This window comes from Gilliamella sp. M0320, from assembly GCF_016101635.1.
In the GTDB taxonomy this organism is placed as follows: domain Bacteria; phylum Pseudomonadota; class Gammaproteobacteria; order Enterobacterales; family Orbaceae; genus Gilliamella; species Gilliamella apis.
In genome coordinates this window covers 115,343-230,685 of record NZ_JACFQD010000004.1, presented here as the reverse complement: position 1 = coordinate 230,685, position 115,343 = coordinate 115,343, and the positions used below count along the sequence as shown (strand labels likewise).

Sequence of the window (115,343 nt, the reverse complement as noted above, 5' to 3'; positions counted from 1 at the left end):
AATCACCTTCTGTTGATGCAACGGTTTATGCTGTTGGGAAAAAACGTACATTAGCAAGAATTGACAAAGCATTAGCTTATATTGCTAACAGAGAGCAAACTCAAGCGTAATCTCATTTAATCGCCGGTAATAACTCGGCGATTCACTTTATCTTGTTGAGAGTTTATTATGGCTCGCTTAAAGAAACGTTATTGGATTCCGTTGTTTATACTGTTGATTATAATCATAGTAGGTTTATCTGGATGGCGTTATTGGTTAGCATTTAAGGATGAATATAATCTTTCGATAGACTGGCAAGGTATCAACATCAGCTGGGATGGTTTATCTTTTGCTGAACTAAATATTGCTCAGCCATCACAATTATCTGTAACGGCCAGCGATGTGAAAATATCATGGTCGCAGCTAAGCGCTAAAAATATCGATATCTATTGGCAAAAAGCCGATTTAACCAATACACAAGCAGTAGCGAAGGTTGCTGATGATCAATTACAACAACTTGATCAATCTACTTTTGAACCTTCATTGATCTCGACTATCATTGCCTGGTTACCAACAAATATTAACATTGAACATTTAACATTACACCAACAAGGTAGTGAGTTATTTAATCTGAAAGTTGCAGTAGTTAAAAATCAAAATACTTTGCAACTCAATTTAGCCAGTAACACTCAGGATATGGCAACGCTTGCTGCTGATATCTCATTTAATCAATTAAATTCATCAATTGAAATTGAAAATGGTGTTTTGACCACATCCTTATCGTATTTTGGTATTGAAAAAGGTAGTTTGACTTTACCATTCAGCGGTGTTTTAACCGATAAGCTATTTACTTTAAAGAGTACCGATAAAGCACAAGTTAATATTGAAAAAGCGAACTTCTCTGATGATTTAATTATTAAACCATTAATCGGAAAATTAACATTTGATGCAGTATTGCCTATTCCATTTAAAGCTAATCAAGTTAGCGTCAAATCAACATTAACAATTAATAAATTTGACGGCATATATAAAGCTAGCGAATTTAGATCCGCCTTGGGGGATATAAATCTTTTATTTAACAATAATCAATTTACTGTTACAACTTCAGCATTAACCATTCAACAAGTGAATATTGGTGTTATTTTTGAAAAAATAAAATTAGCTGGAAGTTATTCAGCATCTTTAGCTGCACCAAATAAAGGAATTGTAAAATGGCAATTAGCACAAGCAGCTATTTTTTCTGGCTCTGTTTATCTTGATAAAGGGCAATTGAATTTAGCAAAATTACCCCAAAAATTTACTTTAAGGTTAAAAAAGGTACAGTTAAAAGATATTTTTACAAAATATCCCGCCGAAGGCTTAGCTGGAGAAGGGGCGATAGATGGTGTTTTACCGATTACTTTATTGCCTTCTACTAAAAAAGGCACTGCTTTGACCGAAATTATTATCAAAAATGGTCAATTAGTAACGGTTAATGAGGGCTTTTTACGGTTTGAAAATTCAGCATTGCAAAATTATGCACAAGCCAATCCTAATATGAAAATTCTCACTGATATTATTAAAAATTTTCATTATACTAAATTATCAGGTACGGTTAATTATGCTAATGAGATTGCTAAGTTGGGATTAAATATCCAAGGCAGTAACCGAGATGTTGAGAATGGTAAAGCAGTAAATTTAAATATTAATCTTGAAGAAAATATTGCAAAATTGTTGATAAGTTTACAACTTTCCGATCAGATTAACGAACCCATACGAAAACGTATTGAAGCGTATTTGAAAAGGAAATCTTGATAGATAAGAGGCTATATTATGCTAAAAAATATGATTACTATTATCGTGTGTAGCGCAGTATTAATTGGCTGTACACCTACCGTCAAGGTACAAGCGCCAAATGAACCAATTAATATCAATTTAAATGTTAAGATTGATCATGAAATTAATATTAAAGTTGATAAAGCCTTAGATAACATTATCAATAAATCAGGTTTATACTAAATTAATATTATTATCGGTCGTTATTTACTAATAATGTCGTGAATCTAAAAAATTACTCTTGTGGAACATAAGATGATTTTTTAATAAATTTTACACATATTTAATACAATTTAATATGATGTATTTAATAAGGGGGTTATTATGAATATCTATAAAAAAGCAACGATAGCATTATTATCAATAATATTAGCTTTACCAGTTTTTGCTTTAAATTTAGATCAGGCAATTAATGAATTAAGTCAAGCCAAAGCTAATGGGTTGGTTGGTGAACAAGCTGATGGTTACCTAGGCGTGGTCAAAAATGAAGGTAATGCTAGCGAAATTGCTCAATTAATTAATCAGGCTCGTAAACAAGAGTATCAAAAAGTATCAGCTCAAAGTAATGTGCCATTAGTAGAAGTTCAAAATAGAGCAGGAACTAAAGCACAAGAAAAAACACCAGCTGGTCAATATATTAAACAACAAGGGCAATGGTTAAAAAAATAATAGTCAACTTTTACAATAATAGAAAAAGTATAATGATATTGTACTTTAATTGTTAACCAATAATGTGTATGCTGTTATTTTTATGCTTTGCTTGTAATAATATTTAAAATAAGTTTTATTTGTAAATAGTATCGCTTTGGCGATTTTAAATGGAGAAAATCAATGTGTTCGATTTTAGGTATTCTTGATATTAAATCAGATCCAGAACAACTACGAACAAAAGCATTAGAACTATCAAGTCTACAACGTCATCGTGGACCTGACTGGTCTGGTATTTTTGCTTCTGATAAAGCTATTTTAGCTCATGAACGTTTATCAATTGTAGATGTTAATACAGGATCTCAACCGCTTTATAATAAAGACAAAACCCTAGTTTTAGCGGTAAATGGCGAAATTTATAATCATCAAGAACTCCGAAATCAGTACAAAGATCGTTATGAATTTCAGACAGGATCTGACTGTGAAGTTATCCTAGCCTTATATCAAGAAAAAGGTATTAACTGTCTTGATGATTTACAAGGTATGTTTGCGTTTATTCTTTATGATATTAATAAAGGTACCTATTTTATTGGTCGTGATCATATCGGTATAATCCCAATGTATATGGGATATGATGAAAACGGCACATTTTATGTTGCCTCTGAGATGAAAGCTTTAGTTCCTGTTTGTAAAACCATTGAAGCATTTCCTCCTGGTTGTTATCTATCTAGCACTGAAGGTGAAATTAAAACCTACTACAAACGAGATTGGATGGAATATGATAATGTCAAAGATAATAAGACAGATATCAATGAACTTCGTATAGCATTAGAAGAGTCAGTAAAAAGTCATCTTATGTCTGATGTTCCTTATGGTGTTTTACTATCTGGTGGACTTGATTCTTCAGTTATCTCAGCGATTACTAAAAAGTTTTCTGCGCGTCGTGTAGAGGATCATGAAAAATCAGAAGCATGGTGGCCACAATTACACTCGTTTGCGGTTGGTTTAAAAGGTGCACCTGATCTTAAAGCTGCTCAAGCCGTTGCTGATCATTTAGGTACTGTTCACCACGAAATTAACTTCACCATCCAAGAAGGTATTGATGCAATTCGTGATGTAATTTATTACATTGAAACTTATGATGTAACAACGATTCGTGCCTCAACACCGATGTACTTAATGGCAAGAAAAATTAAAGCTATGGGTATTAAAATGGTTCTATCAGGTGAAGGTGCTGATGAAGTATTTGGTGGTTATCTCTATTTCCACAAAGCGCCAAATGCTAAAGAGTTCCATGAAGAAACCGTGCGTAAATTAGCGGCACTGCATATGTATGACTGTGCGCGAGCTAATAAAGCAATGGCTGCTTGGGGCGTTGAAGCTCGGGTACCATTCTTAGATAAAAAATTCTTAGATGTTGCTATGCGTATTAACCCACAAGATAAAATGTGTGGTAGTAACGGTAAGATGGAAAAACACATTGTTCGTGAAGCATTTGAATCTTATTTACCAGCATCAGTGGTTTGGCGCCAAAAAGAGCAATTTTCTGACGGTGTAGGTTACAGTTGGATCGATACCTTAAAAGAGATTGCTGAAAGCAAAATTACCGATCAACAGTTAGAAAACGCAAAATTCCGCTTCCCATACAATACGCCAACCTCAAAAGAAGCGTATATGTATCGTGAGATTTTTGACGAACTATTCCCAGTTGAAAGTGCGGCACATTGTGTACCGGGCGGTCCAACCGTTGCTTGTTCAACAGCGAAAGCGATTGAATGGGATGAGTCATTTAAAAATCTAAATGATCCATCAGGTCGTGCAGCAGTTGGTGTGCATAATGATGCTTATAAAAAATAGTATTAACTAATTAAATCTGAAAAAAGGGCATAATGCCCTTTTTTTATATCTAAATAATTTGTTAAAAATTTTCATATCTAGATTATATAATTATGAAAATGGTTAATATAATAAACAGATTATTTTCCAATTCTATTCTTTTTATTCATTCATTCAGTTTGCTATCTAATAATCATAGAAAATAATTTTTTATTAAATATGTGATCTAAATTCACTTTTTTAAAAAGTTTATAAACTATACTAAATGTTACCAGTCACATTGAGGCTGAATGGAAATAAAATAATATTTATATTCCTATAAATAACTTTATATAAGTATATAAATCATGAATTAGGAGCATTGAGTGAAAAATTATAAAATCGCTATAATCAACTCAAGTAGTTTTGGAAAATATTTTCCTAATCATTTAGAAAGATTAGAAAAAATAGGTGAAGTAAAACATTTTACTTTTGAAAATAATATTCCAGGGAAGGAATTAGCTGAAGCATTGCAAGATTTTAATATTGTTATTGCCAGTGTCCGTCCTTTTTTTAACAAAGAGTTTTTTGATAATAAAAAACAACCGCTACTATTACTTTCCCGTCATGGCATCGGATTTAATAATGTTGATGTTGTTGCTGCCAAAGAGCATGGCACAATAGTTACTATCGTCCCTCCTTTGGTTGAACGTGATGCTGTTGCTGAAAATGCAGTGACTAATTTACTTGCATTAATTAGACAAACAGTTCAATCACAAGAAGCGGTTAAGTCAAATGAATGGAAGAAAAGAGCCTCTTTTTTAGGTATCAATGTTACGGGTAAAGTAATTGGTATTATTGGCTGTGGCAACATTGGTAGTCGCGTAGCAGAAATTTTCAAACATGGATTTAATGCTCGCCTATTGGTGGTTGACCCAAAAGTTAATGTCGATTGGGCTAACAAAAATAATATTGAAATTGTTGAGTTAGATTATTTACTGCAAAATGCAGATATCATCTCGTTAAATGCCTCATTAAATGAAACTAGTTATCATATTTTAAAAGCGCCGCAATTTTCTTTGATGAAAAAAGGCGTTTATATAACTAACACTGCTCGAGCCGAATTAATTGATGAAACTGCACTTTTAAATGCGCTCGATAATGGCACTGTAGCTGGTCACGCAACAGATGTCATGTATGTTGAACCTTCATACAGTGATCATCCTTTAGTTAAACATCCTAAAGTTCTTGTTACGCCGCATACTTCTGCTTATGCAATTGAATGTCTGCAAGGTATGGGGGAAAAATGTGTACAAGATGTAGAAAATTTTGTTAATAACTTAGAACTACAATCGGTGGTTTCTTAATCATTTAACTTAAACTAACTAATTAATTATAAAAATAGTAAGGAGTTTATATATGCAAGAAATGCATGTAACGTTTCTTCAAGCAGCTATTATATCAATATGGGTTGCAATGGTAATGTCTCGGGGTCTAGGTGGTGCTACGTTAACGTTGCGATTTACACCAATGATGACCGGTTTAATCGTTGGGATTGTGTTTAATGACATTCCTAATGCAATGATAACAACAGCAGCTATTCAGTTGATTTATATGGGTGTTTTTTCACCTGGTGGGCAAATGCCATCAGAACCAGCTATAGCAACAGCAGTTGCTGTTCCCGTCGCATTGTTGGGTAAAATGGAACCTACAGCCGCTGTTGCTGTGGCAGTACCGGTAGGTTTATTAGGATCTTACTTATATCAATTAAGATTTTTCTTTAATACTATGATAATGAAATTAACGGAAAAATATGCCGAAGAAGCCAATAGCAAAGGGTTAACCTTTTCTATCATTGTGTTACCAATAATTTGTAGCTTTGCATTGTTCGTACCGTTTATGTTTGTTGCGTTATATTTTGGGGCACCGATTATTGCTGATGTGATTAAATCGAATGCCGGAGGACTTGTTTTCCATATTCTTAATGTAATTGGTGGTGGACTTGCTGCTGTGGGTATTGCGTTAACCATTTATGTCATTGGTAAAAAAAGCTACATCATTTTCTTCTTACTTGCCTATTTCATGGCGGTTATTGCCAAACCACTAAATATTACCATGGTAACTTACGCAATAGTTGGTGCAATAGTTGCATTTATTTTTGTTCTTGCAAAAAATGAAGCAGTAAATTCTGCTGTAGATCAACCTAGAAATAATTCAAATAATAACAATCAAGTTGATGACGATGATTATTAATCATTAGTTATTTGATTAATAAATTAGAAAGAGGAATTTTATAATGACAGAAATAGTACAAGAAAGTATTGATCTAAAGCCAGAAACGATTACTAAAAAAGATATCACATTTGCATGGTTACGTTGGTATTATGCCAATGAAATTCCACACTCATTTGACCGTTATCTTGCGGCATCATTAATGTGGGGATTAATGCCAATTCTTAAAAAGTTATATAAATCAAAAAGTGAATTAGCTGCTGCTTATCAACGGCATTTGTTATTTTTTAATACTCAAATTACGTGGGGTGGTGGAACAATTTCAGGGATTATGGCTTCATTAGAAGCGGTGCGTGCTGATGAAGTTTATCAAAACAAACCGATTAGTATCGACAATGATGTGCTTTATAACACTAAAGCCGGTTTAATGGGAGCCTTGGCTGGTATCGGGGATGCGATTGACTCGGGTACTATACAATATATTTTTATTGCCATCGCATTACCTTGGGCGCAAGAAGGTTTAGCGATAGGTGCATTGTTCCCATTTGTTGCATTTGTTTTATATCAACTATTTGTTGGTTACTATTTTGCCCAATTAGGATTTAAATTAGGTAGAAATGCGGCAACAGAAGTCGTTGGTAATAAGATGCAGATGATCATAGAAGCCTTATCTATTTTAGGTCTATTTATGATGGGTATTTTAGCTGCAAGCTATATTAAAGTTTCTTCAAGTTTAAAATTTACCTTATCTGGTAAAGATTTCATTATACAAGATACATTGGATAAGATTCTACCTGGAGTATTACCGCTTGTTGTTGTAATGGGACTGTACTTTTATTTTTCTAAGAAAGGTTTGAAAGTAACAAAAGCATTAATTGGGCTAACAGTTATTCTTGGTGTTTTAGCTGCAATTGGTATTTTATAAAAATAATTAAATATAAATAATAATAGAGGTTTTAAATTATGGGAAAAGTTGTTTTAGCTCGAGTAGATAGTCGTCTGATTCATGGACAAGTCGCAACAAATGTTTCAAAAGCGGCCGGAGCTAATGCCTTATTTGTTGCAGATGATTATTCGGCAAATGATGAATTCACCAAAAATATTATTCTTGGCGCAGGTGCCAGCACTGGTCATAAAATTAGAGTATTAAAAGAAGATGGTGCGGTTAGGTATTGGAACGATCGTCAATATGATGATTTTAACGTTATTTTAATTACTAAAAATATTGAAGTAATGTATAAAATTATTAAATCTGGCGTACCTGTAACTAATCTTAATATTGGCGGTTTACCACTGGTTCCAGGGGCAACCTCAATCATTAAAGAAGTATCGATTAATAAAGAGCAACTCGATTTATTAATTGATTTACAAAATAGTTTTCCGAATATGGATATTTATTGCCAAGCAACGCCTTCATTAAAGAAAGTACCTTTAAGTGAAGTAATTAAAATGTTTGAATAATATAGGATTAATAATATGATCGGTGTTTTATTAGTTAGCCATGGAAGTATGGCGGCGGGAATAAAAGACAGTGTGAAAATGATTGTTGGAGAACAAAGCCAATTTGAATCATTATCACTTAATCCTGGGCAAGATATAAATCAGTTAAAAACTGATTTATTCAATTGTTCAAAATCTTTAGATTCTGGCGATGGTGTTCTTGTATTTGTCGACCTTTATGGTGCATCTCCATATAATGCTTCGATGCAATGCGTTCCGCAATGGAATGAGCTTGGTATGAATGTTCGAGTCATTACTGGTATGAGTCTGCCTATGGTAATTAATGCAGTATGTAATAGGGATTCTGTGTCCTTGAATGATCTTACTGCCGAATGTATCGAGGCAGGGCATGAAAATATTCAAGATGCCATTGCCAACATATCTCAATCAAACAACAATGAAAATGATGATGACTATTAATGTAATAACTAATTTAATGTTATTAAGTTAATGTTTATCTTAATCTATTTATAGTTAATATGATTTTAAAAATCATATTAACTATATTGTCTAACTTTATTTAAAAATAGTTTATTAATAATGGAAATATTGAAAGATCTGATTTTACGATATGGCATCATATTTGGTAAAAGGTTTAATCCAAAAGAGAAAATCTCTTTTTTAAGGGTAATATCTAAGGAATTAGCGCCATTAGGTTATCAAGTGGATGCGAAACTATCTAAATTAAAATTAGCAACTAGACGTTATCAAAATTATTATAATGCTTATATCGGCGATCTTAATAAAGCAGAGGTCGTTATTTGTACTAATTACGATACAGGCATCAATAATTTTAATTTGCAGAAAACGTATGCTTTTCAATCACAATTTAGTAAGCTGACTTACTTTATTAGTGTTGCCCCGTTTATATTTTTATTCATTGCATCATTAATATTAAATTACCTCGTTTTTTTACCTGATATCCGGATTAATGGCTTTTTCAGTATTTCTGGCATTTCAGCTATAGTTTCAACAGTGCTATTGTTTTTCTTAATTGCCAAATTTAAAAGTGGCATTCCAAACACTAAAAATTTCGTTTGTAATTCATCAAGTATTATTACTATTATTAATCTTATTAATAAGTTAGATAAAAAAGAAAAGAAAAAAATTGCTTTTGTTCTTTATGATGGCGGCAATAGTGGCCAATATGGTTTAAAAATGTTAGAAAGCTATGCTAAACAAATCAAAGATAAAAAATTTATTTTCTTGGATAGTATTGCGAACGGTGATGATTTAGTTTTTTTTAAACCACAAGGATCTGATCTAAATATAGCGGATGTTCATTTTCATGATGGGAGTATTGAAACTCAATTATCTAATTACATTATGATCACATCAGGTCATATAAATGAAGATAATAAAATTCTTATAAAAAATGCTCACTCGTCTAAAGATAATTATTTATCTGATGAAAGATTAGAAAAACATACACAATCGCTACGAGATGTATGCCGAGCATTGATGAATGAAAAATGATAATGGATTGTTGCGGAAAAGAACTTGATACCTACCGATAGAATTGGGTAGGTATCAGAATTATGATGAACTAATGTGTAGCACCTTTTGCTGCACCAATAGGTAGAATTGTACGACCAAATTGTTCATTTAGAACTTCAGCCATCGCAAGATAAATTGCACTCGCACCACAAATTATGCCTTCAAAACCAGCAATATGAATAATGTCATGGTTACCAGAAATATTACCAATTGCTAATAGAGCGAATAAAATGGTTAAGCTGGCAAAAACAAATTGTAATGCTCGGTTAGCTTTTAATGTACCAATAAACATAAATGCGGTAAAAATACCCCACAGTGCTAGAAAAATCCCTAAAAAAGTTGCATCGGTAGGTGCAGTTGCTGGTGAAGTAGGTAAATACCAAATACCAACTAAAGCAATCCAAAAGAAACCGTATGAAGTAAATGCTGTTGTTCCGAAGGTATTTCCTTTACGGAATTCTAATATTCCTGCGATTACTTGGGCTAAGCCACCATAAAAAATACCCATAGAAACGATTGCCGTCATAACTGGAAAAAATCCTGCATTATGAATATTTAATAAAATTGTAGTCATACCAAAACCCATTAGTCCAAGTGGACCTGGATTTGCAAGTTTTATTTGTTCCATAAGGATCCTATAAATTAATCTTAGTAAAAAAGAGCGGCAATAATAAGTGTTGAAAAGCTGATAATCAAGATTTTGTAAAAAATAATTTTGTATCACCCCTTGATATTAATAATATTGTTCCCATTTATGTGAAAACAAAAACATTTCTTTATCTAAAATGGGACTTGAAAACGATGTTTTCAGTCTTATATATAAGAAATAAAATACAGGTTTGAGGAGAAAAGATTATGGGTAAAATTATTGGTATCGATTTAGGTACAACAAATTCATGTGTTGCAGTAATGGATAATGGTCAAGCAAAAGTATTAGAAAATGCCGAGGGTGATCGCACAACCCCTTCCATCATTGCTTACACTCAAGATGGTGAAATCTTAGTTGGTCAACCAGCTAAACGCCAAGCCGTAACCAATCCACAAAATACATTATTTGCAATTAAACGTTTAATCGGTCGTCGTTATGAAGATGCTGAAGTACAACGTGATGTTGGTATTATGCCATATAAAATTGTTAAAGCTGATAATGGTGATGCTTGGGTTGATGTTAAAGGTCAAAAAATTGCTCCACCACAAATTTCTGCTGAAGTATTAAAGAAAATGAAGAAAACTGCAGAAGATTATCTTGGTGAGCCTGTGACAGAAGCAGTTATTACTGTTCCTGCTTATTTTAATGATGCACAACGTCAAGCAACCAAAGATGCTGGTCGTATTGCCGGTTTAGATGTAAAACGTATTATCAACGAGCCAACCGCAGCAGCGTTAGCTTATGGTTTAGATAAAGATGTTGGTAACCGTACTATTGCTGTATATGACCTTGGTGGTGGTACTTTTGATATCTCAATTATCGAAATTGATGAAGTTGATGGTGAAAAAACATTTGAAGTATTAGCAACAAATGGTGATACTCACTTAGGTGGTGAAGACTTTGACTCACGTTTAATCAACTATTTAGTTGATGAATTCAAACGTGAACAAGGATTTGATCTTAAAAATGATCCATTAGCAATGCAACGTTTAAAAGAAGCTGCTGAAAAAGCGAAAATTGAATTATCATCAGCTCAACAAACTGATATTAACTTACCGTATATTACTGCTGATGCAAGTGGGCCAAAACACTTAAATATCAAAGTGACTCGCGCTAAACTTGAATCATTAGTTGAAGATTTAGTTAAACGTTCAATGGAACCTGTTAAAACAGCATTAAAAGATGCCGGTCTTAGTGTTTCTGATATTAAAGATGTCATCCTAGTTGGTGGTCAAACACGTATGCCAATGGTTCAAAAAGCTGTTGCAGATTTCTTTGGTAAAGAACCACGTAAAGACGTTAACCCTGATGAAGCAGTAGCTGTTGGTGCGGCAGTACAAGGTGGTGTATTAGGTGGTGATGTTAAAGATGTATTATTACTTGACGTAACACCATTATCATTAGGTATTGAAACAATGGGTGGTGTAATGACTACCTTGATTGAGAAAAACACGACTATCCCAACAAAACATAGTCAAGTATTCTCAACTGCTGAAGATAATCAATCAGCTGTAACTATCCATGTATTACAAGGTGAACGTAAACGTGCAAGTGACAACAAATCATTAGGTCAATTTAACCTTGATGGTATTCAAGCTGCACCACGTGGTATGCCACAAATCGAAGTAACCTTTGATATCGATGCTGATGGTATTTTGCATGTATCAGCAAAAGATAAAAATACTGGTCGTGAGCAAAACATTACCATTAAGGCTTCTTCAGGATTAAGCGAAGAAGAGATCCAAAAAATGGTAAATGATGCTGAAGCAAATGCTGATGCAGACCGTAAATTTGAAGAATTAGCTCAAATTCGTAACCAAGCTGATCATCTTGTTCACTCAACTCGTAAACAAGTGACTGAAGCTGGTGATCAATTATCAGCTGATGATAAAACAGCTATTGAAAGCGCTGTGAGTGATTTAGAAAATGCAGCTCGCGGTGAAGACAAAGCAGAGATCGAAGCTAAAATTAATGCATTAATGGAAGCTTCAAAAAAATTACTTGAGTTAGCTCAACAACAAGCTCAAGCAGATCAATCTGCAGGTCAAGCCAATAGCGGAAGTGCTGCAGGACAAGATGATGTTGTTGATGCAGACTTCAAAGAAGTTGATGATGAAAAAAAATAAGCATTAACTGATATGTTTTTTAATGAGTTATTGCAACGAGTTTTAAACATGTAAAACATTAAACGGGCGCGAGGTAACTCAAGCCCGTTTAGTTGTTTATATAATGATTAAATTTAAAGGTTAATTATGGCGAAGAAAGATTATTATGAAACATTAGGCGTGAGTAAAAATGCCAGTGAAACTGAGATAAAAAAAGCCTACAAACGCCTAGCCATGAAATATCATCCGGATAAAAATCAGGATAACAAAGCTGAAGCTGAAGCAAAATTCAAAGAAGTTAAAGAAGCTTATGAAATCTTAACCGATCCACAAAAGAAAGCTGCTTATGATCAGTATGGCCATGCAGCTTTTGAACAAGGGCAAGGTGGCGCAGGTGGGTTCGGCGGTTTTGGTGGTTTTGGCGGCGGTTCTGCATTTGATGATATCTTCAGTGATTTCTTCGGTGGTGGCCGAGGACGAGGTCAAGCAGCATCGCGTGGTAATGACTTACAATATAATATTTCATTAACATTAGAAGAAGCAGCTAGCGGTGTAAGCAAAGAGATTAAAGTACCAACTTGGGTTAATTGTGATGTTTGCCATGGTCAAGGAACTGAAAAAGCTTCAGATGTTGTAACTTGTAATACCTGTCACGGTGCTGGTGTTGTGCAAATGCGACAAGGCTTTTTTGCCGTACAGCAAGAGTGTCCGACTTGTCATGGGCGTGGAAAAGTGGTTAAAAATCCATGTAAGAAATGTCATGGTGAAGGACGTGTTCAAAAAACTAAAACACTTTCTGTTACTATTCCTGCTGGGGTTGATACAGGAAACCGTATTCGACTTTCAGGTGAAGGTGAAGCTGGATTAAACGGTGCACCTGCTGGTGACTTATATGTACAAGTACAAGTAAAACCGCATGCAATCTTTGAGCGAGATGGCACTAATTTACATTGTGAAATTCCAATTAATATTGTGTTAGCATCACTAGGTGGTGAGGTTGAAGTACCAACCCTGAACGGTAAAGTTAGCCTAACCATACCGGCCGAAACACAAACCGGTAGAATGTTTAGATTACGTGGAAAAGGCATTAAATCATTACGAGGCAGTGCTGTAGGTGATCTCTATTGCCATGTTGCAGTTGAAACACCAGTTAATCTAACTAGCAAACAAAAAGAGTTATTAAAAGAGTTAGGCGAAAGTTTTAAATCCGATAAAAACTCAAAACACAGTCCAAAAGAAAAAGGCTTTATTGATAAAGTGAAGAAATTTTTTGGATAACCTTCGTTATTGATTATACAATCGAGCCAAATAATGGCTCGATTTTTTTATTCTGCTTTTTTAAATAGCATTATTGCTGTTTTCAGATATCGTATATTTTTCTTTATTATTCAATATTCCTTATTGACATTAAACCATATCTTAATTAGCATGTTAAATTAGTAAGGTGGCTAACTAATTTTATGGATATAAAGTATGCAGCTTGAAAATCGCTATTTATCTTTTTGCAATATTTTGAAGAAACAAAACACGGTAGATTTAGAAAAGATCCGAACATGCTTTACGTTGTTATCTGTTGCTAATCTAATTGATATAGAGTGTGCCAAACGTCTTCAAAAATATCATCTCTCAGAAAGTCGATTAATTATTTTAGTTTTATTAAAAGAATACCAAGAATTATCTTTGCAAGAAATTGCTAAATTATTAGGGATAACTAAAGCTTCAACAACAACACTTGTTAGTTCTCTAATTAATGATGAGCTAGTATCAAAAAGAAATGATGAAAATGACAAAAGAATTTCCATTATTTGTTTAACCCCAGCAGGAATGGATTTATTGACGGAAACGTTAAAAGAGCACAGTTTTTGGATAGAAAAAATAACTAATAATTTATCTGATAATGATGTTGCTATATTCAAAAAGGTATTAAGCCAAATTCATGAAAATGTATCAAGAAAGGAAATCGTTAAATGAAACTAATTGAAGATTTACAAAGATTAAGACAAGATTTAATTACCCAATTACCCCAAGAAGTACAAAATATTCTGGATAGCTCATTAGCAGATATGTTAAATGAAAAACTAGGTAGTCATGCTTTACAATGTGGAGATATTGCACCAGACTTTTCACTAATATCAACTGATAATCAAGAAATCAATTTATATAAATTACTGGAAACCAAACCCGTAATTATTAGTTTCTTTCGAGGTAGTTGGTGCCCGTTCTGTGTAAAAGAATTAGAACATTTTCAAAATAATTTAGAGCTAATTCAGCAAGTTAAAAATATGCATTTTATTGCTATTTCACCACAGAAAGCTGCAATTAGCGCACAGTTAAAACAAGAAAAATCGATGTCGATAACGATACTATCAGATATTAAAAATAACATAGCTAATAAGTTTGGTTTAGTATTCACATTACCTGAAAAAGTTAGAGAGTTATATAATAGTTTAGGTGCTAATTTATTGGATTTTAATGGCGATGATAGCTATACATTACCAATACCAGCAACTTATTTAATTGGGCAAGATAAAAAGGTTTATTTTGCTTATGTTAATGCTAATTATATGGAACGAGCTGATATATCCGAATTAATAAATGTATTAAAGTAATAAAAATTTAAATTTATCTAGCAATATGAAATGTTACTAATCTGATATAAAAAGGGATAATATTTATATTATCCCTTTTTATATTAAATTTAATTAAAACTATAAAGTTACATTTTAGTTGTGAGAACATACGCAATAACATAACGCTGTTGTTCTGCTGTGAGTGAGTTATATACAGCTTGTGAAGATAAAGAAAAAAGCCTTTATTGCCACAACTGTCAGTAGTGCGATTGAATCCGCTTTTATTGCGTTATTTGGTGTAAGGTTATATGGCTATATTTTATCGAGTATCTTTAGTTTACCAGCCTATATTGATCCATACTTTGTCTTCGCTATATTGGTGATATTAATATTAATTTGCTCATCTTTTTGTTGGCAAAAAACAGGCCTAATTTTTAAATAACCTCATAACAGCCCGTGATATTACGGGCTTTATCGATCAGGTCATATCAGGAGTATGGCTTCATATTGCCATTTTTTCTAAAGGTGGTTAAAGAATTTTAATATATAGCAGATCTCCTCTTCAGGAATGGTAATTTTATATTTTTCTTCGAAGACAACTAATTCATCTTTAATAATTGAATATTCATTCCTATACTTACGAATATAATTTTGTTTATCAATAAATTTAACCTTGCTCTGCTCGCCATTAATTATCTGTTCAAGCATACAAGCGATATGCATAACCAGTCCAATCAAAGTATTATTTGATACTCTAATATTAAATTTACGGGTTATATTTTCATTAAAATGCTTAATATCGGTTAGTAAATCGCGTGGTTCAATATTGGATAAAATATTCGAAAGTGTTTTTTCGATTAAAGAGTAAATGGTTTCAATATCAATTAATTGCTGTAATTTCTTAATATTGTCCGGATAAATTAATGATGTTAAATCGAATTGGCTGATTGAAGTATTAAAGTTAAATGGGCTCACTATAGCAACAATCGTATGATTTTGCTGAATCTCTTCGATTTCTTTAAATAATTTATCATCTTCGTGAGATAAACTAAGTGCAATAATGTCTAAGATATTTTGTCGATATGAAAGTACATTATTTAATAAATCTATGGTGATATTGGTACTTTTATTCGGCACATTAATAATTAAAATGGCTAATTTTTTATTAACTAAACTCTCTTCTTGCGGTGCTGATACTAATGGTGCTTGATTAAGCATATGAATTTGTAAGACATTCTCATATACTTCTTCTAAGCAATATCCATTCATTGCATTTTGAATTGCCTCAATCACATGTAAAGTACTAACCAGTTGAATTGTTTTGGTTTTAATATTACATTTTGCCTCTATTTCTTCACCAAAATTTTTCAAAGATCCCATATCAACCAGTAATAGCATGTCTGATTTATTTTTAGTTAATTGAATATGGTTAATAATTTTTTCGAGAATTTTTTGTGGCAATTCATCAAGTGGCACATCAAAAGCAAGTGCATATTCAATGTTAAGTAAGTCATGTGCTGTTTTCGTGATTGACGTTGCGGTTTTATCTCCGTGAGCAATAACGACAATTTGCACATTATTTGAAGGTAAAATAGGATTATTAGTACCATATATAAAAAACATGGCCAGATAAGCAGCTTCATCAATGGGCAATGTCGTATCCATAATGTGTTCAATCATTGTGAGACAATCAAGTGCAGCATTAAATTGATTTGGATAATTCGTTCGGATTTTATTTAATTGCGGATGACTAATCTTTTGATTGCTATTTATTCGCTTTAATGTCTGTTCGATATGGTTAGCTAAACTATAATAAATACGATTATTAAAGCTGCACTGTAAACTGTTTTCAGCCTGTTCAATTAAGGCTTCAGTTAAACGTAATACTTTAGTTGAAATTATATTTTTCAACTTATTCTTATCATATTTTTTAGTATTATTATAAATATAGGTATAAAAATAATCCTGAATCTCTTGTTCAATTTCTTCTTCGAGTTCGAAATTTCCCCTACCTTGTGTTTTTAATTCAGCGATTTTTCGATTTACGATATCGTAGATATCATTAGATTTATTATTTTCATATAGGATCTTATTATCTTCTCCCTGAAATATAATATTTTTTCGATTAATACCAATGATTTTATTCCACGTTTGGCGATGTTGTGTTTCAATCAATAATGCTTCACTGATATGATTTGGTAATAGAGCACTATTAATATAAATATACTCTGAATTACTGTAGGAAATATGTTTGGCATAGGCGGCTGCACAAATAAAACGAATATCAGCTTCAAGTTGCCCTATATTATTGGGACAGTTATAGCCTAACAAAGCGCGAAGAGCATTACTTGATACGACAATTTTTTCTTTTAATTGTGCCGATTCGGTATTAAAGAAATTTTGAATTAGATTAAACCTTTCCTCAAAAGTTCTTGCTCTTAAAGGCGGAATTGTTAAATTCATAGGAAAGCGACGAGTAAATGTACGCAATAATGCTGAATTAGGATCTTCTGTCGTTGCGGCAATAATGCGAACTTGTGCGGTTCGTTCTACGGTATCACCTAGTCGTCTAAAAAGGCCTTTATCAATAAAAGTAAAAAATATTTCTTGTCCTTCTGGTGGTAAACGGTGAACTTCATCTAAAAATAACAGCCCGGTGTGCGCCTTTTCAACTAAACCTTCACGATCATCGATTGCACCACTATAGGCACCTTTTTTACAGCCGAATAATTGGGTTAAAAGTAATTGTGGATTTGAAGCGTAATCAGCACAATTAAAGTGGATAAATGGCGCATCAGGACTAATTTTATTGACACTTTTAGCATAGTTATAAATCAGTTCGGCAAACAGTGATTTGCCAACTCCTGTCTCACCAGTAATTAAAATATTCATACCATGAGGAGGATAAAATATAGCTGCTTTAGCTTGTTCAATCAAGGTATGCAAACTGGTGCTAGATTCGATAAAATTTTTGAATTCACCAAATTTGAAATTTGGTTTGTTTTCGGTTTTTATCGAAGATTTAGCAATAGAATATTTGACTGGTTTTCCTTTATCTTTAACCACTTTTCCTTGCTTAATAAGCTGATTTAATTCGTGGCTAACATTTGCCCGAGAATAATTCAGTAATGTGGCAAGTTCAGAAGTAGTAACTCCTTCACTGTTTTTTAGCGTTAATTCCTGTAATTTTTGGAAAATAATCTCAATTCTTAACATTTCACATCCTAATGTGTTTTAGCAAATCTATTCCTTAATGTGTATTAAAACACATAAAAACACATTAGTAACTTAAAAAATTAATTATTGATTATTTTTAATTTATTTTGTTTTGGCACGGTTATTGCTGTTATTTATTACATGAAATATATCAAACTGAGGAAAAATTAATGAATGAGTATGAAGAGATTGTAATGCAACTAATTACCAATAGCGGTGATGCAAGAAGTCGCTGCCTAAAAGCAATTAGGGCTGCTCGTAAAGGTAATTTTGAACAAGCCGATAGTTTAATTGAAGAAGTAAAAAAATTTTTAGCGATTGCGCATAAAACACAGACTGAATTAATTCAAAACGAGATTCAGGGTAATCATATTCCAGTTTCGTTACTGATTATTCATGCTCAAGATCACTTAATGAATGCAATTTCAATGCGAGACTTAGCCATTGAAATTATAGAAATATTAAAAGATAAATAATTAAAGGGGTAATTAATATGACTTATAACATTATGCTAGCTTGTATGGGTGGATTCTCTACCAGTATGTTAGTCAAAAAAATGAAAGAGTCTGCGGAAAAGATCGGTATTGATGTCAATATTAATGCAGTAAGCGAAACTGAATTAGATCAATATGATGATCTGGACATTATTATGTTAGGACCGCAAATAGAGTATATCTATGAAAACTTAAAAAAACAGCATGACATTCCAATAGTTGTTATTGATTCTCTAGACTATGGAACGATGAATGGTGAAAAGGTGTTAAAAACTGCCTTAGAAATTTTAGACAATGGAATCAGCTAATAAGAGAGATTTTATTATGATAAATAATAAAGAAACGCTAATGAGTTTTAGAGCAAAATTGCAAAAGGTTATTGGCTCTATTCAATCAAGTTATTCTGTGCAAGCTGTTTCAAGTGGCATGATGATGCTATTACCTGTCATGATGGTAGGCTCGATTGTTGCGGTTTTAAATAGTTTAAATATAGAATCTTATCAGGCAGTATTAGTGGCAACAGGATTGAAATCCGCTTTTAAAGTTGCTTCAGTAGTCACCATGAACGTGATTTCACTCTATGTCGTAGTGGCTATTTCGTATAAGATGGCAGAATTACATAAAAAAGATGGTATTTTAGCTGCATTAATGGGGCTAATGGCTTTCCTTTTTATCACTCCAATGAAAACCAACGGTATTGCAGCCATTGATCTCTTGTATGTTGGTTCAAGAGGAATGATTGTTGCGATGTTAGTAGGATTATTTGCTACACGTTTTTATATTTTCTTACTTAATCGTAAACTAACGATAAAAATGCCTGAGTCAGTACCTGATTTTGTCTCAAAATCTTTTTCCAGTCTTATTCCCGCATTTATTATTGCCGTAGTCTTTGCTCTAATTAATGCGTTAGTTGGTCTTACCGAATTTGATAATGTACATAATTTAATTTATTCCATAATTCAAGTACCGCTTCAAGGCTTAGGTGCAAGTTTAGCAGCAGCGTTATTAATTGTATTTTTAGCGGAATTTTTATGGTTCTTTGGTATTCACGGTTCAATGGCGACTTCGGCTATCTTATATGCCTTATTCTATCCTTTTGATATCGCTAATTTAGAAGCATTTCAAGCAGGTCAGGCATTACCATTTATTGTCACAATGACATTTATTAATGCACAAAAAGGACCGCGTTATTTGGCATTATCTATTTTATTAGTACGCTGTAAGAGCCAACAAATGAAAAGTTTAGGTAAGATTGGCTTTATACCTGGTTGCTTTGGTATTAGTGAGCCTTATAAATTTGGTTTACCTATGGTATTAAATCCAATTCTATTTTTACCGTTGATTTTTGCTGGAACAATTAATGTCGGCTTATCTTATTTTGCTACATTGATTGGTATTATTCCTCGTGTTAATGGTATGCCTCTACCAACGGCTGGAACGCCTGAAATTATTAAAGGATTTATGATTGGTGGTTGGCAAATGGCAATATGGCATGTGGTATTGTTAGTTGTTGCTATGTTAGTTTACTTTCCATTTGTTCGTTACATGGATAAACAAAAACTTAGTATTGAACAAGCGGCAACGGAGAAATAGTAGATGCACAATAATATTATAGTTAATGCAGTTGAACGATTATCATCAAACCGTGTACGTCTAAGTTGGCAATCACCACCAAAGTCGCGTGAGGTAAAAATTTATTTGAGTGATAGTGCTGATATAAAAAATGCAGAAAAAACTATCCTTACCCAAACAACACAATCAAGCATTGATTTAGATATTCTTGATGATAGGCGTTGCTATTTTATCCTTGATATTAATGGTCAAAATTATGTGACTGCTGAACGTGTTCTACCATTGGAAGGTGCAAATAATTTTCGTGATATTGGCGGCTATAGAACTGGTGATGGTAAAACTGTTAGATGGGGTAATCTTTATCGTTCAGATCATTTACATAATTTGACAGATAAGGATATCGCATATTTAAATACGGCAAATTTTCATACTATTATTGATTATCGTAATGAAAAAGAATACAGCAAACAGCCCAATCGCTTGTGGAATAATCAGCTAAATACACTTCGTTTAATTCCCGATGCATCTTCAGCAGAGTTAGCAGCTAAAGCTAGTAATGATCATGAAAAAATACAGGAACTCATTAGTTTAAGCCAAAGCAAAAATGGCAAAATGGTTATTGATGGTTCTGGGCTAATTATGCAAGAACAAAATCGTGATTTTATCCGTAATCCTGAAACCGCCAAAATATATAGAGAACTTGTTGATATTATTTTAGATAGCCGAAACTTAGCGATAGTACAACATTGTCGAGGAGGTAAAGATAGAACCGGTTTCGGTATAGCTATTATATTAGCTATTTTAGGTGTTGATGAACAAACTATATTATTAGATTATGCAATGACAAGTGAATTAAGGTATTCGCGTAATATGCGTAGAATGGAGAAATATAAAAAAGAGACCGATAATGCTGAAATATTAGTTTTTTTGTATTCTATGATGGAAGCGCGTAGCAGTTACCTTGAAGCTGCATTTGATGAAATGCGAATAAGATTTGGTTCAATTACGGGGTATTTAACTAAAGCGTTGAAAATAACAGAAAGTGAAAGAGAAAAAATAAAACAAAATTATTTATATTAAAAAAAATTAACCCAGTATTAAACTGGGTTAATCTAATTTATACTATGTAAATTACATTTTAGTAGTAAATGTACGAGCAATAACGTCACGTTGTTGTTCAGCAGTTAGTGAGTTAAAACGAACTGCATAACCAGAAACACGAATTGTTAATTGTGGGTATTTTTCTGGATGTTGTACTGCATCTTCTAATGTTTCACGACGAAGTACGTTTACATTTAAATGTTGACCACCTTCAACTTTAATTGTTGGTGCTACATCTAATGGAACTTCACGATATTCGAATTGACCAAGTTCCGCAGTTGGGACGATTTGATCTTCTTTGTAAACTGATTTAGCAGCAACACAACGAGCTTCTTTTGTTGAATCATCTAATAACCAGAAAGAGTTAAGTAGTGCAGCATTGTCAGCTTTAGTAATTTGGATACCTGTAATCATTTTTAAATCCTCCTAATGGATCTGGACCTTATTGTCCTAAACTATTTATAAGTAATATAGCACTTTCAAAATTTGATTAAAATCAAAAAAAGCTATTAATCTGATAAGTTTTACCGTTGATTGTGTAGGTTTACCCAATTTTTGCACATAACTTTATATTTATTAATAGGTAATCTTTTATTGTCACTTGCAATTTAAGTGATATTTTGATGATCTTAAACTAAACAAGTTATTTTTATACATCTTTTTATTAGTTGAACACTGATTTACTGTTGAATGAAGAGTACTTTTCTCATCATTGATTATCAGTAGGTTTATTGGTATTTTTAGGTATAATTGATATCATCAATAAATCCAGTGTTGAACTAGATAAAACAATTGTAAAGGTCAAATATGAGTAATCAATTAACATGGAATGATGTTATTGGCTCTGAAAAAGAGAAGCCCTATTTTCAACATATAATGCAGTTTGTGGCAACGCAGCGTGCACAAGGTAAAATTATTTACCCACCCCAGCACGATGTATTTAATGCTTTTCGCTTTACTGCATTTAGTGATATTAAAGTAGTGATCCTAGGGCAGGATCCTTATCATGGCCCAAATCAAGCTCATGGCTTATCTTTTTCTGTATTACCCGGAATCAAACCGCCTCCCTCGTTATTAAATATCTATAAAGAGTTAGCAACTGATATTGAAGGATTCACGATACCTAATCATGGCTATTTAGGCTATTGGGCTACTCAAGGTGTCTTATTACTCAATAACGTATTAACGGTTGAAGCAGGTCAAGCTCACTCTCATGCCAAAATAGGTTGGGAAACCTTTACTGATCATGTTATTGAAGCGATCGATAAGCATTTACAAGGTGTCGTGTTTTTACTTTGGGGCTCTCCGGCGCAAAAAAAAGGTCAATTTATTGATCGTCAAAAACACCATGTGTTAACGGCGGTACACCCATCGCCATTATCGGCTCATCGTGGATTTTTTGGTTGTAAACACTTTTCAAAAGCCAATAATTTTATTTTACAGCATGGTAAAACACCTATCGATTGGCAACCACGATTACCGGAAAAAAGTTAATGAGTAGTAATAAGAAACGCCGTCCTGGTTTACAGGAAATTGCTAATTTAGTTGGGATCAGCAAAATGACAGTAAGTCGCTTTTTGCGAGATCCTAAGCTTGTATCTGAATCACTTCAAGTACAAATATCATCAGCTATTGATAAGCTCGGGTATATTCCTAACAAAGCTCCTGATATGTTATCAAATGCCAAAAGTCATGCTATTGGAGTTGTATTTCCCTCGTTAACTAACCAAGTTTTTGCTGATATTTTAAAAGGTATTGAGATGGTTTCCGATGTGCAAGGTTATCAAACCATGATCACTCACACCGGATATAACGCTGATAAAGAAGAGTTACGAGTCCGTTCTTTGCTGTCTTATAATATTGATGGATTAATTTTGACTGAAAGGATACATAATCCAGCTACCTTAAAGATGATTGAAATTTCAGGTGTCCCAGTAGTGGAAATTATGGACAGCGTGTCGCCTTGCATTGATATGGCGGTTGGATTTGATAATTTTACGGCTACAAAAAATATGATTCATCGCATGATAAATAAAGGACGACGCCACATAGTCTATTTTAGTGCAAGACAAGATCAACGTAGTATCATTCGGCAACAAGGTTATGAAAAAGCCATGCAAGAGGCAGGATTAACGCCTAAAACATTAGCTACTAAAGAAGCCTCATCTTATGATTTAGGGGCGAGATTTTTACACCAGATATTAAAAGAATATCCATGTGTTGATGGTATTTTTAGTACCAATGATGATTTGGCTTTAGGTGTATTACTTGAATGTCAGCGTATTGGTATTGAAATACCTAAACAAATAGCGATTGTTGGTTTTCATGGACATAAAATTGGCCAGTATATGAATCCTAAATTAGCTTCCATTCATACGCCAAGAATTGAAATGGGAAAAATTGCTACGGAATTACTCTTGAAACGTATAAATGGTGAAAATATTGCTGAAAAGGTCATCGATTTACCTGTTGAATATCTTGATGGTGAAAGTTTGTAATTAATTTTAAAATATTTTCTAAAATTTATATCATTATCACATTATTGATTAGGTTGGGATGGATTTCAGGTTTTCATGATTTGATATCTATGCTAAAATCGCCTCTCAGTGGTTATTTACACCTACTAATTAGATCATCAAAGAATAACACTGAGGCCCCCATGAAAATTGTTGAAGTAAAACACCCTCTAGTTCGCCATAAAATTGGCTTAATGCGTGAACACGATATTAGCACAAAAGATTTCCGAAACCTTGCCAGTGAAGTTGGTAGTTTATTAACTTATGAAGCAACCGCTAACTTACCAACAGAAACCGTAACCATTGAAGGTTGGTGTGGCCCTGTGCAAGTAGAACGTATTAAAGGTAAAAAAATTACTGTTGTTCCTATTCTACGTGCTGGTTTAGGTATGATGGATGGCGTATTAGAACACATACCTAGTGCAAGAATCAGTGTTGTTGGTTTTTATCGTAACGAAGAAACACTTGAACCGGTTCCTTATTTCCAAAAACTCACTTCAGATATCGAAGAACGAATGGCGTTAGTTGTTGATCCAATGCTAGCAACCGGTGGTTCAATGGTAGCAACTATTGATCTACTTAAAAAAGCAGGCTGTAAAAATATCAAAGTGTTAGTTTTAGTTGCTGCGCCAGAAGGTATCAAAGTATTAGAACAAGCTCATCCTGATGTTGAACTTTATACGGCATCAATTGATGAACGTCTAAATGATAAAGGCTATATTTTACCTGGGCTAGGTGATGCCGGAGACAAAATATTTGGTACTAAATAAAATCTCAATTTTTAGACCGGTTTATCCGGTTTTTTTATGTCTGCTATTTAATAATTAATTTGCTATTAGCAAAAAGAAGTTTAAGAAGAGAGGAAAACGTGGTTAAAATCAATAATGATGAAATTAAAAAGGATACTTCACCATCAAAACCAGCCTGGCAAGATATTTTTACTGGTGCTCAAATGCTGTTTGTCGCTTTTGGTGCTTTAGTCTTAGTGCCACTGTTAACTGGTTTAAATCCAAATGTAGCATTGTTTACTGCCGGTGTCGGTACATTGTTATTTCAACTTGCAACCAAAAATAAAGTACCGGTATTTTTAGCCTCTTCTTTTGCTTTTATTGCTCCAATTTCTTTTGGTGTAGCTCAATGGGGAATACCGGCAACTTTAGGTGGATTGGTTGCCGCTGGTTTGGTATTTATGTTTTTTGCTTTTCTGGTCAAAATTAATGGTAACAATGTTATCGATCGGATTTTACCACCGGTGGTGACCGGGCCAATTATTATGGTGATTGGTTTATCATTAGCTCCCGTTGCAGTTAATATGGCTATGGGTAAAGATAGTGGACTTCAAGCCGAAAACTATCAACTTATTATTATTTCCATGGCTTCTTTGTTAACCACTTTAATTGTTGCTATCTGGGCAAAAGGCTTTTTTAGATTGGTTCCGATTATTGCCGGTATTGTGGTTGGATATGCTCTTTCATGTGCTTTTGGTATTGTCAATTTTCAACCGGTTATTGATGCCCCATGGTTTAAAGTACCTGATTTCACATTTCCCGAGTTTCAGTGGCAAGCTATTTTATATATGATTCCTATTGTCATTGCTCCAACTATTGAGCATGTGGGGGATATTATGGCAATCGGTGCTGTAACAGGTAAAGATTATACTCGTGAACCTGGTTTACAACGGACATTGTTGGGTGATGGATTGGCTACTACAACAGCAGGATTTTTTGGTGGGCCACCATGTATTACTTATGCTGAAGTTATTGGTGCGGTAACATTAACCCGCAATTTCAAAACACAAGTAATGACATGGGCAGCAATCTGGGCAATCTTAATGTCTTTCATTGGTAAAATAGGGGCATTTTTAAGCTCAATTCCAACTGTCGTAATGGGTGGAATCATGGTGCTGTTATTTGGTTCAATTGCTTCGGTTGGTATTAATATTTTAGTTAAACATAAAGTTGATCTTTCTGTATCACGGAATATGTGTATCGTCTCGTTAGTACTAGTATTTGGTATTGGTGGCATGATCTTCGATTTTGGTTCTTATGCATTACAAGGTATTAGTTTATGTGGGATTTTAGCCATTGTGTTAAATTTAATCTTACCGCAACAAACTAAAACCAATAACTAAGATAAACATTCTCGCCGTTAATTATAAAATCGATTAACGGCTAATCATATTTCCTTTTTTTACTACTCTATAAGATCTCTACGTTTTACTTAATAAATAATTATTTTAGTCAGCAAGTACTAACTTTTATAAAAAATATTAAGAGTACATTGATCAAATTCTAATTTTAAGCGTTAGGATTAACTTAATAACTATTATTTTTGCATAATAAAATAGATTTGATTTACCGTATGTTGTTTACAAACGTAAGTGAGTAATAACTTCCAAATAGTAAAGCTATTTTAAAAAAATTGAGGAAAGGGGTTTTTGAAATATAAAAAACTCACTTATTTCTCAATAAGTGAGTTTGGTTTAATAGTAAGTAACAACCGTTATTTAATTGGACGCATTGTTGGGAATAAAATGACATCACGAATAGTATGACTATTGGTAAATAACATTACAGTTCTGTCAATACCGATCCCTAGGCCTGCAGTTGGTGGTAAACCATGTTCTAATGCAGTAATGTAATCTTCATCATAGAACATTGCTTCGTCATCACCAGCATCTTTTTGTGATACTTGATCGGCAAAACGTTGCGCCTGATCTTCTGCATCATTAAGTTCTGAGAAACCATTACCAATTTCTCGTCCACCGATGAAAAATTCAAAGCGGTCAGTGACAAATGGGTTTTCATCATTACGACGAGCCAGTGGTGATACTTCAGCTGGATATTCGGTGATAAAAGTTGGTTGTATTAAGTTAGCTTCAGCAACTTCTTCGAAAATTTCAGTTACAACTCGACCTAATCCCCAACCTTTTTCTACTTTGATACCCACATCTTTGGCAATTGCACATGCTTTATCAAAATCATCTAAATCGGCATTATTCGTTTCTGGACGATAATGACAAATTGCTTCACGCATCGTCATTTTGATAAATGGTTTTCCAAAATCAAAAGAATGTTCGCCATACTGTACAACTGCATCACCCGTTACTGCGATAGCTAAACGGCGGAATAATGCTTCGGTTAATACAATCAGGTCTTTATAATCGGCATAAGCCATATACATTTCCATCATTGTAAATTCTGGATTATGTCGTGGTGATACCCCTTCATTACGGAAGTTACGATTGATTTCAAATACTCGTTCAAATCCACCAACAACTAAACGTTTTAAGTAAAGTTCTGGCGCAATCCGTAAGTACATATCTAAATCTAGCGCATTATGATGAGTGATAAATGGTTTTGCTGAAGCTCCTCCAGGAATCACTTGCATCATTGGTGTTTCAACTTCCATAAAGTGGTTTTCAAGCATAAAGTTGCGAATTTCAGTCACCACTTTTGAACGAGCAATAAAGGTATCGCGTGATTGTTGATTAGTAATTAAATCAAGATAACGTTGACGATAACGCATTTCTTGATCGGCTAAGCCATGGAACTTATCTGGTAATGGACGTAGTGCTTTTGTTAATAAGCGAATTTCTTGACAATGGATTGAAAGCTCACCAGTTTTGGTTTTGAATAAATAACCTTTAGCACCAACAATATCACCAAGATCCCATTTTTTAAATTGTTCGTTATAGTAATTTTCTGGTAGATCATCACGAGTGACATAAAGTTGGATTTGTCCAGTTACATCTTGTAGTGATACAAATGATGCTTTTCCCATAATACGGCGCATCATCATGCGACCAGCAACAGTAACGATAATTTTATTTTCGATTAGCTCTTCGTTAGTTTTATCATCATACAATTTATGAAGTTCGCTTGAGATTGCGTCACGACGAAAATCGTTTGGGAAAGCAATACCTTGTTCGCGAATTGCAGCTAGCTTTTCACGACGTATTGTAAGCTCGTTGTTTAACTCTTCAATATGGTTTTGTTGCTCTTGCTGTGTTGACATAATATTACCTTTTATTTATCACCAAACAGGGTTATAAACCTGCTTTTAAGCTTTCTTCAATAAATTGATCTAAATCACCGTCTAAAACGGCTTGAGTATTACGGGTTTCGACGCCGGTACGTAAATCTTTAATTCTTGAGTCGTCAAGTACATATGAACGGATTTGACTACCCCAACCAATATCGGATTTATTTTCTTCCATCTGCTGTTTTTCGGCATTCTTTTTCTGCATTTCCAGCTCATAAAGTTTTGCTTTGAGCTGCTTCATCGCTTGATCTTTATTACTATGTTGAGAGCGATTGTTTTGACATTGAGTCACAATCCCTGTTGGCACATGGGTAATACGAACAGCAGATTCGGTTTTATTAACATGCTGACCACCAGCACCAGATGCGCGATAAACATCAATACGTAGATCGGCAGGGTTGATATCAATATCAATATTATCATCAATTTCTGGATAGACAAATACTGATGCAAATGATGTATGACGTCGGTTACCTGAATCAAATGGACTTTTACGAACTAAGCGATGAACGCCAGTTTCGGTACGTAACCAACCATAAGCATAATCACCAGATACCTTAATAGTGGCTGATTTTATGCCGGCTACATCACCATCTGATACTTCCATCACTTCGGTACTAAATCCTTTTGATTCAGCCCAACGGAGATACATTCTAAGTAGCATTTCCGCCCAATCTTGTGCTTCAGTGCCACCAGATCCAGATTGGATATCTAAATAACAATCAGCACTATCATAATCACCTGAGAACATTCGACGGAACTCGAGACTTGCTAGTTTTTTTTCTAATTGTTCTAGTTCTAGACTTGCTTCATCGAAAGTATCTTGATCTTCAGCTTCAACAGCAAGTTCAAGTAAGCCTTCAACATCGTCAAGTCCTTGATCTAATGAATTAATGGTATTGATGATCTCTTCAAGCATTACTCGTTCTTTACCTAATGCTTGTGCTTTTTCTGGAGCTGCCCAAACTTCCGATTGTTCTAATTCAGCATTGACTTCCTCAAGACGTTCTTTCTTGAGATCGTAGTCAAAGATACCCCCGAATCACATCTGTTCGCTCGGTTAATTCGGCTATTTTCGATTTGATAGGATTAATTTCAAACATATTATGCTGTTTTGTTGATTTTTAAGTTTTTTAATTAATCCTACATTGTAACGGATTTAAGTATAACTTAGCAATTACCAATTTGTTCACATCATTGATAATAATGTAAATGAATAATAAATAAAAAATGACGCGTATTGCGTCATTTTATAATGTGATATTTTTAAATGAGCTTATTTTTTCGCTTCTGCGTATAATTCAGCTACTTTATCCCAGTTAATAACATTCCAAAATGCACCGATGTAATCAGCACGACGGTTTTGATATTTTAAATAATAAGCGTGTTCCCAAACGTCAAGCGCTAAAATTGGTGTGCCAGAAACGCCTGAGAATTTTTCACCCATAATTGGGGAATCTTGATTAGCAGTTGAAACCACTTCTAGCTTATCATTTTTCAATACTAACCATGCCCAACCAGAACCAAAACGCGTTGCCGCAGCAGCTGAGAATTTTTCTTTAAATGCATCAACTGAACCAAAGTCTTTTTCAATATCAGCTTTAAGTTCACCTTTAAGTTCAGTTCCAACTCTTAATAATTCCCAGAATAGGGTGTGGTTAACATGACCACCAACATTATTTTTAACACCAGTAACTTTGTCTGCAGGTACTTTGTCTAGATTTTTTAGTAATGTTTCAGGGCAAAAGTCTTTAACTTCGGTAGGTAGAGATTCTAATAATGCATTAGCATTATTTACATAAGTTTGATGATGTTTGTCATGATGAAGATGCATTGTTTCAGTATCGATATAAGGCTCTAAAGCATCATAAGCGTAAGGTAAAGGGGGTAATGTATAAGCCATGAAATTGCTCCTTTCATTTATTAAGTATTTTTAACTTATTTATACCATCGAGTATACGGTCTATCTATATATCCCACAAACTATTGTTTAGATAGCTTATGACTATCTAATTTAATATCATTGCTGTATGATTTTTATACTTCGTTTGGTTGTGTTAAATAAGGTGTATACATCATAATTGCATGATTTTCACTAATGAGTTTTTCCTCTATTTGATTATCGAGCAAATGGGTTTTTCGTTGCCATATCTTATTGTGTCTAGTGTATCCGCCCCACCATTGTTGTTCAATAACGTGATCGGTTTCGAATATTTCATAGTGATAAGATAACGGTGTATTGGCAAGTAGTTCACCATGTAAATATTCATCATCTAACCAAAGATTAAGTCGGTAGGTTGTATTGGTTTTATTGAGTAATTGTAAATCGATATAGTTATAAGCAAGTGTTGCACCACAAGCAAATGGAATAGTACGATTAACATCCGGAAAAACATCAAAACTATGACGCCACCGTTCAATAATGGTTAAATCTGAATGTAATACCATCCAGTAAATCAAATTGCCAAGTTGGCATAAACCACCACCGATATCTTTGCCGACTTGGCCATTATGTAATGAGAGACCTTCTAAAAAGCCGCGTTTCTTAGATGGCCGACCAACTTTTTGCCAAATTGAAAATCGTTGATTGGGCTTAATTATCGAACCGTCGAGCTGTTCAATTGCTAAGCGCAGGTTAGTGATTTTGTTATATTGCAAATACATATCAACATCTTTCAGCTGTCTTAACAATACCGATTGATGTTTTTTATGAGAATAGCAGCAAGTATTATTATTCTTATCAATTACGCTATAGGCGTGACGGTTGCGCCACCAATCTAGTTTACGTTTGAGAATAAAATACTCCTTACCTAATTTTAATCTTAAATTACTGCGTTTTTTAGGTTTATCTACAATAGTCTTTTGCATACAACAACAGCCCTAACCACTGAATTGCTTATTTTTCTATAGTTGATAAATAATTAAGGCTTAATTTATCTAGAAAGCCAAACAGTTTTTGATTCATTTCAGAATAATCATGCGAACGAAGTTGGCTAGGTGTATCAACAAAACGATATTTTGCCGCTTGATTAAGATCACTTTCAGAGTGAGCAATTAGCTGTTCAACAACTTCTGGAGTTAACTCCATATGGCATTGAAAACCATATACTAAAGGACCATAAGCAATGATTTGCCGTGGGCAGCCTTCACTATAAGCAATAATTTGTGCTGCTTGGGTTAAACCAGGCATGTCATTGTGCCAATGGCCGACAGCTAAACTATTGCCAAAATCAGTAAATAAAGGATTATTTTTACCCATTTCAGTTAAGGTAATAGGGAACTTACCGATTTCCTTTTCCGGGCTATGTCCATGTGGGGCACCTAATGCTTCACCAATTAATTGTGAACCAAGACAGACGCCAAGTACGATTTTTTTTGAGTTGATAGCCGATAATATTACTGCTTGTTCCGCTAGTGAGTCAAAATGCGGGCACTCTTGTTTGGTTGTTGCTGGTGATTGTGGGCCACCCATAATAATCAACATATCAATATTATCGACATTGTTGGGAAGAGATTCACCAAGATAAACACGAGAATAACTAATGGTATAATGATGTTCTTTAGCCCATTGCTCATAAGCTCCAGGAGCTTCGAAATCTTCATGAATAATAAAATGCAAATGCATTGGTAAATCTCCTTTAACCTAACTATTATCGTTCAGAGTACTCAATTGCTATTAGATATGAATATGGAAAATTAAGCGCAATAATTATTATGAATCTTTTATTAAGAAAGACAATAGCAAAGATATTAGTAGGCGATGAACGAATGAGTTATAGAACAGAGAATAATAGGCATAAAAAAATCTGCTTGAGCAGATTTCAACTTTCGGAAAGTTGGCTCCTCCAACAGGACTTGAACCTGTGACATACGGATTAACAGTCCGCCGTTCTACCGACTGAACTATGGAGGAACCGAAATGTAGCGCGCATATTATATATTTAATGACGCTATGTCAATAGTTAAATTGTTTAAAATGCGTTTTTTGTACCAGATTATCTCGATTATTATGCTTCAAATATTTGGATTGTCTTGAATAATGTCTTTTGTCTGAGTAGTTGTTGTGGATGTGATCCTAGTTCTCCTTCAGGGATCGTTTGATTTAATGCTTGATAATATTTGATCCAATAAGGCAGAATTTGGCCTGTGGCTAAATCGCTAAAGTTCATAGGATAACGTTGAAAATAATCTTCACCAGATGGGTACTTGAAGGCATAAGTAATCAGTTCACTACAGTAAAACCCTTTATCATCTTCGCGAAAACTATGGTTATAAGGCAATCCTAGACAGGTTTGTACTCGCATTAATGCGTTTTTAATGACGGAATCATTAAAAATGGTTGCGACTAAATTATATTGAGCGCTAGCTAAAAAGTTGTTAAGGGGCTGTTGGATTACCCCATGTTTTTGAGTTGCTTCAATGACGATATTATTGCCAATATATAAACCAACATGGCTTATCTGATTGATTATCTCATCCGAGCTAAGCTGTGAACCAGAATGCGTAATCGCTTTATTAAATTCGCTTTCTTCATGCTGGGATTGAAAAATAATATCGCCAGATTGCATTTTTATTGATGTTTTTTCGCGTGATGACGCCATAATGAAAACATGACACAAGTTGCGATGATAAATTTAAGTGCATCAACACCAACAAAAGGTAAATAACCTACTTGTATCGCTTCGCTAAGGGAAATATGTAAATACCCCATTAAATAGACCACACCAAAGACAAATAATAATTGGTGAGCACAAGCAAAGGCAACTAAGCCTAACAGAAAACGACGATCGTAACCTTTTTCTGCTGCATATCCAGCTAAATAAGCACTAAATACATAACCATATAAATAACCAGCAGAAGGAGATGCAAGCGCCATAATGCCACCGCTACCATTGGCGAATAGTGGTAATCCTAATGCACCTAAAAATAAGTATTGAAGAATTGCTAGAGCACCTAATTTACGCCCCAAACAAGCTCCGATCAGAAGCACGCCTAATGATTGTAGACTGAATGGTACCGGATAGGTTGGAATACTGATATTTGCGGCAACACCTAGCAGCAATGCGGCACAAGTTACTGCGCACAACTTACGTTGCCAAGAGGATAAGTTAAACAGTGTATTAATATAAGTTGGATAGTACGATGTTAATTGTTGTTTCATTATTTTCTACCATTAAAAGCTAAATAGTAGTGCCATAATAATACAAAAACAAAGTATGTAAACTATTTTTTTATAAAATAGTTTACATTTGTTGGGGGAATTTTGTTTTAAACTAAATTTGTTTTAAACTAAAAAAGGATTTGTCATTCGTTCATTGCCAAAGCTCGACATCGGACCATGGCCGGGAACAAAGATAAAATCATCACCAAGCGGAAATAGTTTATTTGTGATAGAGGAAATTAAATCAGTATGATTTCCTCGAGGAAAGTCGGTTCGCCCAATACTGCTTTTGAATAATACGTCACCAACAAAAGCAATTTTATCTTTAGCATTAATAAATACGATATGACCGGGAGTGTGGCCGGGACAGAATAGAATATCTAAAGTGATATTGCCGACTTTCACTTGTTCACCTTCCTTTAACCAACGATCGGGTAAAAAGCTGTCAATATATGGAAACCCGAATTGTATGCATTGTTGTGGTAAGTTTGACAATAAAAATTCATCTTCTTGGCTAGGACCAAGGATCTCAACATTATAATGTTTCGCTAATTCAATCGCTGCGCCAACATGATCTAAATGGCCATGAGTTAGGAGTATTTGTTTGATGTTAACACCAAGCTTTTCAACCGCTTTTTTAAGTAGTTCTGCTTCGCCACCCGGATCGATAAATGCGGCTTCCTTTGTTTCATCACACCAAATAATGCTACAGTTTTCCTGAAAATGGGTAACTGGAATGATTTGATACTGAAACATAGTGTTTTCTCCTTGTTGCTTAGTGCCGAGACGTTAAATTTTGCCCATCTTCTTTGTTTAATTGCGCAAAGATTATGCTTGATAGCATAGTTACGATGCCTAGTATAACAAAGGTTAATTGAAATGCGTGAATAGTAGTTGTTGAATTGCTGAATAATCTTACTAATACCGCACCAAAACCAGTACCAAAGCTAATGGCTAATTGCTGATTAACCGCCATTAAACTATTACCACTGCTGGTGCTTTCACCTTGTAAATTAGCTAATGTTATACTATTCATTGAGGTAAATTGCATTGAATTGATTCCGCCAATGCAAAATAGCAAAATGCCTAATATTACTAATGGTGTCGCTAAGTTTATTAATGACATTAAAAGAATCAAAATTCCAGCTAAGATGGTATTAGCAACCAATACAAAACGGTAACCTAAACGAGCAAGAATCCGCGTAATAAAAAATCTGGTACAAATTGAAGCAATAGCCATGGGGACTAACATCATGCCAGCAAAAATTGCTGAATAACCAAAGCCAACTTGTAGAAATAGTGGAATAAGGAAAGGCACGCCAGAAATGCCCAATCGACAGACTAAATTACCGATAATACCAATTTTAAACGTCCGGATATTAAATAATGATAGTGGAAATAGTGGCCCAGATTTTTTTTGCGCATAGGTTCGATAAATAAATAAAAAAATCAGACTGATGATGGCAAGCGTTATTGGTAAATAATATTGTTGACCTTGATTTAAACATTCGACACTAAGGGTGGCACTGATAAAAGTAATAACGATAAAAAGAAAACCAAAGAAATCAAAAGGCATATGTTTGCCTTTAATGTTAGGCATATACTTTAAGCTAATAAATACCCCTAAAATCCCAATTGGCAAGTTAATCAAAAATACCCAATGCCAACTCACCATATCGACTAGATAACCGCCTAAAACTGGCCCTAGTACTGGTCCGATTAATCCTGGAATTGTTGCGGTATTTAATGCCGCTAAAAACTCGTTACGTTTAAATGCTTTAATCAAAACTAAGCGAGAAACCGGTACCATCATTGAACCACCAATACCTTGGATTACCCTAGATATATCTAAGAATATTAGGGAATTGGATAAAGCACACAGTAGTGATCCTAATGTAAAAAGCGATACGGCCATAACGAAGATGTTTTTAGTACCAAATTTATCAGATAAATAGCCACTTACCGGGATAAACAGCGCCAAAGTTAACGCATAACAGATTACCGCTGATTGCATATTTAATGGTGATTCATTGAGATCTTTAGCCATAGTTGGCAAAGCAGTATTTAGAATTGAGGTATCGAGTGATTGCATAAAAAAAGCAAATGCAGCAATCCAAGGTAATATACGATAGACAAAAGGTGGTAACTGTAGTTCGCTATTCATTTGTTCAGCCTAAAATTGATTGATATGCTGGAAGCAGAGGAGTTTTATTAACCCTAAGATTATACTCTCTTACTCATCGGGTATGATTGAGTAAGAGAGCTAATGAATGCTATTTTACAATATGCTCTGTTAATTGCTGGATTTTTTCTTATTTTTAACGGGTTTTCCTTGCCAATAACCAGCCAATAGTGAGCCAGAAATATTGTGCCAAACAGAAAAGACCGCAGCAGGTAGTGCCGATAATGCTGAAAAGTAGGTTGTACCTAATGTTGCAGCTAATGCTGAGTTTTGCATGCCTACTTCTAAAGACATAGTTCGACAAGTGGACTCGTCAAAACCAAATAAACGACCGCCCCAATAGCCACCTAGTAAACCAACACCATTATGAATAATAACGGCAAAGATAACGGTTATACCTACTTGAGTAATGAGAGCATGGCTACCGGCAACAACAATACAAATAATTAATAAAATACAAAGCATTGACAACAGTGGTAAGAATCGTTCACATTTTCTTACCACAGGATATAAAAAATGGTGGACAATTAAACCTAAAATAATAGGGACGAGCACAATTTGGACAATATGTACCAACATATCCCAAACCGGAACTTCAACGGTAGTACCAACTAACAATAATGTCAGTAATGGGGTGACTACAACGCCAACCAGTGTTGATACCGATGAAATAGTAACTGATAATGCTACATCACCTTTAGCTAGATAAATCATTACATTAGAGGCGGTACCACTAGCAACGCTCCCTACAAGAACCATGCCGACTAATAGCTCTGGCCGCATAGTGAATAATTTAGATAAGATTAACGCAGTCACTGGCATTACAATATAATGCAGTAAAGTACAAATTATGACTGCTTTCGGTTTGGTGACGACGCGTTTAAAATCATCAATACTTAACGTTACCCCCATGGTAAACATGACAAACATTAATAATTGTGATGTATGTGGTCGCACAGGTAGGAAGGTATCAGGTGAAAAATAGGCAGCTAGTGCACAAAGAATTGCCCATAATGGAAATAATCGAGTTAATGAAATAATGGATTGTACAAAAAGTTGACTATAGCGCTGCGACATAAAATATCACCTTTTGTTGATAAATCATTAATAATTAAATGGTTATCTTTTAAACGGATTTGTAATTTCCATTCTATTAATTCTACTAAATAGCGTCAAGGTATTTGTTAAGATAGTGTTAATTATTTGTGAAGGCGGTTCTGTTCGCAATTGACTAAGAATATTAAAGATATCGACAATGTTTTCGGGACGATTTATTTGTCCTTGGCGACCGCTTAACGGCATATCAGGTGCATCAGTTTCCAACACTAAACTTTCCAGCGGTATTTTTGCAATGGTTTGGCGAGTTTTATTGGCTCTGGTATAACTTATTACCCCACCAACACCAATATAATAGCCTAATTTAATAAATTGCAATGCCTGTTGATAACTACCTGAAAAGCCATGGATCACCCCTCGACATGGCAAATTAGCTTGATGTAATTCATGATAGATAATGTCGTGTGTTTTGCGTGAATGGATTAAAACGGGTAGATCATAGCGCTTGGCTAATACTAATTGAGCTCGAAAAAAATCTAGTTGCTGTTGCCAATCAACAGATTGGTCATAACGGTCTAAGCCAATTTCACCAATGGCAACTAATTTTGTTGGGTGAGTACTAACTATATCTGATAGTTGTTCAAGATCAGCCGATGAGTGTTGATAGATAGGGTGTAAACCGAGTGCTGCATAAAGTTCACTATATTGCTCAGTGAGTTGTAATATTTGATTAAAATGTGCTGCTGATACAGCAGGAATAATTAAGCTATTAATTTTAGCTTGGCGAATATTATTGATTGAATTATCGAGATCGGTAACAAAAGCAGGAAAATTGAAATGGCAATGCGTATCGATAAACATAGTGCCTCCTATTCTTCGACTTGATGTAATAATATCGGCAATAAATATCGCTGAGCAAACTGTATTATTTGTTCAATTAGATTATCGGTTAATTCGGGATAAAGCCTTGCGTAATAACTATCACATTCTGCGGTAAGAAATTGGCCCCCTTGCCAAGTGGTTAATAATTTGCTTATTGCTTTTTCATTGGGTTCAATTTGTTCAGTTTTTGGATTATATGCAGCAAGTAGCCAGCTCCATGCGCTTTGTAATGGCATTAATAGTGGTTGGTTGACACCTTGTATAAAACCTTCAACGAGTTCTGTTAACAGCGTTAACGCTTGTGAGGCATCAATGTGTAAAAATCGCCATTGGTTGTCTTCTCGGCCATATAAGCGACTTTGGCTGTCGGTTTTATCCCAATTCAAAATACAAAAAATTAAGTGATCAATCCATAATGAAATACCATCACGAATCGAAAGCTTAGCTGGGCGCCAAGTTAAAATACCATCTGCTTGAATATGGGTTAGCCAACCTTGTAATTGATAATGTTGTTCATCTATCGAAATAGTTAAATTTACCTCTAAGGTTGATGGATTAGTTCTCTCTTCAATGATTTTATTGGCTAAAGGTTGCAGAGCTTCACACAGCTCATCATAAATAATTTCACCAAAGGCACCATCTGGTAATTCACCAGTTAGCTTAAGCCGTTGGTAAAAGTTATCACAACCTTGTGAATCTTTAGCAATCATTTCATTTAAAATTTGTAGATTAAGTTGATAGCGTTTTAAGTTATCTAGGCTAAAGTTTTCAGCATCGGGCAAGGTGTCATCTAAATAATTGACGTAAAAATTAAAGCGTTTTTGTAAGAAAAACCGAATAGAGTGTTGATAAAAACGTTTTAATTCATCTAGATTAATATTATCCACAATGACTTTGCTAATACCGCTGATAAATGATTGGTTTTCTCCCGCTTTTAATGCGGCAGGTAACCATTCATCAGCATAACTTTTAGGTTCATTTAAGAAATTTTGTGGATTAAATGGTGTGCGAGTATGCAACGTTCTTAAATTATCAATTAAAGGCGTGTTTTTATCTGAATCTTTATCAGTAGCATCATGATAATACTGCACAATATAATCCCAAAGCTCATCGACTAATACTGACGGATAACGTTCGCTATCATCTTTCATATCTCGACCGATATAACTGATATAGAGTTGATCTTGTGCAGATAAAATAGCTTCTAAAAACAGATAACGGTCATCAATACGTCGACTACGATCACCTCGACGAGGGTTTTGAGCAATTAAGTCAAAATCTAAAGGTAAAGATGTTCTTGGATAATCACCATCATTCATACCTAACAAGCAAACCAATTTAAACGGAATCGAGCGCATAGGCATCATGGTACAAAAGTTTATTTTACCAACTAAGAATCGATGGGCTAAATGATTTTGTTCCAAGCGTGATTGCATTGCATCATGTAAAATAGTTATCGAGATGTTGTCGGTAAAATTGGCATTTAAACCACTGCTGATCAGCTTTTGCCACTCTTCTTGGATCATTAGCAAAATTGATTCACGTGAGTCATTACTAACAAAAAAATCATTAATCAGTTCAATACAGCAGCCTTGCCATTCTGTTAATGGCTTATCTTCACTGAGAATGGTTAACCATTTACGCACCGATTTTATAAATTCTGCTAACTGACCAATTAATTCAGCATCTAAGCCGGTAGCACCATCATAAGCTAATATCTGTTGCCAACCACCTTGTTCGCTATTCATGGTATAACCAAGTAATAATCGTTCAAGACCAAAGAGCCAGCTGTGAGCATTTTCTAGACCAAAACGAATGCCTGATTCAATAATCCAAGTATGTAATAAAGTTAGTTGTGACTCACTTATGGCAAACTTTTCAGCAATGGCTGGAATTTCAAGTAGATTAAATAACTCTTCAGCGGTAAAGCGGCTTTCGGTAAAGTTTAATATAGCAAAAAATCCTTGCACCATTGGATCAATGTTACGCGCTTTTTGATCGGAAATTGTGAATGGTAAATAGCGTTGTCCTTCAGCGTTACCGAATACTGACCGAATATAGGGTACATATTTATCAATATCTGAAACCATGATAATACAATCACGTAATTCGAGTGTTGGATCGGCATCAAATGCAGATAATAGATAATCATAAAGTACTTCGACCTCGCGCTGTTCACTATGGCAAGCGTGGAAGGTTACGGATCTATCTGTTTTCTTTATCGGCGCTTTTACATCACTGGTTTGATAAAGTTCTAAAATATCTTGCTGAATTGAATCTAATAAACATTTTCGCTCATGATCGACAAAAATATCAATATCTTGTTTATTATTGAATTCCTGCAATAAAAATAGGTTATCTCGTCCTAATTTACCCCAAGATGTTAATAATGGGTTAGGAATATTATTAGGTGTATTTTGGATCTCTGATAGCTGTTTTTCTACAATATCGCCCCAGTACCATTTGCAAGGATTGTTAAACATTAAATGGACATCAATGTGTTGACCAAGTGCTGATAATAATGACAAATAAATTGGCGGTAGTGAGGTAATACCAAAAATATAGACTCGTTTCGGTAATGATTTTAATCTTGTGCGATCGAAATCATTATCTAACAAAATGTCCAACATTTGCTGATAGATATTGGCACGATGATAAGGTTGACTAATTGCAATTAGTTGTCGCCATAATTCAGATTGCCAGATTTCATCTGGATGATGATTTAGTTCAGCTACCGTTTGCTTGTTTTCCCATTTGGCTAACCAGTCAGGGCGATAAACTAAATATTGGTCAAATAATTGTGCGATTCGGGTCGCTAGTTGATACTGTTTTCGTTCTTCTTTATCAATATTAAGATAATGTTTAATGGTATCAAATTCAGGTCGCTCGATTATTTTTGGTAATAGATAATACAAACGCCAAGTCATTGATTCGATATTATAACTATTTTCCAGAGGTGAATTAGGTAACAGAGTTTGGTATAACTGCCAAATAAATTGGCTTGGAAAGAGAAAATCAACATTAGCAACAATCCCTAGATCATTGGCTAATTCAATTTGTAACCATTGTGCCATACCTTGGCTTTGCACCATAACCATATCAGGCATAAAAACCTGTTCTAGCGGATCTCTGCGCATTAATTCGCTAACGAGTGATTTTAGTAAATCGACTTGATTTGAATGATAAATGGTGAACATAGTTACATTAATATTAATAGAATTAATCAGATTATCGCTGATTGCTATTAATAAATCTAGCCATGTTTAAATAGTAACTTTTTATAACTAAATAACTATATAAAATACCAATGGTTTATAAAAATTTTGAGGAAAGGGGTTTTTTAGAGGTAAAAATTGTGTCTTTTAGATAGTGATAGTTCAAATAGTCGTTCAGCAAATAATAAAAAAGGCTACAATTTATTAATTTGTAGCCTTTTATTGCCTAGTTTAGTGATCAATAATCCTTATTGACCTAAACGACGAGTTAATTCTATAACTCGTATTTTTGCTAAGGCTTTTGAAAGTTCAGCAGATGCTTGAGCAAAAGACATATCATCGCTAGGGTGATTAATGTGTTCTTGCGCTTGTCTTACTGCTTCTTGAGCCCTTGCTTCATCCAAGTCTTCACCACGAATGGCGGTGTCAGCTAAGATTGTTACCATGGTTGGTTGTACTTCTAAAATACCGCCAGATAGATAAATAAACTCTTCTTCACCATCGGCTTTAACAATCCCGACCATTCCCGGCTTAATGGTTGTCAGTAACGGAGTGTGACCAGGATAAATTCCAAGTTCACCTTCTCGTCCTGTGACTCTGATTCGCTGAACATCACCTGAAAAAAGGTGAGATTCAGCACTAACAACTTCTAATTGATAGGAAGTTAGTGCCATAATGCTCTCTCCGTTCTATAAATCTCTTAGAGAGATTTCGCTTTCTCAATCGCTTCGTCGATTGAACCAACCATATAAAATGCCTGTTCAGGAATATGATCATAATCACCATTCATGATACCTTTAAAGGCACTGATGGTGTCTTTTAATGGTACGTATTTACCTGGTGAACCAGTGAACACTTCTGCAACGAAGAATGGTTGAGATAAGAAACGTTGAATCTTACGTGCACGAGCAACAGTTAATTTATCATCTTCTGATAATTCATCCATACCAAGAATCGCAATGATATCTTTCAATTCTTGATAACGTTGAAGAATTGACTGTACGCCACGAGCACAATCGTAATGTTCTTGCCCAACAACAAGTGGATCTAACTGACGACTGGTTGAGTCAAGTGGGTCAACCGCTGGGTAGATACCTAATGATGCGATTTGACGACTTAATACGATTGTTGCATCCAAGTGAGCAAAGGTAGTTGCCGGTGACGGGTCAGTTAAGTCATCGGCAGGTACATATACTGCTTGGATTGAGGTAATTGACCCAGTTTTTGTTGAGGTGATACGTTCTTGTAATAACCCCATTTCTTCTGCTAATGTCGGTTGGTAACCTACCGCAGATGGCATACGACCTAATAGTGCAGATACTTCGGTACCGGCTAAGGTATAACGGTAAATATTATCGATAAATAATAGTACGTCTTTACCTTCATCACGGAATTTTTCTGCCATGGTTAAACCAGTTAACGCTACGCGTAAACGGTTTCCTGGTGGCTCATTCATCTGACCATAAACCAATGATACTTTATCAAGTACGTTTGATTCTTTCATTTCATGATAGAAGTCGTTACCTTCACGAGTACGTTCACCTACACCAGTAAATACTGAGTAGCCTGAGTGCTCGATCGCGATGTTACGAATTAATTCCATCATGTTTACGGTTTTACCAACACCAGCACCACCAAATAGACCGACTTTACCACCTTTTGCAAATGGACAAATTAAGTCGATAACTTTGATACCAGTTTCAAGTAATTCTGTTGAGTTAGCCAACTCTTCGTATGTTGGTGCTGCACGGTGAATCGCCCAACGCTCTTCTTCACCAATTGGACCCGCTTTATCAACAGGATCACCAAGTACGTTCATAATACGGCCAAGTGTTTTTGTTCCTACAGGAACTTCAATGCCGTGACCTGTATTTACTACTTTAAGTCCACGTCTTAAACCATCAGATGAGCCCATTGCGATACAACATACAACGCCACCACCTAATTGTTGCTGAACTTCCAGAACTAATTTATCAGTGCCAGTTTCCACTTCTAATGCATCATATACCTTTGGTACTGCATCTTCTGGGAATTCGACATCAACCACCGCACCGATGATCTGGACAATCTTTCCAGTAGCCATTTTTAATCCTCTACGTCTTTTTCTTAACTATAAGCCAATATTTAGCACTAACCTGAAACAGCAGCTGCACCAGATACAATATCAATTAATTCATTTGTGATCGCACCTTGACGGGCTTTGTTATACACAATTTGTAATTCATTAATTAAATTTGCACCGTTATCGGTTGCTGCTTTCATGGCCACCATTCTTGCTGCTTGTTCACTCGCTAAATTGTCAACCACCGCTTGATAGACTTGTGATTCAATATAACGACGTAAAATCACATCTAATAATGATTTTGCATCAGGCTCATAAATATAATCCCATGATGAAGCTTTAAGTTCTTTATCTTCTGAAGCCGGTAATGGTAATAATTGCTGTATTGTTGGCTTTTGCGACATGGTGTTAATAAACTTATTAGTTACAATATATAGTTTATCAATTTTACCGTTGTCATATGCCTCAAGCATTGTTTTTACCGGACCAATTAAATCAGATAAAGTTGGTTCATCACCTAAATTAGTTACTTGGGTTAAGATGTTGGTTTTTACTGAAGAGAAAAACGAAACACCTCGAGAACCAATTAAAGCGACATCTGCTTCAACGCCTTTCTCTTGCCATGCTGACATATCAGCAATAACAGTTTTGAAAAGATTGATATTTAATCCACCACATAAACCACGATCGGTTGAAATGATAAGATAGCCAACTCGCTTAACATCCCTTTCTTCCAGATAAGGATGTTTAGTGCCTATTTGAGCTAACGCTAAATGTCCAATTACTTCACGAATCATTTCAGCGTATGGACGACTAGCCGCCATTCTATCTTGCGTTTTACGCATTTTAGAATTAGCTACCATTTCCATCGCTTTGGTGATTTTTTGCGTACTTTGGATACTGGCAATTTTCGTTCTAATTTCTTTTGCATTAGCCATTTGTTACCTCACCCTTACCAAGTTTGAGTTGATTTAAAGCTTTCAAGCATTGCTTTTAACTTGTTTTCAATCTCATCATTGTAATTGCCTGTTTCGTCGATTTGCTTAACAAAATCGGCATATTGACTATGGGCATAAGCAAGAAGTGCTGTTTCAAATGATAATACTTTTGCAAGTTCAACATCTTCTAAATAACCACGCTCCGCAGCGTAAAGTACAATTGATTGCTCAGCAACAGTCATTGGTGAGTATTGCTTTTGTTTGAGTAATTCAGTTACTTTTTCACCGTGGCTTAATTGGTTTCTTGTTGCTTCATCTAAGTCAGAGGCAAATTGTGAGAATGCTGCTAATTCACGATATTGTGCAAGTGCAGTACGAATACCACCAGATAATTTTTTCATTATCTTAGTTTGCGCAGCACCACCAACACGAGAAACCGAAATACCTGGGTTTACCGCTGGGCGAATACCTGAGTTAAATAAGCTAGTTTCAAGGAAGATCTGACCATCAGTAATCGAAATTACGTTAGTTGGTACGAACGCTGAAACGTCACCTGCTTGGGTTTCGATAATTGGTAATGCAGTTAATGAACCTGTTTTACCTTTTACTTCACCTTTAGTGAATTCCTCAACATAAGCTTCGTTAACCCGAGCTGCACGTTCAAGTAAACGAGAGTGAAGATAGAATACATCACCAGGGTAAGCTTCACGTCCAGGTGGACGACGAAGTAATAATGAAATTTGACGATAAGCAACCGCTTGTTTTGATAAATCATCATAAACAATTAATGCATCTTGACCGCGATCACGGAAGTATTCTCCCATGGCACAACCAGCGTAAGGTGCTAAGTATTGTAATGCTGCAGATTCAGATGCTGATGCCACCACCACAATTGTGTTTTTAAGTGCACCATGCTCTTCAAGTTTACGCACTACGTTAGCAATAGTTGATTGTTTTTGACCGATTGCTACATAGATACATTTAACACCAGAATCACGTTGATTAATAATGGCGTCAATTGCTAATGCGGTTTTACCTGTTTGACGGTCACCGATGATAAGTTCACGTTGACCACGACCAATTGGAATCATTGAGTCAACCGCTTTATAACCAGTTTGTAATGCTTGGTCAACTGATTGACGGTCGATAACGCCTGGAGCAACAACTTCGACAGGTGAGAACCCATCATGTTGAATCGAACCTTTACCATCAATTGGTTCACCAAGTGTATTGATAACACGGCCTAACAAACCGTCACCTACTGGTACCTGTAAAATACGACCAGTACATTGCACTTTCATCCCTTCAGATAAGTCTTCGTATGGTCCCATGACCACAGCACCAACAGAATCTCTTTCAAGGTTTAATGCCATTGCATATCGGTTACCAGGTAAAGCAATCATTTCGCCTTGCATTACATCGGTTAATCCGTGGATACGAAGGATACCATCACTTACTGAGATGATTGTTCCTTCATTGTGAGCATCACTCACAATATTGAACTGAGCTATCCGCTCTTTAATTAGTTCACTTATTTCAGTTGAATTTAGCTGCATTATCAGTCCCCTTAAGACTGTAGAACGTCATTTAGTCGATTTAGACGTCCTCTGATACTACTATCAATAACCATATCGCCCGTACGAATAATAAAACCAGAAATGAGCGATTTATCAATATGACATTTTAGTTTTACTTTTCGTGATAAACGTTTTTCGACTGCGACAGAAATTTTATCAAGTTGTTCACTGGTAAGCTCATTAGCAGAAATAACCTCAACATCTGCTTGTGCTTCTTTATCTAGACAGTATTGCTCAAACAAACTTAACACTTCAGGAAGAAGAGATAAACGTTTGTTTTCAGCCATAACTTTAATAAAATTAGTGCTAAACTCATCTAATACATCTTTACAGATATTGATGAGTAAGTTAGCCACTGAATCAGTTTTCATGTCAGATGTTAAGATACTTCTTATTTGAGCATCTTTGCTCACTTCAGATGTTAACACCAACATTTTGTGCCATGATTCGATGCTATTTTTTTCAACAGCAAAGTCGAAAGCGGCTTTAGCATAAGGGCGAGCAATCGTAATTAAGTCAGCCATTGCTCTATTCTCCTTATAGTTCAGCTACGAGTTTATCAATGATGTCGCTGTTAGCGGCTTCATTAACAGAACGTTCAATAATTTTTTCTGCACCGGCAATAGCGAGTGTAGCGACTTGTTGTTTAAGCTCTTCTCTAGCGCGTTTGCGCTCAGCTTCAACTTCAGCAAGTCCTTGAGCAACAATCCTTTCTTTTTCACGAGAAGCTTCTTGTTGTGCTTCTTCAAGAATGGCTGCTTTGCGTTTATTCGCTTGCTCAATAATTGCATTAGCCTCAACCTTAGCCTGTTGCATTATGTCAGATGTATTTGCTTTGGCTAATTCCAAATCTTTTTTTGCTGTTTCTGCTGAAGCAAGTCCATCTGCTATCTCTTTTTGGCGTTTTTCAATCGCTCGGATAACGGGTGGCCAAACAAACTTCATACAGAACCAAACAAACAATACAAATGTAATTGCTTGGCCGAGGAGAGTTGCGTTCATATTCATGAGACAATTCCTCTTAAATTATTATTAGCCTGCAACAGCAAAAATGACATATAACGCAATACCTACACAAATCATAGGGATCGCATCAACTAAGCCCATAACGATAAAGAATTGGGTACGTAACATAGGCATTAATTCTGGTTGGCGAGCAGCACCTTCTAAGAATTTACCACCTAATAAACCAATACCAACTGCACCACCGATTGCAGCTAATCCCATCATTATGCCTGCGGCTACAAATAACATACTATCCATTATATACTCCAGTTTATTATCAAAAAAATTTAAAAATTAATGATCTTCTGTTGCCGAAGCCATCGCTAAATAGACAATCGTCAACACCATAAAAATAAATGCTTGTAAGGTAATTATCAAAATATGGAAAATAGCCCATGGTAATGATAATACCCATTGTGACCACCAAGGTAATAGTGCAGCAATTAAGATGAAGATAAGTTCACCAGCATACATATTACCGAAAAGTCGTAATCCTAATGAGACAGGTTTAGCTAATAAACTAACAAGTTCTAGGACTAAGTTAATTGGTGCAAATGCCCAATGATTAAAAGGATGTAAAGTATATTCTTTAATAAAACCTGTAATCCCTTTATATTTGATTGAATAGATGATGATAAGCGCAAATACGCCTAAAGACATTGATATGGTAATACTAACGTCAGCTGTCGGTACGACTCTTAAATGTGATAAACCTAAATATTGTCCAGCGTAAGGTAAGAAATCAACTGGAATAAGATCCATCAGATTCATTAAGAAAACCCAAATAAACACAGTAAGCGCTAAAGGAGCAATAAGTTTATTTTGGCCAGTAAACATGTCTTTGACGGTATTATTGACAAATTCAAAGATCATCTCGACTGCACATTGAAGTTTACTTGGTACGCCACTCGTTGCTTTCCTTGCAACACGATGGAAAATCCATAAAAACAGCACACCAAGTAAAATTGAAAAGAACAATGAATCAAGATTAAAGGTCCAAAAACCAGAACCGACTTGCAAGTTCTCTAGATGGTGTTTTATATAAGCTTGCGGTGAAGCTGGAGAGGAAACTGCCATATAACCCTCTTACCTATTTTCTAAAAATAAAAACTACAGCTTGTTATATTTTTTACCTTAAAAGGTATAAACAATTACTGCAATAACCGAAGCTGTTATTTTAAACCTAATTGCCTATATTAAGTCAACAACTGATTAAAAAAATAAAGAATTTAGACACTTTTTACTAATTTTGCGTAAAGAATAACAGCTTTAATAATCACTTTATTAGAAATAATTTTCACCAATTGCCTAATTAATGAAGAAAAAATAGGCTAATTTGATTGTTTAACCGCATCGGCAATTTGTTCTGCAAGTTGCTGAACTTGTGATTGATTGCTACCTTCAACCATCACTCTAATAAGAGGCTCTGTGCCTGATTTACGAATGAGCACTCGTCCATTATTACCGAGTTGTTGTTCTGCCTGCGCAATGGCTGATTTGACCTCAGGATTCATTAATGGATCATCTTTACCTGAGAAACGAACATTAATTAATATTTGTGGTAGCATTGTCATACCACTACATAAATCAGCTAATGACATATTATTGCGTACCATGGCAGCTAAAACTTGTAAGCCAGCAACAATACCATCACCGGTAGTCGTTTTATCTAGCAGTAGAACATGACCTGAATTTTCAGCGCCTAATCGCCAATTTTTTTCAACTAGCATTTCAAGTACATATCTATCGCCGACTTTTGCTCTTACAAATGGAATTCCAAGATTTTTAAGGGCGATTTCCAGTCCCATATTACTCATTAGCGTACCAACCACACCACCTTTAAGCTGACCCTGTCTTAATGCTTCTCGAGCGATGATATAAATAATTAAATCACCATCAATTTTATTACCTTTATGGTCAACCATAATAATACGGTCGCCATCACCATCAAGAGCGAAACCTAAATCGGCTTTTTCATTGATAACTTGCTCAGTTAACGCTTTTACATCAGTGGCACCACAATTTTCATTGATGTTAACGCCATCAGGATCACAGCCAATTTTGATCACTTTGGCGCCAAGCTCACGCAATACTTTCGGGGCAATGTGATAAGTGGCACCATTGGCACAATCCACCACAATTTTTAGGCCTGATAAACTTAAATCGTGATCAAAAGTACTTTTACAAAATTCAATATATCGACCAGCAGCATCGGTTATTCGACTGGCTCGACCTAACTGTTTTGATTCGACGCAATCGATCTCTTTCTCTAGTTGTGCTTCGATTTCTAACTCAATTGCATCATCAAGTTTGCGTCCTTCGTTTGAGAAAAATTTAATGCCATTATCATAGAAAGGATTATGTGAGGCAGAAATGACTACACCTGCATCAGCACGAAATGTGCGAGTTAAATAAGCAATCGCTGGTGTTGGCATTGGGCCAGTAAAAGCGGCGGCAACACCAGCCGAAGCAAATCCTGCCTCTAATGCTGATTCCAGCATATAGCCTGAAATGCGAGTATCTTTACCGATGATGACTTTTTTTACACCATCTTTAGCTAGTACTCGCCCAGCAGCCCAACCTAATTTGAGAGCAAAATCAGGCGTTATAGGATATTCTCCAACTTTTCCACGAATACCATCTGTCCCAAAATATTTCCGATTAGACATGTTATTTCCTCATACAGAATTTTTATTTAACTCATTGCCAGCGTTATAATGTTAACGTTACTGCTATTTTATAAAAGTGCTTAGCTAAACTATTCTCGATTATCGTTAGCAAACTTCAATAATACTTGGCTTTCTTTAATAAAACGTTCGGCATAATTACCAAACCATTTGGTTACTTCATTAAAATTCTCAATGAATTTGGTTTTATCTCTTTGTTCGATTAATTCAACCATTTGCCCAAAACATTGATAGTAGCGTTTAATTAATTCAATGTTGGCATCTGACGCCATGATGATATCGGCATAAAGTACTGGATCTTGAGCAAACAAGCGACCAACCATCATTAATTCAAGTCGATAAATTGGTGACGATAGTGTAATTAATTGTTCTAGATCTGCGTGTTCTCGTTGTAAATTCACGCCATAGGAAAACGAAGTAAAATGACGCAATGCTTGAATAAATGACATGCATTTATCATGCTCTTTTGCATCAATCGCACATAAATTTGCTCCCCAAATCCGCATTTGTTCAATTAACCATTGGTATTGTTCCGGGTATCGTCCTTGGCAGTAAACAATAACTTGTTTAGCTAAATTAGGTACATCAGGGCCGAACATTGGATGTAAGCCAACTACAGGGCCTTCATGCTTAGCTAACATCGCTTGTAACGGTTTGACTTTGATTGAAGTAAAATCAGTTAAAATGCAATCTTTAGGTAGTGGTGGTAATTGTTCAATAATTTCACATGTTTTGTTGATCGGTACGGTCACAATAACTGCAGCAGCATCAGCAACGACTTCGGCTGCTTGATGCATGGTTTTTGAACCCAAGGTCTTGACTGTATAACCTGACAGGGTAAATAGTCTGGCAAATAGTCTACCCATTTGGCCATTACCACCAATGATGACAATTGATCCTTTGCCAGTGTAAACCTTTTTAAAACCTTTGTCGTTTTCACTAATATAAGACTCACGCATTAAGCGGCGTAAAATATCTTCAATTAGCGCTGGTGATATACCTAAATCTTCGGCTTCTTGTTTGCGTTTAGCTAACATATCCGCTTCACGTTTTGGATCGTAAATTGGAATTCCATGCTCGCTTTTCACTTCGCCAACTTCGGCGACTAATGCTAGTCGCTGACTAATTAAAGATAAAATCGATTGATCAACTTCATCAATTTTATTGCGCAATGCAAGTAATTCCTTTGACATATTTGCTGGATCCTTTATCACAAGTTATAGCTTTTACTGTAATTGCTTAACAGTATAACGTATTTTTGGTAGCATGGGTCAATTGCAAAATTAAATCAAATACAATAAATTTATGATTAAAGTTATCTCATTTAATATTAATAGTCTTCGGGCTAGAATTCATCAATTAGCTGCAATTATTGATAAACATCAACCGGATATAATTGGCTTGCAAGAGACCAAAGTTCATAACGATCAATTTCCTGTTGAGGAACTGGCACAGTTTGGTTATCACTTACATTATCATGGTCAAAAAGGGCATTATGGCGTGGCATTATTGACTAAGCAAAAACCATTGTCAGTGCAATGTGGTTTTCCAACTGATGAGGAAGGCGCACAATGCCGATTAATTATGGCTGAATTACCGACTAGCCAAGGTAATTTAATGGTTATCAATGGCTATTTTCCTCAGGGAGAAAGTTTACACCATGAAATCAAATACCCTGCTAAACGTAAATTTTATCAGGATTTAAATCAGTACATACAAAGTCAGCAACTTAATAGTCAATTATCCTTAATTATGGGGGATATGAATATTTGTCCAACCGATTTAGATATTGGTATTTCTGATGATAGTCGTAAACGGTGGTTGCGTACTGGTAAATGTTCTTTTTTGCCTGAAGAGCGTGAATGGATAAATAATTTAATGTCTCTTGGTTATACTGATACTTATCGTCATGCTAATCCTGAATCGCAAAGATATTCATGGTTTGATTATCGTTCCAAAGGATTTGATAGTGAAACAGGATTAAGAATTGATTTAATATTAGCCAGCCAAAAGTTACTGCAATATTGTCAACAAACTGGGATCGATTATGATATTCGAAGCATGGAAAAACCATCTGACCATGCACCGATCTGGGCACAATTTGATTTAGATTAAACTTCAACCATGAGGATAATAGTATGCAAAGCAGTTCGATTTTATCGGTCAAAGATCTTAACCAAATCGTTAAAGAACTGCTTTCTGAAGCTATTGGACAAATTTGGTTAGTGGGGGAAATTTCCAATTTTTCTCGCCCTTCTTCTGGTCATTGGTATTTCACACTAAAAGATGAAGTTGCTCAAGTGCGGTGTGCTATGTTTCGTAATAGTAATTTCCGCACCGGATTTACTCCACAAAATGGTCAACAAGTGTTGGTAAATGCTTCGGTAACGCTTTATGAAGCACGTGGCGAATATCAATTGGTCATTAATAAAATGCAACCCGCTGGTGCGGGACTGTTACAACAAAAATTTGAGCATTTAAAACAAAAACTGTCAGAAGAAGGATTGTTTGATCCTATTTATAAACAAACATTACCCGATAATATTCGTACGGTTGGAATTATTACTTCAGCAACTGGTGCTGCGTTGCATGATATTTGTCAGATATTAAATCGACGCGATCCTAGTTTGCATTTGATTATCTATCCAACTCAGGTACAAGGTAATGAAGCGGCTGCCCAAATAGCAAGGATGATTGAAATTGCCAATATTCGCCAAGAATGTGATGTGCTAATAGTTGGGCGAGGTGGTGGTGCACTTGAGGATCTTTGGGCATTTAATGAAGAAGTGGTTGCAAGAGCAATTTTTGCTAGCCGATTACCGATTGTCAGTGCTGTTGGTCATGAAGTCGATTTTTCGATTGCTGATTTTGTTGCTGATGTTCGTGCAGCAACGCCATCTGCAGCGGCTGAGCTGGTAAGTCGAGACAAACTAGAGCAAATTAAGCGTTTGCAAGTTCAAGAACAATATTTATGCATGGCGATGGATTACTATCTAATGCGTCGACGAGAACGCTTAAATAAATGGCGCCATCAATTACAAACACAGCACCCTCAAGCAAAATTATCAAAACAATTAAGTCGTTTATTAAGTGGTCGTCATGCCTTGTTTGAAAATATGCAGCAATATTTATTAAGGCAATCTTATCGCCATAACCTACTTGATAAACGTTTAGTTCGTGTTTCACCACGACATAAAATTCTTTATTATGAGCAAAGTCTTGAACAAAAACAGCAGCAAATCATTAATTTAATTCAAAACAAGCTGACAGATGCTAAACATCAGTTTGTATTACAAACATCTCAGCTTAATAGTGTTAGTCCACTAGCAACCCTAGAACGAGGTTATTCAGTAACAACTAATCAGCAACACAAAGTGATACGCACAGTTGAGCAAGTCGTTATTGGAGAAATGATTGAAACACAGTTAAAAAGTGGCAAAGTAACTAGTCAAATTATTGAGATTAATAAAAAATCTAATTCAAAATAGTTACGTTTAGGCTTGAAAAATTAACTTATTATAGCTTAATTAAAAATTAGCGCTTTATTTAACTATTCTGTTTTTATTCCTAATCTACACTTTTAATAAATTTAATGCTCGAAATTGGATAAAATTGTATCTTAAATAGTATTAAGGATATAATATCCAAAAAATTTATTAAAAAACTAAGAGAATAAAGTGGTTATGCATCCTCCAATAGGTATTGATTTAGGTACTACCAATAGTTTGATTTGTGTTTGGCAAAATGGTCAATCAACGCTTATTCCCAACGCTATCGGCGAAGTTGTTACGCCATCGGTGGTCAGTATTGATGAAGATAACTCTATTTTAGTCGGCCATGCTGCTTTATCACGTTTAACCACTCATCCTAGCCGTAGTGCTGCGGCATTCAAACGTTTTTTAGGCTCAAGTAAAGTTTTTGAATTAGGTGAGCAAAAATTCACCCCAACCGAACTTTCTGCATTGGTTTTAAAATCATTAAAAGCTGATGCTGAAGCTTTTTTAAAACAAGAGATTCGTGATGTAGTAATATCCGTACCTGCTTATTTTAATGATGAACAGCGTAAACAGACTCGCTTTGCTGCTGAGCTAGCTGGCTTAAATGCTGTGCGTTTAATTAATGAACCTACTGCCGCCGCCATGGCGTATGGATTACATGAAGAACAATCTGGAAATACCTTAGTATTTGATTTAGGTGGTGGTACATTTGATGTTACCGTGTTGGAATATAGCATGCCAATCATTGAGGTTCATGCTTCAGCTGGTGATAATTACTTAGGTGGTGAAGATTTTACTCATGAACTTGTTAAAGCTTGTTTAAGCGAATGGCAACTCAAACAATCTGATATACCAATTGATGACTATGCTCGCTTGCTAGATTTAGCCGAACAACTAAAATGTAAACTAAGTGGAGAACAAATACATAATTTGACTTGGTCTTGGCAAGACAAGTTATGGCAATTTTCATTAAATGAAATAAGAGCTAAATCAATTTGGTTACCTTTACTTAATCGCTTACGAGCACCTGTTGAACAGGCTCTAAGTGATGCTCGCTTAAAACCTAATGAACTTGAGCATATAGTCTTAGTTGGTGGTTCATCGCAGTTAGGTGTAGTTCGAGAGTTAGTAACCAAATTATTTGCCAAATTACCTTATCGTCACATTAATCCTACGACTATCGTGGCACAAGGTGCAGCAGTGCAAGCAGCATGTCGTTTACGTGATGTTGATGTTGAAGAAGTGATTCTTACCGATGTGTGCCCATATACGCTAGGCATTGAAAGTAGTTCTGGTAATATCAATGGTTTATTTTCGCCGATTATTGAACGTAATACGATTGTTCCAACGTCAAAAGTAAAAACCTTTTCTACGACCCACCCACAACAAAAAAGCATTATGCTTTCAGTTTATCAAGGTGAAAACCCTCGGGTAGAAAATAATGTTCTAATTGATGAATTTGAAGTTCCTTTAAAGCCAATGGAAAAAATACAAGGGATTGATGTTCGTTTTAGTTATGATTTAAATGGTTTGCTCGAAGTTGATGTGGTATTGCTTGAAACTGGCGAATTGCATGGCAAAGTGATTGATCATAGTCCAATAGGGTTAACTGATAAGCAAAAACAAGAGAGCCATGAACGTCTAGCGGCCCTTAAGATTCATCCGCGTGATGAAATGCCAAATCGTACTTTATTAGCGCGACTAGAACGAGCATGGGCACAGTCATTGGGTGATGAACGAATATTAATTGGAGCATATATTGAAGCTTTTATGCAAGTACTCGATCAGCAGAATCCTGAAGAAATCGAGCAAGTACGCAGTGAGATAGAGGTAAATCTTAGCGAGCTTAATCGATAATCATTACTTTTTCTAAAATTATCCCCTTTGCTAATCAGAAAATAGTGTTTCAAAGGGGATATGTAGATGATTCATTTTTTCTAATTATTTTTGTATTGGTGGTCCGTAGCGGTTGGTTTCATTAACAGTTGAAAGCCAACACGGCAATAATAGCAATGGTAATAAAATTGTGGCGGATATAAAATAGTAGATACCTCCATTAGAATAACAGTCATTTAAGCGTCGTTTTATTGCCAAAACACTATTGATTGTTGCTAATCCGCATAATACAAGCATAATTGGGTGATCTAAATTAGTTTTTCCTGCTGCTCCTATTATTAGAAAAAATAAAGGTAAACTGACGTAGCCCATTTGTTTTAAGAAACCAGTTAAATTTGTTCGCCCCTTCCAACGCCAAATTTGCCACCATTCATTTGGCGGAAATGATTTTGATTGCAGCTTTTTCTGGTGATCCATATTTTTGGCTAACAGCAATGCTGAGGATAATTTAATTATGCTATTATTATCATTATTTTGTCCAATTTCTTCTAGTACTTCGATATCTTCTTCTTCGCATAGCGAATCATCTTTGTCTAACTTTTTATTTATAGCATATAATTTATCTATGTTTTGCAATTCATCATTATGTTTTTTAAGGGATGATGGAATAGATAATTTATCACAAAATGCGTTAGCAAGTTTTTTTAACTGTAGATCATCGCCAGCAAGTTTTTGTAGTATTTGGTGTAGTTTTGTTTTTTGATTTGGTTTATCAAAAACAATCATATACAGTAACATTAAACAACTTACTGGTTTGTTGGCTAGTTTATTTGCCCATCTTTGTTCAACTATTTGTTCAATTTCATCCCAATTAACTTCTTCTGGCGAGTCGGTAAACGTCTCAATTGAATTTGGATAATTAACCAACATACTGCCAATCAACTGGTTATCAGTATCGATTAAATTATATAATTGTGTATCATTTTGCCATTCGTTAGACTTAAAGGTATTGATCAGCGGCACTAGCGGATCATTTTCTGGGAGTAAAAATAAGTTATCTTTTTCACGAATAAAGTCTGCGGCTTTAATTGGTGAATTGGCAATAGTAATGGCTAATAAACAGTAACGATACCATTGCCAATAAGCATTCTTATCAGCCTCAATAATTGATTGTTCAGGTGATTTAGGTAAATTATTAAACCCCCTAAATTGATAATATACCGGCCAATCAAACATTTCCATATTTCGATAAGTTACATTGCGGTATAAATGTAATTTGGCGACAAATGGGATATCATCGAATCTATCTAACCATAATCGACCATATAAAAACTGATTGCCTTTTTCGTTATCTGGATCAAATTTAGTCGGGATAGTTGCATTTTCATCACTTTGGTACAACCATTGTTTAAACTCCTGAACGGGTGGCAAATTAGTTAGCCATTCAAGGTGTTGTCTAGCTTGACGCTGTAAATTTTGTAGAATAAATTGTTCAAATTCATCTTCACTCGAGTCAGCTAAGATTTCTTGCAAAAGTGTTTTATTACCATGTCGTAGCATGATTGCATGTCGGTATAAACGATATAACCGATTGTTTCCATCATCGCATAATAAAGTGTGTAGAACTTGACGATAATTCCAATGATTATCCAGAGCCCAGGTTATAACAGCCGCAATTTCATTGCTGTAGTTTTGTTTCCTAAATTTCAGTAGTCGAGAAATTGTTGATGGCGTAAATTGCGGAATACTATATATATAAGTTTCCTGATCTTCTGCCGTTAAACAATAAGATTGGTTTAATGCCAGAATTAATAATGGTAGATAATCAACCCGATTCTTGGAACACCATAACATTAACCAGCTGGTCGCCTTTTCTTGATATTGCGGTAAACGATAAAGTTCTAACCAAAGTAATAAGGCATTTTGTTCGTCTTCAAGCAGTGAATACTGCATTGCGGCGACGGCTTTCCATTGTTCTTGTATTTGCTGTTCTTGATTAGGATCGTCAATACAAGTTAAGGCATAATCTAATAATCCTCTATTTGGCGATTTAGCAAAATAATACCAATCGGCTAATTCTTGCATGAACTCGGGATTATCAGGTAAGTAAACTACAGTATGAATAGATAAATATTCAGCTAACTCCACTGCTGGTTTTTCCCAGAAAAGCCATCTAGCACAACGAGCATAGTCGATGGTTACATTTTGTATGGCTTTATTCGTCCTTGGTAAGCTGTCATAATCAAAAAAGTCACCACGATCAATATGATCAAAAAAATTCTCATACATATCAGTGTCGTTGGGCGAATAACTATTTATTTGCTGACGCCAGCGTAGATTATCAGCTAATATCTTCACACATGATAGTGAAATTGTTACTGTGTCATAACTGATATCTAACATTTTCCATTTAGCCATTTCCAGTATAGACATTGGGTAATCATAAAATGTAGCAACAAATTTATGCCACTCATTCACATCATGGCATCGAGCCGGATCATCGAGTAATGCTTGATAGTTATCACAGATTTCTTTGACTTGTTGCTCTTCTGCGGTGAGGGGTTTTATGACCTCTTCAGCGAGATTTTCTTGATTTAATTCTTCAGTTATTGATTCTGGTGATTTTGCATACTGCATTGCTAATTCATAGGCTTCGCGTAGCGCTTTAAAACCATCAGGATCTGTTTCAGGATGATATTCAGGTAGTTTTGCCCGATATGCTTGTCGAATCACGGCGATATCGGTAGTTTTCTCAATTGCTAATAATTGCCAAAAATTGTTATTCATGACCAAGCATACTCCATTAATGATTCAGGTTTTTCCAATTCTTCTATCTCAATATGCCAAGGCAGGTGATGATAAGGGGAATCTTCGTCGCTATACAATTTAGTCATAGTCCATGTTTGGGATGAACGGCATAAGTCACAACGTAATCTTTCTAAATCTTCTTTATTAGTCAATGATTCCCAATATTGATAACCGACAAACCAACCAGAAAAATAACTTTGCCATGATGAATAATAGTATTGTGCTCGCAGTCCTATTCTATACAAAATCCAAAGGGCTTCTTCTTCAGTAATAAATTTATTGGTGATGCCATTACGCAATATATATCCCATACGTGCGTAATCCCAACTACGGATGCCTCCTGTGCCACATTCGGAATAAGTCTGTTCAACAAATTCGAGCAAAACTTTATCGTAATCGCTCTGTTTCTCGATATAATTTAACCAATCTAATGCCGATAGGCGAGGATACATAAAATAATGTTTAGATAAGGCTGTTGCATGACCATCATCGACCATATTAAAAACCATTGCTAATAGTGTTTCTCGCGAATCAATACCCCAGTCTTGTTTCAAATCGGTATATTTATCCTCAGGAAAAAAAAAGGGTGATGTATAACTTGCGCCACACTCTTTATTTAAGGCAACCATTGGTGCTGATAGACCATATAACCAATCAATATAATCTTGATTCATAGCTTTATTCCATTTATTTTTTATACGACTTTTTATCAAAAGATAACAGATTTGATAAAAAAATAAATATTTGTTAAGGCAATTAGACTATTTATTTTTTTACTATAGGTTAGCTAAAAAATCGAAATACTTTATCTTTTAAAATAATAAAATTATTTTGCAAAACTATATCTACAAGGCATAATAAAAACTGTTCATCAGTATTTGAATTCTACTGGGTAGTAAATAAAAGGAGTGATAATGAAAAAATTTATTTTAGTAACAGCATTAGTAACTAGCACATTAATGTTACAAGGGTGTGTTGCTGCTGTTATTGGCGTCGGTGCTGGTGCTACCGCAAAAGTTGCCACCGATCCGCGTACCACAGGAACACAAGTTGATGATACGACCCTGAACACCAGAATGAACAGTAAATTAAGTGAAAATGGTCCTTTTTTTATTGGCTCTCGTATATCTTCAAGTACTTATGATGGCAATATTATTTTGACTGGCCAAGCCAATGCCGAACAAATTGAAAAAGCTGAACGTCTAGCTTATCAAGTTGAAGGAGTTAAGAAAGTTTATAACCAAATTCGTGCTGGAGAACCGGTTGGAGCAGGAACAATCACCAATGATATGTGGATAACCACCAAAGTTAAATCCCAACTTACACTAAATTCCAAAACAAAAGCACGTAATATCAAAGTCGTTACTGAAAATGGTGAGGTATTTTTAATCGGTATTGTTAGCAGTGAAGAAGGGCAAGAAGCCGCTACTGTTGCAAGTAAAGTTGCTGGTGTTAAGAAAGTTGTTACATTATTTACTATACGTTAATCACTAATTGTAAAAGCTAAAAAGCTTTAAAAAGGGAGAAATTATTCTCCCTTTTTTACTAGCTACCCGCTAACTTAATACGCTCAATTATTTTTTCAATCCCTTGTAGCCGAGATTGGCTCAACTCATCAGTAATTTTTAATTGCTTTAATATTGCAAGAAAATCGATGCTTTGGATTTGTTCTGCTGTTTTATGATTGGCAATAATGATTAAAATAGCTAACAATCCTTTTACGATTCTACCTTCACTATCACCTTGAAAGGTAAAAGTATTATCTAATTGTTTTTCATTAGTTAGCCATACCCGATTTTCACAACCATAAATTTGGTTGGATTCTATTTTTTTTATATCCGGAAAATCAGGTAATTGTTTTGCTAAGGCAATTAATTGTCTATAACGATCTTGCCAGTTATGTTGTTTAGAAAATAATTCAAATAAAGTTTGTTGTGATAGCATAATTAAAACCGATTAGTGATTGAACAAGTCATTAACGTTTCTTTGATTAACTACTGGCTAGAGTTTAAGTGAGTAATTCAATGGCATTTTGTAATGCTGTAATAAAATGATCAATATCGTGCTGATTATTATATGGCATAAGTGAAATGCGAATAACACCATGACAACCAAGTTTATCCATAAGTGGTTTAGCACACAATTCACCGGTTCGGATGGCAATATTTTGTTCGCTTAATAAAATAGCGACATCATTATGATGAATGTTTTGTATATTAAAACTAATTATAGGACTATTTTTAACACTATAAAATTGTATATTGGTTAATTGACTTAATTTTGATTCAGTATAGTCAGCTAATTGTGTTATATAACTTTCTAATTGTGTTTCATTCCACTTTGTTAACCAATCTAAGGTTGCTTTAAAACCAATAATACCAGCTATATTTTGCGTACCCGCTTCAAATTTATAGGGAAGATCTTCAACTGTAAATTCGGTAAATGAAGCCGTTTTTAACATTTTTCCACCACCATGCCAAACATCCATTTGCTTGAGTAAATGTTGTTTTCCATATAGTATCCCCAATCCAGTTGGGCCATATAGCTTATGAGCAGAAAAGGCATAAAAATCGATATTTAATTTTTCAACATCAATCGGATGATGTACAACGCCTTGAGCGCCATCCACGACTAATACCGCATTGGTTTGATGAACTAGTTGGCTAATTTTGGCTAAATCTGGACAAAAACCAGTAACGTTAGACATTTGAGTTATGGCAACAATTTTGGTTTTAGCTGAGAGTAATCTTGAAAGCTCATCAATATCTGCTGACCATTTAATGATCTTGGCGCCAGTTTGTTTCGCCACAATAAGCCAAGGTAACAAGTTGCTGTGATGTTCTAACTCACTAACAATGATCTCATCACCTATATGTAATTGTGTTCTAGCATAACTTTGAGCAATTAAGTTGATTGATTCGGTTGTGCCACGAGTCCAAATTATTTCACAATTTGACTTAGCATGAAGTAGATCAGCAATATTTTGCCTAGTTTGATCAATCGTAGCGGTGACTTGTAGCGCATCTTGATGCAAGCTACGTTGCGCTGTTGCAGTGTTATGCCCGTAATACTCAACAGTTGCATCGATCATGGTTTGCGGTTTTAGCGCTGTAGCTGCTGAATCAAGATACACATTATGGCTAGCTAGGGCAGGGAAATCCGCCCTAAATTTTTCGAGTAGCAGCATATTATTGTGTAAGTTCAAGTCCTGCAATTCCATTCCAATAACCGTTACAGTCTCGTTTATGTTCAATGTGTAAAGGATTTAGTCCTTCTTCATTAGCTCTAAATTGCTTAACTACCTCGAGTGTTTCAATTCCAAGCGGAGAAATACGCACGATATCAACTAATCCTTTCATCTCTTTTAGATTGTTACCTAAGTTATAACAGTAGCCACTTTGTGTTTGAATACCGTTAAGAACAAATACTTTTTGTTGTTCTTGAGAAAATACTTCTCGACCAACGGGATATTTAATACAGCAAGTCTCACATTTATCCTTTGGTTTATCTTCCGATCTAGCTGTAAAACAGCGGGCAGAATAGGCTAATGGTAGATAACCATAGCTAAATACTTCAACTTCAAAATTGCGCTCAACTCTCAATGCGTCAAATTGTTTTAAAACATTGCTTAACCAATCGCGAGAAAGTTCAACTGGCATACACCAACGCACCATACCTTGTTTTTGTAACAATTTTAGGGTTAATGCGTTATAACAGTTAATTGCCGGACCAGCGATAAAAGGTAAATTATTGTCATGAGCAATATTAATTGCCGCCAAATCATTAGCTTCAATTAAAAAATCACCATTATTAACTAATTGTTTTAAATCAATTAGTTCTGATGGTGCTTCAAGCAGTGCTAGGGTAGAAAGTACGACTTGTTTACCGGATTTAGCAATTTCTTTGGCTAAATCTAACCAATTGGGTACTTTCATTTCCCGACGTTTGGTACATACTGTTTCGCCCATATAAATAATATCTGCGTCACTATCTTTCGCTGCTTGGTAAAAGGCTTCGGTTTCAATTTTAGGCCAATAATAAAGTACAGGGCCTAACGCATATTTCATAGTCTTGCTCACTATATCTGTATTTAATTATTTTAAATAGTCAATGTTTGATAGCTGTTTTCTAACGCTAATATCAAAAGTCATTTAGATGAGTATCATATTTATTTTATTGGTAAACATGAGTAAATATGTTTATATTTTATTGCCATTTACGGTGGTAAGCACCTAATGTCGTTTGTGTGCCTTCTGATACTGATCCTAATGTATCCATCCAGTTCTTTTCTGCTTGGAATGTTTGAGGATTCGCTTTATAGCGATCAATAGCTTGTCGCCAAACTTTGGTCACTTGTTCCACATAAGCTGGACTACGCTGCCGACCCTCAATTTTTACTGAGGCAATATTAGCCGCAAATAGTTCAGGTAACAGTTCAATGGTATTTAAACTTGTTGGTTCTTCAATCGGGTGATACAGTTCATCGCCAACAAAATAGCGTCCTTTACATAAGGTTGGGTAACCCGCATTTTCACCTTTCTTATGGCAATCGATTAATACATTATTCAGTCTAGATTCAAGTCCTTTATCGGTCTCTTCCCAACGGACAAATTTCGCTGGTGAACAGGCTCCTACGGTATTGGGGGATTCACCGGTTAAATATGAGGATAAATAACAGCGACCTTCCGCCATAATACATAGACTGCCGAATGCAAATACTTCCAATGGTACTGGAGAGACTTGTGATAACTGTTTCACTTGATGCATGGATAACACTCGCGGTAAAACAATACGATGTACCTGGAAGTTATTATGATAAAACTTGATTGATTCTTCATTGGTTGATGATGCTTGAACCGAAACATGGCGTTCAAGATTAGGATGTTTTTCGGCTGCATAATCAAGCATGGCTAAATCAGCAATGATTAGGGCATCGGCACCAATGTTTGCTGCTGTATCGACTGCATATTGCCAGCGTTCAAAGTTTTCCGGATGAGCGAAGGTATTAATTGCGATGTGTAACTTTTTACCATGCTTATGTACATATTCAGATGCTTCAATTAAACGCTTTTCATTAAAATTTAATCCCGCAAAATGGCGAGCATTGGTATCATCTTTCAAACCAATATAAACGGCATCAGCACCGTTATCGATTGCTATTTTTAATGATGGTAACGAGCCGGCAGGGCAAAGAAGTTCCATATTTATACCTTTAGATTCTGCATTTTATTCGCCGTGTATTATGCAATAATTCTGACTGTAATGCGAATAGAAAGCAGGCAAAGTCACTAAAAACATAATAAATGATAGATCAATAGTGTCATGTAAAAAGATAGTTAATAGTGAAATTGTTTCTGTTATCAACTATCTAGGCGTAATCTTTGTCATACCTAGGTAAAAGTTAGTGACTTGCATATGTGACTTAGAAATGTTTATTTTATATTTTCCCTAATAAAATATAGCAACATGATTAATTCATCATTACTTATTGTTGAATGATATGCAGTACTTCATCGTTATAGTCATAAATGGTTGGTTGGCCACTGGTCGGTGAAAAAACATTACTACCAACAACCATTCTAATTGGTTAATTATTTTTTAGATAATGGTTATTTTGAGTTGCTTTATTTAGGTTTATTTTGTAAAAATAATTGAGGAGTGTATACCTTCTTATTGATATTTGAATATCCGTGGGCTATTAATAAAGCAATAATAAGTCGCTGAAGATAATTTTAGACATCAGGATTTTGACATACTAAACGAACTCAATAAAACAACATTAATGTGAAATTAAAATCAGTAATAATATCTATCCCCCCCTTTCCTTAAAATTTTTAGGTAAAGGGGATTAGAGGTAAGTTAAAAAGTAACTAAGTTGTGGTTTTAGGAATTTTACCTGTCCACCAAATTGGTTTTTCATCAGGTTGTAAATTATCGAAAACAGATAAAGGGATCAGCTTGTAGGTAATTAAATCCGGTATTGTAGTATATGCTACCATTACCGGTTGATATTTATAATCGGGATCTGATTTAAACCATTCATAATTTCTTATAGCAGATTCAATACACTCATAAAATGCTTCAAAATATTTACTAAAAATTTCAAATAAAGTTGATTTAGCTCTATCTAAATCACTTTTAACTTGACCTGATAATATTTTACTCCAATCAAATGCTTCTCTATCCAACTGTTTAAACTCTTTTTCTACCAATTTCATTAATGCTACGGCGGCATCTAACTCTTCTAATCTTAAATAACGGCGATATAAGCGGTCAGTAATTAATGACCAATTTTGGTCAGGATATTTAGGTAGAACATAATATGAAATACAGTCAAAAAATAGCCGCATATCACTATCTGTACCTAATTCATAAACTAAACCACCACCTCTGAAACCAATTTTTATTAACACAATTTACTTACCTCCTATTTTGTTTTAAATTCAATTTGTTCAGGCTTAATTATTCCATTTGATTTATTTTTTATACCCTGTTTTATTTTAAATTGCTGTGCGGCAGTTATTTTTTGACCGCGAATATCTATTACAACTGTTTGTTCCATATCTGGCGGTAAATGTTCTTTTCTCTCAATGGCTTGTTTGGAAACATTATCAATCAAACCATTAATATTATTTTGTATATCATAATTTTTTACTTCTATTGAACAAGTAGTACCATTACAAAAATCTGGTCTTACACTCCTGTCTGTTCCCCATTTTACCTTTTGACCATTCAGATAGCTTTCCTGAGCATTAAAATCAGGAGTTAACGTTTTACCGGCATCTTTATGAATAGTGCGTTCGAGCTCTTTTACCTGCTCTCCTAACTCTTTTAAGCTCGTGACAATGTTTTATTTGGTCTACTCATCCTTGTTATTCAAGATAGAAAACTTGATGACTTCCTTCTAAACTATTATAGAGATCAACCGCCTCTTGCCCTTCGGCAATAAACTCTACATCTATCGGAGCGGGTGGATTATTAGGATCTTCATAGTTCCCTTCTAAAAAGGCTTTATATTGTTCCAGAACATATAAAAGCTGTTCCCTAGTAAGGATAACCTGTTGCTCTTCAACATATTCAGTACCAATAAATACATAATCGCCGGTAATTAATACCCAATGAGCATTACCAACACCAAACATGCCATCTGGTGCTCGACTATTCGCTAAATCGGTTAGATTATTAATCCAGATATTGACTGAGTTTATTGAATATTGAATATCAACTCTTAGCCAATCAGCTATTTCTCTTGCTCCAAAGCCAAATATCTTTTTGCTGTTAGGATGTTTTACAAGTTTTCCACCTGTAGGAAGAAAACTTGAATTATCCCACCAGAATATAATTTTATCATTTAACATATTATTTTTTCCCATAAATAGGCCATGCTGTTGCTCCTGTTCCATCAGGTTTTTTATAAAATCCTTGCATTTTTAAACCACTTGAAGACGTTCCTTCCCACATTTCTGTGTTTGGTATTCTTTTTGAATTTTCAAAAGCACTTTTTATTTCCTTTTCAGTTTGACGTTTAGACCAATGCTTAGGGAAGAATGTTGTTTCAGCCTGCTTTTCATACCACTTACCTGTAGCAGGATCTCTGACCGATATATATCCTTTCGTGACACCATTTGCATCGGCTTCACCTGTCCACTTATCTACTTTAATATTTGGATCTTTTAAATAATGTCCTCCTGTACCAACCTTTTTGCCGTTTTTATAAGTCTTAATCTCACCATTTAAGATGTGATCGGTATTGATTGTTACCTGAGTACCTTTACCAGCTTGTTGTTGAACTAACTCGGTCGGTGTTGGTGATGGTTTAAAGTCTTCGAGATACTCTCCTACTTTACTTTCTGTACTCGTCGTGCCTTTTCCAGCATTATTTTAAAACATCAGGCTAAGCAGTTGATTGAATAAGACAAGGCGGCTAAAGAAGAGCAGTAAAATAGACGCAGATTAACGGTGTACCACCACCGCTAACCTACTAATCACAACAACTATAGGAGTAGTTATTATGACTAAGGTATATTCTACGCTGGATAAGATGATTGTCCAGATGAGCAAGATTGAACGGCATTACACCGTTGGTTATCTGCCGTCCCGCAGTGATGACAGTATTCCGGCTATTCATCTTAAGGGTAAATGGCTAAATCAGGCCGGGTTTACCACCGGTACACCGCTGATTATCCGGGTGATGCAGGGTTGTTTAGTCATCATCACCGAACCTAAACACCAGACGGATAACCGTAAGTTACTCGAAGAGATACAACAGACCCAGCAGCGCATCTGTGATATCACCGTTAAGCTTAATCAGTAAAACGGATAGTCAGAATCCACCCTATCATTGAGTTGAGGTTAACTTCACTAATGGCATGTAATGGATCAAATTATATGGGTCCATTCCATGTCAGCTTATTTTTAAGTTCTACAGGAACCATAGCAAAGAGTTCTTTAATAAAACTAACTTGCTTATCATAATTAATAGATATTTCGGTATTACAGTTCTCATAATAATATCGAGCCTGATGATTTAAAAACCAAATATCATGCTGCTCAAATTCAGCATCAAAAATAGTAATTAATAAATTATGAACTAATTCAGCCTCATAATAACATGATATATCTTTCGCCTTTCTAATCGAGTCTTGTGACTGCACGTTTCTTATATAAGTTAATGTTCGTCCTAACATTTCCACATATATTTCATTTTTCTTCATCATGGTTTCCTTGTTGGTAGAGGCCGTGCATCAACAGGGACTTTATTAGTTTTATCCCATTTACCATTTTCTAATAGCTTATGGATATATGTTGCATCACCTGTAGTTTTGTATATTTCTTGAGCTGCTGCCATTCTATGATGACCTCCGGTAATATAATAATTTCCTTTACTATCAATATATCCTGCAATTTTTCCTCTTGTAGCCGTGAACTCAAAACTTCCGTTTAGCATATCGCTTTTCATTAAATCAATTTGAGCAGGATCTCTTAATCCGACTTGAGTACCTTTAATTTCGGGAATACTCCCTTTTACAGCAATATCATCAACCTTATTAACAATATTACCGGGTTTACCTATATTGGTATTTGGTTGCGTAAAATTTACTCCTCCATACAAACCAGCCAATGAAGATACAATTCCATGTGCAGCCATAACATATTTATACTGTTGAGCAACATCTTTTACATCTCTACCTGTCTCTTTTGCAATTGCTTCAATTGAAATTAAATGAATAATGCTGTTGGGATCTAAACCGACTAATGCTTCGTTAAGATTTTTTGAGTCTTCTCTATATAAATCAGCATTTGTTAAACTTCTAGCAACCTCTTTTTCATATTCATTCTGCATTTCCCATGCTTCTTGCAGCAATCCTTTACAAGCTGAGCTTGAGATGTTACCCAATGAACAATTATCCTGTAAAATTTGATCTCGTTCTTTATCTAGTTTATTGAGATTTTCTAATTCTTTCTTTTCATCTTCTGTTAATTCCTCACCTAGATAGTTTGGCTTTATCTAAGTCAAATAAGCTTTTCGCTTAGCTTCATTTACACTCAAATAATTATTCTCAACCGCATTTTTACTGCTACGAATTGCTGTGCTAGCATCGCTAATATTACCACCGCCAGCGGCTATGGCAAGACCAGTAGCTAGTTGAGATAATGCGCTGATGGTTTGTTTTTCTTCTTCGGTTAAATCTTTGACTTCTTTGCCATACAGTTGTTTGCGGATGATATCTGCTGCAACTTCACCGGCCACTGCACCGGCTCCACCAGATAATGCTGAGTTGCCTTGTAGCTCAGCAACTACCGCACCAAGTATTGCATGAGCAACTAACCTCGCGGTTTCGTTATCACCGGCTTGTATCTTTATCTGCTCCGCTAACCATGGCGCACTAGCGCCAGCTAAGCCGCCGGTCATATCGCCGGTGATAATGCCGGTAATAATCGATACGGCTGAGTCAACGCCTTTACTAAAGTCATTGCCCATTTTGCCATCTTGGGAGTCTTTACCGGCATCTTTATGAATAGTGCGTTCAAGCTCTTTTACCTGTTCTCCTAACTCTTTTAAGCTCGTGACAATGTTTAATCTGGTCTGTTCATCCTCTTTATTAAAGATTGGTTTGAGTTTGCTATGGGCATTTTCGGTATCATGACTGAGTTCATTAATATCTTGTGTTTGTTTATCTTGGTCACGAATGATTAACTCACCGTCACTGATTGCCGCGTGGGTAATATTCGAGGCTTCATCGTTGTGGTCATAAATGGTTGGTTGGCCACTGGTTGGTGAAAAACTGCTATCAACAATTATCCTAATTTTTTGATTATATTTTAGATAATGGTTATTTTGATTTGGTTTATTGAGGTTTATTTGTAAAAATAAATAGAAGGATGCACATTTGATAGCACATCTTTCTATATGGACATTTTGAAATTTTTTAGCTCAAGTTAATAAAACTGCTTTATGTTTTTTGCTTTGGTTATGTGTATGAAGGATGTGTGTTACTTTTTTTATAAAATATTCGATACTTTATGACAAAACTAATCATGACTAGCCCCTTATCCTGCGGCAAAAACTGTAATAACCACAAGTAAAACACTGCGTAAGCTAATTATACTGTTTATGATATCATAGATAAGTTATCATCCAAGAATTAGATCAGGTTCAGAGTTATCTCCCTTAAATTTCAGCAATAAAAAGTACAAACAAAGATTTTCCCCCTTCTTTGGGCGAAGAATCTTGATGAACAACTATATTGTATATGGATAACTTATAGAACAATTTACACAAACTAAGGATAAATCTACCCAACCTTGCATCTTTAAATAATATACATTATCATCTGAGTTCTTTAATATCTCAAGTTCACCTATATATGCAGGTAAAATATCCTCTTCATCAATATTATTTTGATATTGTAATGTGATAATGTTATTTATATTAATGGTGCAAACCTTGTCGCCATTATCCATATTTAAAATTTCTATATTAGCTTCATTTTTATCTAATTTAACAGAAAAAAACGATAAATTAACGTCAACCAATTTCAAATAATGATCTTTCATATATTATTTATCCCTATTGATAAAATGACCAGTTGAATGACTTTGATCTTTCAATCTATTAAATTCATAGTCAGTTCTTTCATTGTATTTCTTACCATTTTCCGCAATCTTAGGTTTCGTAGGGATAACCTCACCAGTAGGTTTTACTGTAACAATACGTCCGTCAGGATGTTTATAAGTTGTATATCCTCCAGTACTAGTTCCTTTTAATTGAAAGCCTTTAGAAATAAGATCAGAGTGTAATTCACTTAATGTTGTAGGTTCGAATCTATTTGTTTGCTTTCCTGCATTCCCCAAGCCTTTCTCATTTACTACATGTTCATCAAAATTACTGCTTTTATTAGCCTGTTGATTTGCTGCATGATTATTATTTATATTATCCTTTGTTTCTTTATAATTTCCACCACCTTGTTGAACGTTTTCTTTTCCATATACTGATTCAAAATAATCTTTATCTAATTTTCCCGTTATATTACTAGTTTTACTTTTATTGGCCGTTGATAATTTACTTCCTTTTAATGCTCTATTTATTATAGGTAAAGCAAAATGCCCTTCCAAACCATTAATCATCATCATTATTGCAATGGTTCTACCAGCCATTACTTGAGCTTCTTCATCACTGTAACCAAAACTTTTAAAACTTACTACATATCCATTATAAATAGCATGGAATTCATTTGCTGCTGCTGATGTGCTGTTCAATAAATGCTCAATTTCTTGGTAACCAATTTGAGCATTTGGAGGATTTGAATAAGTTAAATACTTATAAGTTTTTAAAGCATCGTAGGCTTTCTGGCGTTCCACATGGCATTCATCACTATTTACATCAATACACGCATTTATTAATGCATCACTTAAACTATCATCTTTAAGACGAAGTTCAAGTAATTCCATTTTTTCTTCATCTGTTAATATACCTTTTCTTTCTTTGTATTCTAAACCTTTTTTGGTTTGATGCTCATCTGAGTTTAAATAATTATTCTCAACCGCATTTTTACTGCTACTAATAGCCGCACTGGCATCGCCAAAATTACCACCGCCGGCAGCTACCGCAAGGCCGGATGCTAGTTGAGATAATGCGCTGATGGTTTGTTTTTCTTCTTCGGTTAAATCTTTGACTTCTTTGCCATACAGTTGTTTGCGGATGATATCTGCTGCAACTTCACCGGCCACTGCACCGGCTCCACCAGATAATGCTGAGTTGCCTTGTAGCTCAGCAACTACCGCACCAAGTATTGCATGAGCAACTAACCTCGCGGTTTCGTTATCACCGGCTTGTATCTTTATCTGCTCCGCTAACCATGGTGCACTAGCGCCAGCTAAGCCGCCGGTCATATCGCCGGTGATAATGCCGGTAATAATCGATACGGCTGAGTCAACGCCTTTACTAAAGTCATTGCCCATTTTGCCATCTTGGGAGTCTTTACCGGCATCTTTATGAATAGTGCGTTCAAGCTCTTTTACCTGTTCTCCTAACTCTTTTAAGCTCGTGACAATGTTTAATCTGGTCTGTTCATCCTCTTTATTAAAGATTGGTTTGAGTTTGCTATGGGCATTTTCGGTATCATGACTGAGTTAATTAATATCTTGTGTTTGCTTATCTGGGTCACGAATGATTAATTCACCGTCACTAATTGCCGCATGGGTAATATTCGAGGCTTCATCGTTGTGGTAATAAATGGTTGGTTGGCCACTGGTCGGTGAAAAACCACCACTACCAGGTCCTTTACTTACCCCAACAGAGCCAGAGATGCTGCTGACATCATATTCCGCTTTGTTTTTAATATCATTAAAGCCAATAGTGCCGGTATCTAAGCGATTTTTTGACCGTTCAGCTTCAGAGGCTATCACCGCACCATTTAGTTGGGTATGTTCACCCACAGTAATATCATAACCTCCACTGCCAGCAAATATGCCCGATTGCTCGTTAACCGATTCATAATTACTCTTCATCCGGTCTTGAGCAAAATTAGCACTCGCACTACTTGCACCATAGCAAAATGGCGGTACACAGATGCTGGCACTTGCACCAACACTGGTGTGTTTAGCATCATATTTTTCTTTATCTTGTTCACTACTGATGGTTAAGTTACGACCTATATCGGCAATGACTTGCTCACCAGACAGCTCCGCGCCCGTTAAAATAACATCACGACCACTCTGGATGTTAAGTGTATTACTGGCGGTGATGGTGCTGTTGTGATTGATATCACTGGTACCGTTTTCTTTACCTTTGGATTGACTGGCGGCTAACTCAATTGAAAAACCATTTTGCCCGCCCACTAATCCAAAGCCAACACCGGCACCATAGTGACTGCCTGAATCCGTGCTTTTCAATTTTTCAGTGCTGTGGGCGGCATCAAATTTGATATCATTCCCCGCATTGAGATTGATGTTTTGCCCGGTAATATCAACGCCTTTCCCTTCAATGTTCTCTTCTGCATTGATATTCACATTTTGACCCGCATGGATCACCGTGCCAGTTTGGGCGTTGTTGTGATACTCTGTTTTCTGTTTTGAGTTATCTGCCGTTACACTTACATTGACTTTAATTAAAGAGGCAGAACCACCATCACCATCATTAGCATTATTTTCAGCATTTACGGTTGGTCGGTTTATTTCCGCTGAGGAATCAGCCGCCGTTAAATTAGCTTGTGCGGCATTCACCCCAGCTTGTGCCATATAAATCGCCGCTAAACGTTTGTCTTCCTTATTTTCAATTGCTTTGGCGGCCTTTTCAATTGACTGTGCCGCTGTAACCGCATAGCCGGAGGTAGAAACCGTAACACCATATTGTTTATTACTGCTCTGCGTTTTTTGGTGCAGACTGTCTTCACTGGTTTCCATAATGACATTTTTACCCGTGAGGTTGACAGATTTACCGGCACTAATATCAACACCCGCCAGTTTAACATCATCACCTGCAACGACATTAATATTGCCTTTTGTACTGTTAAGTCCACTGCGAATATTACTTTGTGTTGCTTTATCTTCTAACTCTTTATATCGTGAATGTTGGTAACCAACTGTGCCACTATAGCCATCGCCACCAAGCTCACCAATCACTTTATGGTAACCTTTATTTTCACTGTGTGATTGATTGGTGCTGGCGCTAATATCTACATGGCCTTTTGCTGCATGTAAATTAATATCATATTGTGAGTTTAATAGGCTTCCTTTTATGTCGATATTGCCTTCACGGCTATTGATAGCAATGTTATTTGCCGTGAGCGTGGAGGCATTTTGACCCACTACATCACTATTACTTCGATTACCAGAGCTTTCACTACCATAAGGTAAGATACCCGCACCATGATTTGGACTGCCGTTGATAAATCGTACCGATGAACCCGCTGTCGGCGCTGCTGTCGTGGCACTCCAATTTTTACTCGTTGTTTTACTGTGCTCCAATTGTTTATCTGCCGAGGTTTCAATAGCAACATGACGGTTAGCATCGATAATAATTGCTTCTCCTGCGGTTAAGTCACTTCCTTTAATGACAACATCGCCATGCGTTAGTTGCCCTTGTACATCCCTTTCCTGACTATTACACGGTGGGCTATATCAGAATCCGCCATCAGCACAAAGCAACACCCGCCAAAACCCTCTTCAGCAAACACCCAGCAGGGGCGGGGGCTGGCGGGGTGTTGGAAAAATCCATCCATGATTATCTAAGAATAATCCACTAGGCGCGGTTATCAGCGCCCTTGTGGGGCGCTGCTGCCCTTGCCCAATATGCCCGGCCAGAGGCCGGATAGCTGGTCTATTCGCTGCGCTAGGCTACACACCGCCCCACCGCTGCGCGGCAGGGGGAAAGGCGGGCAAAGCCCGCTAAACCCCACACCAAACCCCGCAGAAATACGCTGGAGCGCTTTTAGCCGCTTTAGCGGCCTTTCCCCCTACCCGAAGGGTGGGGGCGCGTGTGCAGCCCCGCAGGGCCTGTCTCGGTCGATCATTCAGCCCGGCTCATCCTTCTGGCGTGGCGGCAGACCGAACAAGGCGCGGTCGTGGTCGCGTTCAAGGTACGCATCCATTGCCGCCATGAGCCGATCCTCCGGCCACTCGCTGCTGTTCACCTTGGCCAAAATCATGGCCCCCACCAGCACCTTGCGCCTTGTTTCGTTCTTGCGCTCTTGCTGCTGTTCCCTTGCCCGCACCCGCTGAATTTCGGCATTGATTCGCGCTCGTTGTTCTTCGAGCTTGGCCAGCCGATCCGCCGCCTTGTTGCTCCCCTTAACCATCTTGACACCCCATTGTTAATGTGCTGTCTCGTAGGCTATCATGGAGGCACAGCGGCGGCAATCCCGACCCTACTTTGTAGGGGAGGGCGCACTTACCGGTTTCTCTTCGAGAAACTGGCCTAACGGCCACCCTTCGGGCGGTGCGCTCTCCGAGGGCCATTGCATGGAGCCGAAAAGCAAAAGCAACAGCGAGGCAGCATGGCGATTTATCACCTTACGGCGAAAACCGGCAGCAGGTCGGGCGGCCAATCGGCCAGGGCCAAGGCCGACTACATCCAGCGCGAAGGCAAGTATGCCCGCGACATGGATGAAGTCTTGCACGCCGAATCCGGGCACATGCCGGAGTTCGTCGAGCGGCCCGCCGACTACTGGGATGCTGCCGACCTGTATGAACGCGCCAATGGGCGGCTGTTCAAGGAGGTCGAATTTGCCCTGCCGGTCGAGCTGACCCTCGACCAGCAGAAGGCGCTGGCGTCCGAGTTCGCCCAGCACCTGACCGGTGCCGAGCGCCTGCCGTATACGCTGGCCATCCATGCCGGTGGCGGCGAGAACCCGCACTGCCACCTGATGATCTCCGAGCGGATCAATGACGGCATCGAGCGGCCCGCCGCTCAGTGGTTCAAGCGGTACAACGGCAAGACCCCGGAGAAGGGCGGGGCACAGAAGACCGAAGCGCTCAAGCCCAAGGCATGGCTTGAGCAGACCCGCGAGGCATGGGCCGACCATGCCAACCGGGCATTAGAGCGGGCTGGCCACGACGCCCGCATTGACCACAGAACACTTGAGGCGCAGGGCATCGAGCGCCTGCCCGGTGTTCACCTGGGGCCGAACGTGGTGGAGATGGAAGGCCGGGGCATCCGCACCGACCGGGCAGACGTGGCCCTGAACATCGACACCGCCAACGCCCAGATCATCGACTTACAGGAATACCGGGAGGCAATAGACCATGAACGCAATCGACAGAGTGAAGAAATCCAGAGGCATCAACGAGTTAGCGGAGCAGATCGAACCGCTGGCCCAGAGCATGGCGACACTGGCCGACGAAGCCCGGCAGGTCATGAGCCAGACCCAGCAGGCCAGCGAGGCGCAGGCGGCGGAGTGGCTGAAAGCCCAGCGCCAGACAGGGGCGGCATGGGTGGAGCTGGCCAAAGAGTTGCGGGAGGTAGCCGCCGAGGTGAGCAGCGCCGCGCAGAGCGCCCGGAGCGCGTCGCGGGGGTGGCACTGGAAGCTATGGCTAACCGTGATGCTGGCTTCCATGATGCCTACGGTGGTGCTGCTGATCGCATCGTTGCTCTTGCTCGACCTGACGCCACTGACAACCGAGGACGGCTCGATCTGGCTGCGCTTGGTGGCCCGATGAAGAACGACAGGACTTTGCAGGCCATAGGCCGACAGCTCAAGGCCATGGGCTGTGAGCGCTTCGATATCGGCGTCAGGGACGCCACCACCGGCCAGATGATGAACCGGGAATGGTCAGCCGCCGAAGTGCTCCAGAACACGCCATGGCTCAAGCGGATGAATGCCCAGGGCAATGACGTGTATATCAGGCCCGCCGAGCAGGAGCGGCATGGTCTGGTGCTGGTGGACGACCTCAGCGAGTTTGACCTGGATGACATGAAAGCCGAGGGCCGGGAGCCTGCCCTGGTAGTGGAAACCAGCCCGAAGAACTATCAGGCATGGGTCAAGGTGGCCGACGCCGCAGGCGGTGAACTTCGGGGGCAGATTGCCCGGACGCTGGCCAGCGAGTACGACGCCGACCCGGCCAGCGCCGACAGCCGCCACTATGGCCGCTTGGCGGGCTTCACCAACCGCAAGGACAAGCACACCACCCGCGCCGGTTATCAGCCGTGGGTGCTGCTGCGTGAATCCAAGGGCAAGACCGCCACCGCTGGCCCGGCGCTGGTGCAGCAGGCTGGCCAGCAGATCGAGCAGGCCCAGCGGCAGCAGGAGAAGGCCCGCAGGCTGGCCAGCCTCGAACTGCCCGAGCGGCAGCTTAGCCGCCACCGGCGCACGGCGCTGGACGAGTACCGCAGCGAGATGGCCGGGCTGGTCAAGCGCTTCGGTGATGACCTCAGCAAGTGCGACTTTATCGCCGCGCAGAAGCTGGCCAGCCGGGGCCGCAGTGCCGAGGAAATCGGCAAGGCCATGGCCGAGGCCAGCCCAGCGCTGGCAGAGCGCAAGCCCGGCCACGAAGCGGATTACATCGAGCGCACCGTCAGCAAGGTCATGGGTCTGCCCAGCGTCCAGCTTGCGCGGGCCGAGCTGGCACGGGCACCGGCACCCCGCCAGCGAGGCATGGACAGGGGCGGGCCAGATTTCAGCATGTAGTGCTTGCGTTGGTACTCACGCCTGTTATACTATGAGTACTCACGCACAGAAGGGGGTTTTATGGAATACGAAAAAAGCGCTTCAGGGTCGGTCTACCTGATCAAAAGTGACAAGGGCTATTGGTTGCCCGGTGGCTTTGGTTATACGTCAAACAAGGCCGAGGCTGGCCGCTTTTCAGTCGCTGATATGGCCAGCCTTAACCTTGACGGCTGCACCTTGTCCTTGTTCCGCGAAGACAAGCCTTTCGGCCCCGGCAAGTTTCTCGGTGACTGATATGAAAGACCAAAAGGACAAGCAGACCGGCGACCTGCTGGCCAGCCCTGACGCTGTACGCCAAGCGCGATATGCCGAGCGCATGAAGGCCAAAGGGATGCGTCAGCGCAAGTTCTGGCTGACCGACGACGAATACGAGGCGCTGCGCGAGTGCCTGGAAGAACTCAGAGCGGCGCAGGGCGGGGGTAGTGACCCCGCCAGCGCCTAACCACCAACTGCCTGCAAAGGAGGCAATCAATGGCTACCCATAAGCCTATCAATATTCTGGAGGCGTTCGCAGCAGCGCCGCCACCGCTGGACTACGTTTTGCCCAACATGGTGGCCGGTACGGTCGGGGCGCTGGTGTCGCCCGGTGGTGCCGGTAAATCCATGCTGGCCCTGCAACTGGCCGCACAGATTGCAGGCGGGCCGGATCTGCTGGAGGTGGGCGAACTGCCCACCGGCCCGGTGATCTACCTGCCCGCCGAAGACCCGCCCACCGCCATTCATCACCGCCTGCACGCCCTTGGGGCGCACCTCAGCGCCGAGGAACGGCAAGCCGTGGCTGACGGCCTGCTGATCCAGCCGCTGATCGGCAGCCTGCCCAACATCATGGCCCCGGAGTGGTTCGACGGCCTCAAGCGCGCCGCCGAGGGCCGCCGCCTGATGGTGCTGGACACGCTGCGCCGGTTCCACATCGAGGAAGAAAACGCCAGCGGCCCCATGGCCCAGGTCATCGGTCGCATGGAGGCCATCGCCGCCGATACCGGGTGCTCTATCGTGTTCCTGCACCATGCCAGCAAGGGCGCGGCCATGATGGGCGCAGGCGACCAGCAGCAGGCCAGCCGGGGCAGCTCGGTACTGGTCGATAACATCCGCTGGCAGTCCTACCTGTCGAGCATGACCAGCGCCGAGGCCGAGGAATGGGGTGTGGACGACGACCAGCGCCGGTTCTTCGTCCGCTTCGGTGTGAGCAAGGCCAACTATGGCGCACCGTTCGCTGATCGGTGGTTCAGGCGGCATGACGGCGGGGTGCTCAAGCCCGCCGTGCTGGAGAGGCAGCGCAAGAGCAAGGGGGTGCCCCGTGGTGAAGCCTAAGAACAAGCACAGCCTCAGCCACGTCCGGCACGACCCGGCGCACTGTCTGGCCCCCGGCCTGTTCCGTGCCCTCAAGCGGGGCGAGCGCAAGCGCAGCAAGCTGGACGTGACGTATGACTACGGCGACGGCAAGCGGATCGAGTTCAGCGGCCCGGAGCCGCTGGGCGCTGATGATCTGCGCATCCTGCAAGGGCTGGTGGCCATGGCTGGGCCTAATGGCCTAGTGCTTGGCCCGGAACCCAAGACCGAAGGCGGACGGCAGCTCCGGCTGTTCCTGGAACCCAAGTGGGAGGCCGTCACCGCTGATGCCATGGTGGTCAAAGGTAGCTATCGGGCGCTGGCAAAGGAAATCGGGGCAGAGGTCGATAGTGGTGGGGCGCTCAAGCACATACAGGACTGCATCGAGCGCCTTTGGAAGGTATCCATCATCGCCCAGAATGGCCGCAAGCGGCAGGGGTTTCGGCTGCTGTCGGAGTACGCCAGCGACGAGGCGGACGGGCGCCTGTACGTGGCCCTGAACCCCTTGATCGCGCAGGCCGTCATGGGTGGCGGCCAGCATGTGCGCATCAGCATGGACGAGGTGCGGGCGCTGGACAGCGAAACCGCCCGCCTGCTGCACCAGCGGCTGTGTGGCTGGATCGACCCCGGCAAAACCGGCAAGGCTTCCATAGATACCTTGTGCGGCTATGTCTGGCCGTCAGAGGCCAGTGGTTCGACCATGCGCAAGCGCCGCCAGCGGGTGCGCGAGGCGTTGCCGGAGCTGGTCGCGCTGGGCTGGACGGTAACCGAGTTCGCGGCGGGCAAGTACGACATCACCCGGCCCAAGGCGGCAGGCTGACCCCCCCCACTCTATTGTAAACAAGACATTTTTATCTTTTATATTCAATGGCTTATTTTCCTGCTAATTGGTAATACCATGAAAAATACCATGCTCAGAAAAGGCTTAACAATATTTTGAAAAATTGCCTACTGAGCGCTGCCGCACAGCTCCATAGGCCGCTTTCCTTGCTTTGCTTCCAGATGTATGCTATTCTGCTCCTGCAGCTAATGGATCACCGCAAACAGGTTACTCGCCTGGGGATTCCCTTTCGACCCGAGCATCCGTATGATACTCATGCTCGATTATTATTATTATAGAAGCCCCCATGAATAAATCGCTCATCATTTTCGGCATCGTCAACATAACCTCGGACAGTTTCTCCGATGGAGGCCGGTATCTGGCGCCAGACGCAGCCATTGCGCAGGCGCGTAAGCTGATGGCCGAGGGGGCAGATGTGATCGACCTCGGTCCGGCATCCAGCAATCCCGACGCCGCGCCTGTTTCGTCCGACACAGAAATCGCGCGTATCGCGCCGGTGCTGGACGCGCTCAAGGCAGATGGCATTCCCGTCTCGCTCGACAGTTATCAACCCGCGACGCAAGCCTATGCCTTGTCGCGTGGTGTGGCCTATCTCAATGATATTCGCGGTTTTCCAGACGCTGCGTTCTATCCGCAATTGGCGAAATCATCTGCCAAACTCGTCGTTATGCATTCGGTGCAAGACGGGCAGGCAGATCGGCGCGAGGCACCCGCTGGCGACATCATGGATCACATTGCGGCGTTCTTTGACGCGCGCATCGCGGCGCTGACGGGTGCCGGTATCAAACGCAACCGCCTTGTCCTTGATCCCGGCATGGGGTTTTTTCTGGGGGCTGCTCCCGAAACCTCGCTCTCGGTGCTGGCGCGGTTCGATGAATTGCGGCTGCGCTTCGATTTGCCGGTGCTTCTGTCTGTTTCGCGCAAATCCTTTCTGCGCGCGCTCACAGGCCGTGGTCCGGGGGATGTCGGGGCCGCGACACTCGCTGCAGAGCTTGCCGCCGCCGCAGGTGGAGCTGACTTCATCCGCACACACGAGCCGCGCCCCTTGCGCGACGGGCTGGCGGTATTGGCGGCGCTGAAAGAAACCGCAAGAATTCGTTAACTGCACATTCGGGATATTTCTCTATATTCGCGCTTCATCAGAAAACTGAAGGAACCTCCATTGAATCGAACTAATATTTTTTTTGGTGAATCGCATTCTGACTGGTTGCCTGTCAGAGGCGGAGAATCTGGTGATTTTGTTTTTCGACGTGGTGACGGGCATGCCTTCGCGAAAATCGCACCTGCTTCCCGCCGCGGTGAGCTCGCTGGAGAGCGTGACCGCCTCATTTGGCTCAAAGGTCGAGGTGTGGCTTGCCCCGAGGTCATCAACTGGCAGGAGGAACAGGAGGGTGCATGCTTGGTGATAACGGCAATTCCGGGAGTACCGGCGGCTGATCTGTCTGGAGCGGATTTGCTCAAAGCGTGGCCGTCAATGGGGCAGCAACTTGGCGCTGTTCACAGCCTATCGGTTGATCAATGTCCGTTTGAGCGCAGGCTGTCGCGAATGTTCGGACGCGCCGTTGATGTGGTGTCCCGCAATGCCGTCAATCCCGACTTCTTACCGGACGAGGACAAGAGTACGCCGCAGCTCGATCTTTTGGCTCGTGTCGAACGAGAGCTACCGGTGCGGCTCGACCAAGAGCGCACCGATATGGTTGTTTGCCATGGTGATCCCTGCATGCCGAACTTCATGGTGGACCCTAAAACTCTTCAATGCACGGGTCTGATCGACCTTGGGCGGCTCGGAACAGCAGATCGCTATGCCGATTTGGCACTCATGATTGCTAACGCCGAAGAGAACTGGGCAGCGCCAGATGAAGCAGAGCGCGCCTTCGCTGTCCTATTCAATGTATTGGGGATCGAAGCCCCCGACCGCGAACGCCTTGCCTTCTATCTGCGATTGGACCCTCTGACTTGGGGTTGATGTTCATGCCGCCTGTTTTTCCTGCTCATTGGCACGTTTCGCAACCTGTTCTCATTGCGGACACCTTTTCCAGCCTCGTTTGGAAAGTTTCATTGCCAGACGGGACTCCTGCAATCGTCAAGGGATTGAAACCTATAGAAGACATTGCTGATGAACTGCGCGGGGCCGACTATCTGGTATGGCGCAATGGGAGGGGAGCAGTCCGGTTCATTGATGACGGGATCAGTACCGACGGTGATATGGGGCAAATGGTGGTCACCATCCTGTCGGCTGTGGCACAGGCTGAACGCCGGAGGATCCTAGAGCGCACGAATGAGGGCCGACAGGAAGCAAAGCTGAAAGGAATCAAATTTGGCCGCAGGCGTACCGTGGACAGGAACGTCGTGCTGACGCTTCATCAGAAGGGCACTGGTGCAACGGAAATTGCTCATCAGCTCAGTATTGCCCGCTCCACGGTTTATAAAATTCTTGAAGACGAAAGGGCCTCGTGATACTATAGGTTAATGTCATGATAATAATGGTTTCTTAGACGTCAGGTGGCACTTTTCGGGGAAATGTGCGCGGAACCCCTATTTGTTTATTTTTCTAAATACATTCAAATATGTATCCGCTCATGAGACAATAACCCTGATAAATGCTTCAATAATATTGAAAAAGGAAGAGTATGAGTATTCAACATTTCCGTGTCGCCCTTATTCCCTTTTTTGCGGCATTTTGCCTTCCTGTTTTTGCTCACCCAGAAACGCTGGTGAAAGTAAAAGATGCTGAAGATCAGTTGGGTGCACGAGTGGGTTACATCGAACTGGATCTCAACAGCGGTAAGATCCTTGAGAGTTTTCGCCCCGAAGAACGTTTTCCAATGATGAGCACTTTTAAAGTTCTGCTATGTGGTGCGGTATTATCCCGTGTTGACGCCGGGCAAGAGCAACTCGGTCGCCGCATACACTATTCTCAGAATGACTTGGTTGAGTACTCACCAGTCACAGAAAAGCATCTTACGGATGGCATGACAGTAAGAGAATTATGCAGTGCTGCCATAACCATGAGTGATAACACTGCGGCCAACTTACTTCTGACAACGATCGGAGGACCGAAGGAGCTAACCGCTTTTTTGCACAACATGGGGGATCATGTAACTCGCCTTGATCGTTGGGAACCGGAGCTGAATGAAGCCATACCAAACGACGAGCGTGACACCACGATGCCTGCAGCAATGGCAACAACGTTGCGCAAACTATTAACTGGCGAACTACTTACTCTAGCTTCCCGGCAACAATTAATAGACTGGATGGAGGCGGATAAAGTTGCAGGACCACTTCTGCGCTCGGCCCTTCCGGCTGGCTGGTTTATTGCTGATAAATCTGGAGCCGGTGAGCGTGGGTCTCGCGGTATCATTGCAGCACTGGGGCCAGATGGTAAGCCCTCCCGTATCGTAGTTATCTACACGACGGGGAGTCAGGCAACTATGGATGAACGAAATAGACAGATCGCTGAGATAGGTGCCTCACTGATTAAGCATTGGTAACTGTCAGACCAAGTTTACTCATATATACTTTAGATTGATTTAAAACTTCATTTTTAATTTAAAAGGATCTAGGTGAAGATCCTTTTTGATAATCTCATGACCAAAATCCCTTAACGTGAGTTTTCGTTCCACTGAGCGTCAGACCCCGAAACCGCGACGCTTACAGCTGAAAGCGACCAGGTGCTCGGCGTGGCAAGACTCGCAGCGAACCCGTAGAAAGCCATGCTCCAGCCGCCCGCATTGGAGAAATTCTTCAAATTCCCGTTGCACATAGCCCGGCAATTCCTTTCCCTGCTCTGCCATAAGCGCAGCGAATGCCGGGTAATACTCGTCAACGATCTGATAGAGAAGGGTTTGCTCGGGTCGGTGGCTCTGGTAACGACCAGTATCCCGATCCCGGCTGGCCGTCCTGGCCGCCACATGAGGCATGTTCCGCGTCCTTGCAATACTGTGTTTACATACAGTCTATCGCTTAGCGGAAAGTTCTTTTACCCTCAGCCGAAATGCCTGCCGTTGCTAGACATTGCCAGCCAGTGCCCGTCACTCCCGTACTAACTGTCACGAACCCCTGCAATAACTGTCACGCCCCCCTGCAATAACTGTCACGCCCCCAAACCTGCAAACCCAGCAGGCGATTGGCTGGAGGACGCCGGCTTTACCACCGGGCAACCCGTCACCATCACAGCTAAAAAAGGGAAGTTGATTGTTGAAATTGCGAGGTAGATCCAGAGTTGATAAATAATTAATCCAGCTCTGCGAGCTCTGTCGCAGGACTAGATTAATATTCATTATTTTTAATATTTCATTGATATTTTTTAGGTATATTAGCTAACTGTTCATTTAGAGACCAACTATTTGGTTGGCACTTTTTACAATTCCATTTTGCCCCGCCATCTAACCATTTTTTTCTATAACTTTTAATTCCAATCAAAGTACAATCTTCATAACCAAATTCCACGCCACAACAATCACAAATATTATATGTTGGCGTTTGTTCATCAATTCCCCATTGAGGTTCATTTTGCTTAAGGCCGCAAACACGGCAGATATATGCTTCATTATTATTTTTGTGCATTAAAATACTCCAAATTAGTTTTATATCCATGTTCAGCCGGATTAGGCTTAAACATTGTTTTAGGCGTACCATCTGCATTTTTTACAGCAAAAATATTAGAGCTAGGATTGTAAAAAACTGTATCGCCATTTTTTCTAGTAATAACTAGCGTGCCAGCTGGTGGATTATTAACAAAATTATGTGTCGCATCTACATATTGTTTTGCATTTTGGAATTCTGGAAATTCTAACTTATGTTTATCCCAATGACTATAAGCATTTTCGACAGGATCTTTTTTATTGGTTTCTGTCCAAATTTGATCATCTTTTTGCTTTCCTGTACCAACAGTATCACTAGCTTTGTTATTCAAAGAATCAGTTGGTTTTTCCACTCCACTACCAGCTTTAATTTCGGGAATACTCCCTTTTACAGCAATATCATCAACCTTATTAACAATATTACCGGGTTTACCTATATTGGTATTTGGTTGCGTAAAATTTACTCCTCCATACAAACCAGCCAATGAAGATACAATTCCATGTGCAGCCATAACATATTTATACTGTTGAGCAACATCTTTTACATCTCTACCTGTCTCTTTTGCAATTGCTTCAATTGAAATTAAATGAATAATGCTGTTGGGATCTAAACCGACTAATGCTTCGTTAAGGTTTTTTGAGTCTTCTCTATATAAATCAGCATTTGTTAAACTTCTAGCAACCTCTTTTTCATATTCATTCTGCATTTCCCATGCTTCTTGCAGCAATCCTTTACAAGCTGAGCTTGAGATGTTACCCAATGAACAATTATCCTGTAAAATTTGATCTCGTTCTTTATCTAGTTTATTGAGATTTTCTAATTCTTTCTTTTCATCTTCTGTTAATTCCTCACCTAGATAGTTTGGCTTTATCCAAGTCAAATAAGCTTTTCGCTTAGCTTCATTTACACTCAAATAATTATTCTCAACCGCATTTTTACTGCTACGAATTGCTGTGCTAGCATCGCTAATATTACCACCGCCAGCGGCTATGGCAAGACCAGTAGCTAGTTGAGATAATGCGCTGATGGTTTGTTTTTCTTCTTCGGTTAAATCTTTGACTTCTTTGCCATACAGTTGTTTGCGGATGATATCTGCCGCAACTTCACCGGCCACTGCACCCGCTCCACCAGATAATGCTGAGTTACCTTGTAGCTCAGCCACTACCGCACCAAGTATTGCATGGGCAACTCTAACCTCGCGGTTTCGTTATCACCGGCTTGTATCTTTATCTGCTCAGCTAACCATGGTACACTGGCGCCAGCTAGGCCGCCGGTCATATCGCTGGTGATAATGCCGGTAATAATTGATACGGCTGAGTCAACGCCTTTACTAAAGTCATTGCCCATTTTACCATCTTTTGAGTCTTTACCGGTATCTTTATGAATGGTGCGCTCGAGCTCTTTAACCTGTGACGCTAACTCTTGTAAGCTAGTGACAATGTTTTGTTTGGTCTGTTCATCCTCTTTATTAAAGATTGGTTTGAGTTTGCTATGGGCATTTTCGGTATCATGACTGAGTTCATTAATATCTTGTGTTTGTTTATCTTGGTCACGAATGATTAACTCACCGTCACTAATTGCCGCATGCGTAATATTCGAAGCTTCATCGTTGTGGTCATAAATGGTTGGTTGGCCACTGGTCGGTGAAAAAACATTACTACCAACAACCATTCTAATTGGTTAATTATTTTTTAGATAATGGTTATTTTGAGTTGCTTTATTTAGGTTTATTTTGTAAAAATAATTGAGAAGTCTATACCATGATAGTTATTAGGACATTGATATAACCTGATTTTTTGCATTAATTGTGTCTATTTTTCAATTTATCGTCGCTCGGCTGGCAAAGTAAGTATAAAACCTTTATACTATGCGACAATTTTTAGTAATACTTGCTGTGTTGCTAAATCAACCCGTTCTTTAACATCATCAATTGGAAGAAAATTATGCATCCGATGCTGAATATTGCTATTCGTGCTGCTCGTAAAGCAGGTAATGTGGCCATTAAGGCTTATGAAAATCCAAGTTCAATCGAAATTGACACTAAAGGTGCTAACGATTTTGCTACTAACGCCGATCGTGCTGCTGAAGCTTTAATTATTGAAACAATCAAAAAAGCGTATCCTGATCATACGATTATTGCCGAAGAAAGCGGATTGGCTAAAGGTAATGATGCTGACACGCAATGGATTATCGACCCAATTGATGGTACCACCAATTTTATTAAGAATATTCCTCATTTTGCGGTTTCGATTGCCGCTCGAGTTAAAGGTAAAACGGAAGTTGCTGTCGTGTATAATCCGATGAGTAATGAACTCTTCACGGCTGCTCGAGGTAAAGGTGCGCAGTTAAATGGTTACCGTATTCGAGTAAGTAATGCGAAAGATTTAGAGGGTAGTGTGCTTGCAACAGCTTTTCCTTTTAAAGCTAAACAACACAGTAATTGTTATTTCGCGGTATTGCAAAAGTTATTTACTAAGTGTGGTGATTTTCGTCGTACAGGTTCAGCCGCGTTAGATCTAGCTTATGTCGCATCAGGGCGCTTAGATGGCTTTTTTGAAATTGGCTTAAAACCATGGGATATTGCCGCAGGTGAATTGATTTTACGTGAAGCGGGTGGTGTGGTTACCGATTTTGCGGGCGGTAATAACTATATGGTCTCTGGTAATATTGTGGCTGGAAATCCAAGAATCGTTAAAGATCTGCTTGTTTCTACTCAAAATGATTGGCCAGAAAATTTACGTAATTAATTTTTATTTTCTTTATCTAAATGCAGGGCTGTCTTATCCCTGCATTTTGTCTTTATGTCGTTTATCAAAAATATAAATTTGCTATTGGTTATTGTGGATCAGTTATTGCTGTCATGGAACAATTAACTTGTAAGCCTTGATTGTTTAAATAGTCACTACCCCAGACATACATTGATTCGAGGACTGGTTTGATACTTTTGCCAAAGTTGGTTAAAGAATATTCTACTTTAGGTGGTACGACGGGATAAACGTGTCGATTAATTAGGCCATTTGCTTCAAGTTCACGTAGCTGTTGGGTTAGCATTTTAGGGGTAGCGCTTGGAATTTCTTTCTGTAATTGTGAAAATCTCAAGGTGGTTTCGGTCATTAGTTTCCATAAAATGAGCGATTTATATTTACCACCAATCATATTAATTGCGGCATCAACTGGACAATAGGTGATAGGTTGATGTTCTTTTCCACGACCAGTGGTATTAATCGGATTATTTTTCACATTATTATCTCAATAGTATCTTTTGGGGTAGTATATATCAAAAAAGTGCATTCTTGTTAAAAGGATAATTAATATTACAATAGCTATATAAATCACATCAAAAACCAAGGGAAACATCAAATGAAAACCGTCGAATATAGTTTTTTTGTGGAAGAGATGAGTTGCGCATCATGCGTTAGTCGTGTTGAAAAAGCATTAAAAAAGATTGATGGCGTGATTGATGTTAGTGTTAACCTTGCGACAGAAAAGGCAACAGTTGAAGCCAATACGAATGTGCAATTAGAAACCTTAATGGCAGCAGTCGATAAAGCCGGTTACCACGCGGTAAAGATTAGTGAGGCGGAAATTCACGCCAAAGATATAAATAAGCAAGCGTCACTCTGGCCGATTATTATCTCGGTTATCTTAGCGATTCCTTTTGTATTGCCGATGTTACTTGAGCCATTTGGCATTCATTGGATGATGCCAGCTTGGTTGCAATTAGTGATTGCCTCGGTGGTGCAATTTGGGCTTGGTGCAAAATTTTATCGTAGTGGTTTTAATGCTGCCAAGGCGTTGTCCGGTAATATGGATCTGTTAGTGGCTATTGGTACCAGTGCAGCTTATGGATTGTCACTTTATCAGCTTATTATTGGTAATAACGATCATCTCTATTTCGAGTCATCGGTGGTTATTATTACGTTAATTTTGATTGGTAAATGGTTAGAGTCGAGAGCCAAACATCAAACGACCCAAGCGATTGAAGCACTTTCCGCGCTGCGCCCGGAAGTTGCATTAGTTCGACAAGGCGATCAAGAAGTAAGTTTGCCGATAAGTCAGGTTAAGGTCGATGATGTGGTTGTGATCAAACCTGGTGAACGAATTCCGGTAGATGGTGTGGTTATTGACGGCGCATCGAGTTGTGATGAATCGATGTTGACGGGGGAAAGTTTCCCGGTTAGTAAAACCCTCAATAGTGTGGTAACCGGTGGCACCATTAATGGTGAAGGATTATTGATAGTAAAAACAACAGCAGTACAAGCTGATTCGACTTTGTCTAAGATTATCGCTATGGTCGAATCTGCTCAAGCTAAAAAAGCGCCAATTCAACGTATTGTCGATCGGATTAGTGCTATTTTTGTTCCCGTGATTTTAATGATTGCACTGATTACACTGCTTGCTTGGGGCGTTATTTCTCATGATTGGCAGCAAGCTTTACTACATGCGGTCGCCGTGTTAGTGATTGCTTGCCCATGTGCGTTAGGATTGGCGACACCAACGGCGATAATGGTTGGTACGGGGGTTGCTGCTCGCCATGGTATTTTGATTAAAGATGCCGAGGCGCTTGAAACCTTACATAACATTAATACGGTAGCATTTGATAAAACTGGCACATTAACCATTGGTAAACCAGAATTAGTTGAACTGGATGTAATGGGCACAGAAACTGCCGATCAAATTCTCGCACTAGCAGCATCAATGCAAGCCGGAAGTGAGCATCCACTCGCTAAAGCAATTTTAGCGAAAGCTAAATCGTATAATTATGCACAGAATATTACCTCAGTTGCTGGTTCAGGGGTAATGGCAACCATTGACAATCATGAATATTATTTAGGTAGTTTACATTGGATGAAATCGTTAAATGCCTATTTTGTGGATATGCAGGATAAAATTAATGAACTGACGCAAAAAGGTTATACAATCTCATTTTTAGCTAAACAGCAATCAGAAAATGGTGTTGTGATATTAGCTTTATTTGGTTTTGCTGATGTAATTAAACCAGAAGCAAAAAATGCCATTAATGCATTACATAAATTAAACGTAAATACAGTTATGTTAACTGGTGATAATCAACAAGCCGCTAATTATGTAGGGCAACAATTAAGTTTAGATAAAGTTATTGCTGAAGTTTTACCGCAAGATAAAGCCAATTATATTTATCAATTACAAAAAGAAGACCAAAATATTAAAAGTAGTAATAGCAATCATAAAGTGGCAATGGTTGGTGATGGTATTAATGATGCACCTGCGTTAGCAGCAGCTGATATTGGTATTGCTATGGGAACAGGGACTGATGTCGCGATGCATGCAGCAAGTATAACCTTGATGCGTGGCAATCTATTTTTAATTGCTGATGCCATTGATATCTCAAGAAGAACCTATAATAAAATTAAACAAAACTTATTTTGGGCATTTTTCTACAATTTAATTGGCATTCCACTCGCTGCCTTCGGCTTCTTAAATCCAATGATAGCCGGTGCAGCTATGGCACTTAGCAGTGTAAGTGTGGTGACTAATGCTTTATTGTTAAAACGGTGGCAAGCGCGTTCTGGGTCAAAATAATTTTATTTTGACCTAATTCTTTATGGTAATAAATTAATTTTAGAACAAGTCATTAATGCAAATATTGTCCCAAATTAGTCGATTTTGGATCCTTTTTATTGCTCAGATCTAACAAGGAGTAGATTAGTGGCGAATATAAATTAGAATGAAACTAACTGAAAAAACGATTAATTGGATAAGTATAAATATTTCACTATGTGAAAATTCAAATACTTGATTGAAAAAGCACCATCTTATAGGGTGTTTTTTCAATCGGTAAATCATTTTCAGATAAATTAAAGCCAAAAACCGGCAAAATTTTCCTATCGGAATAGCATCATGCTAAACAATGATAAATAGCATCTCTAATTTTTACTGGATAGTGTCCCAACATTCCTTCAATTGCGGTATTAGTCAAAATGACTACAGCTAATTCTTGTTGAGGGTCATAAAACCAATTATGACCATACACACCACCCCATTGAATAGTTCCTTTACTCTGAGGTGTTTGTGCTAAGATCGGGTCATCAAGCACCGCACCACCATAACCGAATCCCCATCCTGGTCCTTTTGTACAATATTTACTACTTATATAACACTTCGCCATTTTATCCATTAGTTTATTGCTACTTAAATCATTATTTATTGAAGTTAGTGATAACAGAAATTGCATAAAATCAGGTGCAGTACCAACCATACCCGCCCCACCTGAATGATAGGCTTTGGGATTAAATATGCGTTTAGGATCATAAGAAACAATCCCGTTATTCCATGATTCATCTAATTGCATAAAATAAGGGCTTGGCATAGGTAATGGTTCCGGTAAAGCATTATAATAGTGAGTAACTAATTGATTATTATCTGGTATGGTAAAGCCAGTATTTGCCATATTCAAAGGAATTGTTATGGTAGTTTTTATTATTTCTTCTAATGGTTGTTGAGTGACGGCAGTTAATACTCCACCTAGGACATCTAATGCCAATGAATAACACCAATTTGTTCCAGGTGCAAAAAGAAGAGGAGCTTTTGATAATCGATGAAGATTTTCATCTAAATCAGTTGCTATTTGATCAAAACCGTCTGAAATCTGTAATGTATTATAAATGCCTTCACCATGAGGTTCGCAAAAACGATATTTTAGTCCCGCACTATGGGTTAATAAGTGATGCAAAGTAATAACTGGTTGCTGGCCATTTTCTAGTGTTGGAGTGAAATAAGGTAGATAATCAGTAACAGGCGAATCCAATTTTAGTAGCCCTTTTTCTGCTAAACATAATGCGGCTGCACTAACTATCGGTTTGGTAACTGATGAAAGCAAAAATTGTGAGTCAACTTGCATGGTTGATTTTTGTTCTTTATCAGCATAGCCGGATGCTTGTTGATAGATTATTTGTCCCTCTTTAGCAACCATAACAACAGATCCAACTATATGTTTTTTATCTATCGCATATTGATTCACTTTATTGATTGCTTGTCCAACATTTGCAGAAAAATGGCTAATTTTCATTTTTATCTTAACTCTTGATTGATTATTATTTCACCTAATAGTATATGTTTTTTGTAAGGTAATAAATATGCTAAATGAATTTATTTTGACGACGTTTAGTTGGCTTGCTATTAATGGGTATATTGATGTAACTTAAAATTATTTTTCTATTACCAGTTCGATTTAATTTGTTAGTATAAAGTGTATTCTGTTTAGCCATGAAGAACCACAGCCCTGTAATGTATAAGGTTGCTTAATTATATAATATAATTCAGGTTAGTATGTTTAGATTGAATTTGGTTTAGTGTCAATTAGACTCAAGCGCATTTTTATTCTTATAATTTATTTTAGATTAAACCCAACTTGTGATCCCTTACCTTGTTCAGTAACAAATACCCCGACGGCAGTAATCAATTGTTCATTATAGTAAATTAATGGAATACGAGTGCGCTGCCAAGGTGGAATATGGTGTTCTTGCCATAGTTTTTTTATTGATCGTGATCCTTGGCGCTGTACAATTTGAAATTGACCTTGGGCATGAAAACGCACCGAAACCGTCTCATCTTTATGTGGTAAACGGCAGGTTAGATCAGTTTGATAATTAGGCTGCAAATGGCCTAAATTATCCGGCAAGGTTAGCGAAGTATTTAGATCCCAAGGCAAGATTTGCTGTTCAATATCTTGATATAGAGGCAATAAATAAAGTTGGTTTTGATAGCGGCGAATCTGTCGATTATGCAAAATAAATTGTGGATTAGCATCTTCTTTTGCTTGAATAACGGTTTGCCAAATTAACGACAGTTGCTTTTGACTTGGCATGCCGATATGTTGCTCTCTAAACCACATTCGCAATATTGCATTACGTTTGTATTCAGAATAATCACGTAGTGGTTGAATATTAAGTTGTTTGGCATTGCCAATAATTTGCTTAAATTCTGCCGATAAAAGCTCATGGATTAATGCTTCTTGCTGTTGACATAACTCGGCACTACGCGCCACCATTTGTGAAAAATGTGGCCAACGCTGATTAAGTATTGGCAGTACCTTTAAGCGTAAAAAGTTACGATCATAATGGTCATCTTGATTACTTTCATCTTCAATCCAAGTTAATTGCTGTTGATTGGCGTACTGTTCAATCTCTTGACGAGATATCGTGAGTAGAGGCCGAAGATGTTGGCCATTTCCCAGTGGCATAGCGGATAATCCCGTTGGGCCACTGCCACGCTTCAATGCCAGAAAGAAAGTTTCACATTGATCGTCAAGGTGCTGAGCAGTACATAACAACTCATCACTTTTTAAATGTCGATAAATAGCTTGGTAGCGAGCTTCTCTTGCTTGTTCTTCAATATTGCCCGCCGCTCTATCAAGTTTGACTTTTTCAATAATCAAAGGAATTTGCCAAACATTGCATTGTTGCAGGCAATGTTCCGCCCAACTATCAGCGTTTTTGCTTAAACCATGGTGAATATAAATGGCTCTAAGTTGTAAATTTTGTGACTTTTGTCTCAAGTTGACTAATGCTTGCAGTAAAACAGTCGAATCGACACCACCACTAAAAGCAACCAGTAGCGATTGTCGACCGTTTAGATGTTGTAAAATTGTTTGTTCAATAATACTTTTAGTCTTAGCTTGATTTTGATGACTCATCGGTTATCCATTTATACTAAACTTTGTAATGCATTAACTTTGTTTTTATGTAATTTAATTCTATCTAAGCCAGCAGAAAGATCGGCGATTAAATCATCAGGATCTTCAAGACCAATATGTAATCGAATTAATGTACCAGTGAAATCAATGCCCGATACCGGACGTATTTTTGCTAGATCTTCAGGTTGGTTGGCTAAAATTAATGATTCAAATCCACCCCATGAATACGCCATAGAAAAGTGAGTCATATTATCCAAGAAATCAGATAGTTGCACATCGCTTAAATGATCTTTAAGTACAAACGAGAATAGACCACTAGCACCACTAAAATCACGTTTAAAAAACTCATGTCCCTTACAACTTGCCAAAGCCGGATGATTAACAGTTGCCACTTTAGGATGATTAGCTAACCAGTTTGCCACTTTTAAGCTACTTTCGTGATGTTGTTTTAATCTAACCGCTAAGGTTCGTAATCCACGAGCGGCCATATAAGCGGTATCAGCATCACACATTTGTCCCATTAAATAAGAACGTTCACGTAATTGATCCCAACATCGTTGATTAGCAACAGCAGTACCTAACATGGCATCGGAGTGGCCGATTAAGTACTTAGTACCTGCTTGAATGGAGATATCAACATCGTGATCTAATGCTTTGAATAAAACGCCAGCACTCCAAGTGTTGTCCATCATAATGACAATTTCCGGATTTACCTTGCGAATCGCTTTAACAATTGCTGGCACATCATGCAGTTCCATAGTGATTGAGCTTGGTGATTCAAGAAATACCACTTTGGTATTTGGTTTAATATGATTCGTGATATAACGACCAATTAGCGGAGAAAAATAATCGGTTTCCACACCAAAATCTTTTAATATATGTTCACAAAATTCTTGCGTTGGTTCGTAACTGGCTTCTGATACCAGAATATGATCACCGGTTTTTACAAAAGCTAAAATGGCATTTGCAATGGCTGCCGCACCGCAAGGATAGAGATAGCAACCAGCACCACCTTCAATTTCCACCATGGCATCTTGCAGGGCAAAATGAGTTAATGTGCCGCGACGACCGTAAAATAGCGCTCCTTTAGTGCGATTTTCCATCGCTTCTTTTTTGGCCTCAATTGAATCAAAAACTAGCGATGATGCTCGCTGAATAACTGAGTTAACTGCACCTTGGGTATAGCGTTTTTTTCGACCAGCATGAACTAATTTTGTTTGTAATGACATGATGCATCCTTAGTGAACCGATAAATTTCGATAACAGTTAGCATAGCATGCTGTTAAAATAGTAAAAAATAATTTTTATTTAAATTGGCTTACACAACATGTTAATTGTCCAACTTGCTCATTTAGATACGGCGGAAGTGAACTATTCACTATTATCACCAAAAATCATTGATGATGCTGAATTATTAAAGGGTACACGTAAAAAACAGTTTTTAGTCTGTCGTTCAATGTTAGCTAGTTTGCTTAAACAGTATTGTCAAATTGATACTTTACCGAGCATGATAGTTGGCGATAATGGCCGACCTTGCTTTTTAGATAACCATTTTCCTGATTTTAATATTAGTCATAGCCAAGATTGGATGGCGGTTGCAATATCGCTAAATGGTCAAGTCGGCCTTGATATTGAAGTTGCTAGGCAGCGTAAAAATTATTTGAATGTCGCTGAAAGTATTTTTGCTAATGATGAATATCAATGGATGTTAAAACAACGTGATACTTTAACCGCATTTTGGCAACTTTGGACATTAAAAGAGTCAGCTCTTAAATTATATGCCAAAGGCGTTTGGCAAATGAAATCGGTAAAAGTTGATGTCGCAAACCAGTTGATTAGTGCGCCATTTGGCCAAGATTTTTATTATCAATATCAGCAAGTGGCATCGGTTCATCTTGCTGTTAATCAGAATAAACCAATCAAAAAATTTATCCTGCAAACTTAATCTATTAATAATCTGCTACTAATGTGGTAGCAGATTAATATCATCAATTTACTCTTCGTTTGAACTCGTTAGGCCTGATTCACTTAACGTTTTATTGAAGTCTTTATCCATAAAGAATAAATCATGTTTGTTTTCACCAACTAATTCGAGTTTATCAACAATGCTCTTGAACAGTTTTTCTTCTTCATGTTGTTCAGCTACATACCATTGTAAAAAGTTGAAGGTTGAAAAATCTTTTTGCGTTAAAGCATAGTCAACAAGTTCATTAATTTCTTTGGTAATTTTAAGTTCATGTTGATATGCCGCTTTAAACACATCAAGTAGTGATTTATATTCTGATTCTGGCGCTGCAATTTTGCCAATAAGCGCTAACGAACCGCAATCTAACACATAATCAAATAAGCGTTCCATATGTTGCCGCTCTTCTCCGGCATGATCTCTTAAAAATTTTCCGAAAGATGGAAAATTTTGATCATCACACCATGTGCTCATTTGTAGGTAAAGGTTAGAAGAGTAGAATTCTAGATTTAATTGGTCATTAAGTTTTTTGACCATTTGGTTGGTTAACATTTTATTTGCCTCACATTGTTATTTTATTGTTTTCACTTCTCTGTCATTAAAGATAATCTGATTATAATAAGAGCACAGAGATGACCCATCCCTTTAGGTTATTTATATCAGATAAATATCTTGCAGAATTTTCCTGTTTTTATCATCCAATTGATACTCTTTAGTTAACCAATCGTCGATGGTGGTATAGCGTTTTTTGATTTCATCAAGAGCTGCGGTTAAAAACTCTTGTTTAGCCGCAAAAATGATTTTCTGTTTCTCAAACTCTTCAGCCGATAATTTACTTTCATTTTGGCTGAGTATGGCTTGACGATAATCATTTAAATGGCGCTCGGTAAGTAAGTAATCTTGCATAACTACGTCTTCACTTACCCCCAATGCAAATAGGGTTAAAGCTACGCCAACACCAGTTCTATCTTTACCTACTGCACAATGTTGCACTAAGGGTTTTCCATTAGCACTAAGTAGTAGTGATGTTAACTTTTTATAAGCAAGATTATTAAAAGGTAATAATTGATAAAGTTTAATCATAAAATCAAACGGTGAATATTTTTTCATAACGAAAATATCATCACTGGTTAGGCTTGCTGTAATTTCATCACTTAATGGGTTTGCTGGCACATTAATATATTGACTGTTATTCCAAAGATTATCGGGATGACGATCAATTTCATGTTGATCACGATAATCTAATACATAATGCAAATTAAGCTCATCAGATAAAAAATTTTTTTCACTATCATTAAGACGTGAAAATTCACCTGAACGATACAACATTCCTGTTCGAATTTGGCGACCATCACTGGTTTTAATGCCACCTAAGTCACGAAAATTGATGCCATTTTGGATTGGTACAACTGATGTCATTATAGGTCCTTATTTATGCTTAACTTTGCTTGCTATCTTAACATGTTTCTGATTAGAATTGATTTATCGTTTTTGCATTTTTATTGCTTGAGGAATTTATTATGTCGAGTTTATCTATATTACTTTCGGAAAAACCTGCACCATCAAAGTGGGGAAAAGAGGCGTTACTTAGTTTTTCAGATGATGCTGTTACCATTCATTATCAACCGGATCATCGACATGGCGCCATTCAGCGAGCAGCAAGAAAATTAGATAATCAAGGTATTAAGTCGGTTAAACTTAGTGGTGATAATTGGGATCTAGAATCGTGTTGGCATTTTTGGCTCGGTTATCGTAATGCCAAAAATAATAATAAGGTGAGTTGGGCAAAACTTAATAGCCATGATAAACAAGAACTAAAATATCGCTTAGCAATTATTGATTGGTGTCGAGATATTGTTAATCAACAAGCAGAAACATTAAGTCCTCTAGAATTGGCCACGCAAAGTGCAAACTTAATCAGCAATTATTCTTCTGATATTACCTATAACATTATTTCCGGCGAAGCATTAAAAGAACAGGATTATATGGGAATTTATACGGTTGGCAAAGGATCTGATCGGCCGGCAGCGTTACTTGAGCTTGATTATAATCCGACTAACAACCCCAAAGCGCCAATTGTCGCTTGTTTAGTCGGTAAAGGTATCACTTTTGATTCTGGTGGTTATAGCTTAAAGCCAAGCAGTTTTATGGAATCAATGCGATCGGATATGGGGGGCGCGGCATTAGTAACTGGTGCTCTGGCACTTGCTATTGCCCGAGGAGTTAAACATCGTATTAAACTTTATCTATGTTGTGCTGATAACTTGGTGAGTGGTAAGGCATTTAAACTGGGTGATATTATTCGATATCGTAATGGTAAAACAGTTGAAGTGGATAATACCGATGCGGAAGGACGATTAGTTTTAGCTGACGGGTTAATTAGTGCTGACAGTGATAAGCCTCACTATATTATTGATTGCGCAACCCTTACTGGAGCAGCAAAAATTGCAGTAGGTAATGATTATCAATCATTACTCTCATTTGATGACAAATTTGCTAATCAATTATTGGCAAGTAGCCAAGCGGAACATGAAGCTTTTTGGCGATTACCATTAGCTGATTTTCATCGTAGCCAATTTCCATCATCGTTTGCGGATATAGCCAATTCAGGATTACCCAATACCGCTGGTGCCAGCACTGCCGCGGCATTTTTATCTCATTTTATTAAAAATTATAAACAAAATTGGCTACACATTGACTGTTCAGCGACATTCCGCAAAAGTGCCACCGCTTTATGGGCAACTGGCGCAACAGGTATCGGGGTAAGAACGCTAGCTAATTTGTTAACTATATTAAAATGATTAGTAATGATTTTATGATGCATTAAATAGAATTTTAAAAAAGTTGATAAATATATAAGGAATATCATGAACATAAAAAAGTTACTATTAGTTATACCCCTCTTATTTTCTTTTGCTACTTATGCGAGGGATTGTGCAACAGAATTTGAAAATAAAAATTATGAAAAGGCACTTGTTGAATGTACACAAGAAGCAGAAGAAAATGACAAAGTGGCACAATATAATCTAGCTCGTATGTATGATGATGGTGAAGGAATAGAACAAGATAAACAAAAGGCGGTGTATTGGTATACAAAAGCAGCGGAGCAAGGAGATTCTACCGCACAAAATGATTTAGCGGTTATATATTATGACGATGAAGGAATAGAGCAAGATAAACTTAAAGCAGCATATTGGTTTGAAAAAGCAGCAGAACAAAATCTCTCCAGAGCACAATATAATTTAGCAGTTATGTATGAGAAAGGAGAAGGTATAGAGCAGAATAAACAAACGGCAGTATATTGGTATACAAAAGCAGCAGAGCAAGGTGACTCCAAAGCACAAAATAATTTAGCAGTTATGTATGATAAAGGTGATGGCATAAAGCAGGATAAACTTAAAGCTTTCTTTTGGTATACAAAAGCAGCAGAGCAAGGTGTATCCATTGCACAATATAATTTAGCACTTATGCATGATAAAGGTGATGGTATAAAGCAGGATAAACAGAAGGCGATATATTGGTATACAAAAGCAGCGGAGCAAGGTTATTCCTACGCACAATATAACTTAGGGCTTATGTATGATGACGATGAAGGTATAAAGCAAGATAAACTTAAAGCTTTCTTTTGGTATACAAAAGCAGCAGAACAAGGTATATCCTACGCACAATATAATTTAGCACTTATGTATAATCAAGGTGATGGCATAAAGCAGGATAAACAGAAGGCGGTATATTGGTATACAAAAGCAGCGGAGCAAGGTTACTCCAGCGCGCAATACAATTTAGCGCTTATGTATAAGTACGGTGATGGTATAAAGCAAAATAAATCTTTAGCTAAAAATTATTTAAAACAGTCTTGTAGCCAAGGTCATAAACTTGCTTGTGATGAATTAAAAATATAATCCTATGATTTAATAAAAAACCACCTTAAATCTCTAAGGTGGTTTGCTTTAAGTGTTGATTAATTTTAGAAAAACCTATTATTTATCTTCAATCACTGTTGCTTTTTTAATATAGATTGGTTCAACAGGGACATTTTGATGTGGTCCCATGCGTTTGGTGGCTACGTTAACAATTTTATCAACGACATCCATTCCTTTAACGACTTTACCAAAAACAGCATAACCATATTGGACTGGTGATTGGTAATTAAGAAAATCATTATTGACCACATTAATAAAAAATTGGCTGGTTGCGCTATCTACAGCATTGGTTCTTGCCATTGCGATAGTTCCGCGATCGTTTTTCAAGCCATTATTGGCTTCATTTTTAATTGGTTGTTGAGTTTCTTTGAATTTTAATTGATCATCAGCTCCACCGCCTTGAATCATAAATCCAGGAATGACTCGATGGAAGGTTAAATTTTCATAAAAACCGTTATTGACATAATCAAGAAAATTTTTCGTGGTAATTGGTGCATGTTCGCTATCTAATTCAATTTCAATATCGCCCATGCTGGTTTGTAATAATACTTTGCTATCAGCCAAAGCAACAGTTGAAACAAGGCTTAATAGTAATGATATAAGTAATAGTTTGATTTTTTTCATTTAACAAATCCTTACTCCAAAATAGTAGGCAAATTATACCGAATATTAGATGAATTGAAATGATTAATATGACTAAATAACTAAAATTTTGGGTAATAGCTTCCAGTATTGCGATTAATAAATAAAAAATATTCTTTATTTATTATAATTCATATTATTAGTGAGTTTATTTTCTATTTTATTTCCATTTTTAAGCTTATTTTGTAGATAAAAAACCCTGTTCCTCAAAATTTTTTGCTAAGCGATGAATCATTATGCGATGTATTTTATGTAATATGCCTTTAGTGTTGCCTCATCATGGGATTTGTAGTCAATGTGTGAAAAACTTACCAAAATTTAATAAGATTTGTTATCAATGTAGCCTTCCTCATTCATTATCAACCAAAATCTGCTATCGATGTCGTGATAAGCAGCCTTATTGGGATGAAATGGTTGCAGTAACAGAATATACGGCACCGTTAAAAAAATTAATCCAACATTTAAAATTTTATCGTAAAACTGAGTTAACTAATGCTTTGGCCAGGTTAATGTTTTTAGCTTGGTATCAACGACGGTTGAGTAGTGGTTTGGTTAAACCAGATATTGTAACTTGTGTTCCATTGCACCATTTTCGTTATTGGTCTAGAGGATTTAATCAAGCGGCATTATTAGCGAAACCGATAGCCAGATGGCTAAATTGTGATTTTCAACCTTATCTGTTATCACGAAAGTCAGTGGCACACGATCAAAAGTATCTATCGCGTAAGCAACGAATAACCAATGTTGAAACCTTATTTAGTTGCCGCGATGATTTAACCCATCAATCGATAATGCTTATTGATGATATTGTTACTACCGGCAATACCATAAATGCCATTAGCCAACAGTTAAAACAATGTGGGGCAAACTATATTCAGGTAGTTTGTTTATGTCGCACCATCTTGTAAAATCTAAAACACCCCCTATAATGACCAACAAGGTTAGTCAACTATTATCGATGATGTTAGTGATGATTAATGTCAATCGTGTCAAAGTGAGGGATTATGTCTATTATTACCATTTCTGAATCAGCGCAACAACATTTTAAAAAATTACTTGCTAATCAGCCTGATGGTACACAAATTCGGGTTTTTGTTATTAATCCTGGCACACCATCAGCAGAATGTGGGGTTTCATATTGCCCAGCAGATACTGTAGAAGATAGCGATATCGAAGAACAACAACAAGCTGGTTTTTCTATTTATATTGATGAAATTAGCGCTCCTTTTTTAGAGGAAACGGTGATTGATTATGTAACAGATGAATTAGGTTCTCAATTAACTTTAAAAGCACCAAATTCAAAAATGAAAAAGGTTGCCGATGATGCACCGTTAATTGAACGCGTCAATTATGTTATTCAAGCACAGGTTAATCCGCAATTAGCTAGTCATGGTGGTCATGTGAGTTTGGTTGAATTAACTGATGATAATTATGCGATATTACAATTTGGTGGTGGTTGTAATGGTTGTTCGATGGTCGATTACACTTTAAAAGAGGGGATAGAAAAACAGCTACTTGCTGAATTCCCTGAACTGGCAGGCGTAAAAGATATTACCGAACATCAAGCTGGAAGCCATTCATATTGTTAAAAAATTTTCGATTTACATCTTGCTTATTGCTGTGATTAAGTCATAATCGCATAATATTTGCCAATTCACATCATGATGGGGTTATATGAATCAAGTTAGTATTATTTCAGATCTTATCGTTTGGATTGAAAAAAATTTGGAGCAACCCTTATCTATTGATAATGTCGCCCAGAAATCAGGTTATTCGAAGTGGCATTTACAACGGATGTTTAAAGAAGTAACTGGTCAAGTACTTGGTACTTATATTCGTCACCGCAGATTAACTTATGCGGCATTATCTTTGCGCATGACAAGTAAACCTATTTTAGATATTGCTATGCAATATCGTTTTGATTCGCAGCAAACTTTTACTCGTTCTTTTAAAAAGCAATTTAATGAAACACCAGCAAGTTATCGTCGTGGTGAATTTTGGGATCCTACCGGGTTAACTCCTGCTATTGAATTAAATAAAAATCGACTTTCTTTACCTGAACCTAAATTTGTGAATATGCCGAAACAAACTTTTTGGGGAATCTCTTATAAAAATAATTGTAATTTGAGTCAAATTTTAGATGAAGAAAATAAATTAAGATCGCAGTTTTTTCAAAATTATTTATCCCATTATGCTCACAATAGCGACAGTTTACCGGATAAGATTTTTGCTTTTAGCCGTATCTTGAAAAGTAAAGATAATGCTAATGAACAAGAACTTTTATATACAATTGCCTTAGATCATAATAATAATCTTGAGCATATAGAACCAATTGTTAATGAAGGTGGTTTATATCTTTGTTTTAAATATATCGGTTCGCTAGAAAATTTCAGCGATTTTATTTCTCAAGTCCATTTAGCTGCAATGCCAGCATTGAAAGTTCGGTTACGCACTTCAAGCTGTTTAATTGAGATTCATCATAATCATCATGATGATACGATTAAATGTTTTGAAGATATCCATACTATGGAATGCGATTATTGTGTACCTGTGGTTGCAGATGATGAAGTCAATATCCAGTCAAACTTGTTATAGTCTACTTTAACTAGTTTTTATAAATATTGACTATTATTTTATTTATCTGATTTCAATAGAATGTTTTCCAACCACACTTTAAATTCAGGAGTTGCTTCTTTTAAACTATTCGATCCTCTGGTAACAGTGGCAATGCCAATTTTTAATTGCTCTTTAAGTTGGCGCTGATTGATCGAGCCATCCAGTAAAGAACGGACAATTTTAACTCTTGTGATTAATGCATCCCGTTCATCAGCGGTCATCAGTAATTTCAATATATCTAATGAATAACCGCTATTAAATGCTTGGTGTAATATTTCAACCGTCTGGTTCCATTCTTTAGTTTTCATGTAATGCACCATTAATATTGTCTATTAAATTCGTTTGTTGTCAGTATATGAGGGTGTTGATTTCCTAAAATATATTGGTAAATATAATCATAAACTAATACACTTTTGACATAATTTCGAGTTTCATTAAAGGGAATACTTTCAATAAATGCGATAGCATCAAGTTTTCCATTACTATTATTCAACCATTTTTTTACTCGGCCTGGACCAGCATTATATGCCGCCGAGGATAAAATACGATTGTTATCATTTTGTAAATAAACACTATTTAAAAAATAAGTACCTAACTGTATATTCGTTGTCGGTTCAAACAGTTGGCTTGGTGAATAATAGGTAATATTGCTGACTTTTTTGGCTGTTTCCTTAGCTGTTGCAGGCATTAACTGCATTAAACCACTGGCTCCAACTGGAGACTGTATCGTGGTGTCAAATGCACTTTCTTGCCGAGTTATTGCTAAAGCATAAGATAATGGAATCGCTTTATCTTTCAAGGCATCATTATATAAGTTTTTATACATGATAGGTAGGCGTTCAGTCCAATTATCCCATAGTTTACCAGATATTGTTGCTTGTATACTTAGTTCTCCCCAACCTTTCTGATAAGCGTATTTAGCTAAATCTAAATATTCATTTTCTGCTGTTTGGTTTTTAAGTACATATCGCCATTCTTGTTTTGACTCCGCTAACATACCTAATAATCTTAATTCTTTGATTCTAATGATATATGGTTGCTGGTCATACTTGGCTTTTAGTGCATTGACTTCTGCAGTCGGGATCTTTTTCGATAAATTATTAATAGTATATGGTTGATTAAGAGTTTGTGCACTTACCATGCCATAAAAACCACGTTTATTAGTTAAACTTTTTAAGATATGTTTTGCTTCGTTGGTTTTATTGTTATTGAGTAATACTCGAGCGTGCCAGTATTGCCACTCTTCTTTTAATTGATCTTCTGAAGTTAGTTGTTTTAGCCAATGTGCAATATCTTTGTAATTATTCGCATCAATAGCCATGCGAATACGTTTTTCAACTAAAGTTGAGTCGTGACTTTTGCTAATATAATTATCTCGCCATTTGATCTGTTCTGGGGTTGCTGAATCACTAAAATAACTATTGGCTAAGCTTTGTTGTAATTTAATTTGCTCATCATCAGTGAAATTCTGTTTTTTTATTAGTTGTGGTAATAATACCGCAGCCATTTTTTTGTCAGCTTTAACTAACCGAGGATAAGATGCTAAAACAATTTTTTGCGTGAAGGTACTCGTTTTAATATTTTTTGAAAAATCTTCAATTTTTCGCGGATTATCAAAAATAGCTAATAAATGATTTTTGGTTGTTTGATAGTTATCATCTAGTAAGTTGGTTAAATGGCGAGCTAATTTTAAATTGTTGTTTTCTAAAGCTAGTTCTATGCGTAATAAAATAATATTTGCTGTACGTTTACCACTTTTTGACCATGCATCTAATAAAGGATCACAAGCCGAAGGCAATTCTTTACCTGTTAACCATAGCGATTCGACATTATTAAATACCGCTTTATCTTGATGTTGTTGTAATTTTGCATACTGATATCGGCAATTAGAGGCAATGGAATTATCTATAGGAAAAGTGATAATTGCATTCCAGTCTTGACGGTTAGCCAGCTCAGTTATATAAGCCTGAGTTAATGACGATGTTAATGGGAAATCATGATATTTTTTTGCAAAATCACTCACTGCTTGTGTTGATACTGTTTTAATGTTGTTTTGAAAAAATTGCACAGCAGCATAAGGGTATAGTGGATAGTTTTTTAATTGTTTTAGTAATTTCTGTTGTTCATCAAAAGTTAATGATTGATAAGTGTTTTGCCACTTTTGGTAATTTTGTCGCAAATCATTCAAAGTAGGCTCCGCAAACACACTTTTAGCCCAAAGTATGCTTAATATTAAACACCAGCGTATTACTAAATTCATTCTTAAACTCCTGTATCAAATTAGTTTATTAGATTAGCATATTCCCGTATATTTCGTCGATGAAGAACTGATAACTTAATTCCCACTAAAATAGTCAACTAAATACTTGACTAAAAGTAATGGATATATAAAATATTTACTATTAAATATAGGGGAATGATTAATGAAATTGACATCAAAAGGGCGATATGCAGTGACAGCTATGTTAGATGTAGCACTGCATTCAGAATCAGGCCCTGTATCACTTGCTGATATTTCAGAACGTCAGGAAATCTCACTATCTTATTTAGAACAACTGTTTTCACGATTGCGTAAAAATGGTTTAGTTTCAAGTGTTAGAGGTCCTGGTGGTGGTTATGTACTTGGTCGTAGTATGGAGCAAATTGCGATTAGCTCAATTGTAAAGGCTGTTGATGAAACTGTTCATGCGACTAAATGCCACGGTAATACCGGATGTCAAAATGGTGTAAGATGCCTTACCCATAGTTTATGGAATGACTTGAGTGAGCGAATCAATGATTTTTTGACCAGCATTACTTTAAGCGAATTGGTTAATAATCAAGAAGTGAAAGCCGTCTCTAATCGACAAAGTCATCTTCATCAAAACAGAATTAATTAAAAATACAGAATTTGTAATTGGGAGTAATTAATGAAATTACCTATTTATATGGATTATGCAGCAACAACGCCTGTAGATCCTAGAGTAGCTGAAAAAATGATGCAGTATTTAACACACGATGGTGTTTTTGGTAATCCCGCTTCTCGTTCACATAAATTTGGTTGGCAAGCTGAAGAAGCCGTTGATATTGCACGAAATCAAATTGCTGACTTAATAGGTGCCGATTCACGTGAAATTGTATTTACTTCAGGCGCGACAGAAGCCGATAACTTAGCCATTAAAGGTGCGGCGCATTTTAATCATGCTAAAGGTAAACATATTATTACCTGTAAAACTGAACATAAAGCAGTTCTTGATACTTGTCGTCAATTAGAACGAGAAGGTTATGAAGTAACTTATTTAGCACCAGAATCAAATGGTATTCTTGATCTTGATAAACTGGCTGCAGCGATGCGTAGTGACACAACTGTTGTGTCAATTATGCATGTTAATAATGAAACTGGTGTTATTCAGGATATCGAAAAAATCGGCGAAATGTGCCGTGAAAGAGGCATTGTATTTCATGTTGATGCAACCCAAAGTGTTGGTAAATTACCGATTGACCTAACTAAATTAAAAGTCGATCTTATGTCGTTCTCTGGTCATAAAATCTATGGGCCAAAAGGCATTGGTGGACTTTATGTTAGACGTAAACCACGAGTACGTATTGAAGCCCAAATGCATGGTGGTGGACATGAACGCGGTATGCGTTCTGGTACTTTACCGGTACACCAAATTGTGGGTATGGGTGAAGCGTACCGTATAGCAAAAGAAGAGATGACAACAGAAATACCACGTCTTTTAGCTCTAAAAACTCGTTTATGGAATGGATTAAAAGATATTGATGAAGTTTATCTTAATGGTTCATTAGAGCATGGTGTGGCTAATATTTTAAATGTAAGCTTTGCTTATATTGAAGGTGAATCACTCATGATGGCGCTAAAAGATTTAGCAGTATCATCTGGTTCAGCATGTACTTCTGCAAGTTTAGAGCCGTCTTATGTATTACGAGCACTAGGACTTAATGATGAACTTGCCCATAGTTCAATAAGATTTTCATTTGGTCGATTTAGTACCGAAGAAGAAGTAGATTATGTAATTAAGTTAATTAAAGATTCTATCGGTAAATTAAGAGATCTTTCTCCACTTTGGGAAATGTTTAAAGATGGTGTTGATTTAACAAAAATTAAGTGGTCAGCCCATTAAAAATTAGGAGTAAATTATGGCATATAGTGAAAAAGTCGTCGATCATTATGAAAATCCACGCAATGTAGGTTCTTTTGATCAAAATGATCCAAATGTTGGTAGTGGTATGGTTGGAGCACCAGCATGTGGCGATGTAATGCGGTTACAAATCAAAGTTAATGATGATGGTATTATTGAAGATGCCAAATTTAAAACTTATGGTTGCGGTAGTGCAATTGCCTCAAGCTCATTAGTGACTGAATGGATTAAAGGTAAATCATTAGATGAAGCTGAAGCAATAAAAAATACTGATATAGCGAAAGAATTAGCTTTGCCTCCAGTTAAAATTCACTGTTCAATTTTAGCGGAAGACGCCATTAAAGCAGCTATTGATGATTATAAAACCAAAAAAGGACAACGTTAATGGCAATCACATTAACTAATAGCGCAGCAAATCGAGTTCAGGCCTTTTTAGCTAACAGAGGTAAAGGGGTTGGGCTTCGGTTAGGCGTTAAAACTTCTGGCTGTTCGGGAATGGCTTATGTAATAGAATTTGCTGATATCATTAATGATGATGATAGTGTTTTTGAAGATAAAGATGTCAAAGTGATCATTGACAAAAAAAGTTTAGTTTATCTTGATGGAACAGAACTTGATTTTGTTAAAGAAGGTCTAAATGAAGGCTTTAAATTCAATAACCCTAACGCTAGCAATGAATGTGGTTGTGGCGAAAGCTTTAATGTTTAATGGGACATGAATTGTGATTAATTACTTTGAATTATTTCAATTACCAATTCAATTACCTATTGATAATGGTCAGTTAACGGCTAACTATCAACAGTTGCAACGCCAATATCATCCTGATAATTTTGCTCAGGCAACAGATAATGAAAAAGTGGCTATCATTCAAAAGTCGGCAATGATCAATGATGGCTATCAAACGCTAAAAAATCCGATAAAAGCGGCTGAATACTTTTTATCATTGCAAGGTTTTGATGTTGCAACAGAGCAAAATATTATTCATGATGCCGATTTTTTAATGGAACAATTTAGTTTGCGTGAAAAATTAGATGATATTGAAAATCAAAATAATATTGATCTGTTAGATGATTTTCATTCGGAAATTTCGCAACGAAAAAAACAAGTCTATCATCAGCTATTGCAACATATATCCCAACAAGATTGGCAAAGCGCAGTTAATCAAATCTATAAAATCCGTTATCTAGCTAGATTGATTGAACAGATCGAAAAGTTACAAGAAAAGCAATTTGCTCTATAATTTAAGATTAAGTAACACATCAATTAGAGATAGATCAAATGGTATTATTACAGATCAGTGAACCGGGACAAACACCAGAACCTCATCAACGTCGATTAGCTATTGGCATAGATCTAGGTACAACTAATTCTTTAGTCGCAACAGTTCGTAGTGGGCAAGCAGAAGTTTTGCCAGATTTAGATGGTAATGCATTATTACCATCTGTTGTGTATTATGGCCTTGACCATGATGATAATACTATTATTACTGTCGGTAAAAATGCTAAAACTAATGCAGCCAATGATCCATTGAATACGGTTAGTTCCATAAAACGCTTAATGGGAAGAAGCTTAATTGATATTGATAGTTCACGCTTTCCCTATACTTTTTCACAAACTGATAATGGTGTTCCTTTATTAAATTTACCTAATCAACAAGTTAATCCAGTACAAGTTTCAGCTGAGATTTTGATTGCTTTGGTTGATCGAGCAAAACAAAGCTTAGATGGTGAGATTGATGGTGTAGTAATAACAGTACCAGCTTATTTTGATGATGCGCAAAGACAAGCAACTAAGGATGCGGCTAAATTAGCTGGATTACATGTTTTAAGATTACTGAATGAACCAACTGCTGCTGCTATTGCTTATGGCTTAGATTCAGGTAAAGAAGGTGTTATTGCTGTTTATGATTTAGGTGGTGGTACATTTGATATCTCTATTTTACGTCTACATAAAGGTGTATTTGAAGTTTTAGCAACCGGAGGAGATTCAGCACTTGGCGGTGATGATTTTGACCGATTACTTGCTGATAATTTAAAAGTACAGTTAGGTTTAAATAACAATTCTGATCCCTATATAAACCAAAAAATTATCGATGAAGCAGTTAAAATTAAAATTATATTAAGTCAGCAAGATTCTGCTTTAGTGAATATAGAAGGGCAGTCTTTAACAATAACTCGTAAACAATTTGAAGACTTAATTGAACCTTTAGTTAAACGAACATTGGCAGTTTGTCGCCGTGCATTGAAAGATGCGCAAATTGATTTTGATGAAGTTAGTGAAGTTGTGATGGTCGGTGGCTCAACTCGAGTGCCATTAGTAAGACAATTGGTAGGTCACTATTTCAAAACAGAACCATTAACGTCGATTGATCCAGATAAAGTTGTTGCCATTGGTGCCGCAATACAGGCGGATATACTGGTTGGCAATAAACCTGATTCAGACATGTTATTGCTGGATGTTATTCCTTTATCTTTAGGGATTGAAACTATGGGGGAATTAGTTGAAAAAATTATTCCTCGTAATAGTACAATTCCATGCGCTCGTGCACAAGAGTTTACCACATTTAAAGATGGTCAAACGGCGATGATGATTCATGTTTTGCAAGGTGAACGAGAAAGTGTTGCCGATTGCCGTTCGTTAGCAAAATTTACTTTGCGAGGGATCCCTCCTATGCCAGCAGGTGGTGCGCATATTCGAGTTACCTTTCAAGTCGATGCTGATGGTTTATTGAGTGTCACTGCAATGGAAAAATCGACAGGGATTGAGGCGGCGATTCAAGTTAAGCCTTCTTATGGACTGTCAGAAAACGAAATTGCTAGCATGATTCAAGATTCAATCAATTATGCAAATCAAGATAAACAACTAAGAAAGCTTGCCGAACAGAAAGTAGAGGCAGCCAGAGTACTTGAAACATTACAATCTGCACTAGATAAAGATGCTGATTTATTAGATGAAGAGGAACTTAATCTTATCTTGAATGCTAAGCAACAATTACAACAAGCAACGGAATCTGATGATTGTTCTTTGATTGAGCAGCAAATAAAGATTGTTGATAACGCAACACAAACCTTTGCTGCTAAACGTATGAATAGATCAATACGTGATGCCTTAACCGGGCATAGCGTTGATGATATTTAACCAATGAGATTATTATGCCAAAAATTACCTTTTTACCAAATGCCGATATTTGCCCTGAAGGAAAAACTGTTGAGGCAGAAGAAGGCGAATCCATTTTAGAAGTTGCTTTGCGCAATGACATCGAAATAGAGCATGCTTGTGAAATGTCTTGTGCTTGTTCAACTTGTCACTGTATTGTCCGAAAAGGATTTGATTCACTTGAAGAAAGTGATGAACAAGAGGATGATATGCTAGATAAAGCTTGGGGTGTCGAGCCTCATAGTCGTTTAAGTTGCCAAGCTCGAGTAGCCGATGAAGATCTTGAAGTCGAAATTCCAAGATATAGCCTTAATCACGCCAAAGAAGATCATTAATTAGTCGCCTTTATGGCGACATCCTTCTGTAAAAACACCTTTCCTCAAATTTTTACTTGTGATAATTATCTCATTTTATTTACCTAATTGACTTAGTTGCTTTCAACTTGATAATGATTCTGCTATAGTCACAGACTAAACATATGCTTAAAAATAGACAGGTGTTTATGAATCAAAGAGAAAAGCAGATACTTACGATTATTCGCAAAGATCCCTTCATCCAACAACAAGTGATTGCTAAAATGTTAGGCATTACCCGTTCTAGTGTAGCTGGTTACATTATGACTTTGACTCAAAAAGGTTATATAAAAGGAAAAGGTTATCTTTTGTCTGAAAATAATCATGTGGTTGTCGTGGGTTCTTGTAACATGGATGTGACCGGATATTCAGATGAAAAGTTAGTTTATCAAGATTCTAATCCTGGTAAGATTCGTTGTACGCCTGGCGGTGTGGGGCGAAATATTGCTGAAAATTTGGCGCTTTTAGGACTTGATACCCATCTTATTTCAATGATTGGCGATGATTTCTATGGTGCCCAGCTTATTGAACATACCCGAAAAGCCGGTGTTAATATGGAGCATTGCCATGTGATAAAAGGCGATAGTACTTCAACTTACCTCTCTCTGCTTGATCAATCAGGAGAAATGGTGATAGCTATTAATGATATGGATATTATTAACAAACTAACACCAAGTTTATTAAATGAATCTAAGCAGTTAATTCAGCATGCTAAATTACTGATTATCGACTGTAATTTGCAACAAGAAGCATTAACATGGCTGTTTAATAATGCTGGGGAAGTGCCTATTTTTGTTGATACTGTATCTGCATTTAAATCTCATAAGATTAAAGCTTGGTTGTCATATATTCATACTTTAAAACCTAACCGACTAGAAGCCGAAATTTTAAGTGGAATAAAAATCGAAACTAATGACGATATTCCTAAAGTGGTTGACTGGTTCCATCAACAAGGCGTGCAACGAATTGCAATTAGCGCTGGGGCTGATGGTGTTTATTATAGCGAAATCAATGGTGATCGTGGTTGGTCTGCATCCATTCCAACTGATATTGTCAGCGTTACTGGTGCTGGTGATGCCATGCTGGCAGGGCTTGTTCAAGGTTACTTGAATGGACTGAGTTTTTATCAAAGTGTGAGATTTGGTCAAGCTTGTTCGGCATTAACATTATCATCTGAATTTACTAATAATCCTAATTTATCAATTAATTGTGTTCAAAATATTTTGGAGTCCCTTTCATGAACAATGTGTCTAAATATAATCAATATCTTGATATTTCGCCTGAAGTTAAACAAGCTCTTGAAAATAATCAACCGGTTGTGGCATTAGAATCTACCATTATTTCACATGGTATGCCATATCCACAAAATGTTGAAACTGCATTAAAAGTAGAAGAAATTGTCAGACAAAATGGCGCAATACCTGCCACTATTGCGGTAATTAATGGTCGTTTAAAAGCTGGTTTGTCAAAAGAAGAGATAACAATTCTTGGTAAAGAAGGATTAAATGTAACTAAAGTGAGTCGTCGAGATTTACCAGTAGTTGTAGCTAATAAACAAAATGGTGCAACTACCGTCGCGGCAACCATGATTATCGCTGAATTAGCCGGTATACGTGTATTTGCAACCGGTGGATTAGGTGGTGTTCATCGTGGGGCAGAACATACATTTGATATTTCTGCCGATCTTCAAGAACTTGCCAATACTAGTGTTGCCGTTGTTTGTGCTGGTGCTAAATCAATTTTAGATTTAGGTTTAACTATGGAATATCTAGAAACATTTGGCGTTCCTGTGGTTGGTTATCAAACTGAAAAACTACCGTCATTCTTTAGTCGAACTAGCCCATTTGATGTTAGTGTTAAACTAGATAGTGCCAAACAAATAGCTGAAATGATTAAAGTAAAATGGGATTTAGGCTTAAATGGTGGGGTTGTGGTTGCTAATCCTATTCCAACACAATATGCAATGGATGAAGAATTAATTTCAGCAGCAATTGAAAAAGCCTTAAAAGAATCAGTTGAACAAGGCATTAAAGGTAAAGAAACTACCCCATTTTTATTGGCAAAAGTGGTGGAATTAACTGGTGGTGATAGTTTAGAAGCAAATATCAACCTAGTCTTTAATAATGCAAAATTAGCTTCTGAAATTGCGATGAGTTATTGCAATAGTAAATAAATTTAATGCAAATAAAGATTGTATTTTGTAATCTAAACTGCTTTTAAATAATGGAACAGCATCACTATGATTACTGTTTCATTATTAGCTAATCAATTAGATAATTATATACAAGTTTTTATAATTACTCCTTGCATTAGCCAATAAATCCCGTATAATTGTCGCACTTTGTTTGCTGATTTTTCAATAAACAAATGCGTAAAAAGATATAGTCTTTATGTCAAAATATTGAATTATATCAACAATATCTCCGATTTGGGGATTACGAAAAGAACGGATTACACTCTCCTGTCAATCGAAACAGGGCAAGAGGAGTAATCTTTTGTTATAACTTTTAAATAGTGGAGCTCTGGTCTCATGTCGAACCAAAGAATCCGTATCCGGTTAAAAGCGTTTGATCATCGTTTGATTGATCAATCAACTGCTGAAATTGTAGAAACTGCGAAGCGCACTGGCGCACAAGTTCGTGGTCCTATTCCATTACCGACACGCAAAGAGCGTTTCACAGTATTGATTTCTCCGCACGTTAATAAAGATGCGCGTGATCAATATGAGATTCGCACTCATAAACGTCTAGTTGATATTGTAGAGCCAACTGAAAAAACAGTTGATGCTTTAATGCGTCTAGATCTTGCTGCCGGTGTTGATGTGCAGATCAGTTTAGGTTAATCCTAAGCTGAATGATTGAGAGGTCGAAACAATGATTGGTTTAATCGGTCGTAAAGTAGGAATGACACGAATCTTCACCGAAGAGGGTGTTTCTATTCCTGTCACCGTAGTTGAAGTTCAAAGCAACCGCGTTACTCAAGTTAAAACACTTGAAAATGACGGTTATCAAGCTATTCAGGTTACTACTGGCAGCAAAAAAGCAAGCCGCGTAAACAAACCTGAAGCAGGTCATTTCGCTAAGGCTGGCGTTGAAGCTGGTCGTGGTCTATGGGAATTCCGTTTTGAAGAAGGCGAATATACTGTAGGTCAAAGCATTAACGTTGATATTTTCACAGACGTTAAAAAAGTTGATGTTACTGGTACATCTAAAGGTAAAGGTTTCGCTGGCGTAACTAAACGTTGGAATTTCCGCACTCAAGATGCTACTCATGGTAACTCTTTGGCACACCGTGGTCATGGCTCTATTGGTCAAAACCAAACTCCAGGTAAAGTGTTCAAAGGTCGTAAAATGGCAGGTCACTTAGGTAATGAACGTGTAACTGTTCAAAACTTAGATATTGTACGTGTTGATGCTGAACGTAACCTTTTATTAATTAAAGGTGCAGTACCAGGCGCGATCAATAGTGACGTAATTGTTAAACCGGCAATCAAGGCTTAACGTCGAGGAGATAGAGATGGAATTAGTAGTAAAAGACGCGCAAGCGCTTTCTGTTTCCGAAACTACCTTCGGACGTGAGTTTAATGAAGCGTTAGTTCACCAAGTAGTTGTTGCTTATGCATCTGCTGCTCGTCAAGGCTCTCGCGCACAAAAAACTCGTGCAGAAATCGCTGGTTCAGGCAAAAAACCATGGCGTCAAAAAGGCACAGGTCGTGCTCGTTCAGGTTCTATTAAGAGCCCAATCTGGCGTAGTGGTGGTGTAACATTTGCAGCAAAACCACAAGATCATAGCCAAAAAGTTAACCGTAAAATGTATCGTGGTGCATTAAAGAGTATTTTCTCTGAATTAGTGCGTCAAGAACGTTTAATCGTGGTTGAAACATTTACTGTTGAAGCACCTAAGACTAAATTATTAACTCAGAAATTAAATGATATGAATCTAAAAGATGTGCTAATCATTACTTCTGAAGTTGATGAAAATCTTTTCTTAGCAGCACGTAACTTATATAAAGTTGATGTGCGTGATGTGGCAGGTATTGATCCAGTTAGTTTGATTGCATTTGACAAAGTAGTTATCACTGTTGATGCCGTTAAACAAGTAGAGGAGATGTTAGCATGATTCGTGAAGAGCGTCTGCTTAAAGTCCTGCGAGCACCACATGTTTCTGAAAAAGCATCTATTTCAATGGAAAAAACAAATACATTAGTATTGAAAGTTGCTAAAGATGCTACTAAGAGAGAGATTAAAGCCGCAGTTGAACAACTATTTGAAGTCAAAGTAGATGACGTTAATACTCTTGTTGTTAAAGGCAAAGTAAAACGTCGTGGTCAACAAATCGGTCGCCGTAGCGACTGGAAAAAAGCTTACGTTACTTTAGCAGAAGGTCAAAATTTAGACCTTGCTGGCGTCGCTGAGTAATTCGGAGGAGTAAGAACAATGGCAGTTGTTAAGTGTAAACCTACATCTCCGGGTCGTCGCCACGTTGTTAAAGTGGTTAACCCAGAGTTGCATAAAGGTAAGCCTTATGCACCGTTGCTTGATACAAAAAGCAAAACTGGTGGTCGCAATAATAATGGTCGTATCACTACCCGTCATATCGGTGGTGGTCATAAACAACATTATCGTATTGTCGACTTTAAGCGTAATAAAGATGGTATTCCAGCAGTTGTTGAACGTTTGGAATATGATCCGAACCGTAGTGCAAATATTGCATTGGTTCTATATAAAGACGGTGAACGTCGTTATATTTTAGCGCCTAAAGGCTTAAAAGCAGGTGATCAGATCCAATCTGGTGTTGATGCAGCGATTAAAACAGGTAACTGTTTACCAATGCGCAATATTCCAGTAGGTTCTACCGTGCATAATATTGAAATGAAACCAGGTAAAGGCGGACAACTTGCTCGCTCAGCTGGTAGCTATGTTCAAATCGTTGCGCGTGATGGTGCTTATGTAACATTACGTCTACGTTCAGGTGAAATGCGTAAAGTATTATCTGATTGCCGCGCCACTATTGGTGAAGTGGGTAACTCAGAACATATGCTTCGCGTACTAGGTAAAGCGGGTGCAACGCGTTGGCGTGGTGTTCGTCCTACTGTTCGTGGTACAGCAATGAACCCGGTAGACCATCCACATGGTGGTGGTGAAGGTCGTAACTTTGGTAAACATCCTGTGTCTCCATGGGGTCAAAAAGCCAAAGGATTGAAAACGCGCAGCAACAAACGTACTGATAAGTATATTGTTCGCCGTCGCAATAAGAAATAATTAATATAGAGGATTAGCTATGCCACGTTCTCTCAAGAAGGGTCCTTTTATTGACCTACACTTGCTGAAGAAGGTAGAGAAAGCGGTGGAAAGCGGGGACAAGAAACCAATTCGTACTTGGTCCCGTCGTTCAACGATCTTTCCTAACATGATCGGATTGACCATCGCTGTCCATAATGGTCGTCAGCACGTTCCAGTTTATGTTTCCGACGAAATGGTTGGTCATAAATTGGGTGAATTCGCGCCGACTCGTACTTATCGCGGCCACGCTGCGGATAAGAAAGCTAAGAAGAAATAAGTAGGAGAAAGAGATGGAAACAATTGCAAAGTACCGCCACGCTCGTTCTTCTGCACAAAAAGTTCGCTTAGTTGCAGATCTTGTTCGCGGTAAAAAAGTGTCTCAGGCACTTGATATTTTAACGTACACCAATAAAAAAGCGGCTGTACTTGTTAAAAAAGTATTAGAGTCTGCTATTGCTAATGCAGAGCATAACGATGGTGCTGATATTGATGATCTGAAAGTTGCGAAAATTTTCGTAGACGAAGGCCCAACCATGAAGCGTATTATGCCTCGTGCGAAAGGTCGTGCAGATCGAATTTTGAAGCGTACGAGTCACATCACCGTGATCGTCTCAGATCGCTAGGCTGGAGAATAGCAATGGGTCAAAAAGTAAATCCAAATGGTATCCGATTAGGCATCGTCAAGCCTTGGACATCTACATGGTATTCGGGTACAAAGACATTCGCTGATAATTTAGAAAGTGATTTTAGAGTGCGTGAATTCTTAAATAAAGAATTAGCACAAGCATCAATCTCTAAAATTGTTATCGATCGTTCAGCAGAAACTAACGTTCGCATTACTATTCACACTGCTCGTCCAGGTATTGTGATTGGTAAAAAAGGTGAGGACGTTGAAAAATTACGTAATGCCGTAGCTTCTATTGTCAATAAATACAAAGACAAAAAAGAGAAACGTGATGTTGCAGTACAAATTAATATTGCTGAAGTTCGTAAACCAGAACTAGACGCTAAATTAGTTGCTGACAGTATTACCTCTCAGTTAGAACGCCGTGTTATGTTCCGTCGTGCAATGAAACGTGCGGTTCAAAATGCAATGAAGGCGGGTGCTAAAGGTATCAAAGTTGAAGTAAGTGGTCGTTTAGGCGGCGCTGAAATTGCTCGTAGTGAGTGGTATCGTGAAGGTCGCGTACCACTACATACATTAAGAGCGGACATCGACTATGGTTTATCAGAAGCATTGACTACCTATGGTATTATTGGTGTTAAAGTGTGGATCTTCAAAGGTGAGATCCTTGGTGGTATGGCTGCCGTTGAACAAGCAGAAAAACAACCTGCTGCTCAACCGAAAAAGCAGCGCAAAGGCCGAAAACAATAAGGAGCGTCGCTGATGTTACAACCAAAGCGTACAAAATTCCGTAAAGTGCACAAGGGCCGCAATCGTGGTCTTGCTGTGAGTACTGATGTAAGTTTCGGTACATTCGGTCTTAAGGCTGTGGGTCGTGGTCGTTTGACTGCGCGCCAGATCGAAGCAGCACGTCGTGCAATGACTCGTGCAGTTAAGCGTCAAGGTAAAATCTGGATTCGAGTTTTCCCTGATAAACCAATTACTGAAAAACCACTTGAAGTGCGTATGGGTAAAGGTAAGGGTAACGTTGAATACTGGGTTGCTCAGATTCAACCAGGTAAAGTCCTTTATGAAATGGACGGTGTACCGGAAGAAGTTGCTCGTGAAGCATTTGCGTTGGCAGCTGCAAAACTGCCAATTAAAACCACCTTTGTGATTAAGACGGTGATGTAAATGAAAGCAAAAGAGCTACGCGAAAAAAGCGTTGAAGAGTTAAATACTGAACTTCTTAATTTATTACGTGAGCAATTTAACTTACGTATGCAATTAGCTGGAGGACAGTTAACACAAACTCATATGTTAAAACAAGTGCGTCGTAATATTGCACGAGTTAAAACGTTATTAACTGAGAAGGCGGGTGCGTAATATGACTACTGAAGTAAAAATTCGTACTCAGCAAGGTCGTGTTATTAGCGACAAAATGGATAAATCTATTACTGTAGCTATTGAACGTAAAGTGAAGCATCCGTTATATGGTAAGTTCATTAAACGTACGACTAAATTGCATGTACATGATGAAAACAACGAGTGTGGTATTGGTGATACTGTAGAAATTAAAGAGTGTCGTCCATTATCAAAAACCAAATCTTGGACTCTTGTTCGAATCGTTGAAAAAGCAGTTAGCTAATCAAATTTGATTAAAAACTGTACATAATATAATAAACGGCTCACCGGCCGTTTATTTTATGCTATCCATTTTATTTGAGTGGTGTTATACTATGCGCCCTCACGTAAGTGGGTTTTTGGTTGTCTATTCTTATCCATGGTAGTTGAGGTGGATGAAGGTAGATTAGACAATAATTAATTTATACGGAGCATTAAAATGATCCAAGAACAGACTAGGCTCGATGTTGCTGATAACTCTGGCGCACGTAGCGTAATGTGTATCAAGGTTCTCGGTGGATCGCATCGTCGTTATGCAGCGGTAGGTGATATCATCAAAGTTACCATTAAAGAAGCTATTCCACGTGGTAAAGTTAAAAAAGGTGATGTACTTAAAGCTGTGGTGGTGCGCACTCGAAAAGGTGTTCGTCGTCCTGATGGATCTGTCATTCGTTTCGATCGCAATGCTTGTGTTATTTTAAATAATAACAGTGAGCAACCGATTGGTACGCGTATTTTTGGACCGGTCACTCGTGAACTTCGTTCTGAGAAGTTTATGAAGATCATTTCATTAGCACCAGAAGTACTGTAAGGAGCGGGTAATGGCAGCTAAAATCCGTCGAGAAGATGAAGTTATCGTGTTAGCCGGTAAAGATAAAGGTAAACGCGGTAAAGTAAAAAGTGTTTTGTCTACTGGTAAAGTGATTGTTGAAGGTATCAATTTGGTGAAAAAACACCAAAAACCAGTACCTGCATTAAATCAAGAAGGTGGAATTGTTGAGAAAGAAGCGCCAATTAACGTTTCTAACGTAGCAATTTTTAACCAAGATACAGGCAAAGCAGATCGCGTAGGCTTTCGTTTTGAAGACGGTAAAAAAGTCCGTTTTTATAAGTCTACTAATAAATTAATCAATTAAGTAATTTGGAGTGTACGATGGCGAAACTGCATGATTACTACAAAGCACAGGTAGTAAATAAACTGCAAGAACAGTTTGGCTACAAATCTGTCATGCAAGTCCCTCGGATCGAAAAGATCACCTTGAATATGGGTGTGGGTGAAGCAATTACTGATAAGAAATTATTAGATAATGCGGTTGCAGATTTAGCAGCAATCAGTGGTCAAAAACCACTAGTCACTAAAGCACGCAAATCAGTTGCTGGTTTTAAAATCCGTCAAGGGTATCCTATTGGTTGTAAAGTCACTTTACGTGGCGAACGTATGTGGGAATTTTTTGAACGTCTAGTTTATATTGCTCTTCCTCGTACTCGAGATTTTCGTGGTTTAA

At 37.6% G+C, this 115,343-nt stretch carries 124 protein-coding genes, 1 tRNA gene and 6 pseudogenes (2 of these 131 running past the window's edge); 73 read left to right on the top strand and 58 right to left on the bottom strand.

What is annotated here, in order from left to right; genetic code table 11:
• From gltX to H3T83_RS07065, 11 genes are all read left to right on the top strand, one after another.
• Positions 1–110 carry the 3' end of a glutamate--tRNA ligase gene (gltX, locus tag H3T83_RS07115; RefSeq protein ID WP_198215416.1) on the top strand. It extends 1,321 nt beyond the left edge of the window, so the window shows 110 of its 1,431 coding nt (coding positions 1,322–1,431); its start codon lies off the left edge, out of view; its stop codon occupies positions 108–110.
• Positions 111–168: 58 nt separating this feature from the next.
• Positions 169–1,773 carry a YdbH domain-containing protein gene (locus H3T83_RS07110; protein WP_198215415.1) on the top strand — a complete coding sequence of 535 codons (1,605 nt, stop codon included), beginning with the start codon at positions 169–171 and terminating at the stop codon, positions 1,771–1,773.
• Positions 1,774–1,791: 18 nt separating this feature from the next.
• Positions 1,792–1,977, top strand: a complete 186-nt coding sequence (locus H3T83_RS07105) for a YnbE family lipoprotein (RefSeq protein WP_173795303.1) — start codon at positions 1,792–1,794, stop codon at positions 1,975–1,977.
• Positions 1,978–2,118: 141 nt separating this feature from the next.
• Complete coding sequence (locus tag H3T83_RS07100; RefSeq protein WP_065577938.1) at positions 2,119–2,463, top strand: YdbL family protein; 345 nt, start codon at positions 2,119–2,121, stop codon at positions 2,461–2,463.
• 162 nt (positions 2,464–2,625) lie between these two features.
• Positions 2,626–4,299 (top strand): asparagine synthase B, encoded by a 1,674-nt coding sequence (asnB, locus tag H3T83_RS07095; protein ID WP_198215414.1) that lies wholly within the window; start codon positions 2,626–2,628, stop codon positions 4,297–4,299.
• 344 nt (positions 4,300–4,643) lie between these two features.
• Positions 4,644–5,624, top strand: coding sequence for a D-isomer specific 2-hydroxyacid dehydrogenase family protein (locus tag H3T83_RS07090; RefSeq protein ID WP_065614765.1), 981 nt, complete (start codon positions 4,644–4,646; stop codon positions 5,622–5,624).
• A 61-nt stretch (positions 5,625–5,685) separates the two neighbouring features.
• The gene (locus H3T83_RS07085) at positions 5,686–6,510 is read left to right on the top strand and encodes a PTS sugar transporter subunit IIC (RefSeq protein WP_065614796.1); all 825 of its coding nucleotides are present in this window, start codon (positions 5,686–5,688) and stop codon (positions 6,508–6,510) included.
• A 43-nt stretch (positions 6,511–6,553) separates the two neighbouring features.
• The gene (locus H3T83_RS07080) at positions 6,554–7,414 is read left to right on the top strand and encodes a PTS system mannose/fructose/sorbose family transporter subunit IID (protein ID WP_065614764.1); all 861 of its coding nucleotides are present in this window, start codon (positions 6,554–6,556) and stop codon (positions 7,412–7,414) included.
• Between the two features lie 38 nt (positions 7,415–7,452).
• Positions 7,453–7,950: a PTS sugar transporter subunit IIB gene (locus H3T83_RS07075; RefSeq protein WP_065577934.1), complete on the top strand. Its 498-nt coding sequence runs from the start codon at positions 7,453–7,455 to the stop codon at positions 7,948–7,950.
• A 15-nt stretch (positions 7,951–7,965) separates the two neighbouring features.
• A complete protein-coding gene (locus H3T83_RS07070; protein WP_065577933.1) occupies positions 7,966–8,409 on the top strand; it encodes a PTS sugar transporter subunit IIA in 444 nt (147 codons plus the stop codon).
• A gap of 120 nt (positions 8,410–8,529) precedes the next feature.
• Positions 8,530–9,465: a hypothetical protein gene (locus H3T83_RS07065; protein WP_198215413.1), complete on the top strand. Its 936-nt coding sequence runs from the start codon at positions 8,530–8,532 to the stop codon at positions 9,463–9,465.
• A 70-nt stretch (positions 9,466–9,535) separates the two neighbouring features.
• Here H3T83_RS07065 and satP read toward each other — a convergent pair whose 3' ends face one another.
• Positions 9,536–10,114 carry an acetate uptake transporter gene (gene satP, locus H3T83_RS07060; protein ID WP_034903495.1) on the bottom strand — a complete coding sequence of 193 codons (579 nt, stop codon included), beginning with the start codon at positions 10,112–10,114 and terminating at the stop codon, positions 9,536–9,538.
• 227 nt (positions 10,115–10,341) lie between these two features.
• On the opposite strand from satP, the gene dnaK reads away from it, so the two are divergent.
• The 5 genes and pseudogenes from dnaK to H3T83_RS11570 form a co-directional block, all read left to right on the top strand.
• Positions 10,342–12,261: a molecular chaperone DnaK gene (dnaK, locus tag H3T83_RS07055; protein WP_034903492.1), complete on the top strand. Its 1,920-nt coding sequence runs from the start codon at positions 10,342–10,344 to the stop codon at positions 12,259–12,261.
• A 126-nt stretch (positions 12,262–12,387) separates the two neighbouring features.
• Positions 12,388–13,518, top strand: coding sequence for a molecular chaperone DnaJ (dnaJ, locus tag H3T83_RS07050; protein ID WP_198215412.1), 1,131 nt, complete (start codon positions 12,388–12,390; stop codon positions 13,516–13,518).
• A 195-nt stretch (positions 13,519–13,713) separates the two neighbouring features.
• Entirely contained in the window at positions 13,714–14,211 is a 498-nt protein-coding gene (locus H3T83_RS07045) for a MarR family winged helix-turn-helix transcriptional regulator (protein WP_065651393.1), read from the top strand.
• Positions 14,208–14,849: a peroxiredoxin-like family protein gene (locus tag H3T83_RS07040; protein WP_198215411.1), complete on the top strand. Its 642-nt coding sequence runs from the start codon at positions 14,208–14,210 to the stop codon at positions 14,847–14,849. Before H3T83_RS07045 ends, H3T83_RS07040 begins: the two co-directional genes overlap by 4 nt.
• 193 nt (positions 14,850–15,042) lie before the next feature.
• Positions 15,043–15,252 (top strand): annotated as a pseudogene (locus H3T83_RS11570) (hypothetical protein); the annotation flags it as partial.
• Between the two features lie 77 nt (positions 15,253–15,329).
• Here H3T83_RS11570 and H3T83_RS07035 read toward each other — a convergent pair.
• The gene (locus tag H3T83_RS07035) at positions 15,330–18,026 is read right to left on the bottom strand and encodes a sigma 54-interacting transcriptional regulator (protein WP_034902895.1); all 2,697 of its coding nucleotides are present in this window, start codon (positions 18,024–18,026) and stop codon (positions 15,330–15,332) included.
• Positions 18,027–18,196: 170 nt separating this feature from the next.
• Between H3T83_RS07035 and H3T83_RS07030 the strand changes: the two genes are divergently transcribed.
• Genes H3T83_RS07030 through H3T83_RS07015 form a run of 4 tightly spaced genes read left to right on the top strand, consistent with a single transcriptional unit; the run spans position 18,197 to position 21,172 of the window.
• Positions 18,197–18,502, top strand: a complete 306-nt coding sequence (locus tag H3T83_RS07030; protein ID WP_034902898.1) for a PTS lactose/cellobiose transporter subunit IIA — start codon at positions 18,197–18,199, stop codon at positions 18,500–18,502.
• 17 nt (positions 18,503–18,519) lie between these two features.
• Complete coding sequence (locus H3T83_RS07025; protein WP_034902901.1) at positions 18,520–18,828, top strand: PTS sugar transporter subunit IIB; 309 nt, start codon at positions 18,520–18,522, stop codon at positions 18,826–18,828.
• Positions 18,829–18,844: 16 nt separating this feature from the next.
• Entirely contained in the window at positions 18,845–20,113 is a 1,269-nt protein-coding gene (locus H3T83_RS07020; protein WP_165755069.1) for a PTS sugar transporter subunit IIC, read from the top strand.
• Positions 20,114–20,116: 3 nt separating this feature from the next.
• Positions 20,117–21,172, top strand: coding sequence for a tyrosine-protein phosphatase (locus H3T83_RS07015; protein ID WP_198215410.1), 1,056 nt, complete (start codon positions 20,117–20,119; stop codon positions 21,170–21,172).
• 51 nt (positions 21,173–21,223) lie between these two features.
• On the opposite strand, the gene grcA is transcribed toward H3T83_RS07015, so the two are convergent.
• The gene (grcA, locus tag H3T83_RS07010) at positions 21,224–21,607 is read right to left on the bottom strand and encodes an autonomous glycyl radical cofactor GrcA (protein ID WP_198215409.1); all 384 of its coding nucleotides are present in this window, start codon (positions 21,605–21,607) and stop codon (positions 21,224–21,226) included.
• 393 nt (positions 21,608–22,000) lie between these two features.
• On the opposite strand from grcA, the gene ung reads away from it, so the two are divergent.
• From ung to H3T83_RS06990, 4 genes are all read left to right on the top strand, one after another.
• The gene (gene ung / locus H3T83_RS07005) at positions 22,001–22,687 is read left to right on the top strand and encodes a uracil-DNA glycosylase (RefSeq protein WP_065577924.1); all 687 of its coding nucleotides are present in this window, start codon (positions 22,001–22,003) and stop codon (positions 22,685–22,687) included.
• Positions 22,687–23,691: a gluconate operon transcriptional repressor GntR gene (gene gntR / locus H3T83_RS07000; protein WP_198215408.1), complete on the top strand. Its 1,005-nt coding sequence runs from the start codon at positions 22,687–22,689 to the stop codon at positions 23,689–23,691. The genes ung and gntR overlap by 1 nt, the downstream gene beginning before the upstream one ends.
• A gap of 161 nt (positions 23,692–23,852) precedes the next feature.
• On the top strand, positions 23,853–24,479 hold the full coding sequence (gene upp / locus H3T83_RS06995) for a uracil phosphoribosyltransferase (protein ID WP_034902911.1): 627 nt from the start codon (positions 23,853–23,855) through the stop codon (positions 24,477–24,479).
• Positions 24,480–24,601: 122 nt separating this feature from the next.
• Positions 24,602–25,840, top strand: coding sequence for a uracil-xanthine permease family protein (locus H3T83_RS06990; protein WP_370528019.1), 1,239 nt, complete (start codon positions 24,602–24,604; stop codon positions 25,838–25,840).
• Positions 25,841–26,211: 371 nt separating this feature from the next.
• Here H3T83_RS06990 and lysS read toward each other — a convergent pair whose 3' ends face one another.
• From lysS to tyrA, 23 genes are all read right to left on the bottom strand, one after another.
• Positions 26,212–27,726 (bottom strand): lysine--tRNA ligase, encoded by a 1,515-nt coding sequence (gene lysS, locus H3T83_RS06985; RefSeq protein WP_034902917.1) that lies wholly within the window; start codon positions 27,724–27,726, stop codon positions 26,212–26,214.
• A gap of 31 nt (positions 27,727–27,757) precedes the next feature.
• A protein-coding gene (prfB, locus tag H3T83_RS06980) for a peptide chain release factor 2 (protein ID WP_110452940.1) occupies positions 27,758–28,856 on the bottom strand; the annotation gives its coding sequence in 2 pieces (ribosomal slippage) (positions 27,758–28,780 and positions 28,782–28,856; 1,098 coding nt in all).
• Between the two features lie 173 nt (positions 28,857–29,029).
• Positions 29,030–29,656: a Fe-Mn family superoxide dismutase gene (locus tag H3T83_RS06975; protein ID WP_198215406.1), complete on the bottom strand. Its 627-nt coding sequence runs from the start codon at positions 29,654–29,656 to the stop codon at positions 29,030–29,032.
• 134 nt (positions 29,657–29,790) lie between these two features.
• Entirely contained in the window at positions 29,791–30,621 is an 831-nt protein-coding gene (locus tag H3T83_RS06970; RefSeq protein WP_034902926.1) for a VanW family protein, read from the bottom strand.
• A 28-nt stretch (positions 30,622–30,649) separates the two neighbouring features.
• On the bottom strand, positions 30,650–31,378 hold the full coding sequence (locus tag H3T83_RS06965) for a type 1 glutamine amidotransferase (RefSeq protein ID WP_198215405.1): 729 nt from the start codon (positions 31,376–31,378) through the stop codon (positions 30,650–30,652).
• A gap of 212 nt (positions 31,379–31,590) precedes the next feature.
• Positions 31,591–31,666, bottom strand: a tRNA-Asn gene (locus tag H3T83_RS06960).
• Between the two features lie 94 nt (positions 31,667–31,760).
• Positions 31,761–32,354: a YiiX/YebB-like N1pC/P60 family cysteine hydrolase gene (locus tag H3T83_RS06955; protein ID WP_110452943.1), complete on the bottom strand. Its 594-nt coding sequence runs from the start codon at positions 32,352–32,354 to the stop codon at positions 31,761–31,763.
• Positions 32,324–32,914, bottom strand: a complete 591-nt coding sequence (locus H3T83_RS06950; RefSeq protein WP_034901530.1) for a biotin transporter BioY — start codon at positions 32,912–32,914, stop codon at positions 32,324–32,326. Before H3T83_RS06950 ends, H3T83_RS06955 begins: the two co-directional genes overlap by 31 nt.
• A gap of 123 nt (positions 32,915–33,037) precedes the next feature.
• The gene (locus H3T83_RS06945) at positions 33,038–33,670 is read right to left on the bottom strand and encodes an MBL fold metallo-hydrolase (protein ID WP_110452944.1); all 633 of its coding nucleotides are present in this window, start codon (positions 33,668–33,670) and stop codon (positions 33,038–33,040) included.
• 19 nt (positions 33,671–33,689) lie between these two features.
• Positions 33,690–35,078, bottom strand: coding sequence for an MFS transporter (locus H3T83_RS06940; RefSeq protein WP_110452945.1), 1,389 nt, complete (start codon positions 35,076–35,078; stop codon positions 33,690–33,692).
• A gap of 129 nt (positions 35,079–35,207) precedes the next feature.
• Positions 35,208–36,173: a bile acid:sodium symporter family protein gene (locus tag H3T83_RS06935; protein ID WP_110452946.1), complete on the bottom strand. Its 966-nt coding sequence runs from the start codon at positions 36,171–36,173 to the stop codon at positions 35,208–35,210.
• Positions 36,174–36,215: 42 nt separating this feature from the next.
• Entirely contained in the window at positions 36,216–37,013 is a 798-nt protein-coding gene (locus H3T83_RS06930) for a TatD family hydrolase (RefSeq protein ID WP_034901527.1), read from the bottom strand.
• Between the two features lie 8 nt (positions 37,014–37,021).
• Complete coding sequence (gene recC / locus H3T83_RS06925) at positions 37,022–40,231, bottom strand: exodeoxyribonuclease V subunit gamma (protein WP_198215404.1); 3,210 nt, start codon at positions 40,229–40,231, stop codon at positions 37,022–37,024.
• A gap of 266 nt (positions 40,232–40,497) precedes the next feature.
• Positions 40,498–40,923: a F0F1 ATP synthase subunit epsilon gene (locus H3T83_RS06920; protein ID WP_034901523.1), complete on the bottom strand. Its 426-nt coding sequence runs from the start codon at positions 40,921–40,923 to the stop codon at positions 40,498–40,500.
• A 26-nt stretch (positions 40,924–40,949) separates the two neighbouring features.
• Positions 40,950–42,332, bottom strand: a complete 1,383-nt coding sequence (atpD, locus tag H3T83_RS06915; protein ID WP_034901521.1) for a F0F1 ATP synthase subunit beta — start codon at positions 42,330–42,332, stop codon at positions 40,950–40,952.
• Positions 42,333–42,379: 47 nt separating this feature from the next.
• Positions 42,380–43,249: a F0F1 ATP synthase subunit gamma gene (atpG, locus tag H3T83_RS06910; protein WP_065614742.1), complete on the bottom strand. Its 870-nt coding sequence runs from the start codon at positions 43,247–43,249 to the stop codon at positions 42,380–42,382.
• Positions 43,250–43,263: 14 nt separating this feature from the next.
• On the bottom strand, positions 43,264–44,805 hold the full coding sequence (gene atpA / locus H3T83_RS06905; protein ID WP_034901516.1) for a F0F1 ATP synthase subunit alpha: 1,542 nt from the start codon (positions 44,803–44,805) through the stop codon (positions 43,264–43,266).
• An 11-nt stretch (positions 44,806–44,816) separates the two neighbouring features.
• Positions 44,817–45,350, bottom strand: a complete 534-nt coding sequence (atpH, locus tag H3T83_RS06900; protein WP_034901515.1) for a F0F1 ATP synthase subunit delta — start codon at positions 45,348–45,350, stop codon at positions 44,817–44,819.
• A gap of 13 nt (positions 45,351–45,363) precedes the next feature.
• Positions 45,364–45,834: a F0F1 ATP synthase subunit B gene (gene atpF / locus H3T83_RS06895; RefSeq protein WP_034901512.1), complete on the bottom strand. Its 471-nt coding sequence runs from the start codon at positions 45,832–45,834 to the stop codon at positions 45,364–45,366.
• 24 nt (positions 45,835–45,858) lie between these two features.
• Positions 45,859–46,089, bottom strand: coding sequence for a F0F1 ATP synthase subunit C (gene atpE, locus H3T83_RS06890; protein ID WP_034901511.1), 231 nt, complete (start codon positions 46,087–46,089; stop codon positions 45,859–45,861).
• Between the two features lie 36 nt (positions 46,090–46,125).
• Positions 46,126–46,908 carry a F0F1 ATP synthase subunit A gene (gene atpB, locus H3T83_RS06885; RefSeq protein WP_198215403.1) on the bottom strand — a complete coding sequence of 261 codons (783 nt, stop codon included), beginning with the start codon at positions 46,906–46,908 and terminating at the stop codon, positions 46,126–46,128.
• A 254-nt stretch (positions 46,909–47,162) separates the two neighbouring features.
• Positions 47,163–48,500 (bottom strand): phosphoglucosamine mutase, encoded by a 1,338-nt coding sequence (gene glmM, locus H3T83_RS06880; protein WP_198215402.1) that lies wholly within the window; start codon positions 48,498–48,500, stop codon positions 47,163–47,165.
• 89 nt (positions 48,501–48,589) lie between these two features.
• Entirely contained in the window at positions 48,590–49,711 is a 1,122-nt protein-coding gene (gene tyrA, locus H3T83_RS06875; protein WP_198215401.1) for a bifunctional chorismate mutase/prephenate dehydrogenase, read from the bottom strand.
• A gap of 115 nt (positions 49,712–49,826) precedes the next feature.
• On the opposite strand from tyrA, the gene xthA reads away from it, so the two are divergent.
• The 3 genes from xthA (at position 49,827) to H3T83_RS06860 (ending at position 53,872) form a co-directional block, all read left to right on the top strand.
• Positions 49,827–50,633: an exodeoxyribonuclease III gene (xthA, locus tag H3T83_RS06870; RefSeq protein WP_198215440.1), complete on the top strand. Its 807-nt coding sequence runs from the start codon at positions 49,827–49,829 to the stop codon at positions 50,631–50,633.
• A 23-nt stretch (positions 50,634–50,656) separates the two neighbouring features.
• A complete protein-coding gene (gene xseA / locus H3T83_RS06865) occupies positions 50,657–52,006 on the top strand; it encodes an exodeoxyribonuclease VII large subunit (protein ID WP_086353735.1) in 1,350 nt (449 codons plus the stop codon).
• 195 nt (positions 52,007–52,201) lie between these two features.
• A complete protein-coding gene (locus H3T83_RS06860) occupies positions 52,202–53,872 on the top strand; it encodes a molecular chaperone HscC (protein ID WP_198215400.1) in 1,671 nt (556 codons plus the stop codon).
• Between the two features lie 84 nt (positions 53,873–53,956).
• On the opposite strand, the gene H3T83_RS06855 is transcribed toward H3T83_RS06860, so the two are convergent.
• Together H3T83_RS06855 and H3T83_RS06850 are read right to left on the bottom strand one after the other, a co-directional pair.
• On the bottom strand, positions 53,957–56,638 hold the full coding sequence (locus H3T83_RS06855; RefSeq protein WP_198215399.1) for a J domain-containing protein: 2,682 nt from the start codon (positions 56,636–56,638) through the stop codon (positions 53,957–53,959).
• On the bottom strand, positions 56,635–57,333 hold the full coding sequence (locus tag H3T83_RS06850) for a DUF1266 domain-containing protein (RefSeq protein ID WP_198215398.1): 699 nt from the start codon (positions 57,331–57,333) through the stop codon (positions 56,635–56,637). The genes H3T83_RS06855 and H3T83_RS06850 overlap by 4 nt, the downstream gene beginning before the upstream one ends.
• A 240-nt stretch (positions 57,334–57,573) precedes the next feature.
• Here H3T83_RS06850 and dolP point away from each other — a divergent pair, with 240 nt between their 5' ends.
• Positions 57,574–58,146: a division/outer membrane stress-associated lipid-binding lipoprotein gene (dolP, locus tag H3T83_RS06845; protein ID WP_086321163.1), complete on the top strand. Its 573-nt coding sequence runs from the start codon at positions 57,574–57,576 to the stop codon at positions 58,144–58,146.
• 58 nt (positions 58,147–58,204) lie between these two features.
• Here the strand turns inward: dolP and csdE are convergent, their stop codons facing one another.
• From csdE to H3T83_RS11565, 8 genes are all read right to left on the bottom strand, one after another.
• Positions 58,205–58,603, bottom strand: a complete 399-nt coding sequence (gene csdE / locus H3T83_RS06840) for a cysteine desulfurase sulfur acceptor subunit CsdE (RefSeq protein ID WP_034901495.1) — start codon at positions 58,601–58,603, stop codon at positions 58,205–58,207.
• A 64-nt stretch (positions 58,604–58,667) separates the two neighbouring features.
• On the bottom strand, positions 58,668–59,879 hold the full coding sequence (gene csdA / locus H3T83_RS06835) for a cysteine desulfurase CsdA (RefSeq protein WP_198215397.1): 1,212 nt from the start codon (positions 59,877–59,879) through the stop codon (positions 58,668–58,670).
• Positions 59,848–60,726 carry a U32 family peptidase gene (locus tag H3T83_RS06830; protein WP_198215396.1) on the bottom strand — a complete coding sequence of 293 codons (879 nt, stop codon included), beginning with the start codon at positions 60,724–60,726 and terminating at the stop codon, positions 59,848–59,850. The genes csdA and H3T83_RS06830 overlap by 32 nt, the downstream gene beginning before the upstream one ends.
• 139 nt (positions 60,727–60,865) lie before the next feature.
• Positions 60,866–61,861 (bottom strand): peptidase U32 family protein, encoded by a 996-nt coding sequence (locus H3T83_RS06825; protein ID WP_065651370.1) that lies wholly within the window; start codon positions 61,859–61,861, stop codon positions 60,866–60,868.
• A gap of 668 nt (positions 61,862–62,529) precedes the next feature.
• The gene (locus H3T83_RS06820; protein WP_198215395.1) at positions 62,530–63,072 is read right to left on the bottom strand and encodes a hypothetical protein; all 543 of its coding nucleotides are present in this window, start codon (positions 63,070–63,072) and stop codon (positions 62,530–62,532) included.
• Positions 63,073–63,086: 14 nt separating this feature from the next.
• Positions 63,087–63,278: a hypothetical protein gene (locus H3T83_RS06815; protein WP_198215394.1), complete on the bottom strand. Its 192-nt coding sequence runs from the start codon at positions 63,276–63,278 to the stop codon at positions 63,087–63,089.
• Positions 63,279–63,531: 253 nt separating this feature from the next.
• Complete coding sequence (locus tag H3T83_RS06810) at positions 63,532–64,062, bottom strand: hypothetical protein (protein ID WP_133052408.1); 531 nt, start codon at positions 64,060–64,062, stop codon at positions 63,532–63,534.
• A complete protein-coding gene (locus H3T83_RS11565; protein ID WP_370528018.1) occupies positions 64,019–64,384 on the bottom strand; it encodes an EndoU domain-containing protein in 366 nt (121 codons plus the stop codon). The genes H3T83_RS06810 and H3T83_RS11565 overlap by 44 nt, the downstream gene beginning before the upstream one ends.
• A gap of 286 nt (positions 64,385–64,670) precedes the next feature.
• Here H3T83_RS11565 and H3T83_RS06800 point away from each other — a divergent pair, with 286 nt between their 5' ends.
• Complete coding sequence (locus tag H3T83_RS06800; protein WP_065577908.1) at positions 64,671–64,973, top strand: SymE family type I addiction module toxin; 303 nt, start codon at positions 64,671–64,673, stop codon at positions 64,971–64,973.
• 70 nt (positions 64,974–65,043) lie between these two features.
• On the opposite strand, the gene H3T83_RS06795 is transcribed toward H3T83_RS06800, so the two are convergent.
• The 8 genes and pseudogenes from H3T83_RS06795 to H3T83_RS06765 form a co-directional block, all read right to left on the bottom strand.
• A complete protein-coding gene (locus tag H3T83_RS06795) occupies positions 65,044–65,373 on the bottom strand; it encodes a hypothetical protein (RefSeq protein ID WP_034901483.1) in 330 nt (109 codons plus the stop codon).
• Positions 65,373–66,167, bottom strand: coding sequence for a DUF6862 domain-containing protein (locus H3T83_RS06790; RefSeq protein ID WP_370528017.1), 795 nt, complete (start codon positions 66,165–66,167; stop codon positions 65,373–65,375). Before H3T83_RS06790 ends, H3T83_RS06795 begins: the two co-directional genes overlap by 1 nt.
• Positions 66,168–66,641: a VENN motif pre-toxin domain-containing protein gene (locus H3T83_RS06785; protein WP_198215392.1), complete on the bottom strand. Its 474-nt coding sequence runs from the start codon at positions 66,639–66,641 to the stop codon at positions 66,168–66,170.
• A gap of 761 nt (positions 66,642–67,402) precedes the next feature.
• Positions 67,403–67,717: a hypothetical protein gene (locus H3T83_RS06780; RefSeq protein ID WP_086353747.1), complete on the bottom strand. Its 315-nt coding sequence runs from the start codon at positions 67,715–67,717 to the stop codon at positions 67,403–67,405.
• Positions 67,718–67,720: 3 nt separating this feature from the next.
• Positions 67,721–69,121 carry a VENN motif pre-toxin domain-containing protein gene (locus H3T83_RS06775; protein ID WP_198215391.1) on the bottom strand — a complete coding sequence of 467 codons (1,401 nt, stop codon included), beginning with the start codon at positions 69,119–69,121 and terminating at the stop codon, positions 67,721–67,723.
• Positions 69,122–69,292: 171 nt separating this feature from the next.
• Positions 69,293–71,020 (bottom strand): hemagglutinin repeat-containing protein, encoded by a 1,728-nt coding sequence (locus tag H3T83_RS11560; RefSeq protein ID WP_370528016.1) that lies wholly within the window; start codon positions 71,018–71,020, stop codon positions 69,293–69,295.
• A 51-nt stretch (positions 71,021–71,071) separates the two neighbouring features.
• Positions 71,072–71,221, bottom strand: a pseudogene (locus H3T83_RS11555) (hemagglutinin repeat-containing protein); the annotation flags it as partial.
• Between the two features lie 452 nt (positions 71,222–71,673).
• Complete coding sequence (locus H3T83_RS06765; protein WP_000238497.1) at positions 71,674–71,958, bottom strand: mobilization protein C; 285 nt, start codon at positions 71,956–71,958, stop codon at positions 71,674–71,676.
• Between the two features lie 198 nt (positions 71,959–72,156).
• Between H3T83_RS06765 and H3T83_RS11385 the strand changes: the two are divergent.
• The 12 genes and pseudogenes from H3T83_RS11385 to H3T83_RS06720 all read left to right on the top strand — a co-directional run.
• Positions 72,157–72,750: pseudogene (locus tag H3T83_RS11385) on the top strand (MobA/MobL family protein); the annotation flags it as partial.
• A 154-nt stretch (positions 72,751–72,904) separates the two neighbouring features.
• Complete coding sequence (locus H3T83_RS11380) at positions 72,905–73,318, top strand: IncQ-type mobilization protein MobB (RefSeq protein ID WP_010890157.1); 414 nt, start codon at positions 72,905–72,907, stop codon at positions 73,316–73,318.
• Positions 73,315–74,286, top strand: a complete 972-nt coding sequence (locus H3T83_RS11375; RefSeq protein WP_010890158.1) for a DNA-primase RepB domain-containing protein — start codon at positions 73,315–73,317, stop codon at positions 74,284–74,286. Before H3T83_RS11380 ends, H3T83_RS11375 begins: the two co-directional genes overlap by 4 nt.
• 60 nt (positions 74,287–74,346) lie before the next feature.
• Complete coding sequence (locus H3T83_RS06755; RefSeq protein ID WP_000455501.1) at positions 74,347–74,559, top strand: hypothetical protein; 213 nt, start codon at positions 74,347–74,349, stop codon at positions 74,557–74,559.
• A gap of 1 nt (position 74,560) precedes the next feature.
• The gene (urfF, locus tag H3T83_RS06750) at positions 74,561–74,767 is read left to right on the top strand and encodes a plasmid repression protein F (RefSeq protein ID WP_007857788.1); all 207 of its coding nucleotides are present in this window, start codon (positions 74,561–74,563) and stop codon (positions 74,765–74,767) included.
• Positions 74,768–74,796: 29 nt separating this feature from the next.
• A complete protein-coding gene (locus tag H3T83_RS06745; protein WP_000190708.1) occupies positions 74,797–75,636 on the top strand; it encodes a helicase RepA family protein in 840 nt (279 codons plus the stop codon).
• A complete protein-coding gene (gene repC / locus H3T83_RS06740) occupies positions 75,623–76,474 on the top strand; it encodes a replication protein C, IncQ-type (protein ID WP_000240536.1) in 852 nt (283 codons plus the stop codon). Before H3T83_RS06745 ends, repC begins: the two co-directional genes overlap by 14 nt.
• Positions 76,475–76,781: 307 nt before the next feature.
• The gene (gene sul2 / locus H3T83_RS06735) at positions 76,782–77,597 is read left to right on the top strand and encodes a sulfonamide-resistant dihydropteroate synthase Sul2 (RefSeq protein ID WP_001043260.1); all 816 of its coding nucleotides are present in this window, start codon (positions 76,782–76,784) and stop codon (positions 77,595–77,597) included.
• Between the two features lie 60 nt (positions 77,598–77,657).
• Positions 77,658–78,461 (top strand): aminoglycoside O-phosphotransferase APH(3'')-Ib, encoded by an 804-nt coding sequence (gene aph(3'')-Ib, locus H3T83_RS06730; protein ID WP_001082319.1) that lies wholly within the window; start codon positions 77,658–77,660, stop codon positions 78,459–78,461.
• Positions 78,461–78,673 (top strand): annotated as a pseudogene (locus tag H3T83_RS11370) (aminoglycoside phosphotransferase family protein); the annotation flags it as partial. The gene aph(3'')-Ib and the pseudogene H3T83_RS11370, both read left to right, overlap by 1 nt.
• Positions 78,659–78,952 (top strand): annotated as a pseudogene (locus H3T83_RS11550) (helix-turn-helix domain-containing protein); the annotation flags it as partial. The pseudogenes H3T83_RS11370 and H3T83_RS11550, both read left to right, overlap by 15 nt.
• Before the next feature lie 173 nt (positions 78,953–79,125).
• Entirely contained in the window at positions 79,126–79,986 is an 861-nt protein-coding gene (locus H3T83_RS06720; protein WP_000027057.1) for a broad-spectrum class A beta-lactamase TEM-1, read from the top strand.
• Positions 79,987–80,133: 147 nt separating this feature from the next.
• On the opposite strand, the pseudogene H3T83_RS06715 reads toward H3T83_RS06720, so the two are convergent.
• Positions 80,134–80,415 (bottom strand): annotated as a pseudogene (locus H3T83_RS06715) (IS91 family transposase); the annotation flags it as partial.
• Positions 80,416–80,541: 126 nt separating this feature from the next.
• Between H3T83_RS06715 and H3T83_RS11545 the strand changes: the two are divergent.
• The gene (locus tag H3T83_RS11545; RefSeq protein WP_198215437.1) at positions 80,542–80,709 is read left to right on the top strand and encodes a SymE family type I addiction module toxin; all 168 of its coding nucleotides are present in this window, start codon (positions 80,542–80,544) and stop codon (positions 80,707–80,709) included.
• A 79-nt stretch (positions 80,710–80,788) separates the two neighbouring features.
• Here H3T83_RS11545 and H3T83_RS06705 read toward each other — a convergent pair whose 3' ends face one another.
• From H3T83_RS06705 to H3T83_RS06695, 3 genes are read right to left on the bottom strand one after another with little or no spacing between them, the layout of a single operon-like run.
• Positions 80,789–81,061 carry a hypothetical protein gene (locus H3T83_RS06705; RefSeq protein WP_198195950.1) on the bottom strand — a complete coding sequence of 91 codons (273 nt, stop codon included), beginning with the start codon at positions 81,059–81,061 and terminating at the stop codon, positions 80,789–80,791.
• Entirely contained in the window at positions 81,048–82,241 is a 1,194-nt protein-coding gene (locus H3T83_RS06700; RefSeq protein WP_198215389.1) for a VENN motif pre-toxin domain-containing protein, read from the bottom strand. The genes H3T83_RS06705 and H3T83_RS06700 overlap by 14 nt, the downstream gene beginning before the upstream one ends.
• Complete coding sequence (locus H3T83_RS06695; protein ID WP_198215388.1) at positions 82,241–82,750, bottom strand: hypothetical protein; 510 nt, start codon at positions 82,748–82,750, stop codon at positions 82,241–82,243. The genes H3T83_RS06700 and H3T83_RS06695 overlap by 1 nt, the downstream gene beginning before the upstream one ends.
• A gap of 272 nt (positions 82,751–83,022) precedes the next feature.
• On the opposite strand from H3T83_RS06695, the gene suhB reads away from it, so the two are divergent.
• Complete coding sequence (gene suhB / locus H3T83_RS06690; RefSeq protein ID WP_065577905.1) at positions 83,023–83,826, top strand: inositol-1-monophosphatase; 804 nt, start codon at positions 83,023–83,025, stop codon at positions 83,824–83,826.
• A gap of 88 nt (positions 83,827–83,914) precedes the next feature.
• Here the strand turns inward: suhB and H3T83_RS06685 are convergent, their stop codons facing one another.
• Positions 83,915–84,235 carry a helix-turn-helix domain-containing protein gene (locus H3T83_RS06685; protein ID WP_198215435.1) on the bottom strand — a complete coding sequence of 107 codons (321 nt, stop codon included), beginning with the start codon at positions 84,233–84,235 and terminating at the stop codon, positions 83,915–83,917.
• Between the two features lie 204 nt (positions 84,236–84,439).
• On the opposite strand from H3T83_RS06685, the gene H3T83_RS06680 reads away from it, so the two are divergent.
• The gene (locus H3T83_RS06680) at positions 84,440–86,641 is read left to right on the top strand and encodes a cation-translocating P-type ATPase (protein WP_198215387.1); all 2,202 of its coding nucleotides are present in this window, start codon (positions 84,440–84,442) and stop codon (positions 86,639–86,641) included.
• Between the two features lie 316 nt (positions 86,642–86,957).
• Here the strand turns inward: H3T83_RS06680 and H3T83_RS06675 are convergent, their stop codons facing one another.
• From H3T83_RS06675 to metC, 4 genes are all read right to left on the bottom strand, one after another.
• Positions 86,958–88,127: a serine hydrolase gene (locus H3T83_RS06675; RefSeq protein ID WP_086356680.1), complete on the bottom strand. Its 1,170-nt coding sequence runs from the start codon at positions 88,125–88,127 to the stop codon at positions 86,958–86,960.
• A 70-nt stretch (positions 88,128–88,197) separates the two neighbouring features.
• A complete protein-coding gene (locus H3T83_RS11440; protein WP_255518724.1) occupies positions 88,198–88,326 on the bottom strand; it encodes a hypothetical protein in 129 nt (42 codons plus the stop codon).
• A gap of 122 nt (positions 88,327–88,448) precedes the next feature.
• Positions 88,449–89,753: a tRNA lysidine(34) synthetase TilS gene (gene tilS, locus H3T83_RS06670; protein ID WP_198215386.1), complete on the bottom strand. Its 1,305-nt coding sequence runs from the start codon at positions 89,751–89,753 to the stop codon at positions 88,449–88,451.
• Between the two features lie 11 nt (positions 89,754–89,764).
• Complete coding sequence (gene metC, locus H3T83_RS06665) at positions 89,765–90,982, bottom strand: cystathionine beta-lyase (protein ID WP_198215385.1); 1,218 nt, start codon at positions 90,980–90,982, stop codon at positions 89,765–89,767.
• Positions 90,983–91,080: 98 nt separating this feature from the next.
• On the opposite strand from metC, the gene H3T83_RS06660 reads away from it, so the two are divergent.
• Complete coding sequence (locus tag H3T83_RS06660) at positions 91,081–91,698, top strand: 4'-phosphopantetheinyl transferase superfamily protein (RefSeq protein ID WP_198215384.1); 618 nt, start codon at positions 91,081–91,083, stop codon at positions 91,696–91,698.
• A gap of 48 nt (positions 91,699–91,746) precedes the next feature.
• Here H3T83_RS06660 and ftnA read toward each other — a convergent pair whose 3' ends face one another.
• Both ftnA and H3T83_RS06650 read right to left on the bottom strand, forming a co-directional pair.
• Positions 91,747–92,268, bottom strand: coding sequence for a non-heme ferritin (gene ftnA / locus H3T83_RS06655; protein ID WP_198215383.1), 522 nt, complete (start codon positions 92,266–92,268; stop codon positions 91,747–91,749).
• A 102-nt stretch (positions 92,269–92,370) separates the two neighbouring features.
• Positions 92,371–93,135: a tyrosine-protein phosphatase gene (locus tag H3T83_RS06650; protein ID WP_086353756.1), complete on the bottom strand. Its 765-nt coding sequence runs from the start codon at positions 93,133–93,135 to the stop codon at positions 92,371–92,373.
• Positions 93,136–93,236: 101 nt separating this feature from the next.
• Between H3T83_RS06650 and pepB the strand changes: the two genes are divergently transcribed.
• Both pepB and H3T83_RS06640 read left to right on the top strand, forming a co-directional pair.
• The gene (pepB, locus tag H3T83_RS06645; RefSeq protein ID WP_086353757.1) at positions 93,237–94,517 is read left to right on the top strand and encodes an aminopeptidase PepB; all 1,281 of its coding nucleotides are present in this window, start codon (positions 93,237–93,239) and stop codon (positions 94,515–94,517) included.
• 66 nt (positions 94,518–94,583) lie between these two features.
• Positions 94,584–95,618 (top strand): SEL1-like repeat protein, encoded by a 1,035-nt coding sequence (locus tag H3T83_RS06640; RefSeq protein ID WP_198198638.1) that lies wholly within the window; start codon positions 94,584–94,586, stop codon positions 95,616–95,618.
• Between the two features lie 78 nt (positions 95,619–95,696).
• Here the strand turns inward: H3T83_RS06640 and H3T83_RS06635 are convergent, their stop codons facing one another.
• Entirely contained in the window at positions 95,697–96,263 is a 567-nt protein-coding gene (locus H3T83_RS06635) for a peptidylprolyl isomerase (protein WP_065651353.1), read from the bottom strand.
• A gap of 254 nt (positions 96,264–96,517) precedes the next feature.
• Between H3T83_RS06635 and H3T83_RS06630 the strand changes: the two genes are divergently transcribed.
• From H3T83_RS06630 to robA, 3 genes are all read left to right on the top strand, one after another.
• Entirely contained in the window at positions 96,518–97,189 is a 672-nt protein-coding gene (locus tag H3T83_RS06630; RefSeq protein WP_065651352.1) for a phosphoribosyltransferase family protein, read from the top strand.
• A gap of 102 nt (positions 97,190–97,291) precedes the next feature.
• Positions 97,292–97,870 carry a Fe-S biogenesis protein NfuA gene (gene nfuA, locus H3T83_RS06625; protein WP_086353787.1) on the top strand — a complete coding sequence of 193 codons (579 nt, stop codon included), beginning with the start codon at positions 97,292–97,294 and terminating at the stop codon, positions 97,868–97,870.
• Positions 97,871–97,955: 85 nt separating this feature from the next.
• Positions 97,956–98,876, top strand: a complete 921-nt coding sequence (gene robA, locus H3T83_RS06620; protein ID WP_065651351.1) for an MDR efflux pump AcrAB transcriptional activator RobA — start codon at positions 97,956–97,958, stop codon at positions 98,874–98,876.
• 38 nt (positions 98,877–98,914) lie between these two features.
• On the opposite strand, the gene trpR is transcribed toward robA, so the two are convergent.
• Both trpR and sltY read right to left on the bottom strand, forming a co-directional pair.
• On the bottom strand, positions 98,915–99,205 hold the full coding sequence (gene trpR, locus H3T83_RS06615) for a trp operon repressor (RefSeq protein WP_207463508.1): 291 nt from the start codon (positions 99,203–99,205) through the stop codon (positions 98,915–98,917).
• 11 nt (positions 99,206–99,216) lie between these two features.
• Positions 99,217–101,157 carry a murein transglycosylase gene (gene sltY, locus H3T83_RS06610; RefSeq protein WP_198215382.1) on the bottom strand — a complete coding sequence of 647 codons (1,941 nt, stop codon included), beginning with the start codon at positions 101,155–101,157 and terminating at the stop codon, positions 99,217–99,219.
• Positions 101,158–101,320: 163 nt separating this feature from the next.
• On the opposite strand from sltY, the gene iscR reads away from it, so the two are divergent.
• The 23 genes from iscR to rplE all read left to right on the top strand — a co-directional run.
• Positions 101,321–101,776 (top strand): Fe-S cluster assembly transcriptional regulator IscR, encoded by a 456-nt coding sequence (gene iscR / locus H3T83_RS06605; RefSeq protein WP_065577890.1) that lies wholly within the window; start codon positions 101,321–101,323, stop codon positions 101,774–101,776.
• Between the two features lie 30 nt (positions 101,777–101,806).
• Positions 101,807–103,021, top strand: a complete 1,215-nt coding sequence (locus H3T83_RS06600) for an IscS subfamily cysteine desulfurase (protein WP_198215381.1) — start codon at positions 101,807–101,809, stop codon at positions 103,019–103,021.
• A gap of 16 nt (positions 103,022–103,037) precedes the next feature.
• Positions 103,038–103,424 carry a Fe-S cluster assembly scaffold IscU gene (gene iscU / locus H3T83_RS06595; RefSeq protein WP_034884104.1) on the top strand — a complete coding sequence of 129 codons (387 nt, stop codon included), beginning with the start codon at positions 103,038–103,040 and terminating at the stop codon, positions 103,422–103,424.
• Positions 103,424–103,747 (top strand): iron-sulfur cluster assembly protein IscA, encoded by a 324-nt coding sequence (iscA, locus tag H3T83_RS06590; protein ID WP_034902400.1) that lies wholly within the window; start codon positions 103,424–103,426, stop codon positions 103,745–103,747. The genes iscU and iscA overlap by 1 nt, the downstream gene beginning before the upstream one ends.
• Positions 103,748–103,760: 13 nt before the next feature.
• Entirely contained in the window at positions 103,761–104,279 is a 519-nt protein-coding gene (gene hscB, locus H3T83_RS06585; RefSeq protein WP_165596341.1) for a co-chaperone HscB, read from the top strand.
• Positions 104,280–104,317: 38 nt separating this feature from the next.
• Positions 104,318–106,177, top strand: coding sequence for a Fe-S protein assembly chaperone HscA (gene hscA / locus H3T83_RS06580; protein ID WP_198215380.1), 1,860 nt, complete (start codon positions 104,318–104,320; stop codon positions 106,175–106,177).
• A gap of 14 nt (positions 106,178–106,191) precedes the next feature.
• On the top strand, positions 106,192–106,530 hold the full coding sequence (gene fdx, locus H3T83_RS06575) for an ISC system 2Fe-2S type ferredoxin (RefSeq protein ID WP_065651347.1): 339 nt from the start codon (positions 106,192–106,194) through the stop codon (positions 106,528–106,530).
• 167 nt (positions 106,531–106,697) lie between these two features.
• Positions 106,698–107,789 carry a PfkB family carbohydrate kinase gene (locus H3T83_RS06570; protein WP_198195919.1) on the top strand — a complete coding sequence of 364 codons (1,092 nt, stop codon included), beginning with the start codon at positions 106,698–106,700 and terminating at the stop codon, positions 107,787–107,789.
• The gene (locus tag H3T83_RS06565) at positions 107,786–108,721 is read left to right on the top strand and encodes a pseudouridine-5'-phosphate glycosidase (RefSeq protein WP_034902387.1); all 936 of its coding nucleotides are present in this window, start codon (positions 107,786–107,788) and stop codon (positions 108,719–108,721) included. The genes H3T83_RS06570 and H3T83_RS06565 overlap by 4 nt, the downstream gene beginning before the upstream one ends.
• Before the next feature lie 357 nt (positions 108,722–109,078).
• Entirely contained in the window at positions 109,079–109,390 is a 312-nt protein-coding gene (rpsJ, locus tag H3T83_RS06560; protein ID WP_006120582.1) for a 30S ribosomal protein S10, read from the top strand.
• Positions 109,391–109,421: 31 nt separating this feature from the next.
• Entirely contained in the window at positions 109,422–110,048 is a 627-nt protein-coding gene (rplC, locus tag H3T83_RS06555; RefSeq protein ID WP_034902384.1) for a 50S ribosomal protein L3, read from the top strand.
• Positions 110,049–110,064: 16 nt separating this feature from the next.
• Positions 110,065–110,667: a 50S ribosomal protein L4 gene (gene rplD, locus H3T83_RS06550; RefSeq protein ID WP_034902381.1), complete on the top strand. Its 603-nt coding sequence runs from the start codon at positions 110,065–110,067 to the stop codon at positions 110,665–110,667.
• Positions 110,664–110,966 carry a 50S ribosomal protein L23 gene (gene rplW / locus H3T83_RS06545; RefSeq protein WP_034885052.1) on the top strand — a complete coding sequence of 101 codons (303 nt, stop codon included), beginning with the start codon at positions 110,664–110,666 and terminating at the stop codon, positions 110,964–110,966. The genes rplD and rplW overlap by 4 nt, the downstream gene beginning before the upstream one ends.
• An 18-nt stretch (positions 110,967–110,984) precedes the next feature.
• A complete protein-coding gene (rplB, locus tag H3T83_RS06540; RefSeq protein ID WP_034902376.1) occupies positions 110,985–111,809 on the top strand; it encodes a 50S ribosomal protein L2 in 825 nt (274 codons plus the stop codon).
• 19 nt (positions 111,810–111,828) lie between these two features.
• Positions 111,829–112,107 (top strand): 30S ribosomal protein S19, encoded by a 279-nt coding sequence (gene rpsS / locus H3T83_RS06535; RefSeq protein ID WP_024496505.1) that lies wholly within the window; start codon positions 111,829–111,831, stop codon positions 112,105–112,107.
• Positions 112,108–112,120: 13 nt separating this feature from the next.
• Entirely contained in the window at positions 112,121–112,453 is a 333-nt protein-coding gene (gene rplV / locus H3T83_RS06530; protein ID WP_034884235.1) for a 50S ribosomal protein L22, read from the top strand.
• A 14-nt stretch (positions 112,454–112,467) separates the two neighbouring features.
• Positions 112,468–113,205, top strand: coding sequence for a 30S ribosomal protein S3 (gene rpsC / locus H3T83_RS06525; RefSeq protein WP_034884234.1), 738 nt, complete (start codon positions 112,468–112,470; stop codon positions 113,203–113,205).
• Between the two features lie 12 nt (positions 113,206–113,217).
• Positions 113,218–113,628, top strand: coding sequence for a 50S ribosomal protein L16 (gene rplP / locus H3T83_RS06520; RefSeq protein WP_025314389.1), 411 nt, complete (start codon positions 113,218–113,220; stop codon positions 113,626–113,628).
• Positions 113,629–113,820: a 50S ribosomal protein L29 gene (gene rpmC / locus H3T83_RS06515; protein WP_034902373.1), complete on the top strand. Its 192-nt coding sequence runs from the start codon at positions 113,629–113,631 to the stop codon at positions 113,818–113,820.
• Position 113,821: 1 nt separating this feature from the next.
• A complete protein-coding gene (gene rpsQ, locus H3T83_RS06510) occupies positions 113,822–114,082 on the top strand; it encodes a 30S ribosomal protein S17 (RefSeq protein ID WP_025314391.1) in 261 nt (86 codons plus the stop codon).
• Positions 114,083–114,277: 195 nt separating this feature from the next.
• A complete protein-coding gene (gene rplN / locus H3T83_RS06505) occupies positions 114,278–114,649 on the top strand; it encodes a 50S ribosomal protein L14 (protein ID WP_025314392.1) in 372 nt (123 codons plus the stop codon).
• 10 nt (positions 114,650–114,659) lie between these two features.
• The gene (gene rplX / locus H3T83_RS06500; RefSeq protein WP_034884230.1) at positions 114,660–114,974 is read left to right on the top strand and encodes a 50S ribosomal protein L24; all 315 of its coding nucleotides are present in this window, start codon (positions 114,660–114,662) and stop codon (positions 114,972–114,974) included.
• A gap of 17 nt (positions 114,975–114,991) precedes the next feature.
• Positions 114,992–115,343, top strand: partial view of a 50S ribosomal protein L5 gene (gene rplE / locus H3T83_RS06495; RefSeq protein ID WP_025314394.1) — the 5' portion only. It continues 188 nt past the right edge of the window; 352 of the gene's 540 nt are visible here — the first part of the coding sequence; it begins with the start codon at positions 114,992–114,994; its stop codon lies beyond the right edge, outside the window.

Bases quoted from the DNA above. Each gene is read 5' to 3' on its own strand.
- rplV (WP_034884235.1), top strand. From the start codon at position 112,121: ATGGAAACAATTGCAAAGTACCGCCACGCTCGTTCTTCTGCACAAAAA.
- H3T83_RS06565 (WP_034902387.1), top strand. From the start codon at position 107,786: ATGAACAATGTGTCTAAATATAATCAATATCTTGATATTTCGCCTGAA.
- rpsS (WP_024496505.1), top strand. From the start codon at position 111,829: ATGCCACGTTCTCTCAAGAAGGGTCCTTTTATTGACCTACACTTGCTG.
- satP (WP_034903495.1), bottom strand. From the start codon at position 10,114: ATGGAACAAATAAAACTTGCAAATCCAGGTCCACTTGGACTAATGGGT.
- dnaK (WP_034903492.1), top strand. From the start codon at position 10,342: ATGGGTAAAATTATTGGTATCGATTTAGGTACAACAAATTCATGTGTT.
- H3T83_RS06955 (WP_110452943.1), bottom strand. From the start codon at position 32,354: ATGGCGTCATCACGCGAAAAAACATCAATAAAAATGCAATCTGGCGAT.
- asnB (WP_198215414.1), top strand. From the start codon at position 2,626: ATGTGTTCGATTTTAGGTATTCTTGATATTAAATCAGATCCAGAACAA.
- rplD (WP_034902381.1), top strand. From the start codon at position 110,065: ATGGAATTAGTAGTAAAAGACGCGCAAGCGCTTTCTGTTTCCGAAACT.
- H3T83_RS07070 (WP_065577933.1), top strand. From the start codon at position 7,966: ATGATCGGTGTTTTATTAGTTAGCCATGGAAGTATGGCGGCGGGAATA.
- rplB (WP_034902376.1), top strand. From the start codon at position 110,985: ATGGCAGTTGTTAAGTGTAAACCTACATCTCCGGGTCGTCGCCACGTT.
- atpE (WP_034901511.1), bottom strand. From the start codon at position 46,089: ATGGATAGTATGTTATTTGTAGCCGCAGGCATAATGATGGGATTAGCT.
- csdE (WP_034901495.1), bottom strand. From the start codon at position 58,603: ATGCTATCACAACAAACTTTATTTGAATTATTTTCTAAACAACATAAC.
- H3T83_RS06765 (WP_000238497.1), bottom strand. From the start codon at position 71,958: ATGGTTAAGGGGAGCAACAAGGCGGCGGATCGGCTGGCCAAGCTCGAA.
- rplW (WP_034885052.1), top strand. From the start codon at position 110,664: ATGATTCGTGAAGAGCGTCTGCTTAAAGTCCTGCGAGCACCACATGTT.
- H3T83_RS11380 (WP_010890157.1), top strand. From the start codon at position 72,905: ATGAACGCAATCGACAGAGTGAAGAAATCCAGAGGCATCAACGAGTTA.
- H3T83_RS06795 (WP_034901483.1), bottom strand. From the start codon at position 65,373: ATGAAGAAAAATGAAATATATGTGGAAATGTTAGGACGAACATTAACT.
- H3T83_RS06640 (WP_198198638.1), top strand. From the start codon at position 94,584: ATGAACATAAAAAAGTTACTATTAGTTATACCCCTCTTATTTTCTTTT.
- H3T83_RS07065 (WP_198215413.1), top strand. From the start codon at position 8,530: ATGGAAATATTGAAAGATCTGATTTTACGATATGGCATCATATTTGGT.
- suhB (WP_065577905.1), top strand. From the start codon at position 83,023: ATGCATCCGATGCTGAATATTGCTATTCGTGCTGCTCGTAAAGCAGGT.
- H3T83_RS06830 (WP_198215396.1), bottom strand. From the start codon at position 60,726: ATGAAATATGCGTTAGGCCCTGTACTTTATTATTGGCCTAAAATTGAA.
- atpG (WP_065614742.1), bottom strand. From the start codon at position 43,249: ATGGCTAATGCAAAAGAAATTAGAACGAAAATTGCCAGTATCCAAAGT.
- tyrA (WP_198215401.1), bottom strand. From the start codon at position 49,711: ATGTCAAAGGAATTACTTGCATTGCGCAATAAAATTGATGAAGTTGAT.
- H3T83_RS06860 (WP_198215400.1), top strand. From the start codon at position 52,202: ATGCATCCTCCAATAGGTATTGATTTAGGTACTACCAATAGTTTGATT.
- rplC (WP_034902384.1), top strand. From the start codon at position 109,422: ATGATTGGTTTAATCGGTCGTAAAGTAGGAATGACACGAATCTTCACC.
- csdA (WP_198215397.1), bottom strand. From the start codon at position 59,879: ATGGAATTGCAGGACTTGAACTTACACAATAATATGCTGCTACTCGAA.
- xseA (WP_086353735.1), top strand. From the start codon at position 50,657: ATGCAAAGCAGTTCGATTTTATCGGTCAAAGATCTTAACCAAATCGTT.
- atpD (WP_034901521.1), bottom strand. From the start codon at position 42,332: ATGGCTACTGGAAAGATTGTCCAGATCATCGGTGCGGTGGTTGATGTC.
- pepB (WP_086353757.1), top strand. From the start codon at position 93,237: ATGTCGAGTTTATCTATATTACTTTCGGAAAAACCTGCACCATCAAAG.
- metC (WP_198215385.1), bottom strand. From the start codon at position 90,982: ATGTCATTACAAACAAAATTAGTTCATGCTGGTCGAAAAAAACGCTAT.
- H3T83_RS06660 (WP_198215384.1), top strand. From the start codon at position 91,081: ATGTTAATTGTCCAACTTGCTCATTTAGATACGGCGGAAGTGAACTAT.
- H3T83_RS06600 (WP_198215381.1), top strand. From the start codon at position 101,807: ATGAAATTACCTATTTATATGGATTATGCAGCAACAACGCCTGTAGAT.
- rplP (WP_025314389.1), top strand. From the start codon at position 113,218: ATGTTACAACCAAAGCGTACAAAATTCCGTAAAGTGCACAAGGGCCGC.
- rpmC (WP_034902373.1), top strand. From the start codon at position 113,629: ATGAAAGCAAAAGAGCTACGCGAAAAAAGCGTTGAAGAGTTAAATACT.
- atpB (WP_198215403.1), bottom strand. From the start codon at position 46,908: ATGGCAGTTTCCTCTCCAGCTTCACCGCAAGCTTATATAAAACACCAT.
- sltY (WP_198215382.1), bottom strand. From the start codon at position 101,157: ATGAATTTAGTAATACGCTGGTGTTTAATATTAAGCATACTTTGGGCT.
- H3T83_RS06570 (WP_198195919.1), top strand. From the start codon at position 106,698: ATGAATCAAAGAGAAAAGCAGATACTTACGATTATTCGCAAAGATCCC.
- grcA (WP_198215409.1), bottom strand. From the start codon at position 21,607: ATGATTACAGGTATCCAAATTACTAAAGCTGACAATGCTGCACTACTT.
- gntR (WP_198215408.1), top strand. From the start codon at position 22,687: ATGAGTAGTAATAAGAAACGCCGTCCTGGTTTACAGGAAATTGCTAAT.
- rplX (WP_034884230.1), top strand. From the start codon at position 114,660: ATGGCAGCTAAAATCCGTCGAGAAGATGAAGTTATCGTGTTAGCCGGT.
- H3T83_RS06720 (WP_000027057.1), top strand. From the start codon at position 79,126: ATGAGTATTCAACATTTCCGTGTCGCCCTTATTCCCTTTTTTGCGGCA.
- H3T83_RS06675 (WP_086356680.1), bottom strand. From the start codon at position 88,127: ATGAAAATTAGCCATTTTTCTGCAAATGTTGGACAAGCAATCAATAAA.
- H3T83_RS06755 (WP_000455501.1), top strand. From the start codon at position 74,347: ATGGAATACGAAAAAAGCGCTTCAGGGTCGGTCTACCTGATCAAAAGT.
- H3T83_RS07020 (WP_165755069.1), top strand. From the start codon at position 18,845: ATGATAAATAATAAAGAAACGCTAATGAGTTTTAGAGCAAAATTGCAA.
- H3T83_RS07075 (WP_065577934.1), top strand. From the start codon at position 7,453: ATGGGAAAAGTTGTTTTAGCTCGAGTAGATAGTCGTCTGATTCATGGA.
- recC (WP_198215404.1), bottom strand. From the start codon at position 40,231: ATGTTCACCATTTATCATTCAAATCAAGTCGATTTACTAAAATCACTC.
- H3T83_RS06745 (WP_000190708.1), top strand. From the start codon at position 74,797: ATGGCTACCCATAAGCCTATCAATATTCTGGAGGCGTTCGCAGCAGCG.
- H3T83_RS07080 (WP_065614764.1), top strand. From the start codon at position 6,554: ATGACAGAAATAGTACAAGAAAGTATTGATCTAAAGCCAGAAACGATT.
- iscA (WP_034902400.1), top strand. From the start codon at position 103,424: ATGGCAATCACATTAACTAATAGCGCAGCAAATCGAGTTCAGGCCTTT.
- H3T83_RS07035 (WP_034902895.1), bottom strand. From the start codon at position 18,026: ATGTTAAGAATTGAGATTATTTTCCAAAAATTACAGGAATTAACGCTA.
- rpsC (WP_034884234.1), top strand. From the start codon at position 112,468: ATGGGTCAAAAAGTAAATCCAAATGGTATCCGATTAGGCATCGTCAAG.
- H3T83_RS07030 (WP_034902898.1), top strand. From the start codon at position 18,197: ATGAATGAGTATGAAGAGATTGTAATGCAACTAATTACCAATAGCGGT.
- dnaJ (WP_198215412.1), top strand. From the start codon at position 12,388: ATGGCGAAGAAAGATTATTATGAAACATTAGGCGTGAGTAAAAATGCC.
- urfF (WP_007857788.1), top strand. From the start codon at position 74,561: ATGAAAGACCAAAAGGACAAGCAGACCGGCGACCTGCTGGCCAGCCCT.
- fdx (WP_065651347.1), top strand. From the start codon at position 106,192: ATGCCAAAAATTACCTTTTTACCAAATGCCGATATTTGCCCTGAAGGA.
- H3T83_RS06785 (WP_198215392.1), bottom strand. From the start codon at position 66,641: ATGGGCAATGACTTTAGTAAAGGCGTTGACTCAGCCGTATCGATTATT.
- H3T83_RS06825 (WP_065651370.1), bottom strand. From the start codon at position 61,861: ATGGAACTTCTTTGCCCTGCCGGCTCGTTACCATCATTAAAAATAGCA.
- H3T83_RS06800 (WP_065577908.1), top strand. From the start codon at position 64,671: ATGACTAAGGTATATTCTACGCTGGATAAGATGATTGTCCAGATGAGC.
- lysS (WP_034902917.1), bottom strand. From the start codon at position 27,726: ATGTCAACACAGCAAGAGCAACAAAACCATATTGAAGAGTTAAACAAC.
- H3T83_RS06775 (WP_198215391.1), bottom strand. From the start codon at position 69,121: ATGGGCAATGACTTTAGTAAAGGCGTTGACTCAGCCGTATCGATTATT.
- H3T83_RS06695 (WP_198215388.1), bottom strand. From the start codon at position 82,750: ATGGTTGTTGGTAGTAATGTTTTTTCACCGACCAGTGGCCAACCAACC.
- robA (WP_065651351.1), top strand. From the start codon at position 97,956: ATGAATCAAGTTAGTATTATTTCAGATCTTATCGTTTGGATTGAAAAA.
- H3T83_RS06930 (WP_034901527.1), bottom strand. From the start codon at position 37,013: ATGTTTATCGATACGCATTGCCATTTCAATTTTCCTGCTTTTGTTACC.
- H3T83_RS06855 (WP_198215399.1), bottom strand. From the start codon at position 56,638: ATGAATAACAATTTTTGGCAATTATTAGCAATTGAGAAAACTACCGAT.
- H3T83_RS07025 (WP_034902901.1), top strand. From the start codon at position 18,520: ATGACTTATAACATTATGCTAGCTTGTATGGGTGGATTCTCTACCAGT.
- H3T83_RS06920 (WP_034901523.1), bottom strand. From the start codon at position 40,923: ATGGCACTAACTTCCTATCAATTAGAAGTTGTTAGTGCTGAATCTCAC.
- H3T83_RS06935 (WP_110452946.1), bottom strand. From the start codon at position 36,173: ATGTCGCAGCGCTATAGTCAACTTTTTGTACAATCCATTATTTCATTA.
- trpR (WP_207463508.1), bottom strand. From the start codon at position 99,205: ATGAAAACTAAAGAATGGAACCAGACGGTTGAAATATTACACCAAGCA.
- H3T83_RS06680 (WP_198215387.1), top strand. From the start codon at position 84,440: ATGAAAACCGTCGAATATAGTTTTTTTGTGGAAGAGATGAGTTGCGCA.
- H3T83_RS06940 (WP_110452945.1), bottom strand. From the start codon at position 35,078: ATGAATAGCGAACTACAGTTACCACCTTTTGTCTATCGTATATTACCT.
- dolP (WP_086321163.1), top strand. From the start codon at position 57,574: ATGAAAAAATTTATTTTAGTAACAGCATTAGTAACTAGCACATTAATG.
- H3T83_RS07045 (WP_065651393.1), top strand. From the start codon at position 13,714: ATGCAGCTTGAAAATCGCTATTTATCTTTTTGCAATATTTTGAAGAAA.
- hscA (WP_198215380.1), top strand. From the start codon at position 104,318: ATGGTATTATTACAGATCAGTGAACCGGGACAAACACCAGAACCTCAT.
- H3T83_RS06635 (WP_065651353.1), bottom strand. From the start codon at position 96,263: ATGAAAAAAATCAAACTATTACTTATATCATTACTATTAAGCCTTGTT.
- H3T83_RS07110 (WP_198215415.1), top strand. From the start codon at position 169: ATGGCTCGCTTAAAGAAACGTTATTGGATTCCGTTGTTTATACTGTTG.
- iscU (WP_034884104.1), top strand. From the start codon at position 103,038: ATGGCATATAGTGAAAAAGTCGTCGATCATTATGAAAATCCACGCAAT.
- H3T83_RS06850 (WP_198215398.1), bottom strand. From the start codon at position 57,333: ATGAATCAAGATTATATTGATTGGTTATATGGTCTATCAGCACCAATG.
- rpsQ (WP_025314391.1), top strand. From the start codon at position 113,822: ATGACTACTGAAGTAAAAATTCGTACTCAGCAAGGTCGTGTTATTAGC.
- upp (WP_034902911.1), top strand. From the start codon at position 23,853: ATGAAAATTGTTGAAGTAAAACACCCTCTAGTTCGCCATAAAATTGGC.
- sul2 (WP_001043260.1), top strand. From the start codon at position 76,782: ATGAATAAATCGCTCATCATTTTCGGCATCGTCAACATAACCTCGGAC.
- H3T83_RS06945 (WP_110452944.1), bottom strand. From the start codon at position 33,670: ATGTTTCAGTATCAAATCATTCCAGTTACCCATTTTCAGGAAAACTGT.
- H3T83_RS07085 (WP_065614796.1), top strand. From the start codon at position 5,686: ATGCATGTAACGTTTCTTCAAGCAGCTATTATATCAATATGGGTTGCA.
- H3T83_RS06810 (WP_133052408.1), bottom strand. From the start codon at position 64,062: ATGGAACAGGAGCAACAGCATGGCCTATTTATGGGAAAAAATAATATG.
- atpA (WP_034901516.1), bottom strand. From the start codon at position 44,805: ATGCAGCTAAATTCAACTGAAATAAGTGAACTAATTAAAGAGCGGATA.
- ftnA (WP_198215383.1), bottom strand. From the start codon at position 92,268: ATGTTAACCAACCAAATGGTCAAAAAACTTAATGACCAATTAAATCTA.
- H3T83_RS11375 (WP_010890158.1), top strand. From the start codon at position 73,315: ATGAAGAACGACAGGACTTTGCAGGCCATAGGCCGACAGCTCAAGGCC.
- ung (WP_065577924.1), top strand. From the start codon at position 22,001: ATGAGTAATCAATTAACATGGAATGATGTTATTGGCTCTGAAAAAGAG.
- rpsJ (WP_006120582.1), top strand. From the start codon at position 109,079: ATGTCGAACCAAAGAATCCGTATCCGGTTAAAAGCGTTTGATCATCGT.
- H3T83_RS06970 (WP_034902926.1), bottom strand. From the start codon at position 30,621: ATGCAAAAGACTATTGTAGATAAACCTAAAAAACGCAGTAATTTAAGA.
- H3T83_RS06965 (WP_198215405.1), bottom strand. From the start codon at position 31,378: ATGCATTTGCATTTTATTATTCATGAAGATTTCGAAGCTCCTGGAGCT.
- H3T83_RS06630 (WP_065651352.1), top strand. From the start codon at position 96,518: ATGCGATGTATTTTATGTAATATGCCTTTAGTGTTGCCTCATCATGGG.
- atpH (WP_034901515.1), bottom strand. From the start codon at position 45,350: ATGGCTGACTTAATTACGATTGCTCGCCCTTATGCTAAAGCCGCTTTC.
- H3T83_RS06650 (WP_086353756.1), bottom strand. From the start codon at position 93,135: ATGACATCAGTTGTACCAATCCAAAATGGCATCAATTTTCGTGACTTA.
- H3T83_RS07040 (WP_198215411.1), top strand. From the start codon at position 14,208: ATGAAACTAATTGAAGATTTACAAAGATTAAGACAAGATTTAATTACC.
- atpF (WP_034901512.1), bottom strand. From the start codon at position 45,834: ATGAATATGAACGCAACTCTCCTCGGCCAAGCAATTACATTTGTATTG.
- glmM (WP_198215402.1), bottom strand. From the start codon at position 48,500: ATGTCTAATCGGAAATATTTTGGGACAGATGGTATTCGTGGAAAAGTT.
- tilS (WP_198215386.1), bottom strand. From the start codon at position 89,753: ATGAGTCATCAAAATCAAGCTAAGACTAAAAGTATTATTGAACAAACA.
- H3T83_RS07105 (WP_173795303.1), top strand. From the start codon at position 1,792: ATGCTAAAAAATATGATTACTATTATCGTGTGTAGCGCAGTATTAATT.
- H3T83_RS06780 (WP_086353747.1), bottom strand. From the start codon at position 67,717: ATGAAAGATCATTATTTGAAATTGGTTGACGTTAATTTATCGTTTTTT.
- H3T83_RS06950 (WP_034901530.1), bottom strand. From the start codon at position 32,914: ATGAAACAACAATTAACATCGTACTATCCAACTTATATTAATACACTG.
- H3T83_RS11440 (WP_255518724.1), bottom strand. From the start codon at position 88,326: ATGGCTAAACAGAATACACTTTATACTAACAAATTAAATCGAACTGGT.
- H3T83_RS07015 (WP_198215410.1), top strand. From the start codon at position 20,117: ATGCACAATAATATTATAGTTAATGCAGTTGAACGATTATCATCAAAC.
- H3T83_RS07100 (WP_065577938.1), top strand. From the start codon at position 2,119: ATGAATATCTATAAAAAAGCAACGATAGCATTATTATCAATAATATTA.
- iscR (WP_065577890.1), top strand. From the start codon at position 101,321: ATGAAATTGACATCAAAAGGGCGATATGCAGTGACAGCTATGTTAGAT.
- H3T83_RS06685 (WP_198215435.1), bottom strand. From the start codon at position 84,235: ATGATTGGTGGTAAATATAAATCGCTCATTTTATGGAAACTAATGACC.
- H3T83_RS06975 (WP_198215406.1), bottom strand. From the start codon at position 29,656: ATGGCTTATACATTACCCCCTTTACCTTACGCTTATGATGCTTTAGAG.
- H3T83_RS06705 (WP_198195950.1), bottom strand. From the start codon at position 81,061: ATGCACAAAAATAATAATGAAGCATATATCTGCCGTGTTTGCGGCCTT.
- rplN (WP_025314392.1), top strand. From the start codon at position 114,278: ATGATCCAAGAACAGACTAGGCTCGATGTTGCTGATAACTCTGGCGCA.